Source organism: Thermococcus aegaeus, from assembly GCF_055393685.1.
This window is the reverse complement of record NZ_AP042464.1, coordinates 1,055,984-1,166,505: the sequence shown is the minus strand read 5'-3', so window position 1 is coordinate 1,166,505 and position 110,522 is coordinate 1,055,984. Positions and strand designations below refer to the sequence as shown.

Here is a 110,522-nt window from a genome sequence, read left to right as displayed (position 1 = left end):
GGTCATGTAGGTTTTTTCTTTTTTCCATAAACCTAAAATATTCTGAGGTCTATTTATCTCGGTGGTTCAATGAGAGGAGTAATAGTCCCCCTCGTAACACCTTTCAAAGAAGATTATTCCATAGACGCTCAGGCATTGGAAGAGCATATAAACTATCTTCAAAAAGCGGGAGTCCATGGAATTTTTATCAACGCAACAACTGGAGAATTCACGAGCCTCACGTTTGAGGAAAGAAAGCTTCTTGCAGAGAAAGGTAGAGAAATGGTTACCTCAACCTTCTATTTGGTGGGAACGGCTTCAACAAACACTTTTGAAGTGGTTGAGCTAACGAAGCATGCCCAAGATATTGGGGCTGATTATGCAGTCTTAGCGGCTCCTTATTACTGTCCCCTCAGCGATGAGGCACTTTTCAACCATTATTCCATAATAGCGGAGAAAACGGACATCCCTATAATTCTCTACAACATCCCGAGCTGTGCAAACCCTCTAAGTGTCTCGCTTATCAAAAGGCTCGCCCTGGAGTATTCAAATATAGCCGGCATAAAGGAAACCATAGACAGCATAAACCACGTTAGAGACGTCATAGTTGAGGTTAAAGGAGAGAGAAAGGACTTTAAAGTTTTTACAGGCTTAGATCAGCACTTCCTCAACACACTAATCCTCGGTGGAGATGGAGGCATAATGGCATGTGCGAACTTTGCCCCAGAGCTTCACCTCGAGCTGTACAAGGCCTTTGAAGAAAAGAACTTTGAAAAGGCTATGGAATATGCCAGAAAGCTCGCCAAACTTTCAAAGGTTTATGACCTCGCATCCTCCTTCGGCTCTGCAATAAAGATAGCAATGAGCATAAGGGGTTTTTCCATAAAACCCATCCTGAGACCGCCATACACGATGGACGGAGAAGAGGTTAGAGGAAAGATAAAAGAACTCCTGTCTTCACTGGATCTTGTACCTTAAGATTGCCCCTAGCCCTCCAAATGCCCTGTAGAACTGCTGACCATCTTCGGTGTCAAGGGAGATCACTTCAACATCTGCCCCGCTCTCTTCCGCCATTTTTATTAGCTCCTCTGCAACATCCCACTTTTCAAAGCTTATGTTTTGACTTCCGCATTTGGGACATGTCTTAAGGTTCTTCTTGTAAATCTCGTATTCACTCTCGGTCATGGTCTTGAGCTCTTCCCAGCCGCAGTGGTTGCACTTCGCCCTAACGCGAACCCTATCGTAACCCTCACTTATTAAAAGAACATCGACAGCCCCGAGCTCCAGGGCTTTTCTTACTTCCTTTTCCCCATATGTTATCAGGCCAGTATCTTTAACCAGATGTCTGAAGAACTCTTGCACGAGCTTCCTCTCTCTAATTGCCTCATGCTCCTTTAATATGTCGCTTGCCTTTTCAACAAGCTCCCTTAAGCCATATTCTCCGTGATAGCTTATGTCCACTACTCCAATGATCTTCTTCTTTAGCTCGTGGTGGAGGTAGTCGCCTTCAACGAATTCCTCCTTGGTCGGTCCAGGGCCACCAACAATAATTCCCTTCAGCTCGCCCTTTTCAAGAAGGGGCAGAAAAACCTTTGTCGCATGCTCTCCAATCCTCTTCATGAACTCATGTGTCTCCTGCTCCCTAATTCTCTCATATCTTCTCGCTGACTGACCACCAGCCCTTGTCTTTCCGGGAACGTTGGAAGTGAGCTCTTCAATGACCTCTATCTTTTTCCCCCTCAAAAGACCTATCGTTGCTTCGTTCTTCTCGACCGTTATTAAACCATAAGCATCTTTAACTCTAAGCATCTCTTCAAGGGGCTCGGTTACAAAGGTTTGGTCACATCGATAGAGCCTCACGTTTAATGGTTCTGGAGGGATTATGGCGAAAAGCTGTATATCCGTTACTCCCTCCTGTTCGCTGACGTTTCCGACAAACAAAGCCAAGCCCGTCTCTGGGGTTTGCTTGTAAAGCTTAAGGTGCTGCATTGCCCTCTCCAATGCCCCAAGGACGTTCTTTCGAGTTGTCTTTGATTTAATGTTTTGGGCTGTGCCGTATTCTTCTCTAAGCTGCTGCATAACCTTATTTATATCGTATCCCGCCGGAATGTAGAGTGAGACAAGCTCGGTCCCTCGACCTCGAATCTTTTTCAGCTCCTCTACCTTCTTTTTGAGCTCATACATCTCTGCTGATTTGTGAGACATGAACATCACCTCTAACAACTTATTTTCTCTCTCCCAACCACCTTTAAAAATTCGACTTTATAAAGGTTTGGAAAAGACTAAAGGAAGGACAGAAAAGCCAAAAGAAAAACTCCCAAAATCCCACCCACGGCTATTATAAGGAAGTTTATGAGGTTGAGCTCTATGTGGGTAACTCCAAGATAGTTCAGGATTCCCACCAGGATTAGCCCGATTATAGCGTTTACTGCCATCCACCTAAGCACCGCAAAGGTCAGCTTGACCACTATAAACGCGGCAATTATTAAGAGTATTATGAATATTAGGATGTTAATCATTCACATCACCCCCAAGTTCTTTTATAACTTTCTCGGCTATCTCTCCAAGAGGTACCCATTTAATGCCTTCTAGAGGCAGAATTACGGTATCACTGATGGTTCTGAACTCCTCTATTACTGGAAGGGCCTCTTTCACTTTAAGCCTTCCGAACATTAGAATTGCAAAGGCCTTCCTGTTTTTATCACCCACTTGGAGGATCTCGAGCAGTAAGGAAACTATCTCATTCTTGAACTTCTCTCCAACCCATGGGAAGTATCTCAGCATTAACTCGAAAGTCTGCATGGCGTTTTCCTTAACATAAGGATCAGGATCGTTTATGAGTGAAAGCACAGTTATGGGAAGCCCTTCCTCAACATAGGGCATTATAAGATCTTTATGCCTGACGGTCAGCTCTCCAATGAGCAGAAGGGCATCTCCCCTTATCCCCGGATTTTCCTCGTTGAGGAGCTCTATTATGGAATCTACATATTTAGGATCTTTCGCTGCAGAGAGGAGGATTCCCTCAAGATCTCCCTCCGAAAGCATCTTTATGACCTTATTCTTTTTTGAGCCGAAGGAGAATAATCCCATAATCCATCCCTAAGCTATTTTCTACTTTCAACCTTAAATGGGTTTTGGCTAAGGTTTAAAAAGCTCCCGAGAATTAAAACTCAGGCAATGAGGAAAGCGAATTGCGCTGATGGATGATGAGAATTAAAGCCGAGCCATCTCGAGAGGTGAGAACATGCACATAAGGGAGTTCCAAGAGCTGATCAGACAGCTTTACTTCCACAGGGATGAGAAGAGGGGCTTGGAAAAGACCTTCCTCTGGTTTAGTGAGGAGGTTGGCGAGCTAGCAGAGGCTTTAAGGAAAGGGAACAAGGAGGCTATGGAAGAGGAGTTTGCCGATGTTTTAGCCTGGTTGGTTAGCTTAGCCAACATAGTCGGAGTTGATGTAGAAGAGGCTGCAAAGAAGAAATACCCCGGGGTTTGCCCTTACTGCGGGAAGAATCCCTGCGAATGCGAGAAGGAGTAGCTTGGAAGTTCACCCTTTCCTCGTCCGCTTAGATGAAAACGCTAAAGCGCCAAGATATCCTCTAGGTCAAAGGCGTAGAAGCCTTCCCTTCTGAGATCACTTTTGTCCTCAACCGATCTCGCTATTATGCCGTAGAAAAGCTCTCCATCAAAGTCGATCATCTCTGCTTTTCTTCTTAGAGACTTCAGCACAGAGCGAGCTTTCTTTTCATTAAGGTCGCTCCACTTAACCTCAAAGAGATAGATCCGATCTTTTCCAGCTGCAACTATGTCTATTTCCTCCCCTTTGAACCACCACCTGCCAATCTCACTAAAATCAAAAGGTCTCTTTAAAACTAAAAACTCCTTTGCAACTTCTTCGAATTTCCTTGAAAATATATACGTAAGGGCATCCCTGCTAACTTCAATGCCAAGCGGTATTTTATCCCGATTTGGATAAACCAAGGTGAACCACGAGAAGAGGAGACTGTCCCTAATCTTGTATAAGCTGGTCTTTTTCTTCCCCAGCACAGGAACTTCTTTCTCGATAAAGCCTAAGCGTATTAGGTTCTCCATGTAGGGGTAAACGCTTCTCGCAGGCTTTCCTATAAAATTGGCGATTTCTTCAAGCCGTGTGTTTCCATTGGAGATCGCATTTAATATTGAAAAATACATTTTAAGCTCCCTAAGCTCTTGGGATAAAAGGATGTACGGCTCATTATAGAAAAAGCCCCCATCGTTCAAAAACTCCTCATTTACAAGGCTTTCAATCGTTTTGTACCTTCTGGCAATGTTGAGATAAGTCGGAGTTCCCCCAACCAGCATGTAAACTCCGAGCCCGTAATCTTTATCCTTAAAGAACTTTAGAGCATTTTGATAGTTGAGCTCCCTTAGATGAATATCCCTTGTTCTCCTTCCGTAGAGAGGCGAGGCATAGCTCAATACATCGTCCCACATCATTCCAAGGAGAGAGCCGGATATAACAAGCATAACATCCTTCCCACTAAGCTCGTGATCCCAGACCCTCTGGAGGTCGCTTATTATCTTCTTATCAGCTTTTATCCCGTATGTAAACTCGTCAAGGACTATTAAGGTCTTCTTGTTAATTTTGTCAGACATGTACGAGAACAGCTCCTTCCAATCGTTAAGCTCAAGCCTCTCAACCCATCTATCGTCGAAAAACTTCGCCAGCTCACGTTTGAACTCTTCCATCTGAAGCTCCTTAACCGTCTCTGGAAACGTGAAGAAGAATGAGTTTTTGTTCTTAGCAAATTCCTGCAGGAGCCTTGTCTTGCCTACTCTCCGCTTTCCATAGAGGACTACAAAAGAGGGAGTATTTTCCCATTCTCTCTGAAGAATGGTCATTTCTTTCTCTCTGTCTATGAACTCCATGCCACCACCATCCCTTAATTGATCCAAAGATATAAATATGTTTCGACTAATTGTGATTATATATAATTTGGATTATACAACTGTTGCTTGTTTATGAAAGCATTGAAAATCCTAAGCTAGGAGGCTAAATCAAGACTACAGACACTGTCAAGACAAGCAGAGGAGTTAGATATAGAAAAAGTTTATTAAGACGCAAAAATTCAAAGACACTGTGGGACACAACGTATTTAAAGTATCTGTGTTACTTTTTTCTTCTGAAAGCCTCGCCCTTCAGGAGGTGATGCCAAAATTATCCTGACAGTATGCCTTAAACCGCCGAAACCCTTTTAAGTTTTTGCAACTTATTAGGGCCTCGAAGAGGCCACTCAAGGACAATCCCGTAAAGGGGTTTCACTTACCACTCTGCTCTGGAGTGGTTGACGCTGTTAGGCGTCCTTTGAAAACCGCCCTTGAGCGGTTGGAAACTCTGAGGAGTGGCATTAAGCGATAACCCCAATCCGACTTTGCCGGTAGGGGTAACGGGCACAAGACCGTGCCCTCGGGCTGAACCGAAACTGGCGACGGGAGTAGGTTGTGAGCCCGTAAACCGAACCGCTCGTTGGCGAGGGGTTAACCCGAACCCTCGCCGTTCACAGTGGGAAGAAGGTCAGAGATAAATACAGAAGATTAATATGGTGATAATTTATGAGTACTCCTGTTAGATACGCTCCTCCTATGTGGGAGCCACTTTTGCGTTTATTACCGTTATTTGGCGAGGAAGAGATTAAAACATTAGAAGATTACTTCAGTGAATTTAAGAAGCACCTAGAAGAGAAAGGAGACACGTTATTTAAAAGACTAGTGGATATAACCCCCTCCACTCCCTCCGAGGAGGCATATGAACAAGCCATGGAAGAGATATACAAAACAATTGGAACAGAATTCAAGGAAGATATCTTGAGAATGATCGATGCCGCTGAAAACGAACAACTAACCCCCGATGAACTCGAAGAAAAACTTCTCAACATATTAACCCCGTACTTTATAGAGGTAAAACAAAAAATTGATAACGACACAAAAAACCTATGGGAAAACGCCCTAAAAGGAGAAATAAAAGCCGAAGACATCGAAAAATTTGAAATAGTAGACAAATTCTTCTTCTTGGAATCAAATCTATTAGGTATTATACTTGAAACAAAGGATATTGAAATTATGGGGAAACTACTTCCATACTTTGTACTCTTGCCACTTCGCATTGCAAAAATCATGGCTGAGGGTAAAGATCTTTCAGAGATCAAAGAAGACTTCAAACTAGTCGCAAGGAAAATAAAAGAAGTGCACCCAACGCCAACAACTATTGATGATTATTTCCTCGAAGAACTGCTCAGCTGAACTGGAGGCTCAAATATGACAAAGCAGGGTGAAATTTGGATAGCCCCCTTCCCATATTTTGATGATCAAGGGGAATTAACATCTAAAATAAGACCTGTTCTCATTGTATCTAGTGATGAAATTAATAATAGTGCTCTTGATGTTGTGATCTGTCAAATCTCCAGATTTGAATATGAGAGAATTCTAAAACTTCCTCCTGAGATAAGAAGCAAGGTTAGAATAATAACAAACAATGACCTCGATCCAAACGTTAGTAGGGTTCTAAGAAACATAAGCATAATCAGACCTTACAAGCTCTTCTCCATATCAAAAGATAAACTCAACAACTGCAAGTTTATCGGGAAGCTGAAACCAGAGGTCACAAAAGAGATAGTTGAAAAGACAAAGGAGATATTTTAACAAACCCATAAACAGTATGTGATTTTCCCGATTAATAAGATGCCGATCATGAAAAGAATCGGGGTCTTCTCCACGTGAGTTTTTGTGAGTTCACATGGAGATTCATTCCCCGAGGTTCTGCGGGTGCCCAGACTTAGACCGCCCTCGCCTGCTCTCCTTCTCTTTCAACACACTACGGCAGGACGGGTCGCCCGAACACCCACAGGGCTCAACCAGCCCTCCACCTCGCCTCGCTCACTGACTTCACTGGACTGGCTTCATTACCAAAAACTATTTAAGTAAACAAGTATTTAAGTATTTTGGTGAACACAATGGGCGTCATAACCGTGAAAATTCCTGACGAGTTAGAAGTCAAGTTCCGAAAGAAAATCCTCGACGTTTATGGGGTTAAAAAAGGAGCTCTCGGAAGGGCAATAACGGAGGCAATCGAGCTATGGCTCGAAAAACACAAAAACTCCGAAAAACAGAAGTGAACTACATTACAATCAAAACAATGCTCGAACCAGAAAGGCAAGAAGACTACCTAAAACTCACACTCCTGACAGAAAAGTTCAAAAGGGCCGTTGAACTGGCGATAAGACTCCAGCTCAGAGGAGTCAGGAAGGCTGAGGGAGTGAAGGAAGTTTCCCGATTGGTTCTCAACAACTGGTGGTATTCCGATAGTGCGTGGGATTATGCGAAAATGCTCCGCAGAGGCGCAGAGCAAAACGGCGGGAATCCAAGGCACATTCACTTAAAATCAAAATTTCTCATCAGCAAGCCAAAGGAGAATGAGAAGGGGAACAGAAACGTGAGAATTGGTGGATTGACCGTTAAAATCCGTTCAAACGGTGAATGGCTGAATTTTAAACTGAAAACCGCCGAAAAATTTCTTCCCGTTATTTTCGATGCTCAGAAGTTCAAATACGGTGCTCAGGTTGTCCTGAGGAATGGAAAGGTTTACCTGCACGTTCAAGTGCCGTTTGAGGTTTACCTCAAGCACTTTGGGAAGACGATTAATGGGAGACTTTATGCTGGGTTTGATTTGAACTCTGACAGGGTGAATATGGTTATTCTCGATGAGGACGGTATTATTCGGGACGTTAGGATTGAGCACTTTCCTGAGGTCAATTCTTCGGGGTTTTCAAAAAAGAAGGCGAGGGATTTAAGGGTGAAGGCCCTCGCTCGCTTGCTGGATTATGCATTTTATCACGGTGTTGGGGTCGTGTTTTTCGAGGATTTGGAAAGGATTAAAAGGAGAAACGGAAAGGTGACGGCTTCAAGGAGGGGAAATCGGAAGGCGGTGAATTTTGCCAAGAAGGAGTTGCTTGAGCACGGTGTTGTTATGGCGTTGAAAAGGGGTTTTGAGGTTTATCTGGTTAATCCCGCTGGTTCTTCAAAGTTGGGGCGAGAGTTGGCTCGGGGATTGGGTCTGGACGTTCACTCATCATCGGCGTTTGTAATTGGTTGGTGGGGATTAGACTCACTAAAACTCACAAACACTCCCCAAAAGAAGAACAGTTAAGCAAGGCATATTAGAAGACAAACAGTTCAAAGAAGTTATATACAAGCTGAAAAAAGTTTTTGGAGCATCTATTTAATCGCCCAGCGCGTAAACTATAGCCTTGCAAGAGTCGAGATCGTTTTCGTAGATGCACTTGTTGTAAGCGTTTTCAAGCGTATCCGAGTATGTAAAGGCGGAGTCGTCGATGGTTTTTGTCTCTCCGTTGAAGGAGCATTGAGAGTTTGAGCACGAGATGGTTTTGGTTTTGAGGGAGTCCCATTGGTTTTGGGCTTTTAAGTGGTTTACCAGGTTTTCAGCGTTGCTCTGGTAGGGGAGATTTTTTGTCTGCTCGCTGACTTCACTGGCTTTAGAGGAGATCATTAATACAGTAAGCAGAACCGCAATAAGTGCAAGAGCAACCATTGTTGAATATTCGAGAGATGCCTGAGCTTTTTTCATTAGGAATCCCCTTTTTTGAATTTGGAAAAAGAGAAATAAAAATTGCAAATTAATCACTTATGGGCCTCTTGAAGGTCTATTAAGATTTAACATGCTTTTTTTATCTTTTTGCCCAATTTAAATAAACTATGAGCCCTTAGTAGCATCTTGAAGGTCTATTAAGACGTAACATGCAGCTTTCACGTTATCATCCATACAAGCATCATATATGCTCTTAAGAGTTTTGTCGGTCGGTATATCACTTACAAAGTTAGTTCCCGACAAGTATTCCGAACTATATTCCAAGTTACTGTCTGTTGCTATTACCGTGGTACCATCCTTAATCTGGAGAACAGTACCATTAGAGGATATCTCAACTGTATACGTGTTGTCCCAGTAGCCTTTCCCCTGCAAGGTTGTTCTGGCCAATTCTGCTTGGCTTTGGAGTGAAGCGATGTCTCCCTGCTGGCTTGCCTGCTGTGTTGAGCCGCTTATATACCTAACCACAACAAAGATAATTATCAGCGCTGCTGCGATCATGAAGAGGTACTCCAGCGCACCCTGACCCTTCTTCCTCCTAAACAACTTCCTCAAATTTATCATTTCACCAACACCTCCATTATGGAAATTTCAAACATATATTACACCAAAGAGATATAAATAACTTTCCCCTCAATTATGCCTACGATTACCTCAAAATTGACTAAGCTGAGCAAAAATTGGGGGAAATCAGCACTCCAAGGAACATCAAGATGGCTCCTTCCACTTCGACTCCTTCAGGGTAATGATGAGCTTGCACGCCTTTTCATCCCCACCCATGCACATGTCATAGAGCTCGCTGAGAGTTTTTAGCTTATACGTCTCATTCCCATAAAGCTGGGATACCTCCTCTCTATAAGTTGCCCCGCTGTAGTCAAGGTAGTACGCCACATCCCCCGTTTTTTTGCATTCTCCCGGTTTCTTAAGGCTTATTCCATACTTAGAGCCAATCTTGCTCTGGGAGTATGACGGGGAGAGTATGTAAATGCAGTAGTCATCGTTCCAGAGATCTTGAGCCTTCAGCTGAGACCTCACAAGTTCTGCTTGGCTTTGCAGAGCAGCTAGCTCGGATTGTGAGGAAACCTGATTCCCGGTGCTTCCTAGGTATTTAACCGCTAAGAATATGACAAGCAAAGCTACTGCAATCATAAAGAGATACTCCAATGCGCCCTGTCCCTTCTTTGCCATGTATCTCCCTCCTTTTCCGCTATCACAGCAAAAAATAAATATCTTTTTGCTCAATTATATGGATGAACCCCCTCAAAATTGCGGTGGTTTAAATGTTGTTCTTCATCGAATGTGAAGCTGCAAGCGTTGAGGGCTGCTTGAGGGAGCTGAAGGAAAAAGCGAAAGCCCTTGAAAAGCTCCCGGGTAAAATCGAGAAAGCCAAAATAGAGCTCTCCTTTGGAGCGTTCATGACAGTAAGGCTTGCAATCTCAATAAACCCCTCAGAAATTGTGGAAAAAATGATAATCGCAGAGTACACCTCTGGCAAAGACGTTCTAGAGAAGCTCCAGGAAAAGATGCGGAATCAAATAAAGAATGCCGAGATAGTTGACTTCACCTTTGGAACCTACACCATGCCCGTAACGAGAAGAAAATACGCCGTAGGGATAGCGGTGATAAACATCCCGAGAGAGAGCGTAAGTTTTGAAAACCTCGGCATTGAGGAGAGGAGGGCGATACTGAGAAAGGCTTTAGAACTCTTCGGCTGGAATCCCAAAGCGCTGAACATATCCGAAATAGCGAGGCTCTTCAACGTTTCGAGAGACGCTATATACAACGACATAGAGCAGATAATGAGGGAGAGGGGTTAGAGGGTTTCTAAAACCTTGGAAACAACACCTCCAGAAATTCTGAACCCAGAATCTCTTTCATAATCCCAATTCCTCCAAAGCTTCCTCATCGCTGTAGGGGAATGCAGGGATTTTCCATTTTTTCAGCTCCGTTATAAAATCTTGGTACGGCACTCCAGCAATTTCTGTCGCTTTTTCTATATAAACAACACCTTCTTTGAATAATTCAATTGCATAAAGCAACTTTAAAATCTTCTTAGTTTCTTCTTCTGACTTAAAAGGAGGTAGCTTCCATATTGGCCGTCCCAGTATTTAAGAGTTTGCCTCCCCTAACCCTTAGGGCGAGGCTTTCAGAGAAAAAAGTAAAAATATTTTTGGAGGAGTCAGAAAACGGAAAACTCACTGGACAACACTTATCGGCACTGGAGTTGCCGAGAGAATGAATATAAGCAGAACAACCAAAGCCAGAGCTATTCTCTTTGGTGAAATTGGACTCACTTCATCCAAAGCTCCGGGGTTGCCGATCCTTCCCATGAGCAGAATTATGAATCCCCAGATGAGCCATCCTGCCCAGAGAACACTTAGTCCAATCATCGCCAAGCCCAGACCAAAGGTTAAAATCGAGTGGAGCTTTTCTCCAAGGAAAGCCCTCGCTATGTGCCCACCGTCGAGCTGGGCGGCTGGAATTAGGTTTAAGAATGTCACTAAGATTCCAACCCATCCAGCTATCGCAACCGGGTGAAGATAGATCACATAATCTTCGGGAATTCTAAAGACGTATCTCTCAAGGAGGAGCATTATCAAACTTTGACCAAAGGCTATTCCGCCTTCCATTTGAGCTGCAGAAATCGGCAAAGTTGGAGAAAGCCTTAACCCTATAAGCAGCACTGGAATTGCCACGATAAAGCCTGCTATTGGCCCGCTTGAGCCGAGGTCTATGGCAGCGTTTCTCGTGGGGATTGGGGATTTAACCCTTATAACAGCTCCAAGAGTTCCCAGGATGTTCGGAAAGGGTATGAAGTAGGGAAAAGTTGACTTTACACCGTGAAGGGTTGCGGCAATCTTATGCCCCATCTCATGCGTTCCCAAGATGGCAAGAACGCTTATTGAAAATGCAAGAGCGTTGAGGTAGATGTTCCGTATTCCTGGAATGTTGTATTGGTCGAGAAAAGATATATACGAGCTTGAAAGCCAGTAGCCTGCAAAAAGGGTGCTCAAAACCGTGGCAATGAAGAGCCCTATCCCTATAAGGGGGTTTTCTTCTTTAACTGGCTGTGCGGGAAAAACAAAAAGAACTATCTTCCCTTCCCTCTTCTTCAACGCTCCCCAGTAGCCGAGTTCTTCGAGTTCCTTAAGAACCCTCTCAAAGTTGGTCTCCTTTATCTCCAGAACCTCGAATGCAATAACGTCCCCTTTAGTCTGCATTTCACCGAGGGAATAGAATTCGCTAAGCTTTTCCATGAGCTGCTCATTAGGGGTTTCCTCAACGGGCTCAATCTCAAAGCCAACAAGAACCATATCGGAGCCGCACTTTGGGCATGAATTTTCCAGTAAGGCTGCATTAGACTCTCTAACTTCTCTATGACCACAGCTAATGCACTCGTAAATACCCTTTGCCATTTTTCGCCACCACTAAAAAGAATAAGGAAGGAAGCTTAAAAACTATTCTTCTATAATTACTTCTCCCTTATCTGCATCGACTTCAACGATCTGGCCGTTCTTGATCTTGCTTATATCAACTTTATCCACCATAGGGATTTCGGCTATGATTGCACCCGTAGCTACAATCGTTTCGGCTTCTTCAACTACTATCGCCTTCGGCGCAACACCGTTTTTCTTCAGCTGGTAGATAACGTATGACCCCACTGTCGAGCCCTTGCCCCTTGGAAATACAAGGATTTTGTCCTTTATGCTCTCCCCCTTGATGTCGCTTTCAATGTCTTTCACCACCCCCGTTTCTGGGTCAACGCCACCTAAAAAGGAGAGCGGCTTTTTAGAGACCAAAGCAACTCCTTTTGCTTTTCCCTTAGTGATTTTTCTCCCCTTAAGCCTCATCTTCTCACCTCACGGAGCCTCGAGAAGTAGCCTCTCAGTGTTGTCCAGCCTCACTTTCAGTCCAGCGGAGGAGAAATAAAAGCTTGCTTTTCCGCTGTTTGTGGCTATTCCTTCATACCATTTCTCAACCGGAGAGACTATCAAACAGCTGTCGGCTATTATTTTTCCATTGTAACGCTCTATAATCTCGCTGTATCCCAAAGCATCCGAGAGAGCCTTCACAGCCCTGCTTGCGGTTATCAAAAGTGGAACTTTTAGAGGCTTCTCTCTCATCTTTAAAATCTCAGCGATCTCTTTTACCTCCTGAATCGAAGCATGGGGACAGCCTATTACTATTGCCTCTACCTCGCTCCACCCTGCGTTGAATTTCTCCTTAATCTCTTTCAGCTCTCTCCCATCTATCTCAATCCTCTCAAGCCTATCCTCTATGGCGTATCTGTATTCAGGAGTTTCGCCCTCTACGTGATATAGGGCTATTGAACCGGTTGCGGCCATCGAAGCTCCGAGCTCTTTGAGGTAATCCAACTTCTCCGGTTTGATGTTTTTAAAATAAGGTATGTCGTTCTTCAAGGTCCTACCAAGGTAGTAACCCAAAAAGCTGTAGTCTGCAAAGTCCCTAAGCTTTGCATTCACCTCGATGAGAACTGTTGCTTTTCTATTTTCTTCAAGGTGAAGCCCATAATTGGGTGTCTTACCCACTATTGCCGCTGCCAGACTTGAAGGTCCGCCCTCTCTGTTTGTTCTCGCTCCTATTATGGAATTCGCAAAAATAACTGCAGAGCTCTCGCTCCATGCTATGTGATCGCCAAACTTTGGAAGGTTTGCCCCGTAGTAAGGGGTGCACGTGGAGGTAATCTCTATCCCCATTGCCTTATAAAGCTCGAGAATTTCCTCCTGTCTTTCCATAAAGAACTCATCTCCAATTCCTGCCGGATTGAGGGTAGTATAAACGCTAACCTTTGCTCCAGAATTAACGAAATCCCTCAGGAACTCTATTCCAGCATCTCCGATGTTTTTGTAGGAAACCCCCGCCACTTGGGCACTTTTTATTGGAATTAGCCTATCTGCGTTATATATCTCTCCCAGAGCCACGAGTATCTCCATGGCTTTTTGCAATGCATAGCCGTATTCTCCCGCCAGTATTAGTTCTTCCTCTTTTGTAAGGTACATCCCATCACCAAGATAGAATTGGAGGGTAAGTTTAAGGGCTTTTTCATGACATGGGAAACCTTGGCAGTTGAATCCGGCATGGTGGGATGGGGGTTAAATTCAAATAAGCCGCCAAAAAGTTAGAGATGCTTTTAGATACTTTTAATAGAGCATTAGGCATTTTAAAGGGGAAAAGAGACACCGCAAACTTTATAAATCGATTTCTTATTAATAAGTAACGGGTCGAGCAGCGGGGTGGGGCAGCTAGGAGTGCCCGCCGGGCTCATAACCCGGAGGTCCGAGGTTCAAATCCTCGCCCCGCTACCAGCTCATTTTTGTACATTGATGGTTAGATTTGTGCATTTCTTAGTAAGAAAAACTCAAAATTCATTGAAGTTGTTTAAACGGTTTAATTTTGACAAAAAGTTTAAAATATGTCCTTTTGTTATGTTTACTATGAGAAGTTTGAAGGAACTAAATGTTATGGAGTTGCATAAAATAATCCAACGGGCAAAAGAGCTGAGAGGACGGGGAATTAGCTATTCTAAAATAGCCCTGATTCTTGGAAAGGAGTTCAATGTTAAAGTTTCTAGGCCAACAGTGATGCGTTGGTGCAAGGGAACGCACAATCCATTCAACAAAATAAAGGAAATCTCCCTTGAACCTTCACCAAGTTTGGCCTATGTAATAGGAGTGTTTCTTGGTGATGGGAGCACGACCAAACTGAAAAATGGAGGGTATATAATAAAGTTGAAAGCAATTGATAGAGAATTTGTAGAGAGATTCAAAAATGCATTGGAGAGTCTAGGTATCAAAACTACCTTTGGGCTTGAACACGATTCCACACGTGTAGACAGATGGTATGCAGAAGGAAGCAATAAGATGCTCTTCCAATTTTTAAAAGGTTCCCGAACCCAACTACTCAATGTTGCATGGGAATATCCAAGAGAATTTCTACAGGGACTTTTTGATAGTGAAGGATTTCCAGTAATTAGCGCTAAAAAGAAGTTTAGAGTCCAAGTAGCGCTGGCAAACTCCGATTTAGAGCTTCTTGAGTTTACTAGCAATCTGCTTTCAAAGAAATTTGAAATTTTCACAAGCGTCACTCAAACTCATAAAAAAGGCAGTCACATTGTAATTCGGAACATAGAGTACAAATATAATGTCGACATGTACCTTCTTTGGATATCCCGGCTAGACCATGTACAGAAGTTTGCAAGAGAAATTGGCTTTACCTCACGTAGAAAGCAAGAAAAATTAGAAGATGCACTCTATTTAAGTGAAATGTCAGAAGAAGAGGCCCTTAAACTCTGGCATCAAAAGTATATGAAGGGTTCAAGAGGGTATATAAAACGGAGCTTTTGAGCAACCTTAATAAACTACCATAATTAGCTCAAAGGGGGCTTTGCTATGGATCTGGTAGTTTTGGGCCATGTTGCAATTGATCACATAATCTTCCCCGATAAGAAAGAGATAATCCTCCCAGGTGGAGCAGCTGCCGCTGTAGCTACTTCCGCTGCTTTAAGTGGAGCAAAAGTGGGACTGATAACAAAAGTGGGCAAAGATTTTCCCAAGGAGTGGCTGAAAAGTCTTGAAAGAATCCTAGACATTAGGGGAGTTCACGTTCTCGAAGGAAAAACCATGCACATCTACATGATCTATCACGAAGACGGGAGCGTCGATGCACCGGTGGATATGGGCGTTGCCAAAGCCATGGGCGAGACAGAGATTCCAGAAGAGTACCTAAACGCAAAAATCTTTCACATCTCTCCAATACCACCGGAAGAGCAGCTAAAGGCGATAGAGAGGCTAAAAGGCAAAAGAATCACCATAGATTTTAATCCAACCTACATGAAAGAATACAAAACAAGAAGAGACCTCATGAAGGAAATAGTGTCAAAGGTTGAGATAGTTTTTCCAAACGAAAGGGAAGCGATAACAATAACAGGAGAAGATGACATTAAAAACGCAACCCAAAAGCTTCACGAATGGGGGGCTAAGATCGTCGTGGTAACCATGGGAGAAAAGGGGGTCCTGCTTTATAACGGAGAAGATTTCAAAAAGTTTGAAGCCCTTCCAATAAAGGAAATCGTAGACCCAACCGGAGCCGGAGACGCTTTTGCCGGTGGTTTTCTAGCTTATTATGCAAGAGGAAAAGAGCTCGAGGAGTGCATAAAGCAGGGGTTGGTAAGGGCAAGAGAGGTGTTGAAGAAAAAAGGAAGCTGGAGCATCTAATCACTTGTGACTATCCTTGAGAATACATAGAGGGCAATGAGGATAAGAACGGCAACTGCAGTAACCTCAAATTTAGGCATGAGCAAAGAGAGTCCCATTATGAGAGCATAGGTAGGAACAGCCAGAAGGGAAGCTATGGTCAAGATTAGATAATGCTCCCTAGGGGCTTTTTCCCTATCTAAGTAAGCGGATTCAATGAAGATTAAGGCCAAAGCCACTATTAGAACTCCCAAGGCACCTCCTATCTTGTAATACACTAGAAAACCTATAACAGCTATTAGAAACAGCGTGCCAAAGAAATATGAGAGAAATGCCAGGGGAGCAAGTGCCAAGACCGGAAGGAGTTGCCTATATCCCAATAAGATGAAGAACAGGATCACAAGCGGTATCGGTGAGAACTTTATTCTCATAACTTAATCACCTCTGCAATGGCACTTCTAAGTGGCTTTCTGGTATCCCAGTCTATTATCATGGCATAGGCAGAAAGCTTCCTTAAGTAGGCTTTCCTTTTGAGATCCAGTATCTTAACTGCCAGTTCCTCCTCTTTGCTTCTTGGCTTGATAGCCGAATACGGATCCGGGGAGATCACTATTATCTTGTATCCGTACTGATAAATTATCTCAAGGGCTTTTCTGCTCTCTTCGCTAACAAGAGGGGAGATGTAGATTATTTGAGCATTTGCAGGAAAGCGCGTCCTTATAAGATGTTCGACCTGATAGGCAATTAGATTGTTTTTATCCGGCCTAGCAGTGCTTAGAATGTCCACACATCTAAAGAAATGTCTCTTCCCATAATCCACTCTAGCCCATAGAGGAACACTCTCTGAAAGCAAAAGACCAAAGCTCGTTCCATTTTTAAGGCAGTCAAGCATAAGAGAAGCAGCAGCTCTCACAGAGTAGTCCATAACTCTAGCCCCTAGATAGCCTGCATCCACTATTATCACAACATCAACTTTTCTCTCGCTTTCGTACTCGTTGCTCATTATCTTGCCCATCTTTGCCGTTGCTTTCCAGTTTATTATCTTGAAGGGATCTCCCGGCTGATATTCTCTTATAGCATGAAATTCTACTCCTTCACCTATTCTCGGGGATGGCAAGGGACCAACCGTTATTTTTGTACCCTTTGTGGAGTACGGAGTTATAACGTCCTCTATGAGCGGAACACCAATAAGTTCGTCGTACAGCTCGACCACCTTGTCCCGTTTGAAAAACCCAAAGGGGTCCTGATAGCTTAAGGATATCCAGTTAAACTCATGAACTCCTCTGCGCACCCTAATCTTGTACGAAAGTTCTTTCACTTCGTCTTTTTTCAGGGAAAGTAAAAACTCATTCTTACCTTCAATAATCTCAAGTTCCTCTGGTGTGCCGTCTACAAGCTTTAAGCTTGGAATTCTTTCGTTGGACTTTACGGTTAGCTTCACTTCTACGGTTTCTCCTTCGAGAATTCTGTCGTGAGGAAGGGTTCTCTTAATCTCCACGTCAAGCCTTGGTTTAAAAAACGCAACCGCTATGAAAAACAGCCAAAGTATCGGAAGGACTAGGTACACCATATCCCAGCGGAGGGTGAAAAAAGCTATAAGTACCCCCATCCATAGGACAAGAAGAAGCTGAAGGGCTTTTCCAGTCGGATAGAATTCCTTCATAGCTATCACTCAAACTTTGGAACGGGTATTTTTTCAAGCATTCTCTCCATTACCATCTCCTGACTGACCCTCGTATACCAAAGCTCCCTCTTTAGTATGAGCCTATGGCTTAGTGCAGGTACGGCAACTCTCTTCACGTCATCCGGGATAACATAATCTCTCCCTTCCAGAGCAGCATAAGCCCTTGAAAGCTTGAGCAATGCTAAGCTCCCTCTGGGAGATGCCCCGACTTCAATTTCCTTTTTATTTTCCCTAGTTGCCCTTACTATCTCCGTAATGTATTCAAGGACGGCATCGCTTACATATACATCTTCAACTGCTCTCTGCATCTCTATAACTTCTTCAGCAGAAGTTATTTGGTTTATATCCACTTCCTCTTTCTTCCTCTCTATTCTCCTCTTAAGGATTTCAAGTTCTTCCTCTTTGGTTGGATAACCCACTCTAAGCCTGACAAGGAATCTGTCGAGCTGTGCTTCTGGTAAGGGGTACGTTCCCTCCTGCTCAATCGGGTTTTGGGTGGCTATTACGACAAAGGGCTTTTCAAGCTGGTAGGTTTTTCCCTCTATAGTTACTTGCCTCTCCTGCATTGCCTCAAGCAGGGCAGATTGAGTCTTTGGGGGCGCTCTGTTGACCTCATCGGCAAGGAGTATGTTTGTAAACACAGGTCCCTTTTTAAACTCAAATTCAAGGGTTTTCTGATTGAAGACACTAACCCCCAGTATGTCAGAGGGGAGTAGATCAGGTGTAAACTGAACCCTTTTGAACTTAACTCCCAGTGCCGAAGCAAAGCTTTTTGCCATTAATGTCTTTGCCAATCCTGGGAGATCTTCGATGAGAATATGGCCATCGGCCAGTATTGTTGCAAGCATAAGCTTTAAGACTTCTCTTTTCCCAACTATTGCCTTCCCAACTTCATTTAAAATCTCATTTCCTTTTTCATAAACCTCCTCTACTCTCATTAACATCCGCCTCCACAATTTCAAGAACTTTTTCAAGATCTTCAAGGAACTTGTTCCCAGAGCCAGTTATTTTAAGTCCCTTAACCTTTGTTTTTGCCTTTTCTCTGTCCTCTTCAACTATTTCATATATCTCCAAGAGAGAATCGAGGACTATCTGCTTAGCAACACTGCCCTTTTTTGCCATTTTTATAACATCTGCAAGCCTTTCAAAGTCCTCTTTTCTCCTCCTTTTCTGCTCTCTCCTTCTTGGAATATAAGGCAGTTCTGCTTCTTCGAGTATAAAAGCCAAAAGTATTGTTCCCGCTATTAAGACGGCTATCCACCTAACCAAATACGAACCTGCAAAGACGGCAACTAAGACGAAGGGGGCAGTTAATATCAGGGCAAGATTAAGCCTTAACTTCATTTACATCCCCCTTAATTTTCATGTAGAGGTCATAGGCTTCCTTTGCATCTTCCATAGTGACTTTTTCCGGAGCATATTTCGCTTTTTCAAAAAGCCTTGCAAGCTTTACATACGCATCGTGTTTGTATTTTACTTTCTCTGCATGCTCCCAGTGAGTCCAGCTTTCTCTGTAAGGAATGCCCAAAAGCCTAAGCCAGATTACTGCATTTTTGTAAAGCTTCACCACTATTTCGTTTGGGTCTCCTAGGAAATCTATGCCCTCTTCCTCCAATTTTTTATCAAATTGTTCGACAATCTCTTTAAGTTTTCTCCTTTCCCTAGCTGCTCTCAAATCAAGATAAAACTTCACCGCCACATAGCTCAGGGTTATTACAAGAACTCCAAAGAAAGCATATAGGTAAACGGTGCCTTCTGAAGAGCCTGCAAAGGGATTTTGGAAATACCTTTCGTAGAGGCTAACGTGATAACTCTGATTAACGTGGTAAATCCCTTCACTCTGGTTCACCGTCATGTTTGGGAGAGGGGTTTTGTAAACCTTGTAGAGAATAGGGAGAGCAAGTATGATGGAGCCCACTATTATGGCAAGGAAGATTCCCCAGTTTACACCGTATTCCGGGCCTTTTTTTGCAAAAGGATCCCCAACAGTTAGAAAAATTTGAATCAATATTATGCCCCCGAGGACTATCAAAATTGCAAAGAAAAGCCCTATTAGGTAATAGTCTTGGTTGCCCTTCTTAATCTCACCTATTTTAGCTTCAGAGCTTATTATTGCACCCATTAGCAGGATTAACAGCAAGTATAGGGCCATCAGTTTGCGCCTCATAATCTACCATCACATAGAATTATATAAAGATAGGTTTAAAAAGTTTTACAACTTGGAAAAAGTTGGGTGAGAGTATGGAAAAACTTCCGCAATTGTTCGTTGAGGCAGGGTTTGAAGAATGCTTCGAAGAAGGGAAGGCAAAAGTTGACTGCATAATAATTCAGGACAACATAGAAGTTAGAATACAAAAAGGACAAAAGCTTCCAGAGTTTATAGACGTTAAAAAAGCAAAATTTTTGCGAAAAGAAATCTACGATAGGTTCCACTTTTATGTGGACAAATACGAGCATAAAATGCTCTGTGATGCGAGAATAATTCTCCCTGACAGGAGAACCGAGATAAGGTTGTATAAAGGAGACGAACTCATACTGCTCCCGGTGGAGGGGTTTGTTTCCACAATAATTGCTGGAGTGGGAAACAGGGTAAGAAAAAGTGATGCTTTTGCTGCAATAACAACCAAAAAAGGAGAGGTACACTATCTAAAGCCCCCAAAAAATGGAGTTGTAGTATACATAGATGAGTTTACTAACAGGCCACACTACATCTACTACATTCTCCCTGAGGAGTAGCTAAAGACCCTCAATTATTGCCCTTACATTTTCTTTGATTCTCATTTTTAACGTATCCAGCTTATCCATCCCTTGGATCGTTCTGGTGTTGTTTGCACTGGTTATTATTAACGACCATCTGTGGAGGTCATGCTTCTTAGGCTCGTCTTGGAACATCACAAGAAACCTCGATCCCTTTGTTTCAACCTCAAGTATTTCAACGCTCCTATTGCCGAGTTTTGTTGAGTATATCTCTTTTGCTTCTAGCCCACCAAATTCCCTTTTAAGCATCTCTGCAAACTCTCCCATACAGAATCACCCACTAATTTTTTGGTCAAAGAGGTATATATACTTTTCACAAACTTGTATAATGCTGACCAAAAATGTTATAAAGCTCGTGGAGGAGTTAAGCTTGAAGAAATTTAGTTGGTGAAAAGGATGAAAGTTGAAAAAGGAGATTTTGTGGTTTTTAACTACATTGGAAGGTTTGAAAACGGAGAAATATTCGATACAACTTATGAGGATATCGCCAAAGAAGCAGGCATTTATGTGGAAGATAGAACATATGGCCCTCTTGGGGCTAATGTCGGTGTTGGTGAACTTATCCCCGGAATGGACGAAGCTCTTATAGGGATGGAAATTGGGGAGAAAAAAACTGTAGTGATTCCTCCCGAAAAGGGGTATGGGATGCCAAGGGACGATTTGATAATTGATGTTCCAACAAGCGAGTTTGAAAAGGCCGGCATAGAACCTGTAGAGGGAGCATACATAATGACCGATAGTGGAATAGCGAGAATAACTGCAGTTACCGAAGAGAACGTCACTTTAGACTTTAACCACCCATTAGCAGGCAAGACGCTAACATTTGAAGTGGAAATAGTGGATATAGAAAAGGCAAAACCAGAATCAGATGAATCCTGATATCTGAACCCTGGTAGCCACGAGGAATATCACAACTCCAAGTATGGCCAGCATTGCGCTGTACTTGAAACCTGCAGAGAACTTTCCTTCTCTTATTATTCCAATTCCTAACCCGGAAACTATGGCTTGTATTGCCACGAACGCAAGGGAAACATTTTTTATCGCTTCTAACGGCAGGTTAAGCCCTACTTCAGGAGTATTCATACCGCCCATGATTTGGGAGACAACCCCTAAAATGAAGGGGCCTATGAAACCGCTTGCAATTATAAAGAACATTGCCTGCATTCCGGTTGAAGCTTTCCTCTCCTTTTTTATTCTTAGTATTTCACGGACATCGTTGGCAACCGCCACAAGTACATCGGCCATTGGAGCTCCTCTCTCATAAGCCTCCAAGATAATCATTGTAGAGCGATAAATCACCGAAGATCTTTTATTTCTTATTGCAAAGGCTCTCAGGGCTTCTATTGTTGCTCTACCCTTCTTTATTTCCTGTACGGTTCTCTTGAATTCCTCTGTTAGCGCCCCAAATCTTGCAGTTGAAGCCTCCTCCAAAGCTTCAGAGAAAGAAACTCCAGCTCTCAAAGAGCTTGCAAGATAGAAGAAAGCGTCGGGCAGGTTTTTCTCCATGTCTTCTACCTTCTTAGTCAGCAGATAATAGGGGTAAACCCATGCAATCCCCAAAAACAAACCGAGGAACACCGGGATAGCATAGATCTTAACTGGGGACAGTATGAAAACTATTATCCCGACTATCCCTGCCAGCAGCAAAGATACCAGCAAAAATTCGAGCGCCAAAAATGATATTCCTGCTGAGTACAGGAAGAGCTCGTACCTCCTAACCCACCTTTGAGGGAGTAGCCTCTCAAGGGCCTTTGCAAGAGGTCGGAGGAATTTAACTTCAGCCAAATTTAATCACCTCGGCTCACTACGTTTTATCATAAACACGACGAGTGTTGAAATAGCTGGGAATCCAAAAAGCAGAATAACAGCCAATCCTTGAACAGGCATCACTAAGGCTCTAGTCATTAATGAAGCAGCCAGTATTGCCACAACGAATAAAGTGGGCATTATTATTGTTATGAACATATAGACAAAGGCGACACCGTTTACTTTTTGGATGTACTCAACGAGCTTCATTCTGTATTCAAATGAAAAGTCCTCGGCAAGTTTGTAAAGAATATCCGCCAAGTTTCCACCGAATTTTGTGGCCCTAAGAATCTGCTTTACAACTCTGCTAACGTTTTCGGATGCCATTCTTTCCTCAAACCTCATTAGTGCATCCTCAAAGGATGTACCACCATGCATGTCTCTTATCATGAGATCAAATTCCTCAGATATGGGGCCATAATCAGCGTTGGCAACCGATACCATTGCCTCGGCTATACCAACGCCAGCACTTAAGAGCGATGCCATGTGCCTCAAAACGTATGGGAGAGCTTTTTCTACCTCCACAACTCTTCTCCGCCAGACTATTCTTGGGTAATTTCTCATATAAAGGAATCCGCCAATAAAGCCCAGTATCCCAAGCATCAGGGAGATATCAACAGGCATAAGGAGAAGAACGCCCATTAAAAAAGCAAAAATTGCAGTGAAAATGGAGACACCCAGCATCAATGCAACGAACTGCTCTTTGCTCATTTTAATGTTTGCCCTCACGAGATCATAGTCAAGTCCCTTTAAGGACTTTGTAAATGATTCAACGGGGCCCCTAAAGTGCCTGAGCATAAATTCCGAGAATCTGTGAGTGAAGGATTCCTCTAACTCTCTTTTTCTCCATTCAACAATCTCTTCAAGTTCTTTTTCATATTTTTCCTCTCTCTCCTGAGAAACTTCTTCTTGGAGTTTTTTCAGAAGCTGAAGTCTTTCTTGAAGCGTCAGTGTTTTAGGAATTCTCGAAATAGGGCGTTCACTAACCTCTATAGTTTTTTCACCAAGCCTTTCAATGAATTTAAGTATTTTCTCTTTTATCCCCAAGTCTTCTCACCCTAAATGACTGTTCTAACTTTTTCAGTTAGCTCAAGTGAGGCATCTCTCTCTATCCTTCTCAGCAACTCTTCGTGGTCGATATAAAACTCTCTGATGTAGTGTCCAACCTCTTCTATGCTCCTTATCCCTTTTTCTACCATCCACTGGAGGACAACTTCCCTTTTCACCCTCTCCTCTAGGAGTTCATCCATTGTTAATCCCGTATGCTCGGCAAGCTGGTTCATAACCCTACTTGGCACTCCCGTGTGGTAAAGCTCGTCTTTAGCCGGGTTGTACTTATAGATAGTGTTCAGCTGAACGCTTTCTCCCTCTATTCCGGAAACCTCCGCTATCTCGGTGATTCTTCTTATTGTTCCTTTCTTTCTGTTGTTAAACCTTACCTGCATTATGATAACATCTAAAGCAGGGATCATAATTCTTGGAACGTTCATTGGTGGACTCTCCAGTCTTACGATTGTTTCTCTGGCTGAATTGGAGTGAATCGTACCCATACAATTTGACACCAATATTCCATTAGCTACATAGTTGTGGTCGTCTTCAACTGTAAGGTCGTACAGATATTCAATACCCAGATCTTTTGGTTCAACTTCTTCAACACTTATGACCTCATCCCAATAAACATCTCCCTCAGCAATCAGCTGAAGTCTTTTTGCCATTGCCCAAGCATCTTCGTCACCAACGTCTTTTGAGATCTGCTGAAGAGCAAGGGCGATGCCTCTAAGTGCAGAACGCCTTATCTCACTTGACCTCCCCTTCTCAATATGCCTTATTAGACTCTCGGAAACTTTCTCTCCTGCATAGTGAGAGGCCAGTTTCGACAGCTCAGCCACAGTAAGGCTCAATCTCAAACGTAAGGGCCTTATCATTTCTCGAGAGATTGGAACACGGTAAGTTCTCCTTCCGCGGTAAGCCCTCTTAGTTTTTAGGATTTCCTCAAGTTTTGCAACCTTCCTCGAGTGGCGGAGTGGAATGAGCTCTTTGAACTTCCTAAGATCCTCAACCCCGCTTATAGTTATTCTGAAAATTTTTCCCTTCTTGAACCCTTTGTTTTTCACAATAGACACGGTGCTTATTATTCCAAGCCTCTGAAGGGCGTACCATATCTTTCTTGCCGCATTTTCGCTCTTTGTCGTTAGAATGATAGAAGGCCCGCTCTTATCCACATAGCCATCAGCATCAAATAATCCGGCTATGAAATACCTTACAAGATCATCATGTGAAAGAACAACATCCGGAACATCCCAGACCTCAGACTTCCTGCCCTTGGGTATGCCGAATATCCTCAAGAACATCTCAGCAAAGATCCTGGAACCAACTGTTACAACGGCATACTTTCCACTGTTCTTTACCTGCGGAGCATAGCCCGGCAGGAACTTCGAGAGGGCATTTACAAAGGCATTCCTGTAGTCTTCATCATCAAAAGTGGCTGAGAGGTAGTAGCCGTTAGAAGCTATATAACCGTCACCAAGGAGCACTCCAGCAATATAGGCAAGATTGCCATCAACTTCCCTAACTAATTTCACAGGGTTTGAGTTAATAGAGAGCAGATATTCGGCATTTTCTGGTGGAAGCCCCTTGTTTGGAACCTTTATCATCCCGTTTCCGTTAGGGACAAGGTAGTAATCACTTATCCCTACGTAAATGTTTGGATCCACAACGGCTTTACGCTGGGGCGGCTTGGGTGGGCGCATCATTACAGCAACCCTGTCTCCAACGCTAAGCTTTTCAGCTTCCTTTCTCACGACATCACCGTTAGAGAACACAAAGAAGGGATGGGTCTTGGTCAATATCACTTCATTACCCGTCCTTGTTCTTATGCGCATTAGCTTCTCTCCCTCTCTTACTTTTCTCCTCCATACCCTCGAAACTACGTGCTTACCCGCTCTGAGATCCGGGCCAACACTGATAACTTCGAAGCGATCCTTTTCTTCAAGAACTATGTACTCAAGATCCTTGTACCTTTCAATTCTGTCCGAATATTTCTTGAAAAGTTCCTCAACCAAATCTCCTATAAGTATAAACCTACCATCAGAGAGCTGAATAACGGAGAAGTCGTAAAGGGCACCATTATGACCCGTATTCATGGCCGTGAACATTGTTCTAGCCTCAGGACCTCTGACCTCACCCACGATAATTCTATCTGGACGCATTCTTAGGGTGTTCTTGACAAGATCATCCATGGTTATTTCTCCCTTTCCTTCTATGTTTGGAGGCCTTGTTTCAAGTCTTACCCAGTGCTCAATTGGTAGCTGAAGTTCTGCTGTATCTTCAATGCTGATAACACGCTCACTTGGAGGAATGAACATTGCCAATGCGTTAAGAGTGGTAGTTTTACCCGAACCAGTGCCTCCGGCAACGAGAACGTTTGCCGGCTTGACTCCAAGGCCATCAACAAAAACCCAGAGCAGAGATGCTATTTCTAAATTAAAGGTGCCGTACTTCAAGAGATCAATTATAGTGAGGGGATCTTTTTTGAATTTTCTTATGGTTAATGTAGGCCCATCCAAGCTAACAGGTCTAATAGTTGCGTTTACTCTACTTCCGTCAGGCAAACGGGCATCCAAGAGCGGGGTTTGCTGGTCAATTCTTCTTCCAACCTGCCTTGCTATACGTTCAATAATGTTTAATATCTCCCTCTCATCCTCAAAAACGATGTTAGTTTTGCACATGTAAAACTTTCTGTGCCACACGTATACTGGCCTTCTTGTTCCTATTACCATAACTTCCTCCAGATTATCGTCCCTAACAAGGGGATCAAGTTTTCCGTAACCTATCATGTTCTGGACAACCAAATTTACAAGAATGTCCATCCTTGCCTCGGAGATAGCAGGGGCAAGTTCACGCATTATGTTTTTTACAGCCCTCCCAAATATTCTTCTCCTTTCTTCTGGATCAGGAATGCTCTCCGGGTCTATTTGGATTTCTGCGATTGCCCTGTCCCTGACTATTTTTACGAGTTTTTCTTCCTCTTCACTCAATTTTGGAAGGCGTATTTCATAAATCGGGATCGGTTCTCCCTTAACTTTAAGAATTCTCACATTTCCGTATACATCAAGAACTTTCACTTCCTCTCCATAATAAGTAGGAAGAGGAACTCTTGCTGAGCCTCTTGTGGACTTTAATATCTCCTCTAAACTGGTTTCTCGCCTACTCTCAGCAGATAATGGTTTTGAGGGGGTTTTAATTTCTGGTACAATTGAAGAAGGCTCCTCCTTAGCCTTGGATTTTTCTTCTTCACTTTGTCCTTCTTTTATTATATCCTCCAAAGGAACGGCTTCTTCACTTAAGATCTCTTCTATCCATGATAAGCCTGAACGTTTTTTCTTTTTCTCCTCCAAATTCACTCACCCTCATAAGATTTTCCCATTTGATGCTGTAGGTAATTTCAAGCTCATCACCTAAGAACACTATCCAAACAGGATAATCAAATTTTAGCTCAGATTTTTTAGATGTATCAATTAGCTCCGGTTCTTCTTTGCTCCCCGAAAGTAAACCAGTTCCAGAGAAAACAACTATCCTGGAAGAAAGCTCTGAGAGAGTATCTGAGCTGCCTTCAGAAGTTCTGTTCAAGTACTCTGGCATGTACTCCCTAACGTATTGGGCGTATTGAGAGAGAATCGTATCGACGTATTCACTGTATTTCATTGTGTACTCCGGGGTAAAGTCGCTCATTTCGCCCCCTTCAAAGAGTACCGGCAGTCCTATGGCAATGTACTTTGAATTCTCGGGTGATGGATTTTTCACCGTTACTTTAACCCTTCCACTGTACTTAAGCACCTTCACATAGCCATCTGAAATAAAGAACGTATCGACTGCATAGTACTTCTGAGGATAGAGAATCAGCTGCGGATAAATAGGGCTGTAAAACAGGTTTGGACCTTCTACTCCACCGATCGTGCCCGTGGATAAAGGTTCGTTAATCTTTACATTCACCTGAAGTGTCTCATATGGGGCAATCCAAAATCCCAAGTTGTTAACGATTCCAATATCTTCACCCTTCCTAAACAAAGTGTAGTTATAATCAGGATTTATTAAAACAAATTTGTAAAACGGGCCCGCATTCACCAAGGTAACGTTTAGATCGACCGTGGCGGATGCACTAACACTCTCTTGTGCATTAACTAAACCCGAAACTAGCAAAACAAGGAAAAAGAGTGGAAGCGTCTTCCTTAGCATTCCAGTCACCCAGCAATCTTTGTTATGTAGAGGGCATTTCTATATTTCAGTATATCCTCAACGAATTCTGCTGGGACTTCAACTATCACCAAGACCTTAGCAGTAGGTTCCGTAGCCAATAACCCCGTGCTTTGCTCGAGATCAAACACCTTCCACTTGTACCTTGCGAGCTGCTCCTTAACTTCATCTGCCGCAGCTATCTTGTTGGCCGCAATAGCCTTTAGTATCTCGTTTAATGCAACATTATAGGTGTAAGATGCACTTATCGTCTGTGAACTTGATTGGGTTGTAGAATGGCTCTCATCTTTATTCTGCTGGTATGAGATTGATTGATCTCCAGGAGCATAGTTCTCCGAGTATTGGTCTGAGTAAGAAGTTTCTGAAGAGGTTGCTATGTTTTTGGTCTCTTGCTGGGACTCCGATACCGCGATCACGCCAGAATCTGTTAGGAAGAGAACCATGTTCACATATCCTTCATCCGCTATCTTTTGAACGGATGTTGAATTTATTTGGGCGAAAATCTTTATTTTGTCACCTGATGAGAGGAAGGCACCATTAACGTTCTCTCTTGGCAAAACTAAAGCGACTTGCACCATTTCAGCTTTCTCTATTGTGTACTGGAGAAGCTCAGTGAAGTCCGTAACTTTGCTGAGCATGTACTTCGCTTCTGCTTTCGTGTATATGCTCTTTTCCGCTCCTTTCTTGAGGATCACCTTTTGGGTGGGAGTGGTGTCTATAAGGTAATAGTAATATTTCCTCCAGAGCTCGAGCAGATACGGATTGGGATCAATTAAAGATACTTCATCTTTTGTTTTTGCAGAATTAACTTTCTCCTTTAATTGGTTTAGAGTTTGAATAGCCTCGCTCTTTATATCTTCTGGGAGAGGCTGAGAAAGAAGGAGTTCAAAAGATTGCTCTATTTGTGATAACTTTGTGCTCTTTGCCTGTTGAAGCTCCTTCTGAAGACGTTCTTGCTCCAATTGAGCTTTTCTCTGCTCTGCTATTGTCCTAACGTCTATCTTCTCAAGCTCCTCGATACTTTTTGCCTGGTTAATTTGATTTATTAACTGCGTCTTCATGGTATCATTCTCAAGCTTACCAGTGAAATACTGGTTAACCTCTTTAATTTTCGCAAGTTTGGCTTCTTGAAGCTGTTTTGCAGCACGATTTTGATAGGTTGTGTACACCCCTATGATAACAGCAATGAGAATGACAGCTATAATAGATGCACCTATAATTATCCTTTTACGTCTCTCCCTTTCCCTAAGCCTTCCCAATCTTGAAGGCTTTCTGGGAGGGGAAGCTCTTGGGACAGGAGCAGCAGGGGCTGCTTTCTCCTCTTTCTCCTCAACAGAAACTCTACCCAACTCCCTTAAACGCCTTATTTTTTCTTCAATATCTTCCGCCACGGTCAGCACCACCGGATAATATTTAACTTCCTCTTAAACTAAGAGTCCTAGTAAATATTTTAGGCTTTATCCCTTATTTACCTTTTGGTGGTGGGAGGTGGAAAGACTAATAATAAAGGTCGTAGAGATTAAAGGAAGGTGCCCAGTATTTAAGGTTGGGGATAAGATAATTATAGAGGGAGCAAAAGTCAATTTAGAGGAAACTGATGCAATCTGCACTCATGCATTTGCGTCTTTCATCCCCTATATGGTGGCACTGCGAAAAGGTGTTAAACCCAAAGACATAGGGCTGGGTGACGAAGAAAGGGCTTATGTTCAATGCCTCGATCCTGGCCCCCCGTACACAGATGGAGGAACAGTAATATTTGAAATAACGGTGATAAGAGATGAAGCAGAAAAAGGCATGGAGAATCGTGAGAGAGGTGATTAAAGAGGGAGACATTGTAGTGGAGGTAGTCGATGCTAGAGATCCCATTGGAACAAGAAATCCAAAAGTAGAACGTCTTGTCCAAGAGGAAGGAAAAAAACTTCTCATAGTGATGAACAAAGCCGATCTGGTCCCAAAAAAATGGGCTGAAGAGTATAAGAGAAAACACAAAGGAGTCCCGATAGTGTTCATCAGTGCAAGGGAGAGAAAGGGAACCGGAATCCTAAGGAGGGAGATAAAGAAACTTGCAAAAGAACTCTTTGAAGAAGGCAAAGAGAAAGTGAAAGTCGTCTTGGTGGGCTATCCCAATGTTGGGAAGAGCACAATAATAAACGTGTTAAAGGGTAAACACGCCGTTGGAACAGCACCAATACCAGGGTATACAAAAGGAAAGCAGCTTATTAAACTTTCAAAGAAGATATGGTTAGTTGATTCCCCGGGAGTTGTGCCGATAGATGATTTTGACGAACTCGTTATTAGAGGTGGCTTTCCAGCGGATAAGATTGAAGACCCTGTTAGACCAGCACTAAAACTTATAAAAAGAATTTTAGAAACCAGAAAAGAGGCAATTACTGAAAAATATGGGGTAAAAGAGTTCGAGAATGAAGAGCAAATTCTTGAAGCCATTGGGAGGAAAAAAGGTCTTCTAGGGAAAGGGGGCAGAGTTAATCTAGAAGAGGCCGCCCGTTATTTTCTACGGGAATGGCAAACTGGAAGATTTACCCTTTTTGGAAAGGAGAAAAAGAAAAAAGAAGCCTTCATCTGGGATTTCGAAGAGATTCTCAAAGATATCGAGAGGGAATTCCTCCTAGACCCAAGGAGAATACTTTGGAAATATGGAGAAAAGCTAGTACCAGATAACGAGAAGAGGGTTGGAGTTAAAGAGATTGAAGGGGTTACGGTAGGGATAGCAACAGGATTTAAAAAGTGTGACTCTGCAATAAAATTCCTTGAAAGGATAACCGGCAAAAGGGTTATTGCAAGTGAGTGCTTTGGTAGAAAATGGAAGGGCGTAATAGCAATCCTGGAGTGATTGGGATGGAGTTTATACTAACAACCTCACAGGGGATTGAAGACCTAGCAAAAAGAGAAGTTGAGGTACTCATTGAAAAAGCCGGGCTAAAGGGAAAAGCAAAAGAGAAGCCCTTCGGAGTTGAAGGAAGAATAATCGCGGAGATTGAAGAAGGGTATTATTTCGATGAAAAAGGAAAGAAAAGGGAGTTTGAGATAGCTTCCTTTTTGAACGAAAACTCCCGACTTCTGCATAGGGTTGTTCTCCACATATCCTCAACGAGGCTAACCAGCTTAGAAAAAGAAAACGCTCTTAGAGAGGTTTATGATTTTGTGTTCAACTCCCCTATTGAAAGATACGTTAAGGTAAGCGAGAGCTTTGCGGTTAGGGGTTTCAGAAAGGGAGAGCATGAATTCACAAGCATTGATATCGCAAAAACCGCAGGGAGTGCCATCTACGATAAACTCTCACGGTTTGGAACGCCAAAGGTGAACCTCGATCACCCTTCAGTAATCTTTAGAGCAGAGGTCATTGATGATGTCTTCTTCTTGGGGATAGATACTACCGGCGACAGTTCACTCCACAAGAGACCTTGGAGGGTCTATGACCATCCAGCACATTTGAAAGCGTCAATAGCAAATGCAATGATAGAACTTGCTGGATTGGATGGAGGAAGCGTTGTAGATCCAATGTGTGGAAGCGGAACGATTTTAATTGAGCTTGCTTTGAGAGAATACACAGGGAAAATCATCGGTATTGAGAAGTATAAGAAGCATCTAAACGGTGCGAAAATGAATGCTCTCGCTGCTGGAGTATTAGATAAAATTGATTTCATTCAAGGAGATGCTACAAAACTCTCTCAATACATTAAAAGAGTGGACTTTGCCATAAGCAACCTCCCCTATGGGCTGAAGATAGGAAAGAAAAGTCTAATTCCTGAGCTCTATATGAAATTCTTTGCTGAGCTTTCAAAAGTTCTGGAGAGAAGAGGTGTTTTTTTGACTACAGAAAGAAAAGCTATAGAAAAGGCATTTGGGGAAAATGGATTTACAATTATACATCACCGCCTTGTCGGACATGGTGGTTTGATGGTGCACCTCTACGTTATTAGGTAAAAAATCAGCAAAGAATTGAACGCTCCGCAAGCACTTCCTCCCTTAAAACACCGATCCCCTCTATCCATGCCTCAACGACATCACCATGCCTTAAAGGGCCAACGCCCTCTGGAGTCCCAGTGGCTATAATGTCGCCTTTCTCAAGGGTCATTATGCTTGAGACGTATTCTATTATTTCGTCTATTTTGAATATCATTTTGCTCGTCCTTGAAAGCTGTCTAACCTCTCCATTGACTTTAAGGCCTATCTCAAGATCGTCCACATTTATTTCTCTCTTATCAACTATTCTTGGCCCTATAGGTGCAAATGTATCAAATCCCTTAGCTATAGTCCACGGAAGGCCCTTTTTCTTTGCCTCCCATTGGAGATCCCGGGCAGTTATATCCATTAGAATGGTATAGCCCAGAACATAGTCCATGGCTTTCGCCCTTGGAATGTTTTTACCCCTCTTTCCAATTATTACTGCAAGTTCCACCTCGTGATCAACGTGATTGCTCTTTCTTGGTAAGATTATTGCTTGCTCTGGACCTATCAGAGCTGAGGGAGGTTTTAAAAAGATCACCGGTTCTTTGGGAATTTCATGTCCGAGCTCTTTTGCATGCTCTGCATAATTCCTTCCGAGACATATTATTTTGCTTGGCTTAACATCATAAAAGCCGTCTCTAAAGGGTAAACGAATCATGGAATCACCGAAATAAAATTACAATTTTGAGACTTATAAACTCTGGGCACTCAACAACACAAAATTTTGAAATGGAAATGGAGGGAGCTATCTTTTTAACGGCTCTGGAATGGCTTTATCCCACTGCTCCCTTGCTAATTCTCCAGTATACTTAAACTTCTCAACAAGTTTTTTAGCCTCCTCTCTTTTCTTCTGGTGCTCTCTCAGGAAGTCTTGAACCTTTCCTATGAGATAGCGCTTGCATTCACCGCATAAGAGCTCGCCGTTCTTACATGCGTGATATCTCTCAAGCAGGGCTTTGTCATCTGGTTCAAAGAATATTTCAAGCCATTTAAACACAACGCACTTATCCGGTTCTCCCCCAAGCTCTCTCTGCTCCTTTGCAGTTGCTCTGCCTCCGGTTAACGCATATCTCCATATTTTCCTGCCCGCTTCCTCTGGGTCGTCTGTTAGGTAAATAGCCGTTTCCGGCTTTGAGGCGCTCATTTTACCTCCAAGACCCATCAAACCAGGAACGAACTTTGAGTGCAAAGCAGCAGCTTTGTAATATCCCAAACTCTCAGCAAAATCCCTTTGTATTCTCCAGTAGGGATCTTGATCTATCGCTGCAGGGATAAGAGAACGTTTTTTCTCAAAGAAAGTAGGCGCAGCTTGGATTGCCGGATAGAATATCATTCCAATTTTACTCTGGTCGTTAAATCCAAAAACAGCTTTTGCCATTGAATAGGTAACTTTCTTTGCTATTGGGATTGCCATCTCATAGATTTTGGTGAACTCACTATCCTGGAAGATGAACGTTTTATCCGGGTCAAAGCCCACTGCAATGATGTCAAGGATGTTTTCATATGCCCATCTCTTAGTGTCCTCAAAAGTTAGATTGGGTTTGAAGAGGAACTTTTCATCATCAGTTATTTGAATATACAGGTTAACTCCAAAATTTTCCTGAAGCCATTTTGTTGCAAAGAACGGAATTATATGGCCAATGTGCATTGGCCCGCTGGGACCTCTTCCAGTATAGAGGAAAAAGCCTTTGCCCTCTTCGTAGTCTTTGAGAACCAAGTCATAGTCCCTATGGGAAAAGAAAAACTTCCTCTTAAAGTATATTGGGAGGTCACTTTTGGTAAGCTCTTTGGTTTTCTCAAGCAACTCTTCAGTAAGTGGTGTCGTTCCAAATTCCTTAATAAGCTTGTCGTAGTCTACTACACCCTTCACTTCCCATGGAGTTACCTCAAATTCCATCCAGAACACCTCCAAAGATTAAACTAGCCAAAAAAGGACTAAAGCTGTTATCACCAAAGCCAAAAGCAATCACCGGGCATGGATTAAAAATTGAAAAAGGGAATATAAACTTTTCTCTAGTACATCTTTTGATGTTCTCTTTTCCCTAGTAAAAAGAGGGTTTTAGAGAGATTTAGTAAGCTATTTGATTTTTTCTCCTTCGCCTCTTTGAGAAGCTCAAATGCCAGAAACTTTAAAATTCTTCCAAGCTTATAGGAACTGGCATTACTAAACAGATCCCTTAGAAAATCCTCGTTTATACCCTCAAGCAACAAAATGGAGTAGGCAACACTCAGTTTGAACACTGGATTAAAAAGTTTAAGGGCATACTTTTTAGCCATTTCAATGTCCCCACTTTTTAAATAAAATTTTACAAATTCATTTGTTAAATAATCAGCGAATTCCAGTTTTTCTAAGATTTTCTGTGCATTTTCTATTTTTCCTTGCCGCAGATACTCTATTCCAATTTCCTCCAAAAAGTAACTAGCATAAGACTCTTCTAATCCCAGAGCAAGCCTTTCCGCCTCTTGGAGATCCTTCTTAGAAATTAATCTCTCAATATAGTTGTAAACATAGGGCAACTCTCTCTTCTCATCATTTTTTATCTCAAATTTGAGCTTACTGCGTTTTCTAAAAAATACGTTTGTCTCAGAGATAAGAACTCCAAACTTTGTCTCGCCTTTTATTCTGTGGATTTCAGAGCCAACAAGAAACTTCCCATCCTTGTAGTAAACACCACCAGGCAACGGCATCAAATACTCGATGTTCCTTTCTTCAAGATCAAAATCACTTAACCTAACTTCTCCAGCATTACTCTCTATTATTGCCTTTGCAAGACAATTGCTTATGCCTCTAAAGGCCTTCTTTTTGAGGTAATTGTTATTAATTAATTTAGCAGCTCTTATAGCCTCTTTAAACTTTCTTAGCTTTGCAAACTCGTATGAAAGAAACAACAAAGTGTCATTCTTCAGAGTTTCAATTTCTATTTTCTTTGCGATATTCAGCGCCTTTTCGGAATGAAGAGTTACCATAGCCTCTGCAACCCATTTTAAGGCATAACTTCTCCAATAAGGATCTTTAATATGATCTACGAGAGCGTAGGCATCTTCTATTTTATTTTGAGATAGCATTTGCCGAATTTGCAGTACCAATTTATCCATAAGCTCCCCCCAACTTCAGGAATGGGATTAAACATTATAAAAGAAAATTACAAAGTGCCTCTTAGGTATTGTCCGTATTTCACCAAGGCATACACTGCATCTACCCCATCCTCAACGGTCTCAAAAACCGGCACTCCCGTTTTTTCTATTCTCCTTGCCATTTTCTCGGGGAATTCACCACCGGGAGCAATAAATACTATTGGCTTTCCATACTTCTGCATTTCACCCACTTTTTCCACGATGCCCTCATCTAAAGCCGGACTCTGGAAGAGTGCTATTACAACGAGAACATCAACGTTCTCATCTTCTAAAGCATAGCGCATCGCTATCTCATACCTGCTTGAGGGGGCATCTCCGATAATGTCAATCGGATTCTTGTAGCTCATGTGCTCCGGGAGCTTTCCTTCCTCTATCGCCCTAGCAAATTTTTCTTTGGTTTCCTCACTAAGCTCGGCCATTTTTAATCCTGCCTCAAGAACCCCATCGCTCATCATCACTCCAGCCCCGCCACCATTTGTAACTATTGCAACTCGATCTCCCTTTGCCGGCTTCTGCATTGCTAAGGCTTTTGCATAGTTAAAGAGCTGTCTCATGCTCCTCGCTTCTAAAACGCCAGTTTGCTCAAAAGCGGCTTTATAAATAGCGTAACTTCCGGCCAAGCTTCCAGTATGAGAAGCTGCCGCTTTGGCTCCAGCCTCAGTTCTTCCGCTCTTAAGAATTACTACGGGCTTCTTTTTTGTTGTATCCCTTGCAGCTTTCAGAAACTTTCGGCCATCTTTAACTCCCTCAAGATACGCGGTAATAACCTTAGTGGCATCATCATCCTTCAAATACTCCATGAAGTCGCTCTCATCAAGATCTGCCATGTTTCCTAGGCTTATGAACTTGCTCATGCCCACTTCATGTCTTGCAGCCCAGTCCAGAATTGCAGCTCCAAAGGCACCACTCTGGCTCATAAATGCTATTCCACCAAATCCCGGTCTGGCCTGTCGTTCTGGAGGATTAAAGGTGCAGTCAAAGCCGTTTTCAATATTTGTGATACCTAAACAGTTTGGCCCCACAATCCTTATGTTCCATTTTCTTGCCACTTCGACAAGCTTTTCCTCAAGTTCTACATTTCCAGCTTCTTTAAAGCCCGCAGAAATAACAACAGCTCCTTTTACTCCCTTTTGACCACATTCCTCAAGCACCTGAGGCACGAACCTTCCAGGAATCGCTATAACCGCTACATCAACTTCTCCCGGTATCTCCAAAACGCTCTTATACGCCTTAAGCCCCATAACTTCGGTTTCTTTCATGTTTACTGGATAAATCTTGCCCTTAAAACCAAAATTTATGAGATTTTTCATTATAGCGTTTCCAATTTTTCCCTCTTTATTTGATGCCCCAATGACAGCAACACTTTTTGGATAGAACAGGAAGTCCAGATCCATACTACCCCCTCCATAATAATGATCATGTCTGTTGTTTGATGTGGGAGTTTTACATTTATAAAATTTTCCAGATTTAGGGAAAAGGTTATATGCTGGAACGCTTAAATTCTTGTTAGAACGTTAAAATAGGTGAAAGCCATGAAAAAGAAGGTTAAACTCATCACAGATCCGGAGGTAATAAAGCTAATGCTGGAAGATACGAGGAGACAGATATTGAGATTGCTCAGAAACAGAGAGATGACGATTTCTCAGCTTAGCGAGATTCTTGGCAAAACACCGCAGACGATCTATCACCACATTGAGAAGCTAAAGGAAGCCGGCCTCGTGGAGGTAAAAAGAACCGAAATGAAAGGAAACTTAGTGGAAAAATACTACGGAAGAACTGCAGACGTGTTTTACATAAATCTATACCTAGGAGACGAAGAGCTTAGGTATCTGGCCAGATCAAGGTTAAAGACAAAGCTCGATGTCTTCAAAGCTCTCGGCTATGAGTTCGATGAGGAGGAGCTTTTAAACATAATGGACAGACTTTTGGAAAAGGAACATTCATATACAGCAAAAATTTCTGCAGAAATAGAGGAAAAAGAGGAGGCCCTCAAGGAATTTTCAAATGAGGACATAATCCATGCAATTGATTGGCTCACCATGGCGGAGCTTGGAAGGGATGAGGAGGCAATAGAGCTCCTGAGAAAGCTTGGAGAAATACTTAAAAAGGAGTAAATTCAAATAGGAACGGGATAGAAAAATGGCAAAAGGCATTAGACTTCTCGTGTTGGATGTACTTAAACCTCACCAGCCCATGGTTACTGAACTGGCTTTGGGATTGAGTGAGCTGAAAGGGGTAGATGGGGTCAACATCACCCTCGTGGAGATAGATAAAGAAACGGAAAACGTAAAGATAACCATTGTCGGAGACAATTTGGATTATGAAGAGATTGTAAGAACGATAGAAGAGTTTGGTGGGGTTGTGCACAGTATTGATATGGTCGCTGCGGGGAAGAAGATTATTGAGGAAAGTGAAACTCCTCAGGACAGATTAGAGGAATTTTAAGAGTAGAGGATTTATGAAAGAGGTATTGATTGTTACTGATCCTGAGAAAATTAAGCTACTGGGGGATAGAACAAGACTCGAGATAGTTAATCTGCTTAGAGAACGCCCCATGTCTGTTTCCGAACTTAGCACTACCCTAAAAAAGAGCCCCTCAACAATATATCGACATGTAAACCTTCTTGAAAAAGCCGGATTTGTGGAAGAGGTTGGAAGAGATGGAAACGAAACTCTCTACCGAAGGACTGCGAGGATATTTTTGATTGCACCCTATCAAGATGGGGATATCATAACACCTACAATGAAAGCCATCCATCAGCAAGAGGCAGAAACACTTTATAATCTATTCAAGAATGCAGGATTTGATATTGCGGATAAAAAGACTTTCATAGAGATTCTTGAAAGATTTCTGACAACAATAGAGAGACTTTCAAGAGATCTAATCAAGCGGCTAGAGGGTTTTGAGCTGAACCCAATAGAGTTCATACATCTCATGAACCTCTTAGTATTGATAAATTCCCCCAAGCTTCAAGAGGAGGCAAAAGAATTGAGAAAACTCCTAAAATTAGAGGATTAGAATTCGAGAACCCACTTAATGGCAAATGGGATTTTTTTAGCCATTTCTAAGGCGGTAAAGCTTTCCCCCATTTCATCTTTTACCATATCTCCCGAAAGGCCGTTGAGAAAAGCACCAACGCCTGCTGCCCTTAGAGGTTCGTTGCCCAATGCGAGCAGGGCTCCCACTATTCCAGCGAGCACATCCCCAGTTCCTCCAGTCGTCATACCCCTGTTTCCGGTTTTATTGTACTTCCAAACTTTTCCATTGCTTATTATGTCGTAAACCCCCTTGAGTAGAATTGTACCACTTATCTCCCGGGCTTTTTTCATTACCACTTTTGCCTTCTCCTCCAGACTTCCATCTGGTTTCTCTCCAAACAGAATCTTAAACTCGCCAGCATGTGGAGTTAAAACAAATGTTTTGCCCTTTAAAACACTTAAATCCCCAGCTATGGCCTTTAATCCGTCAGCGTCTATGACCATGGGCTTTTCACAGCGGTTTACAAATTCCCTGACGAACTCTTTTGTTTCTTCCTTTTGTCCGATTCCCGGACCAAGAATAACAGCATCAACCTTCTCCATGAGTTTTAAAACGTCTTCGAGGTGTTCTTTTGAGAAGTTTTTACCTTCAACTGGCCGTAAAATAATATCTGGATCAGTTATGCGCCTTGCAGAGTATTCGGGCATTACTAAATAAACCAGATCCACTAAATAACTCGCTGCCTTAGCAGAAAGATAAGGTGCACCGAAGTAGTCCTCACTTCCCCCAACAATCAAAAGCTTTCCATTCTGGCCCTTGTACTCTCCTTTCTTTTTCAAAGCAAACTTCGCATCCCCTGGGCCTACAAGATGATAAAGCTCTTTTGGATATCCTATCTTTGCTATAACCCTTTCAAAGCCCTCATATTCCTCTTTATCCCATTGGAATGTGACTGCAAAATCACACCTAACACAGATTCTACTTGGATAACCGCTAGGCAAATCAACGCTCACTATTTTTGCTTTTCCAGCATATTCATTTATTTTCTCTACAGCAGAACGAATAGGCTCTCTCGGATCACCTTTAGTTCCAGCACCGAGTAAGGCATCAACTATAACATCGAACTCACCGAGACTTAAGGACTTTATCTGGCTTGAATCCTTGAGAACTTTGATTTTAACAAAATCTAGATTCTTAAGGATTTCCCAGTTGTGCTTTGCCTCTTCACTCCTTATCTTTACTTCATCACCCACCAGAAAAAGAGTAACATCGTTCTCGAAGCTCAAATGCCTAGCAGCAACGAAACCATCACCACCGTTGTTGCCCGTTCCGGAGAAAACGGCTATCTTTAAACCCTTACCAAACCTTTCCTCTATGGCCCTTGCAACCCCAGCACCGGCGTTCTCCATGAGCTGAAAAGGAGAGATGCCAAGCCATTTAGCATTGATGTCCCAGACGTAAACATCTTCAATGCGCATGAGTACCACCACTAGAGAGTTGACATAAGAAGATTAAAGGGTATCGCTAGAAAAGTGCTCTTAGTTCCGCCACTGTGACAACCCAGATAACATAAATAACTATGAACAAAAGAGAATAGCTCAAAAACCCTCTTAACTTTGAATTTCTAATCTTTTTCAGCCCGAAAATTTCAAAACCAGCGTAGGAATGTATGAGCACCAGTACAGTAAATCCATATCGAATTACTCTGTAAGAATGAAGAAAGGAGGCATTCTCATAAGATAAGAGACCAAAAGTAAAAGTGCTCAAGGTTCTTGGGCTAACAATCCCATAGCCAGTTAAAACCAAAACAATGGCCAGTATAAACAATGGGATGGAGGTAAGTTCCGCAATCCTGAATGCCCTCATGGCTTTTCACCGATATATGCATCATCCGGATAGCCTTCACTCTCATATGTTCCCAGAAAGTTGTAATCCACAACCTCTATCTTAATTAAGTACTTTATCCACTTGTACCCCCACATTCCAGGGGCTATAAGACGAGGCTCAATAGGCTTATTGTTGAACTCATAAGCAATTATAAGTTCATCATTTGTGAGGGCTTCTTCGATGGTGAGATCGGTTGTAAACCCATCTCTGGCGTAGAATGCCACTTTTATCGCCCCATCTTTCACTCCTGCTTGCTTTAGAATATAAGATAACTTAACTCCCTTCCATAATCCCTGCTTTCTGGCCTTTCCAGGATAGGCAACGCAATAGAGCTCAGAAAAAACTGCTGTTTGTGGCATTTCTTTAAGTTGTGAGAGGGTTATGTTCATAGGTTTTTCAACTAATCCGGTAACTTCGATGACCCATTCATCCGTATCTTGTGAGATATTCTCAACTGCTGTAGGAATTTCCTCATAAGAAGGAGATTGGGAAGTTCCATCTTCAGAAAGCCCCGGGGCCTCTTTTTCAAATCCCCCCTTTGTTACTGTGAGTATCGCTAAGAGGACAAGAAAAAAAGCGACAATAACAACCTTTTTCTCCACAATCTTCACCAGTTTTAAATAGCTTTTCCAAAGTTATAATTTTAACTGGACATTATTGGGAATCGAGAGATTTCATTTTGACAAGCACCAAAATTTTCAAAAAATTGAGGCAAATAAGTTTCAACAAAATACTCCGAAATGTTATTATACAAACAGCATCAATTTAGATTAAATGAAGCTCATAGTGAATACGGAAAAGGAGAAATGTATATGTCCTCCTCCATCTCAGAACAAATAAAAGGGCATCCAATTGTAGCCTTCTACATCCTGGCTTTTGCAATTTCATGGTTGGGGTATCTTCCTCAAGTAGCATATACCCACAATCTCTTTCCATTCCAGAGCGTACTCTTTTTCATAATAGGGGGAATAGGCCCCACCATAGCTGCCATCAGTGTGATATATATCTTGCATGGGAAAAATGGCCCTAGAAAGTTATTTAAGTCATTCACTCAGTGGCGTATAAGCATTCGCTGGTACATAGTGGCTCTTTTTGGATACGCCACCATATGGTTTGTGGCTATATACCTGCCAAGCGGAGTTTCATTGAATATCGAAAAGCTGGGATCTCCATTCCTCCTACTACCACTGCTCATAACGAACTTCCTCATGAACATGTGAGAAGAAATTGGTTGGAGGGGTTTTGCTCTTCCAAGGCTCCAAGTTCAACACACAGCCCTTGCCTCGAGCTTAATAGTGGGGAGTCTATGGGCTCTGTGGCACCTGCCGCTCCTCATTATGAAGGACTACCCAATGGCCAGTTATCCTGCACTTCCTTTCTTTATTGGTATCGTTGCTTCATCTGTCCTGTACACATGGATATTCAATAATACAAAAGGGAGTTTGATCCTCGTCACCCTCTTTCATGCGGCCGAAAACACAACAGGTGGCTTTCTGGAAGTCAGCATCAGTGACCTTCCAACCTTTATCACTTACAGAGCTGGAGTAGTGTTGATAGCTGCAATCATAGTCGTGACCTTATTTGGAAAGGAAAATCTCTCACGTTCCACCAAGAGGCTTATGGAGCCCCTTTAAAACCAACACAAAGCCAATTAACACACTCAAATACCATGGCAGAACAAAGAAAAATATACCACTAAACCCTCCGTTCAATAATCCTTTAAAAGGGACATATGGAAATTCAAGTATTGTAGCTATACCAAAATATACCAAGAGAGCCTTTGACGGAAAATTTCCTTTTCTCAAGCTTAAAATTAAGTAAACCTCAATAAAGAGCATTCCGAGAAGGTATAGAAGCAGAAGTTCGCTCGGCATTTTGAGAAATAGCGGAATATTTAAGAAGAAAACTGGAGCTAACTCTAAATCCAGTAAAATTAAAAAACGAAAGGCAAGTCTAAAGGCTATTAGGGGGGAAACCAGCCTTTAAAGTTTTCGCTAGCATCTTCTTTGTCCATTTTCATGAAAATCACCATTAGAACATTTCTCCCAAAACCAGAAGATTATACTCCCTGCAATCCCAATCAAAGGCAGAGGGTAAAGAGCCCTGAAACCGATACTGATATCCAGCAGGAGAAGGAGAATGAAACATAGCAGAGAGACAGGGATTCCCTTATTTTCATTCAAGAAAAGTTCATAAACGCTCTGACCTCCTCCCCGCCGTGAACGGCGAGGTTCGGCTTAACCCCTCGCTAGTGACGGGGAGGTTTGAGGGGCTTCATTAAAGCCCAAGTTAAAGCGGGCTTTCAGCCCCTCGGGGAGGGCCTTCCCCCCGTTACCCCTACCCCCCGCCAAAGCCGAGAGGCTCGGGGTTATGGTTTTCACTGCTTTTCTCAAAATGTTGAAAGCACCAACTAAATCAGCATTCATTACAAGCCCTTCTGCGGGACACTTAAACAAACCCCTAACAAACCTCGCCCCCTCATGGGGCTTCCCGCAGACAGGGCAAGTTTTTGAAGTAAACGCCTCATTCACAATTAAAACTTGGATACCATACTCTTCCGCAACTTCAGTCAAACGTTTAATAACGTAATTGAACCGCCACACGTGAGAAAGCAGAAAATTCTGCCTTCTACCTCTTTCAGAGTTTCTGCTGATGCCCTTCGGATAGCCGACGACAATTCTGCTAACACCCAACTGATAGAGCCTCTCGACAGTCTGCCTGACTGCCGTGTTAACGTAGTGTTTTGCTTGGAGTTTAGCCTTTTCGTGCATTCTCTTGAGTTTTCTGCTCGTTTTAGCTCCACTCTTGTTGAGTTTTGATTGATAATCCGCAATTCTCCCCTGCCAGTAAAAGGCAATACTCTTTAACGGCCTGCCATTCACGAGGAAGCTCTCCCCGTTCTCGACGTAAACAGCCATTAAATTGTTCACTCCCAAATCAATGCCAGTCGTGAGGCTTCCTCTCGGCTCTCTCGGGATTTTGATCCAACCTTTTCTGGTTAATTTTTCCTCGACAGTGTAGCTGATGTGAGCGTACCACTTCCGCTTTACCTCATCGTAGATAAGTTCTAATCGACCTTGTTTACCTTTCAAGTGAATTCTGCCTTTAAATTGGACTTCAAGCCTCTTGAACTTGCCGAGGCCTTTGAGGATTAACCTGTTGCCCTCAATCTCGTACTGGTCGTTCCTGAGAAGGATTAAGGCTTTTCCCTTGTCGTCTTCCTTCAAATAGTTCGGTGGTTTGGGCTTGAACCACTCGGGCAGTTCTCCGTTCCGTTTGCTCCTTAAGAGCGAGAAGAAGCTTCTCCAAGCTTCGGCATTCTTCCTGCAGATTTGCTGGACTGTTGCGGAGCCGATTTCCTTTTTGAATTCTTCATAAACGATTTTCTCGGTTTTGAGGAAGTCCACTGGTTTGCCCTCAAAGAATTCCTGTCTTCTCAAGTAGTTCACTCGATTCCAGACTTTAGCTCCAGTATCGGCTAACTCGAAGAGGATTTTCTCTTGTTCTTTGCTTGGCTGGAGTTTTACTGTTACTGTTCGCTTCATCTCAAAGTGTAGTATTGTTCTTAGGCTTTAAAAGAGTATTGCTTTCCTGTTTAAGGGCTGGTTTCAGAATTACTTCATTCCCCTCCTAAAGGACGAGCTTTCAGAAGAAAAATGTAAATACTCAGGAGAATTCCAAACTTTTCTGCTGGTGGTACTTCAAAGGCATTCACTGAATGAGGGAGTAGTTTCCAGATCCCGTATCCAATAATGCCGAACCCAAAAACGATTACTAATAAAACTCCCAAAATGAACTCCTTCGTAACATCTGAGGACATTAAAAACCCTCCAACACTTTTAGTGCCTGCTCATGGCTATCTTTTGAATACAACACCAGATAAACTTCTTTTATGTTTTTCACTTCTCTCGAAAACTCTTTGACTGTCTCGATAAAGGTTTTCACAACCTCTTCAAATGGACACCCATAAATGCCCGCACTTATGGCTGGAAAAGCTATGCTTTTAACCTCAAGCTCTTCGGCCTTTTTCAAAGCTCCGAGAATAGCCTTCTTTAGCTTCTCCTTCTTGTCCTCATCCCATCTGCCGCCGCAGTAAGGCCCAACCGTGTGGATAACGTACTTAATCCCATACTGCTCCATCTTCATTGATGGGGTTACAACAACTTCTCCGTGCTCAATCCAATCCCTTCCAACTTGTTCTTTCATGGCCTCCTTGCTCATCCTTATGTATTCTCTAACATCTCCTGCGGCCGCTTTTGCTATCGCATAAGCCACCCCGCCACCGTGTTCAAGATATTTATTGGCCGCATTAACTATTGCCTCAGCTGGAAAACGGGTTATGTCTCCTTGGGTCACTTTAAATATGAGAGAACCAAACTTAAGCTCCATACCACCCACCGTATAGAAATAAGTAATTAAAAGATAAAAGGTTAGCGAAGCTCGTCAATTATCTTCTGAACCCTGTCCAAGACTTTCTCTTCACCAACCGTTAGAACTTCCCCATCAAGCATAACTATCTTTCCATCTATTATCGTCGTTTCCACATCGTTACCGTTGGCCGAATACACTAGATGGGAGATTACATTGGTTATTGGCCTTAGATGGGGCTTGTTAAAATCAATGATAACAACATCTGCGAGAGCTCCTTTTTTTATGATCCCAGCATTCAACTGCAAAGCCTTTGCACCATTTTGCGTGGCCATTTTGAAGACAGTATTCGCATCAGCAATCGTTGGAGTTAATGTATGCACCTTGTGAAGCAGAGCCGCAAGCTTCATCTCTTCAAGCATGTCCAGATTGTTGTTGCTTGCCGCACCATCTGTACCTAGCGTGAGATTAACACCAGCCTTAAGGAGCTTCTCAATGGGCATTACTCCACTCGCAAGCTTCATGTTGCTTCCTGGGTTGTGAACTATCGTTACTCCCCGTTTAGCCAGGATTTCAATCTCTTTGTCAGTTAACCAAACTCCATGGGCCGCTATGACATCCCCCTTCAAGAATCCAAGCTCATCCAAAAATTCCACTGGGGTTTTACCATATTTTTCCTTTATTTGTTTTACCTCATCCCTTGTCTCGTTTATATGTATGGTTATCATTTTTCCTGTTTCATTTGCCTTCTCTCTAACCCACATCAGCAACTCGGGTGAGCATGTATACGGGGCATGCGGGCCAAAGAGAAATTCTATTCTTGGTGAATTAAGTTTTTCAATGAACTCCAAAAGCTTAAGAGTTTCCTTAATCTCGACGTTTCTTTTTTCCTCGTCGCCAAGATCCACCATACCATAACTTAGATAGGCCCTCATACCACTTTCTTCCACGACCCTTGCAACCTCTTCCATATGGAAATACATATCAACAAAGGTCGTTGTCCCGCTTTTTATCATCTCAAGAACCCCAAGAAGAGCTCCCCAATAGATGTGTTCTGGCTTGAACTTTCTCTCTACCGGCCACACATAGTTTTGAAGCCATTCCATAAGAGGCAAATCATCTGCAAGGCCCCTTAAAAGGGTCATGGGGGAATGAGTGTGGGAGTTTATAAGCCCAGGAGAAACAACTTTCCCCTTCGCATCAATTACATAATCCGCTCCGATATTGAGATTTTTCCCAACCTTGGAGATCTTGTTTCCCTCAACGTAAACATCTGCCTCGATAACATCAAGAGTAGCCCCATAGACCACATAACCATTTTTTATGAGAATGCTCATGGAATCACCTGCAAAATGTAGAAGAGAGGATTAATAAAATTGTTGGATTCAAACGAACATTGTCTTAAGAACATCTGCACAGCCGCACTTCCTCTCTTCTGGGATCTTTGGAATACCAGCTTTTAAGAGCTTTCTAACTTTCTCATTGTTTTCCTGCATAACCTTTATGACTTCCTGAGCATCAACCGGCTTCTCTGCCCAAACATCGTAATCCGTGATTGCCGCAATGTTAACGTAGCACATTCCTAGCTCCCTCGCAAGAACGACCTCTGGCACAAGTGTCATTCCGATTATGTGGGCAAACTGTCTGAACATCATTGATTCAGCCCTTGTAGAGAACCTCGGGCCTTCGATACATACGTACGTGCCTTTTTCATGCACTGGAATGTTTAATTCTTTGGCAGTTTCGTAGAATATTTTCCTCATCTCAGGGCAGAAGGGGTCTGCCATTGAAACGTGGGCAACCCTTGGCCCATTGTAGAAAGTGTAGTCCCTCTTTTTGGTGAAGTCAATGAACTGATCCGTAATAACTATATCGCCGGGCTTGTATTCCTCTCTAAGGGAACCAACCGCAGTAATTCCTATGACTCTCTCAACGCCGAGCTCCTTCAAAGCATATATGTTTGCCCTATAGGGAACCTCATGCGGTGGGAACTCATGATTCTTTCCGTGCCTTGGGATAAAGGCTACTTCAACTCCCCCGATCTCCCCTATTTCCACTGGAGCCGATGGTCTGCCATAAGGAGTGTGGACCTTTATCGCTTCTTTTGGTTCGAATACTCCATAAACTCCGGAACCGCCAATAATTCCTATCTTTGGCATTTACATCACCAGTAAAAGTTTTCAAGCTAGGAATATTTAAGTTTAGTGTGGATTGAGTATCAAAAGAAGGAAAAAGTTATATTTTTGATTGCAAAATTAATGAAGGTGTACAATTTGATCAGCAGGGAGGAGTTAGAGTTTCTAATAAACCTGCTAGACAAATACCCACTCGAAAGCATCAACGGCATAGCTAAAAAGGAAAACATCAGTTATTCCAAGCTCAAAAAGCTCTTTGACAAATACTACGGACCATCCAAAAGCGTCACTGTATCTGCTTCCATAAGCATAGCCAAACTCGGCCTCATGAGTTATGTTGCATTTTTGTCGATTCCAAGGGAGAACATAAAATCCACAATTGCCAAAATGTACCGCAATCCATTTATTCCCGTCGCAGTCCCGTTTTTCGGTTTTATAAATGGAGTCTCCACAGTAATGTATATCCCCCTAGAGCAGAGGGACAAAGTAGACGGACTGCTGTCCAAGTATTCCCCAAACTATGAATACTATGAAGTTTATGCTTATCCCCCGAGGAAAGTAGAGTTTGGGAAGTGGGAGTTCAGCTATGACTACGCTCTCTTGCTTGATATCCTAAAAAGAGATGCAAGAACACCGATGAAGGAAATAGAAAAAGCCTTAGGAAAAAAGAGACCAACAATAAGATACATGATCAACAGGCTCAAGGAGTTAGGAATACTAAGGGGCTTTATGACGGTGGTCAACGAAGAAGCCTATAATAGGGGATTCTGTGGAATAACAAGATCTCTCAACAAAGAATTCATGGAGAGGTTCAGAGAGCATGAAATAATGATCGGCGTAATGAAGCCTGAGGGATACCTCATAGAATGGTACTTCTCAAGTGAAGAAGACATATACCAAAAAATCCTCGAATTCAGTAAATACGTTGATAGGTTTGGCATATACTATTTTGACATGTTTGATTTTGGGATAAAGGGATTTTCATTTTCCAAAGCAGTGAAAAAAGATGGAAAGGGATACCATTCTATTTTGGATTTTGATTAATCTGCAAGCCCAAAAATTCACAGTATTCCACACCATAAATATCCCCGGATGCTTGGTATTCAAGCGCCCTGCAGTCGTGACATGTGTATTTAAAGGGACACGAGCGACAGAGAGTTATATTATCTTTGGTAAGTTTCCAAAATTGGTTTAGAACTTTCCTTCTAGGTAGATACCAAAGCCTATCATTTCTTATGTTGCCAACCACGAAGTTCCTCAGCAATGGGCAGGGAGTTATGTAACCATCTGCACCGATAGAGATTGTACCAGCCAAGCAACTGTGGTACTTGTTTGGAGAAGAAGGAAAGAGCTTTTTAACCTCAAACAGGTTAAAATCAACGTTTTTTAGTGACCCCGGAAATAGGATATCCACATAAAGTTCTCCAGGAAAATCAACTTTTTGCTGAAGAAGCTCAATGTACTCCTCATACCTTGCCATTATTAGTGCTCCATGAGCCCATTTTAGATGTTCCAGTTCCGAGAGAGCATCTTCCGAATACTCCATCTCCACTATCACCTTTAAGCCTTCCACCGGATCAAGGGCATTGATGTCTTCAATTCTAATCGTAGCAAAAACATCTCCAGGAAAGCTTGCCGAGATATGCCTTGAAATTTCAATTAACTCTTCAACTTCGTCATAGTTCACCAAGTATATCTCCCGACCGCCCAGTCTTGTAAACTCTTTAACCACCCTTTCAATTTCTTCTATCCCTATTTTCTCGTCTCTCAAGATAAACCTGTTGTTCCCTATGCAGCCGAGAGAACGGGGAATACCATAAATCTCCGAAAATTTTCCTTTTCCACTGCCTAGACTTAAAATAATCCTCTCCAGTTTTCCATTATGAGATTTATAGCTCCACGGCGGCTTTGCCACAGTTGCAATCTTTAATCTATTAGTACTAAACTTCCAATGATCGCTACTATCCATCCCAAACCACCGTAAAAGGGTCGCATTTATGGTTGATATACTTTTTCTATTCATATTTTATTAACCACTAATCAGAGTAACACAAATCTGTACACTAACAACGGCAAAAGATTTAATAACTTTTAATTACTAAATTGTTATGGAGGTGAGAGAATGCAAAAGCCAGTTGAGTTGATACTTCCAAAAATTGAAAGAGCCATTTTTATTGAAGGATATCCCGGGATTGGGCTTGTAGGGCATATAGCTGCTAATTTTATAGCAAAAGAACTCAACATGGAAATGATAGGCTACGTGGAGAGCCCGTTTTTACCACCAATGTCTCTAATTCTAGAAGGCAAACCAAACCCACCATTGAGATTCTACGGGAAGGACAATATTATCATTGCTGTTGCAGACATATACATTCCTCCAACTTTGGTAAACGAGATAGCAAAAGAAATCGTTGGCTACCTAAAAGAAAACAACGCTGAGAAGGTAATTTCACTTGGCGGCATGGGGATTGGCTTTTTCAAAGAACAAATGGAAGTCTGGGGCGTAGGTGGGAGTGAAGAGGAGAACAAGGATTTGGAAAAATTGGGGGTCAAGATACTGAAATACGGCTCCATAATGGGGATGAGCGGAAAGCTGTTGTGGGAAGCGAGTAAAGAAAGACTCAAAGCGTATGCCCTTTTGGGAGAGACCTTCGGCGATAGACCTGATCCAAGGGCAGCGGCAAATGTAATTGAGATACTCAAAAACCTCGCCCCAATAGAGATTTCAACAGAGCCTTTACTCAAGGAAGCGCAGATGATAGAGGAGCAGCTAAGAAAAATGCACGAACAAATGGAGTCCGCTAGAAGAAGGGCTGAAAAAGAATACGAAAGTGTTTATCTGTGAGGTGAGAGTATGGAACTCCTTGTACTTGGTGGGATAGCCCGGAGAACCCTTGATCAACTTTTAAGAAACCCTTATAGAACAGTAGAGGTGAGGAGTGCAAGAAACGTTATTGTTACTCGAAAATTAAAGCCAGGAGAAAGGGTATTCTTAACTTATGAAACCCCTCAAGACATAACTCGCGGAACAGAGGGGATAATAGCAGAAGTGTTAAAGATAGAAGAAATGGAACAGAGGATACCTTGGGAAGAGAGCGATGAGCGAGAAGTTACCGTGTGCAGAATACAGCTAAGACTCATAGGCCTTGGAAAAGTAATTGAGGTTTCAAGCGAAGACAACGTAATGAAAGTAAAAGTTAGAGAAATGCTTCCACAGGAAATGGCAATGGGCTAGTCAAAAAGAGTTTTTTGCCTTCCCCTTTTGGATTTTCCTCTTTTTGGAGGGGTCAGCTTTCTAAACTCCAACCCTTCTTTTTCCAAAAGTTTTTTGGCACCGGAAGTTAGAGACGGAGCAACCAAAATGCCGCGCACTTTTTCATGCTCTTCCCTCATAGCCTCGACATATCTCTTTAACTGGCTGACAGCATGTAAATCAGCCCTCCTGCGCTTGAGCTCAAGGATAATAATGTTTCCCTCTTTGTCCACTCCAAGAACGTCCACGATTCCATGCTTTATGGGCTTCTCTTTAAATAACGGTTTAAAGCCGTCTTCAATAAGCGAAGGGTTCTCAAAGATTAGATCCGCCATTTCAGCTTCACTACCCGTTAATGCTAACTCCTCATAGTCTTCCGCCTGAAAATAGGATATAAGGTAAACATGGAGGAGCTCCACTTCAAGAATCTCCCGAGGCTTTCGCCGGATGCTCCTTAGGAATATCTTGTCTTCTTTTACTTCAAGCCCGACAGAGCTCCCAGGGGGTTGCCAGTTAACGGGCTCTCGCTTTTCCTTTTGGTGAATTAAAAAGGAGCCATCAGGCTTTATTAATATAACTCTATCACCTGGGCCGAGTTCACTCTTGGCCCTTCCATCGTAAAAAACCCTACAATGGGCAAAAATATTTACTATAGCCTCTTTTGAAAGGGCCCGGTTGAAAATATCCACGATCTCTTTGTAAGTTGGGTTCAGCCTTGCCTCTACTTTCATAGATCCTCAAAGGAAATTTAAAAAAGGGTTTAAAAAGTTAAAGGGCTAATCCTCAATTCCTTTTTCAGTGATCCTAAACGCCGCTTCCCCTTCAGGTAGATGCGGAGAGTCTATAAGCCTTGCAACCCTTTTTCCAGCCTTTCCTTTCCTTAAATAAACCCTAACAGTGGCGGAGTGTGCCAAGATATGACCGCCTATTGGTCTTGTTGGATCGCCAAAGAATGCATCGGGTCTCGCTTGAACTTGGTTGGTAACGAATACCGCTATATCGTAAAGGTTAGCCAAACGATGGAGGTCAGCTAAGTGCTTGGCGAGCTTTTGTTGCCTCTCTGCTAATGTCCCTCTCCCGACGTATTCAGATCTAAAGTGTCCTGTGAGAGAATCCACCACAAGAAGTTTAACCGGCCTATCACTTGCAGCCTTTTGTTTGATGATTTCCTCAGCTTTTTCCACAAGGAGCATTTGATGATTGGAGTTAAATGCCCTAGCAACATAAATGTTCTTTAGTACTTCCTCCGGATCCATACCCCTATTTTCCGCTATTTGCTTTATTCTCTCCGGTCTGAAGGTGTTCTCGGTGTCAATCCAGATTACGCTTCCATTCAATCCGCCCTCTTCTGGGGGCTTTTGGACGAGAACAGCCAATGTATGGGCTAATTGGGTATTATGGAGTATCAGCCCGTTTGGTGCAACAAAGTTGTGAACCTCTGGAACCACCAGATCGTAGACGTAGTCATTGTACTCCACCAAGCTAACGCTCTCAACTTCGTAGAATGAGAGCTTCCTAGCTAAAGATATCACTTCAAGTGCATGCCTTGCTATTTCTCTTAGGTGTTGAATTTCAGATTTTAGCGCGGATATAACTTTAGCTCTTAATTCTGTATCTTTAGGAATCCCCCGGTAGCGGTAATTTTTAATTTGACCTTCTGTAAAACCATATTTTTTGAGGACTGTCCATGAAAATGGTAGCTTTGGCTTATCAGTATTGCAAAGTTCTTTTTCAGCACGCTCAAGCTCTGCAAGGGCTTTTTTAAAGTACTCTTCTATTTTCTCTAACGTCTTTTCAGTAAACCAAACTTCCTTTGAACGTGTTAGCAGGTGATATGCCGTCTCACCTTCTCGTTTAGGCAACTTGAAGTGTGAATAAAGCTTTCCTAGGTACCGTGCAAGCTGTGGTGGATACCTCCCAATCCCTCCTGAATTAAATCCACCAACTTTAATTTTTGACTTTTTAATTACATCCTCGAGCAGGTTTCTGTCTTCACCAGTTATATAAAGCCTGTAGTACGTCTTTCCTTCAATGAGTTTCTCTGAAATCGTGGGGGTTATTCCCAAACGCTTTAACAGGAAAACTAAGCCATCTGCAAGTTTTTTGCTTTTTGTTGATAACTCTACAATACTGCTAGATACGTATCCGTCACCATCCACATATCCGGCTAAAAATGCCATCAATGTTGTTTCATCTCCATTGAGAATTACATCCGGAACTTCTTTTGTGCTTGCGTCACTCTTCGCTAAGTTCCCAAGTACTCTATCTACCGTGCTCTTTCTTATAAGAATCCTATAAAGCCCCCTTCTCATTTCTACCGTTGGAGTGTAACCGTCTTTGCTTTTTAGGTACTCGACGATAAAGTCCTTGATAACTTCAGAGCCTGTTGTTATCGAAACAGGGTTTGCTGTACCTTCAGCCACAAATAGACCCAAAAAGTATGCATCATCCTCATCAATAGTCAAAGAATTTGCTGGTACTTTCCTAACCCCTACAAGCACATCTCCCCTTTTGATTTCTCCAGCCTTTATCCACTGGAACCCATCCCTAAATACCAACACAGGGTGAGGAAGTGTTACTTTAATGTTGATCCCAGTTGAAAGCTTAAGTTCTACAAGGTTTGAGACCTTCTCCCGGTAAATGTAACTTGCCTTTGTCCTTTTTACTTCTCCGCTGTCAAGATCAAAGGCGTAAACGGTCACAGTATCCACTGGAACAGCGAAGCCATTATCAAATGGAACTTCGCCATTTTTGAGTGCATACTTTGTATACATTTCCTCTATGCTCTCAAAATGCACTACTGTGTCATTTTCGTAATAGATTGGAGTGTCCTTTGCAAAGCATTTTCCACTTCCAAACTCTCCAAATACCTCTGAAATAGCTTGTGTTTCAATTCCACCGCCGAGAAGCTTATCCAAGGACTTGCTTCCGGTAGTAATCTTGCCCACAACAGCTCTCTTTTTTAAATACTCATCGGCACGCATAAAGGTCCCAATATTGGCAGCTTCTCTCGCGGCTTGAATGATCTTTAGAGCAGCCCCTTCACTTATTCCAGCAAGCTCTTTTAGTTCCAAAGGAGATGCAACTGCTATTGCTTCCAAACTATCATAACCTGCCTCTCTAAGCTTTTCCGCAGTTGCAGGTCCAACTCCAGGGAGATCTTCTAAGCCTCTTATTTCCTTCTTTTTGGTTGCTTCGTTATTTGCTTCAATTGACAATTCTTCAAGATCGTTGAGCTCTTCAAACTCTTCAAGCTCTTTAATTTCATCCTCAACTTTCTTTTTTCTCGCCATAGTTACCACCCATAAGCATGATTCTACATAGTAGTGGATTCAAAGTGCTTATATATTTTTCCCATGCCCGAAAAAAGGACTTAAAGGCTGAAAATTACAAAACCATTGATTAGTAAAGCCAGAATGCAAAAATAAAGGCCTTAAGTTTGAGATTTCCAGTGGAAATGAAACTCTACTTTGTAGACTTGATAACCAACAGCTTTGCACCTTCTGGAATCGGCTCATCAAGAGGTGGCATGAGGTGAATTTCTTCTTTTGCATAACCAAGGAGAAACAGCCCTCTGGAATATAGAATTTTGAATGCCTCTCCAAAAGTGATTCCATCCATTTCCGGAAGCCTCAGAGAAGTTATATCATATCTCCCGAGGGCTGTTGTTATGTCATCTACGACATCCACAACTTCCGGTTCAAAGACGGCGCTTGCAAGCAATCTCCCGGCCAAAGTTCTACTGGTTATCACCCTATCTGCTCCAGCTTGTCTTAAGAGAGGAACACTTTCGTGTTTAAGGACCTCCACAAAGACCTTTGCCCTAGAGAGCTGTTTTATCATTAACGTCACGAACACAGACTCAGAATCATCACCTAGAGCCAGAAGAATATAACTAGCGTCCTCAATATTTGCTCTCTCCAGTGTTTCTCTATTTGTGAACTCCCCAATGATAACTTCCACTTCCTCTGGAATGGTAAGCTTTTTCCTTTCATCATCATTCGGAAGAATAACGATTATTGGCTTGTTGGGAGCTTGATTTTCATTTATGGCATCCATAAGCTCCAGTAAAGCACTTTCTACACTTTCTCCCCTCCCCATGATAACATAATGATCCTTAAACCTTACCCTGTGCATTCCCATCATCCTCCTAATCGAGCCAGATAAGAAATATTCGGCAAGAATTGAAACAAAAGCTGTGAACGTTGCTATCCCACCGATAGAAGCAAAAATCGCGATAACCCTACCAAAGGTGGTTGATGGTGTTATGTCCCCATATCCAATGGTTGCCATCGTTATGACTGCCCAGTAAAGGGCTGTAAAGAAGTCCACTCTCTCAGCGTACATGTAAAGTACTGCCAAAATTATTGCAAGCAAAACCACAGCTAATGCGAGAGCGAATATCTTGCTCCTTTTCAGCTTTATCCTTATCTTCAAAAGCCTTCTAACTAGCGGTACTGGTATCATTGCATTAGAAGTTAAGACTCGACCTTAAAAAGCTTCACATTTCCAGTGGAAATAAAACACCACAATTTTGGATAACAATGGATAATCCAATACGCCAATGTCCACTAGTTCCAGTGGAAATAAAGCTCTTTTTCCATGTCTATCTGAACGTTCATAAAATTATCTGATGACCCCCCCAGAGTTTCATTTCCACTGGAACTCGATTTTGAAAAATGGACGGATTTTGTGGAAGGAGAGAATGTAAAAACCATTTAAAAGGACATTTAACGTTTACAAATATTGATCTGTTCACGATGTTTAAATAAAAAACGGCAATTAGTTATTATTTTTACTATTTATTTATGTCATTGTTGAACAATGTTCATAGATAAGTATATATATCCAAAAGTACAGAGAATATGGGAGTGTTTACACCAGATTAATTATAAAAAGAGTGGTGTTTTGCGCCGCTTCCACAGGAAATACAACTCTGGGGGGTCAGCTCATTGTTTAACAATTAGCCCCTTAGTAAATGCTTTTGTTAAATCCAATGCATATCTAAGATCATTATTGTCCTTGTTTTGATGTATATATATGTTCATTTTTTCTCCACGAGAAGCGGGAACTGAATTGTCAAATGCTTGCTAATTGTAAACTTTTCATATGACTTTTATGTTCCTTATGAGCGTTGCTTCCAGTGGAAGAATGAGTTTAAATACTTCAAAGTTCAACTTCATATGGTGGTTCCTGTGGAAGTACTCAAATGGTTGGAAGAGGGATATGACAACGCGAGGGATATAGTTGATCTCCCGTGGAAAGTGACAAAAAAGGCGGAAGGGGTTTATTTAGCAGAATATCCCAAAATCCCCTTTGTTCTCAACATAGTGATAACTGAAGGATTTGTTCACCTTATAGTTCCTCTTGGATTGGAAACTGTTGCTTTAGAGCTGCCAGAGCGCTTGAAAGTTTACCATACCCTCTTAATGCTGAACGATAGGTTAAACCTGATAAAGTTCTGCATAAGTGGAATGAATGAAGAGATAACCCTAAGGGTCGACTTGGATAGGAAAACTCTTGGGAAAGGGGAATTTAACGATGCTCTTACAAGTCTCTTGATAGGTTTGAATCAAGTAATAGCCGCTTTGGGGCTTGAAGAAGAGTTTGCTAGGGCAGTTTTTGAAAGAGTTGCAATGATGGTGCTGGAAAGGCTCGAAAAAGGTGCCAAAAAAGAAGAAATTCTGAACTTTCTGGTAGTTAAGGTTGGAATGGATCCAAAAGATGCCGAGGAATTCTTGAAGAAGATACTTGAGAATAAAACGCCAGAGGACATTGGTTACTTCTAACTACTTTTCAATTTTCAATTCCATCAGCCTTCTGCACAAGTTCCAGTGGAAATGAAACTCTTGATGTATGTCCTTCTTGAAGATTAGCTTCAACTCGTTTAACCTAGTTTTCCCTCTAAATTCACCAAATAAAAGCACATTGTTTATTTCAATAACACCAAAAACTGCTGCCAAATTAAAGATTAGGGTTCTCAGCTGATAACCGGTTGCATAGTGTTCGCTTAGCTCTTCGTGTGGGTATTCAAACAGAAAGTACTCAATCCCTTCAATTTTCGCTATGTCTGTCATAGCTATGTCCGCCGTTAAGAGGACCACTAATGCGGGGGTATTTTTGTCGAACTCCTTCAAGGTCTTTATTATCAGTTCGTCGTTTGTGTTTGTTTTCTCATCAATGCTTTTTACTTCTATTATCTTGTCTTTTATCTTTTCATACTCTTTTAAGGCTATGTATGCAGCTTTCCTTGATTTTTTCATCCTTCTGTTGCTGAATTCCTGAAGCAAGTGCGAATTATGGAAAATTCTTCTCAGCTCTTTTAGGTGTGCTGGCTTGTATTTGAAGTTCATTGAGTTTTCTATTTCCTTCTTTACTAGATCTACTATTGCTATCTGGATTCCTTCCACTCCCGTGAGCTTGGATAAAAACGCATGGTATAATAGGTTGGTATCTGGGGCGAAGATTATTCTTTTCGTGAGGCTCTTGTATGCGTTAAGCTTCTTTTGGAACTCATCAATGTTTGCGTAGTTTATTATTCCACTGGAAAGGAAGCACTCGTAAAAATCTCTATATGTGGGGAGGTCGTATAGATATCTTTCTTTCCCTCGAAGCACTTTGTGGAATTCGTCTTCCCCAGTTAAAACTTTTATTTTGTACCCTTCTCTGTGGGGGAATGCTTCCAGAAGCGGGATGTTGTACAGTGGGCTGTTAACTCTTATTTTATCTCTCATCTGGATTAAATTGATGAGTATCTGGAGCTCTGGCTTCTCTATAATCTTTTCCATCTTCTGCCCTCCATAAAGTCCTTTAGTTTTTGGATATGCAGGGGGATCATCATGTAAGGTCTATTTGCATATTCGAGGTCCCTAAGTGAGAGGTAGAAAAGGTGCTCCACTTCCAGTGGAAGTGCATGAATAGCCGCTCCAGCCACTAGGGCTTTCCTTCCTGAGGTTATGTCAACAGAAACCTCATATCCTTCTTCTTTCAACTTTTTGAGGAGTTCTCCTATTTTCTCATCTGCCTCGAGAAAGTTGTCTTCTTCTATTATTATCCATTCTATCTCCGGAGAAAAACCATGCTCGTCGGAAATTATCTTCAGGGCTTCAACTGCTTTGGGGAGTTTTTCAGAATAGATATCCTCCAGAAAGATATATATCTTATCGGGTCGGTAATTTCGCATAACCACTGCGTAATAAGAGTTTATCATGGCCCACGTTGACCTTCCAAGCATTGTAATGTAGGCTTTCATAGGCTCCACTTTAATCTATAAGTATCAGACCATACAAAACACTTTCGGAGAAGTCAAGCTCAACTATTTTTGAGAGCTCTATCCCCACGGCATCTATTGAAGGTCTTACTTTACTTGGCATTTTGCAGCTTCCACTTTTTTCAAATTCGCATTCTTCACAGAGGTTGCAGTTTCCCGGGAATAACGCTGTTGCATAGAGGTTTCCGTTTTTAAACAGTTCTCCTTCTCTCTTCAGAATGTAATTCAATACCTTCCTTTTTTCTTCTTCAAAATTCTTGGAATTGATCTCAAACTTTATCAAAAGTGCCCTCCTATAGTGTTTTACCAACTCCTTTGTTTCTCTCCATGAAGGAGCATAGGGCGGGCAGGAATGGCTTTTTCCATAGGTTGGGCAGGCTTTACATTTCCACACGGGTCTTGGTGAAACCACAATTTTCTCTGCGGGGATCTCTTTCTCCCAGATTATCTTCATGAAAGAAAAATTGGAAAATCCCAATAAAAATTTAATCCATCAAGCGACCGCCGTTAACGTCAACAACTTCCCCAGTTATGTGGTCGTTTTCGAGGAGAAAAATAACTGCATGGGCTATATCCTCCGGCTTGGCTATCTCTCCAGTTAATGAGAGCTTTCTCAGCCTTTCCCTCATTTCTTCATTTATCATGTCAGTTGCGACAGGTCCTGGGGCAACTGCATTTACTAAAATGTCCGGTGCCAAGTGCCTCGCGAGGTTGAATGTGAGGGCTATCAGACCTCCCTTTGAGGCAGCATAGTGAGCGCCAACAGTTCCGCCGTCTTTACCGGCTATTGATGCTATGTTTACTATTTTGCCTTTTTTCATGTATTTAAGGACTTCTTGCGTAACTATGAAGGCCCCCTTTAAGTTGACTTCCAAAACTCTGTCCCACTCTTCGTCGGTTATCTCCATAGGTCTTACTGTCTTTCCAAGGATTCCGGCATTGTTGACTAAGATGTCAATTCTTCCAAACTTTTGAATGGCTTTTTCTACCATCTCTCTGACCTCTTCTCTATTGCTCACATCCGCCTTGGCTATAAGGGTCTCCACGCCGTAGGTTTTGCACATTTCTTCGGTTTTCTTTGCGTTTTCTTCACCCCTTGCATAGTTTATGATCACATTGCATCCCTTCTTTGCCAAAGCAACTGCAATTGCCCTTCCTATTCCTCGAGAAGCCCCAGTCACTAAAGCGACTTTTCCCCTCAGCTCCATGTCGATCACCAAAATAAATTTGGAAAATTATCATAAAAGCTTTATCAAATACAATAACAATGCCGAAATGCTTTTACGTTCTTAATAACAATATTGAAACATGAAAGCATTTCCCTTCCTCCTTGGGATTTTGGTCCTAACTGCAGGATGCATTGGGGGAGGTGAAAAGATGGATTTGAAAGTCAGCTCCGTTTTTGGAGAGAATGACTTCATTCCCTCGAAGTATACATGCGAAGGGGCCGATGTAAATCCGCCATTAAGACTCGAGGGCTTAAGCGAGAAAGCCGTAAGCATAGCAATAATAGTTGATGATCCCGACGCTCCGATTGGCACTTTCACCCATTGGGTGGCGTGGAATATTCCCCCTACTGGCGAAATACCAGAAAACATTCCAAAAGAAAAGATTGTTGAAAGCCCCATAAATGCCGTCCAAGGAAAGAACGATTTTGGGAGGATTGGTTACAATGGTCCCTGCCCTCCAAGGGGGCATGGAGTGCATCATTATCACTTTAAGGTTTACGTTCTCGATACGACCCTCGACCTAAAACCCGGAGCAAGTAAAAGGGAGTTAGAAAAGGCCATGGAAGGGCATGTAATCCAATTCGGGGAGCTTGTCGGCCTCTATGAGAGAAGGTGATCATTTGTATCTTAGCTTGACGTAGAGGTTAACTCCACTCTGAAGGGCTGCCAAGGAGTTCAGGGTTAGAAATACCCAGTCACCTATTAGATATGAGTAAATTGCGAGTAGCGTTGAGGCGGTAACATAGACCAAAACAAACTCCAAATTCAGTGGGCATTTCTTGTTTTTGATTGTTTCCCATGTTTGGGGAACCCAAGAGCTCACGAGAAGAAGCATGCCTATGAGTCCCACGAGTTCCTTCATTTTATCACCTCGCTTATTCTCTTGCACCAAGGAGCTAATAAAGTGGTTTAAAAAAGATTATGGACTATTACTGGTGTATTTTGGAAAAAGAAAAGCGTGGAATAATCAAAAGAATGTCAATGCTTCAATTCGGAGGCAAGTTTTGAAGTTGCCCATGTTTTAACATCATCATCAAGAATATCATTAATAATCTTAAACGCTTCCTGAATCTTTCCCTGTCTTGCAAGAGCCAATGCCACCTCGGCTTGTATTTTTGACCTGTTGGAGATGTCTTTTATAAATTCGGCTATTTTTAGGGCTTCATCCAGTCGATTAAGCTCAAGAAACTCAAAGGCTAAGCTCATGAGGGCTTTGGTAATACTTTCATCGTTTTCAATTTCAAGTATGGCTTCTATTGTCTTGTTAAGGGCTTCGCTATACTCCTTTCCTTGCTTTGCCATTTCAACTGTGACCATTGACATTGATTTTGCCCTTATCCCCTTGTCGGGAATAGACTCTGCAATTTGAAGTGCGCTCTCAAAGTCTCCCCTCTTTATGAGTTTTGAAACAGTTTCGTAGAGAGCCCGAGATTGATACCATTCCTGCATGCAAACACCAAATAGATTTTGCATTTGGAAAATTTAAGTTTTCCTACATCTCAAAAATAACGTATATTCCAAGGAGTATTAACACTGCTCCGGCGATCATTGAAAGCTCTCTAGACTTTTGAACTATCCTCTGCGAGATTGATTTGCTCTCCGTTATGCTTCCGACTGTTAAGAGTATTACAAGCAATGGGAGGATAAAGATGATGTTGTAAAGTGCCAGAAGAATGAACGTTAAAGCCCTTCCCACCTTGGATATGAGAATCGCATATGCCAAGTAAGTTCCCGAGGAACAGGGGAGGAGGGTGAATGATATTATGACACCAAGGGAGAAAGCTCCGAAGAGTGTTGCTTCTCTGCTGAATATGTTCCTTCTAACTTCTTTTTTCTTCGCTATCCTGCTTTTTTCCATGTAGCCGGTTACAAAGGTATAAGCGCCAAAGGCTATTGAAACCACTCCCGCAACCCATACTGGAATTGTCTTGGTGAGTATCACCAATCCCACTCCGAGGATGTAATAGGAGATGTAAATTGCAGCAACAAACGCCAGCCCCACGGCATAAATTCTCCTTTTGGATATGTTTTCTTTAAGGGAGAGGGCTATGAGGAGCATTGTGTAAATGACGAATGTACAGGGGTTTATTGAATCCGCACCAGCAAGTGCTAAAAGGGGGTAGATTAGATTTTTTAACCCAAGAATGGACAATATGCCGGCTGTTAATCCAATTGAAAATAAAATTATTAAAAGCAAAACCTTGATTTCAGATTTCACTCGGCTCACCATTAGTGAAAATATATTCAAGTTTATTAATGATTTCGGTCTTGTTCTCTGGGATGAGGTAGGTTTTGTCTGTTATAAAAAGCACTCCTTTGGCTTTTTTAGCTTCTTCCACTAGGTCATCCGCGTATTCGACTGGAAATTCCCCGTTTACTATTGCGTATAGCTTCCCATCGTAGAACACACCTATTACAGGAACACCGGTTACTCCGAGGATTTGGTAGAGCTGCTCAAACATCTTTCCGTTGTAGTCATTTCCCTGTAGCTCATAGTATGTGAGGGCATCTTTTCCAAAAAACTTTGGGATTTCTTCTTTCATTTTCTTACAGTGGGGACAAGTTGCCAGCCCATACATGTAAAAGTGGAACTTTGTTTTGTCTAATGTAAAAGTCTCTGCTGTATTGGAAGGAGCAGAGGAGGTAGTTTGATTGTTAGATATGCACATACTGGTGAGCACTACCAGTACAAGTAGCAACACTCCTAAAGCTTTTTTCATCAAAGTCACCTAATTCAACAGTATACTTTGTGGGTTATAAATGTTTAGGAATGTAGATTTTTTAACACGTAGCTTTTTAAGAACTTCTAGGATAAGTTTGTGGTGGTGAGAGCATGAAAGATGTCGAGAGAGCTCTCCAGACTTTTTATTCAATGAAACTGAGAGATATAATGCCATCGATAACCTCAATGCCCATTGTTACGGTTGATTCCCCCATCGTTGATGTGCTTAAGTTGCTTAGAACGAGACACCACGTGTGGGTTGTGAACAACAAGGATGAGATGAAGCTTGAAGGAGTTATAAGGTACCTCGACGTAATGTGCATCCTCCTTCCCCCAGAAAACACAAAGGCAAGGCTGGGCAACATAAGTACCGTTTTTAAATCCATCTTGGGAGGGGCGGAAAAAGCCTCTGATGTCATGGAGCGTAATGTGATGACAATAGACGAAGATGCCACGGTTCTGGATGCTCTCACAAGGATGAGACGGTACAAAGTGCAGATACTGGCAATTGTCGACGAAAGCAACGCCTTGAGGGGAGAAATAAGCCTGAGGTTGCTCATTGACGAGTTCCTAAGACTGATGAAGGTGGGTGGTGTGCAATGGCTCCAGAGTGGATCCTCTTCACACTCGGAGTAGCCCTTCTCTTCGGAAAGATTGGAGATCATTTAATGGAGCGGTTTGAGCTTCCGGGAGTTTTGGGCGAGATACTGATGGGTATGATATTGGGAAATCTGATTTATTTTGGCTTAGTAAAGCCTGAATACCTTACCTTACATTCAGATGAAACCTTTGAATTTCTTGCTCGCTTGGGCATAATTTTCTTGCTCTTCTTGGGTGGTCTCGACACAGATGTTGAGATGCTCAAAAAAACTGGTGCTGTTGCAACTGTTTCTACTCTAATGGGGGTTTTTGTTCCACTAATTCTTGGCTATTTTGGCCTTAAGTTGATGGGCTATCCTTCTAGGGAGGCCTTTGCTGGAGGAGTTTTGTTAACGGCAACCAGCATAGGGATCACCGTCAGGGTAATGATGGATCTTGGCGTTTTAAGGAGCGACGTTGGTGCCGCTTCTTTGAGTGCGAGCGTTATGGATGACTTCCTAGGGATAGCTTTGATTATATTCGCAGTTGGTACTGGAAGTATTTTGGGATTAATAAGCAAGATGGCTGTCTTCTTTGTCATTACGGGTTTGGTTGCATGGTATACAATAGAAAAGTACATCCGCTTTTCAGAATGGCTCCACGTTGAGAAGGGTGTTTTAGGAATGGTTCTTGCCTTGATGTTTTTCTTCTCTGCTCTGGCCGAACATTGGTTTGATGCTGCTATAGAAGGGGCTTTTATGGCCGGTCTGGTTTTATCAAAACTTCCAGAGGGCAAAAGGATAATGGAAGACGTGAGAGCAATAGCCTATGGGTTTTTGGTCCCTGTGTTCTTCGTATACACTGGGGCGATGCTTGATTTAAGGGTTTTTACCAGCTTTGAAGCCCTTTCCCTTGCGGGGGTTTTAACCACAATTGCTGTGGTTGGAAAAGTCCTCGGCAGGGGAATAGGGGCTATGATTATGGGATGGAGCGCTAAAAAGTCCCTCCAGATGGGTATCGGTTCAATCCCAAGGACTGAAGTGGCGCTTGTTGACCTTATGGTGGCAATTCACGGAGGCGCAATCCCAGAAAGCGATGCCCCAAAGTTCATTGCAGCCACATTGATTTTCATAACTGTTTCTGTTTTAATAACCCCTCCACTGCTCAAGTGGGCGTTTAAAGAGGAAGTTGAGGCTATGAAGCAAGGAAAAGCCGAGAAGAGAGTAGAAGCAGTGCAAGAAACAAAGAGGAGGATCTCACTATTGAAGAGACCAAGGAGGAATCGCTAAAATACCCTTGCATATCCCCATTTTTTAACACTTGTTAGGATTGAAGTTTCTGTGCTCTTTATTCCTTCAATTTTTCCCAATTTTTCTATTAGAAAGCTCTCGAGTTCTTGGAGGTCTTTTACAGTTACCTGCATGAGAACGTCGTGTGCTCCGGTGGCTATTCCCAAAACATCGACCTCCGGAAGTTTAGAAAGCTCTTCGACGGCTCTTTTGATTTTGTTGGGCTCGACATCAACAGCTATAAACGCCACTATGTTGTAGCCCGCTTTGAACGGGTTTATTAAGGCAGCAAACTTTCTTATTATCCCTTCTTCGATGAGCTTTTTTACCCTAAGCCTTACGGTCGATTCAGGTATTCCGGTTCTCCTAGCTATCTCTGAATAGCTCATCCTTCCGTCTTCTTGGAGCAACCTTAGGATGTTCCTATCTATTTCATCTATTCTCATTTTGTTCACCAATCAGCATTTTGTTTAAATAGTATGCTGTTGAATCTTAAATATTTTATCCTTATTTTGTCAGATTACGCAAAATATGACCGAAAATCCTATTAATTTTAAGAGCATATTTAAACCGGTGGGAAAATTGAAAAAGGAAGATATTATAGAGCGATATTCAAGAATCTTTCCAAGGGCTTCCCGTGTAACCTATGCCCCAATAGTTGGGGTTAAAGCTAAAAACGCAAGGGTATGGGACGTTGAGGGAAGAGAGTACATAGACTTTCTGAGCGATGCCGCTGTTCAAAACGTTGGTCACAACAACGAGAGAGTTGTTAAGGCAATAAAAGAACAGGCTGAGAGGCTTATTCACTTCACTTTTATCTACGGCTTTACAGTTGAGCCCCTTCTACTTGCGGAAAAGCTTGCCGAGATTTCGCCCGTTGAAGAGCCAAAAATAGCCTTTGGTTTAAGCGGAAGCGATGCAAATGATGGAGCAATAAAGTTTGCCCGAGCCTATACTAAAAGGAGAACTCTTCTAAGCTATCTTAAGAGTTATTATGGCTCAACTTACGGTGCATCAAGCATAACTGGCTTGGACTTTCACGTGAGAGCGTTGGTGGGGGAGCTTAGCGACGTTCACTACATTCCTTATCCGGATTGCTACAGATGTCCCTTCGGAAAAGAAAGAGAGTCATGTAAAATGGAGTGCGTTGAGTATATTAAGGCGAAGTTTGAGGGAGAAGTTTATGCAGATGGTGTTGCTGCTTTGTTTGCTGAACCCATTCAAGGCGATGCGGGGATGGTTGTGCCTCCGGAGGAGTATTTTAGGAGAATCAAAAGAATCCTTGATGAGCACGGAATTCTTCTGGTAGTTGATGAAGTACAGAGCGGCCTTGGGAGAACTGGGAAATGGTTTGCCATAGAGCACTTTGGGGTTAAGCCGGATATAGTAACCATAGCGAAGCCCCTTGGTGGTGGTTTGCCAATAAGTGCAGTAATCGGAAGGGCTGAGATCATGGATTCCCTCCCCCCTCTAGGGCACGCCTTTACCTTAATCGGAAATCCCGTAGCGAGCGAGGCAGCTCTTGCCGTCATTGAGGAGATCGAAGAAAAAGATCTCTTGAAGAGGGCGGAAAAGCTTGGAAGCTATGCTATGAAACGACTTGGAAAGATGAAAGAGGAGTATGAGCTAATTGGCGATGTGAGAGGAAAAGGCCTTATGATAGGCGTGGACTTGGTTAAGGACAGGGAGACCAAGGAGAGGGCATATGATGAAGCTAAGAAGGTCGTCTGGAGGGCTTATGAGCTTGGATTGATCGTTGCTTTCCTACAAGGGAATGTCCTGAGAATACAACCCCCACTAACGATTGAGAAAGAGACCCTCGATGAGGGCCTTGATAAGCTTGAAAGAGCAATAGCCGACGTTGAAGAGGGCAAAGTTGGAGATGAAGCTTTGAAGTTTGTTCACGGCTGGTAGCTTTTCTTTTTCTATTTACTGCTCTTTTTTGGACATTGGAGCACTTTTTGCTTCCCAAAAATTTATAAAATGCTTTTCTTTCGGCGGGAGAGTAGCAAGGTGAGGAAGATGAAGAAAAAAGTAGCCACAAGCATGCAGGCAAGAAAGGCATCCCTAATAGCCCAGAACACCCAAATGCCTAGGTGGTTTTATGCCTTCGTGCCCTTTAAGATAGCCACAGGTGGCTCTTCTCAAGTCGTTCCCCTCTATGCTATGCATCTCGGCGCTGGGGCAGGAGAGATAGGACTATTGAACGCACTCTCGACCTTTGCCTCCACTATAGGGACGATATTCTGGGGCAGATTGAGCGATAAAACACTTAAAAGAAAAGCCTTTATTCTAATGGGTCTTTTAAGTACTTCAATCTTTCTAAGCCTGCTGACGTTTGCAGGGAGCTTTTGGGATCTTCTTTTAATCAACGCGGTCTATTCATTTTTCTTAGCTTCCACTGTTTCGATACCAGTTGTTCTCCTCTTTAGAAACGTGAGAAAGACAAGATGGGACGAGGCTGTAGGAAAGTTCAACAAAATCGGTGGCTGGGCGTGGGTTGTGGGGCTTTTAGTAGGCTTCACGCTCATTAGATTTTTAAGTTTTAAGGAACTCTTCCTTCTCTTTGCTGTAGTAAACGTTCCGGGGTTTGTTATAGCTTTGAAAACGATCAGAGAAGCTCCGGTTTATCTCCATAGGGCCAACATAAAGCCCCTTGTGACCCAGGTTATTCAGAAGGGTCGTTATCTTCCGAACTTTATCATCCATTTGCCCACAAAATTGAAAGTTTCTCCGAAGCTCAGCGGCTTTTATCTGTCTTCGCTTTTTTTCTGGGTATCCTCGGGTATGTACTCTACCCAGCTCCCGGTGTTTTTGATAAAGAACGGGGTTACAAGTCAAGAAGTCTTCGGGTTTGCCATACTAAATTCCTCAATTTCGGCAATGCTCTATCAGAGGGTAGGGACAAAGCTTAAGTCCAAGAACCCTGCTTTGGCACTAACTCAGGGGTACTTCTTTAGAAGCCTTGGGATCCTCTTATTGCTGCTCCCCTTTAACGTTCCTTATGCTTTACTCATCTCAGCCGCTGGAAGCTACGTTCTCTGGGGTTATTCTTGGTCTTATATAAGCGTTTCATCAACTTCCCTCATAGGGAGGATGAGTTCTCCAAAAGAGCAGGGGAGCGTTTTGGCAACTGCAAACTTAATAAACTCCAGCGGATTTGTTTTGGGAAGCTTGGCTGGAGGTTTTGTGGCATCACAAATGGATTTTACCTTAAACTTTGCCGTGGCATCTTCAATGAGCCTTTTGGCAGTGGTTCCAATTATCAGTCTAATGGGTCTTTCGTTTGTGTCTCCATTCTCAGCTCTCCCCCAAATAAGGAGGAAAAATTAGTGTATCTCTGCATTTCCAACCGTTATATATCTTCCATTCCTTCTCACAAACTCTAAAAAGCGTTTGTATGTTTGATGATTGCTTAGGGTTTCGCTGTCCCCAATTGCGATTAGCTTTCTCTTAGCCCGTGTTAGAGCAACGTTAAGCCTTCTCAGATCAGTTAAAAACCCCAGTTCGCCCTCCTTATTCGACCTCACAAAAGACAATACTATAACTTCTTTCTCCCTTCCTTGGTAGCCATCTACCGTGTGAACTTCAACCTCTTCCCCTACTAGCGATTGTATCAGATCAACCTGATCATCATAGGGGGTGATTATCCCTATCCACTCTTCTTTAACCCCCATCCTCAAGAGCCTCTCCACTATCTCTTTAACCAAGAGCGCCTCAAGCGGATTTTCTCTTGAGGTGGAGCCCTTTCTCTGCCTCTCCCACTTGTCCCTTCTCTCCGCAGTATCGACAAAAACGAGCGGCTCCTCTCTTTTCAGAATTGAGTCCCAGGGCTCTCCGAAAAACGGTTCCCTAACTTTCAGGTCGGCCAGAGTTATGTTCTTCACGCTCTCGTCCGCTTTTATCTTTCCTTCGTAGAACTCTCTGCTCGGAAACTCCATGAGCTTCTCGTTCATCCTGTACTGTATTTCAAGCATCTTCGCTTTCTCTGGATAGAGCTGGATGAGCTTTTCAAAAAGCGTCTCGCTAAGTTCTTTTGCCTCTTCACTTAGGATCGTCGGGGGTAGCTGTTTGTGGTCTCCAGCCAAAACAAAGCGCTTGGCTTTTGCGATTGGAATCAGAACACTTGGAATCGTCGCTTGGGATGCTTCATCTATTACCGCAACATCAAATTCAACATCTTTTATGAACTCAAGGGCTGCAGAAGAGTTCGTGCTCAGGATTACATCTGCCTTATCGATTATTTCTCTGATTATCTCTTCCTCTATCTTTTCGACAAACTTATAGAGCTTCTGCACCTCTTCGTTTAGCGCTATCCACTGTGCCATCTCCTTGACGTCCTTTGCGGGGACTCCCCTTGCGCCTCTGCCCTTCTCGGCCAGCTTTAAAATCTGCTTGTTGGTTAGCCCTCTTCTAAGGCTTGGCGTAGGTTTTTTGTATTGGTCCCTCATCATGGCAAGCCTCTCGGCCTTATTTCTAAGCTCTCTGACCCTTCTGTACCTTTCGTGGCTTTCGACCTGAAACGCAAGGGTTGATTCCTTCAGGTGCTTTGAGACTCTCGAAGGGTGGCCCAAACGTACAAGCTTGACCTTTCCCCAGAGCCTCTCCACGAGGTTGTCAACTGCAACGTTGCTCTCAGCTGTTGCGAGAACTTTGCTTCCTCTCTTGACTTCTTGGAGAACAAGCTCAACGAGTGTCCTTGTCTTTCCGGTGCCAAAGGGTCCGTGGATTAGGAAGAAGTCTTCACTTCCTAGAGCATAGCTTATAGCTTTTCTCTGGGTGTGGTTGAGGTTTTTATCGAAGGGTTCAAACTCCTGAGGAGTGCTCTTCATGGGTTTTTCCTGGTTTAGGGTGAACTTCAGGGCTTTAATGCCACTTTCGCTGAGGTTTTTTAGGTTCTCTATCTGCCTTCTAAAGGTTACATCGTTTGCGTAGAGGTCTATCCTAACGTTCCTCAGAGCCCATGAGGGAACCGATTCCAGGGCAACAACAATAAACCTGCTCCCCTTTTCAACAACGGTTCCAACAAGGTCACTCATTAGAGGATTTCCTCGGCTGATTAAAACCAGATCCCCAACGCTTATCTCTGTTTTAAATGGCTCTTTTCTTCCATACTTGACAAGCTTAAAGCCGAATTCTTCGCCAATTATTTTTCCGTTGAGGTTTAAAATAGCTCTTCCGAGTTTTTCTCTCTCGTAACCCCTAAGCCTGCGCATCTCTTCGCGCATTGCCTCTATCTCAGCCTCTCGTTCAAGCTCGACAAGCTCGATTAGTTTTGCAATGTAGCTTTTGATGTGCATGAGGTTCACCAGAATTTAAGAAAGTTTAAGTTTTTTGATTACGCTTTCTCTCACTTTCTCTGCAATTAAAACTGCTTCTTGAGCATCCTCTAAATCTGGCTCATAAAAACCAGGATATCTGGATTCTACGGCATAATATGTGAGCTTTTCATTTTTCATATCTCGAAGTGTCTCAAATTCTTTGTCTATGCTTATACATAATTCCAATAAATCACTTATCTGACCTCCTCCCCGCCCTGAAGGGCGAGGGTTCATCTTAGCTCCTCGCCAACGACGGGAAGGTTTGAGGGGTCTCATTCAGACCCAGGCTAAAGCGGGTCTTCGACCCCTCGGGGAGGGTCTTCCCCCCATTACCCCTACCCCCCGCTAAAACGGGAAGGCTCGGGGTTATCGCTCAAACCCCATCTCAGGGTTTCCAACTATTCAGGAGGGTTTTTAGAGGACGCTTTACAGCGTCATCCTCCCAAAGCCGGGAGGACACGTTTGAAACCCTCTTCTCATTGGGTTGTCTTTGAGTAGCCTTCTCAAGGTTTTATTACACTTTTAAGTTTAAAAAGATTTCGGTCATTTAATGGTCAGGTTTTCAGATTCTGCATCCCCCTAAAGGGCAAGGCTTTCAAGAGAAAAAGTAACATCTCCCTTGCAACTAATAGGTCATCTTCTGCTTTTTTAATCCATCTTTTGACCTCTTCGAGGATTTCCTCCATATTATTTTACCCTCCTTGTTGGCGTAGTATGCTACGTTTCCAACTACTCTCTTCTTTTTTTCAAATATTGATTTTGGAATAATGATGATATCGGCGGGGATTTTATTTTTAGTCAATTCTCTTTTAATTTCAATATATAAATCCCAGAAAAGAGGCTTTTTGAGGGGAGTTGTTGTAATAATCACTACATCCCAGTCACTCTTGTGTGTATAATCTCCTCTAGCTCTGGAGCCAAAAAGAATAATTTTCTCAATAGGCACATTTTTCTTAGATGCTGCGTCTAGAATCGTGTTTTTTATCGTGGATAGGATATCATCTGGCATCTGAAACGCCTCACTTTTTTCTTAAATTCTTCCACACTTATAACACTTTCGTGCTTTAAACCCAAGAAGAGCGTTTTGGTGGGCCCGCGGGGCTTCGAACCCCGGACCTCCCGCTTATCAGGCGGGCGCTCTGACCAGGCTGAGCCACGGGCCCATTGTTTGGTGCCCCGGCCGGGATTTGAACCCGGGTCGCGGGATCGAGAGTCCCGCATGATTGACCGGGCTACACCACCGGGGCGTCGATGTTGATAACCAAAAATTAATTTATAAATCTTTCGATGCTCCATGTGCTCCATTGGAATCTTATGATTTAAAAAACCAAAGGAATATTGCCTCAGTACGGAATTAATGCACGGTGGAACTGGGCATGAAAGTTGAAATGTCCAAATACTAGAACTTCGCCGAAGGGCTCTTCTTTTACCTCCACTTTTAGGATATAATAGGGTGTTTCAAAATAAGCCGTTCCATTTCTCACGTTTAGGTCTTTCTCTCTGTATACGTAGTAATCACCTTTTTTGTAAAGGGGTGTTATGGGCTTTCCATTATTTGTGAAGTACAAGGGCAGCTTGATGCCACTTATCTTTACGTAATATTTCCCTCGCCAATGAATTACTGTTATGTTTGTATTTACCGTTTTGTTTTCAAAATAACTCCCATATGACCAGTTGAAAGTTTGGGGAATTATTAGGGAGTAGCCACCGGGGTAGTAGTCGATCTGATTCTTTTCTGGCTCGTATACAACTATGCCTGTACTACTTGACTCCACAATCTTCATGTTTTTGTAGTTTACCTCATTTGCCTCCGTGGTGTAGTTTTGCACATTTTCAATTCTGAAAAGTGGAATCTCATCTGGGGCATATGGAGTGTAATTTCCAATGTATACGGCTAGATTATCCTTTAAGAGTGGGTGAAGGGGATCTTTTTGTCTTGTTGGGTCTAGGGGATACCAACCCACGGCCGGGTCATGAACTATCACCCATGCGTGTCCAAATCCAGTGTGGGTTGAGAATTCCATAAGCTCTTCGATTGTATCGATATCTTGCGGGGGAATGTAAGGATGTTTTCCTTTTATGGGAATTAGGGCGTATCCACCAGCGTATTTGGCCTCAACTCCGGCGTATCTTAATATACGTTCCATTAGAATGGCCTTGTGTCTACACACCCCCTTTTTCTTTTTCCAAATTTCATCAATGAGCATGTTAACATCTACTTCACGGAAAACGGTGCGATCTTTTTCCACGTTGAAAGAAACGTCCTCGTATTTGATGTTTTGATTGACGAACCAAGAAACTTTCCACGCAAACTCTGCAATCGTTTCACTTGACTCTGCGATCTCTCTGGTGATCTCTTTGAGCTCCTCTGGTAGGTAAATGGATTCGTTATAATTAGGAACAAACCTCGATGAGTTTTTTGGAGCCGCCCATACTAGTTTTCTTTTCCCAGCATAGAGGCTGTATTCCACGGCAAGAGAAGAGAGCGTTATCTTTTCCTCGCTTTCAGTTGTTGAGGTGTACATATGGCTTGAGAGGAGGTTCATTTTTGTTGTACCGGGCTCTCCGGAGAGGATCACGTACTTGATTTCCAAACTACCTATAGGAATGACTAGGGCATTTGCTGGGAGTGCCGTTGATATTATCATGAACAATAGAATGATTGATTTCAGTTGGGCGGATTTCATAGGCATCCCGGAAGGGATGATTTTACGAAAAAAGATGATGAGAACAGATTAAAAAGCTTATGGGGTGAAAGTTTCTTTAATGCTCTTTATTCCTGTGGTTTTGCTGCTCCAGGTAAACCTCCAGATATTTTATGAGCTCCTTGATGCTTGGCATAACAACGTCGGGTTTTGCTTTGCTCTTTTCGATGTCTTCGAGCGTGTTAACTCCTGTGAGCACCATTATCGCTTTGGCGTTTATTCTCTTAGCAAACTCTATATCTGTGTCTAGCCTATCCCCTACAACCCAGATTTCATCGGCGTTCAGCTTCTCTTTTACAACTTCAAAAACTGGCTTGTTGGGCTTGCCAATTATTAAGGGTTCCTTCTCTGTTGCAGCTTTCAGAGCGGCAATTATCGAGCCAGCCCCGGGCAAAATACCCTCTTCACTTGGGTAAGTTGTGTCGGGGTTAGTCCCTATAAAGAGCGCACCATTTCTTATGGCCAAACAGCCGTATTTGAGCTTTTCATAGGTAAGCTTTGGGTCAAGACCGACCACAACGTATTTTACCTCTCTCCACCGTTCCTTTGCGTTTTCAACGCTTATTACGGGCCAGCCTATTGATTTTATCTCTTCCAGAAGTCCTTCTCCACCGATTACGAAAACGTTGCCCCTCTTAAAGTTTCTGCTCAAATACTTAGCCGTTGCATGGCCGGAAGTTATTATTTGCTCTTCCTCAACGTCAATTCCCATCTTTTGGAGCTTTTCTTTGTACATTCTGGCATTTCTTGTGGAGTTGTTGGTGAGAAAAATGAATGGGATTTTATTCGCTTTTAAAAACTTGATAACCTCATTTGCTCCTTCAATGGGTTCTTTTCCTCTGTAGATTACCCCGTCCATATCAAAAATGATTCCGATCATAACTAGCACCAAGAAAGAAAGGAAAATAAGGTTTAAAAATTCACTGCTCCGAGTATATCTGGAGTGAGACCAGGGAAAGATCCTTTTGGATTTCATTGGTTGCGTTTGGATCCACGAGGAAGAATATTGTGACTTTGAGGCTTTCTGAGGGGGCAAGAGGGGAATATAATATGGATATCGACTGGTTGTTGAGCTCGTAAAGAGTCATTCCAGAATATTCGCTGAGAGTATAGGTTTCATTGCTTCTTGTTATCGCTATCCACTCAACTATGAGGCTTTTACTGAGCTCTCCGACTTCTGGAGTAGAATCTACAAGTGCTTCTGCATCCGTGAGCTCTCCATCCTCCAAGTCCTGAACCTTCGGAATTATGATTATTTTCGAAATGCTTATGTCGCCGCTGTTCTTTATGTAGAAGCTGGCGTTTGTCTCATCCCCAGGTTTTAGATCATCGAGCTCAAAGAGCTTCAAATCATTGTAAAACCTTTCTCCCGTTTTGCTTATTTTTATGTCAAATTCGCCCGTGGAAATTTCATTATTCTCCGAGAGGCTGATGTCGCTGAACAAGGCGCTTATCTTAATTCCACTAAATCCCAGGAGCAGTCCTGCAATTAGAAAAGCTAGCTCTTTTTTCATGGCTAGGGCACCTCCCACACTACAATAAAGTTAAGTAAAATCAAACTTAAAAATGTTTGTAATATTTTACTTCAACTAGTATAAAGAAGTGCAGAAGCAAGGTTCCAGCTCAGATCCCTCTGACCTCAATGTTGAGCTTTAGAGCCTGTATTTTGCCTTCTATGGCATCTAGAATTCTCTGCGTGGCGTTTGTTTGAGCATAATCGCCGTTTATCGGGCTTGACAGTGGGGGTCTTTCATCCTTAAAGAGTAAAAACCAGAGCTGCCACTTTCCGGGCTTGTCTATTGTGAAAGTATAGTTCACCTCCCATTGAGGCGTCCAGTTGCCCTCTATGTCGATGGGCTTGTGGGGTAAAGTGACGTTGAAATAATCCATAAGGTACATATTATAAATAACGGTTTCGTTCGTCGTGAAGTTGTAGGTTAAGTTAACAAGCCAGACTTCAACGTGGTATGTTACATTCTTGTACTCGTGGTTTGCTATTCCCAGAATTACGGTGGCGTTTTCCCCTACAAAAAGCTCCGTTGGATAATCGGCGGCTTTTCCTTCTGGGCCGAGGATGTAGAACTCGGTGAACTTTTCGCCCGGCTTTGGGTGGGTTATAACGTAGCCTAGAGTAGCTATGGATGAGATTATTGCTATGATCAAGATTACTGTTAGGGCCTTATCTAGTTTACTTGCCTGCTCCCACTCGAGCTCTTCTTTGAGTTTCTCAATGCTTATTCTTGGAATCCACGGCTCGATAGCATTAGCCCTTCTGTATATTGCGATGAAAGCGAAGATTACGTTGAAGATGGTTAAGCTCACAAGAATTGGAATTAGCCTTATTCCCCAGGGGGTGTAGTTGAGAGCCAAACCGATTAACGGCACGATGGCAATGCTTAGTCCAAAGCTTAAAGCCAGCCTCTCAAGGTTGTCAAGCTCCTTCTTCTCTGGGAATAGGGCTGTTATGAAAACATAGCCCGGAAAGAAGAGCACGAAGGCTAAGCCAAGGGCTTTCCTAAGCAGGCTGTCTGGGTAGAAGGCTATGAGAATGTCAAGGAGGAGCGATAGTGCGATTATCGTTATGAGGTCCCAGTAATCTCTAAGATTCATTTGACCACCGGAGGGATAAAGAAGGGGAGCCTTAAAATTCTTTTGCAAACTCTAAATCCAGAAGAAACTTCCAGAGTGGAATTAGTTTTACCTTTTTGTTTCCGTGAGCTTCTTCTCCTTCTTCATTTGCAGTTATGATAAGGCCTTTGTCAAGATTAAAGACATCCATTGCCTCCAATATGGCTTCTACTTCTCTTTCGTGGCTTTCTCTTAAATCCCAAGTTACTTGGATTGCTTTTGTTACTTTTAACCCTTCTTTGATAATGAAATCAACTTCTCTCTTGCCCTTGTAGTAGAACAGGTTGTTTTCTCCATATTTTTTAATGAGATGTACGGCAACTGCATTCTCGGCTAACCTGCCTAGATTTTTGGAGAAACTTAATGCTACGGAGGTCGCTAATCCTGTATCTACGACATAAATTTTCTTTGGGTACTTCTTTACATCTTTTATCTTTGGAGAAAAAGGTGGGATTGTGAAGAGCAGATAACTTTCTCTGAGGGCTTCTATTACCTCCGCAACAAAATTTGGAGAGACTTTCCTCTTTAGGATTCCGGCCAGTTCATTTCTTAGACTGCTTATGCTCTTAAGAGAGGAGAACGAGTTTATGGCCAATTCTGCAACCAGTTTGACTGAATTTACTTCCCTAAATCCATGCCGGAATACAACGTCTCTCATTACGATGCCGTCAAAAAGCTCCTTGAGTATTTCTCTTTTTAAGAATTCATCCTCTTCCAGAACTACTCTTGGAAATCCCCCGAATTGGAGGTACTCTATTAGGAGTCTCTCTATTTTAGCTCTGTTTTTTATAATGTCTAGCTGGTTCTCAACCACAATCCCTTTGAATTTCAAGAACTCTCGGAAACTGAGCGGGAAAACTTCGAGAGTTAGCGAACGTCCGGTTAATGCAGTTGATACCTCACTTTTTAAAAGGGAAGACGTTGATCCAGTTACAATTATTTGGACGTTTTCTTTTTCCATTGCTCTCCGAACCCATTTTTCCCAGTCCTCAATGTTTTGGATTTCATCAAGGACTATCAACGCAAATTTATCTCTGTTGACAAACGTTCTGTACGCTTGATAGATCTCATCCAAGAGCTCTAAACTTAGGTAAGGATGAAACCTTGGATCTTCTAGGTTTACGTAGAGGGTTTGTTCGGGGCCAAGTCCAGAGTCTATGGCTTTTTTCAAAAACTGCTTTGTTAGAAAGGTCTTTCCTGATCTTCTAACTCCAATAATCGATATTGAGAAGTCCTTAGCTTTGGCAAGTTTGCTAAGCCGTTTTAAGTAGTAATCCCTTTCTATTCCAATCTCTTGAGGCCTGCCCCAAAAATTATCTACACTGATCAGCTCAATAATTTCTTCTCTTTTCAACATCTTATATCCCATAGAATATAAATTTTTGATGTTTTTATATTTTATGGAATATAGATTTGCGCCCTTGCTTATGATACCAAAAACCATATCTTAGAATTTATTGTTCTAGGATAAATGGTGGTCGTGATAGGGAAACTTAAGAAGATAGACCCTCAAGGAAGAATTGTCATTCCAAAGGAGTTGCGTGAAAAGTGGGGGAATGAGGTTGTACTTATTGAGCTCGAAGATAGGATGGAAATTCTTCCACGGAAGAAGCCAAACTTCTCCAAGTTCTTTGATATAATTGAGGTTAAAGTCAAAGGGGAGGATCTCGAAAAAGAGCTGTTGGAGTGTCTTTGACAAGCACTTTGAGAACCTCGATGTGATAATTCTCAATGACTAGCTTTGAGCGGCTATTAATCTTTCCAGATCTTTTAAATCCCAGCATGTGGCATCAGGGGCTCTCTTTTTAAAGCTCTTTGCAATTATTAGGAATTCTTTCTCCCCCTCCCATTTTGTTAATTCCGCTTTTTCCATTAAATCTTCCAAAACTTTTTTTCCATTAACGTCATCTCTCCATTTAACCTCAATAAACAAAGCTTTGTTGCCTTTTGTTGCAACGAGGTCAATTTCGTAGCTTCCTTTCTGGCTCTTACCCCATTGTGGCCCAATTTCGTCGAATTCCAGAACTCCCCTCTGGTTCAGTTCAACGAGAATATCCCTCACAACCCTTTCGAATATCCTGCCAAAATAGTTGGGGAAGCCATTTTCAATTTTCCTTATTAGGGCATCATAGTTCTCTGTTTCAACCAGATTCTGGTTCTTTCGTATGAAGGTAAACCAGAAGTTTAGGAAGTAATCGTTGATTATATAACGGGATTTTTTACTTTTTTTCTCCAGCAGGGGTTTTTCTCTTGAAATCAAATTGAAATATTCTTCCAGGGCTTTCAGGTACTTCGTTATGGTAGTGGGTTTCTGGGAGATTGCGTTTGCTATCTCAACGAGGGTGTTTCTACTGTTCGCAATGGCTTCCAAGATAGAAAAATATATCTTGTGGGCTCTCCCAAACTCTTCTATGAGCAAAGCCTCACCCTCGCTCTGCAGAATAGAGGAAAATCTTAGCATCTCTTCCAGAAAGCTGAAGAAAGTCTTTTCGTTAAATAGTTCAAGATACTCATAATACTTAGGCACGCCACCAAAAACTCCATAAAACTTTATTTTTTCCTCAAAGTCCTTTATACCAAGGTCATCAAGCATTTGAAAAACAACGTTTGGTTTCAACGGCTTGAGGTCTATATAAAGGTCGCTCCTACCATACAGGGGGGATTTTCTAAGGAGGAACACCTTTTTCATCATCCCTATGTAAGATCCAGAAAGCACAATGAAAAAGCGTTTCTCTTCTTTGTATTTATCCCAGAACTTTTGAAGGTCGTAAATTATGGAGGGGTTTATTTTGAGAAAGTTCTGAAACTCATCAAAAAATATTGGTATCTTATCTTGGGTTTTGAACAAGAAGCTCAAAAAATCCTCAAAGTTCTCAAATTTTGGGGAATAGCCAAGCTTTTCGCTTATCTCCTCCTGAAAGTCCTCAAGTAAGAGTGACTCCTCCTTCACCGATACAAAAAAGTCTAAGTAAGGAATATTTTTCCTTGAGAAAAATTCTCTAACGAGTCTTGTTTTTCCAATTCTACGTCTACCAGTAATTATAACTAGGGAAGACCTCCTTTTTATGAGGTTAAAGCTTTTTTCCAGGGCTTCGAGCTCCTTCTCCCTGTCGTAGAATTTCATTTATTATCCACCTATAGGATTATCCTGTTTCTGGATATTTATATTTTTCGGTTGAACTCTATATCTACAGGAAAGATTATCCTGTCTCTGGATATTCTTTGCTTTTTAGGAATAGAAAGCCAACTAATTTCTAGCCTTTTTGACTCGTTCTTTAATTTTCAAATATTTCTTCTTTGACAGAGGGAAGTTCTTTGCATTTTCTAAGAGAGCGTTAATAAATTCAGCCTGCTGGGCGCTCCACACTTCGTTTGGTGTTTTCTTGAGCCACTCAACGTAAAGTTTTATGAATTTTATTCGATCCTCCATGTCTCTCCTAGAACTCAAAATCAGCCACCCCAAGCTGTTCTTTCCAGTATTGAAGCTTTTCGTTGTTGATGTGTTCTTTAAAAAGCTCGTACAAAAACACTGCATCTTCTATATCTTTATCACTGCCAAGATAGAGCTTATAAGCTATCTGCAACTCTATAGGTGAAATAAAAATCTTTCTTTCATCAACGACGACCTCAACTCTGTCCTTCAGAGCCTCCAAATGGAACCTATCCTTTGGGGGCTTTATTTCAGCATTTGGAAAAATAGTCCCTTTTTCACACACTCTAATTGCTTGTTTTTCGCTTAGCATTTCAAAGAGCTCAATGGGGTCATCTGAGTTTATGAATTCAAAGCCGCTTTTCACAAAATCATTAAACATTTCGTTAAACTTATCAAGAGAAATCTGTGAAATCACAATGTCTATGTCTTCTGTACCTCGAGAGCGTCCAAATAGAATTGAGACGTAACCACTCACTATTACGTATTCGGTGTATTTTTCTAAGATTGAGGTAACTTTAAAGACGAATTCATCAAGTTTATTAATTCGCTTGTTGGCGAGGATTATTCTTTTCTCTTCAAACGTTATCTCCACTTTTTTCACCAATGAAGATAGTTTTTAGACTCTTAAATAGATTGCGCACTGACTTCCTACCCGCCCTAAAGGGTTAGGGTTCCATCGAATTAACCCCCTCGCTAATGCCGGCTTTTTGAAACTACAAGATTAAAAAGGCAAATCGATTTATTATGCTAAGGCACATGGTACAGTACACATAATGTACCGTGTACTCTGTACCATGCTATGCATTGAGTACATTCTGTCTGTTAATTATTATGCTGACCTTCCGAATCATCGTGGCAAGAAACGTGCATGAAGTCTTAAAATGATTAAAAAATCAGTAAAACTAATGTGTTTTTGTATATCAAACGTCCTGAAGGGAGGAGCTTTAACCACTCAAAATCTCGTAAACCTTCTTCATGACTATTATGGCGAAGATAACCAGCAAGAGCTCCACGAGGGGCTTCAGGTTCTCCTTCTGCTCCCTGCTGAGGAAGAGGTTACCGACTTCAAGGGTTATGAGGAGGCCTATAAGGGTCAGCGTGAGAAATACGTCGACGCTTTTTACAGCCAGAGCAGAGATAAGAATCCATAAGGAGAGAAAAAGCAATATGTAGTCCTCTACATCCATTTCTCAATGCCCCCAAGCTTTTTAGCTTTTATCTCTATGCCGTAGTCTTTTATAGAAAACTCCTCGCTCTCTATGACCTCTCCGGTCGCTTTTGCCAAGGCCAGAAGGATGGAGGAGCACACGGGGCATGCGGTCTGGTTACAGCCCTCCACGTTTTTCCTGCATACCTCCATGTTTGTCGGCTTTACAACTATCCTAAACCCTCCTCCCTCTTCCTCATCTATAACCACTCCTCTGGCGAGATCGAATGCCCTTAAAACCGATGAGGCAACGCTTTCAACCGCTTTGTGGCCGTTACCATCGAGTGGAGCCTCGAAGTGCTCCTCAAACTTTTTGACCAGATCTGCTCCTGTTGGTCTTATCCGAAGGCCCATCTGTCTTTCATTGGCCACGTTGGTGAGGAAGACCGTCTCCTCATCCATTCTCCCGAGGTCGAGGTCGAACTCTCTATGGAGTGGGATGAACGTCCCTCCCTCCGGCATGTTCTCATAGGGTGGTATGTATAAAGCGTTCCCCTCAAGGCCCAGATCCTTTACCATATCCCGGAGCATTTCAGCATAGGGAAAAACCAGGTTATCAAGGGCCTCTCTCCTTATGTATTCCCTTGATTTAAACGTTAGTATTATAAATCCCAAGAAAAGGCCCGCAAATCCGAGGTTAATCGAACTCTGGCTGGAATTTATCGCCCCGTAGATAAGCAGAGAAACCCCAATGCCACCCAGAGAAGCGCTTGCTATCTTCTCCACTTCCATAATTTTCCCCCAATCATTTGAAACCATTAACTTTAAAATGTTTATCATTATCTTTTGAATTTGAGGAAAATGAAGAGGAGTATTGTTCTAATCATTCTCATACTTTTGGCCTTCAGTAGCTTTGGATTAGCCATGGAAAGGCATTTTGAATATGAGAAGGCCTATGAGAACGACAAGGGGATCTACATCTACTTCAGGGTTATTCTCCTCTATTCAGAAATGACTCTTGACAAGATAATCGCGGAGGACAACCAGAGCCTCTATTATGCCAATAATGTTGAAACAAAGCTTAACATAACCAGGGAGGAGATAGAATTCTACAGGTCGTTTGGAATAAGGGCAAAGGTTGAAGATTATCTACCCACCTTCCTTGATCTCGGGAGGGGGATTAAGAAGATAGCCCTCGGCCAAAACCTCTTTCTGGAAAACATAGAGAAAGTCAGAGAGACTGGTGATTATCAGGCCTACATCAACGCAAGCTTAGGTCTGGAAACGATGGGCGAGGGAATTTCCAAAGCCGAGGGGGCACTCAATAATATCGAGAATTTTGAGTTCGTTGACGAGGACAACAGCACCTTAAGGCTTGACACCTCATCCCTCAGGGAAAAGCTGGAGAAGATCAAGGAGATGTATTCCGGTTATGAGAGGGTTTTGAGCACCTATACAGTTTTGCCTCCTGATTCCTTCCTTCTATACGCCTCCAACCTTAACCCCTTTGTCCAAGAAAACGTCACCTTTTACGGTTATGCACCCAACTTCACCATCGTCAACCTCCACATTGGAAACCTGACAGTTGTCCTTAATGTTAAGAACGATCGATTTTCCTTTGTCTATTCCTTCGATAGGATTGGTAACTACGAGGTCTTTGCAACCGGCATTAGGAACGGGAGCTTTGAGAAGTCCAACACTTTAAACATAAGCGTTTTGAGGATCCCCACACGGATAATCCTCTCCTCAGGTGAGAGTGCGTACATCAACCAGAGCGTGAATGTAAGGGGTGTTTTGCTGGACTACTATGGAAACGCATTGGGCGGGGAAGAGCTTTTCGTTGAGTATGATCAGGGAAAGTTCAGGGTTTCAACCCTCGAGAACGGGGCTTTTTCCTTCAACGTTACCGCCCGTGAAAGCGGGAAAAAACTTCTGAACGTCAGCTATGCCGGGAGTGATGTCTATGCTGGAAGTTCGGCCTTTCTGAGCCTTACCTTCCTTAAGTATCCCGTTAGAATAGAGATAAAGACCGATAAAGAGAGCTTCAAGGTTGGGGAGGAGGTTAAGATACGCGGAACCGTTAGCGGGGTCAGAAGGGAGATTCCGGTTATAGTTTACGTCGATGGCAAACCCCACACAGAAGTTCATACAATGGGGGACTTTGAGGTTGACGTTGTCTTCAACGAAACCGGGGAACATAAGATCTATGCCCTCTTTCCGGGCGATGAGTACTATGAGAGGGCCATATCAAATACGATAACCCTTAAAATCGTAAGCTTTTCCCTTTTTGAGACCTTCCTGATCATTCTCATCGTAGCCCTCCTATTCGGGATAGCGTTCTTAGGTTACAGGCTCTACAGGAGGGGCCATAGAGGGATGAGTGATGAGGAGTTCGTAGCCCTCCTGAAGGCAATGGAGGAGGCTAAAAAGGACAAAGACGTTAGAAAGTTCAGGTCCCTGAGGGAGATGTACAGGGAGATTTACCACAAGCTCATCAGGCACTACGGCCTAAAGACCAGCTTAACGCCAAGGGAGCTCGTGAGCAGGTTGAAGGGGGAGAGCTTCGCCTACCATCTGGAAAAGATCACCACCATTTACGAGAGGCACTTCTATGGAAAGAAAATCCTCAGGAGAAGCGAAGTCTTGGAGTACCTCAGACATGTAGCCGGTTTCATAGTGTCTTTCATAGTGGGGGAGGAGCTATGAGGAGGGCGGTTTATGCGATAATGATTGCATTCGGGATTTTCATCCTCGTGATGCCACTGAGCGTTCCGGTATTCTACACCAGTGCGGATTTTAGCCTTTTCAATACCGGATGGAACGGGGCTTCCAGCTTCGGAAAATTGCTCTATGAAGAAACAGACGTCATGCCCGTGATAACCTCCTTCAACTCCTTCGGCATCGGTGAGAGGAAGGGCACTCTTTTAATTCTCGGGCCTGATCTGGGGTATTCTTCCGCTGAAATCGAGGAGGTAAAGAGATTTTTAGATAACGGGGGAACCCTCGTTCTTATAGACGACTTTGGAACCGGAAACGATATTTTGAAAGGCCTGAACGTAACGGCCCGGTTTAGCGATCTTCAACCTCTGGATGTGTTCTACTCGAAGAACTACAACTTCCCGGAGCTCGTCAGGATAACCGATCCTCAGCTTGGCGTTGGGGTAGATAAGCTGATCCTCAACGTACCTTCCGTGATAGTGGGAGCGGAGGGCTCGATATACACGAGCAAAGTGGCCATTCTGGGAAACAATCCACGGCAACTCCCGGTGATGAGCGAGCTCAGCTATGGCAACGGGAAGATAATCCTCTTCTCGGATCCGAGCGTTTTCATAAACGACATGTTCGATAGGAACGAACCGTTCATAAGGAACTTCGCAGGGTACATAAAATCTGATGTGGTTTACGTTGATGAGGCCCATCACTCGAACTTCAACCCCTACGCCATGGGAACCGTCGTGATAAGAAGGAGCTTTGACAGGATGAAGGCCTTCTATGTGATACTGGGGGTGGCCGTTTTAGCCATAATCGTTGAGAGTGGCCTTGCTCTGGAGGGGGTGAACAGATTTTTGAATCTCCTGCTGGGCAAGATTCTTAAGGAAGAAGGGAAAAGTCTGGATGAGGTTGTAGAAGAGCTGAAAAAAGAGGGTTATGATGAAAAAATCCTCAGGAAAATCATAAAAGAGATGAAAACCGGTAAAAAACTGGGTGGTTAAAATGAACGGTAAAGAGTTCCTTGAAAAGCTTAAAGCTGAAATTCACAACGCCGTTGTTGGAAAGGACGAGGTTATAGAGCTTTTAGCAGTTGCACTTCTGGCCAGAGGGCATGTGATTCTGGAAGGTATACCCGGGGTCGCTAAGACCACCATAGCGAAGAGCTTTGCACAGGCTATTGGGCTCGAATTCTCAAGGATCCAGCTTACTCCGGACCTTCTTCCGGCGGATATAGTTGGAACGGTCTACTACGATCAAAGAACTGGCCAGTTCAGGATAAAGAAGGGCCCAATATTCGCCAACGTCGTTCTGGCGGATGAGATCAACAGGGCCCAGCCGAAAACCCAGAGTGCTTTGCTCGAGGCCATGCAGGAAGGGCAGGTGACGATCGAGGGCAGAACGCTTCCGCTACCAGAGCCTTTCCTCGTTATAGCAACCAAAAATCCCCTTGAGTTCGAGGGGGTTTACAATTTACCGGAGGTACAGGTAGACAGGTTCATGATGAACATAAAGGTCGGCTATCCGGACAGGGATGAGGAGCTCACCATGTTGCTCAGGAAGGATAAGGGGGAGTTTAGAGACGTGAAGCAGATCTTCACCCCTAACCAGATAGTGGCCATGATAGCACAGGTGAGGAAGGTTAAGACGAGCGAGGAGGTTTTGAGCTACCTCTACGAGATAATCACAAGAACCAGGAAGGATGAGAGGCTTCTCGTTGGAGCGTCCCCAAGGGCGGCCGAACATCTCCTTTACGCTGCCAAGGCCCTCGCCTTTATGAAGGGCAGGGATTACACCCTACCGGACGATGTGAAGGAGATGGCCGTGAGCGTTCTATCGCACAGGCTTTTGATCAGGGCGGAGTACGAGCTTGAGGGGCTCAAGAGCGAGGACGTTGTAAGGGAGATCCTCGATGAGGTAGAGGTGCCGGTATGAAAAGGGAGGACCTTCTCTGGACGCTTTCCGGGGTGAGCTTCGCCCATGGCTACCTTGCCTCGAACGTTTTCAGCGCCCTTTTTGGCCTGGGCCTTGTATTATACATTTTAAACGCAAGGAAGTTCGAGCCAAAGCTGGAAGTTAAGGTGGACTTTCCGGAGTCTGCCGAGGAGGGAAAACGGACGAAGGCAGTTGTGAAGGTTAAGAATCACGGGAACGATGTGAAGATTAAATTTAAGTGCTCCAATCCGGCCATTAAGGTAGAAAATGACGGAAAGCTGATTCTGAAGGCCGGCGAGGAGAGGTTAATCGAGCTAAGCTTAACACCCAGAAAGAGGGGGGATCACGAGGTTTCCCTTGGGCTGGAGGTTTACGACCCCAACGAGCTCTACTTTGAGGAGATCCACCTTGGAAGGAAAAAGCTCAGCGTGGTGCCTTCAGTGGACTCCATAAGGGAAGCGGCAAAGGAGGATTACAACATAAAATTGGGTGAGATCTACAGGAAGAGCATCTTTCTGGGAATGGAAACGATAGAGCTCGAGGGCCTGAGGGAGTACCTGCCCGGGGATGACTTCAGAAGGATAGACTGGAAGGCAACGTCCCGCATCGGGGAGCTCATAGTTAGGGTTTTCATGAAGGAGTGGGAGGGGAACGTCTACCTTGTTCTGGACTCAACGAGAGAGATGCGCAAGGGGCTGAGGAAGGCCAAGATAGATTATGCCTCAACCTTGGTCCTTCATCTCGCCACCATGCTTTTGAAGAAGAACTACAGGGTGGGGCTCATCGTATACACCGAGAACAACGTCAGGATCGTGAGGCCCTCAAAGGGCAGGGAACAGCTGAACAGGATAAGAAACGCGGTGAAGTTTAAACCTGAAAGGGGACTTAAGAGCCTGAAGGGTGACCTGGGCATAGAGTTCACCGGGAAGGGAAGGAGGTTCATGGAGAAGATCTTCCCGGGGAAAAGAAGGGGACCAGGCGAGGCCCTCCTCGGTATCAAGGAACCCTCCTATCTCATACTCATAACGGATCTGATGGGGCACACCTCACTCCTCTACCGTTTGACCTTAATGCTGAGGAAGAAGCACAGGATGATTATACTCTCCCCGAATCCGGTGCTCTTCTACGATGGAGAGCTCGATAAGGAAACCCTTAGGATCCTTTATAGAAGGTACCTCGAGAGAGAGGAAACCGTTAAGAAGTTCAACGCCATCGTGCCCACGATAGATCTGGGACCGGGTGACTATTTGAGGGAGATCATGAAGGAGCTGGAGATGGGAAGATGATATGGGGGATAATAGCGATAATAGCCGGCCTAATATTGAGGGCAAAGGCCGTCGTTTTGATACCCTTCGTCTATCTGCTGGCCCGGAAGGATAAGGACCTCGGGCTTATTGCCTACTTCTTCTATGCCGTTGCCCTGATAGGTGAGGTAACCGTTTCGGACCTTCTCTCGCTCGGGGCATTGAAAGCGTTTCTACTGGGTGCCTTTCCAGCGCTTATGGTTCTGAGGGAGATTTTGACCGAGGGCTCCGGGGGACTACAAGTTAAACAGCCCGATCCGAAGTTGCTCTCCTTCGTGGTGGTCCTCCTGAGTTTGGGGGCCTTTTTGAAGGTTGAGTACAGCTACCTCTATCCCGCAGAAAATCAGGTGGCCATTATGACCGGACTTACGTTGCTTTTTGTTCTATTGATGCTGAGAGACGTCAGAAAGGTGAACATGTTTAAGTGAAAAGGACCCCTATTGATATAATAAAAGCTTAAATTGTTCAAAGGACACAAAGTATGAGTAAAGGGGGTATACAGGGTGGAAAAACTAAAGCTGGAGAGTATATTCAGGCCCAAAATGGCCCTTCCCTTGATAACGACAATCGCCCTTATCTTCAGGCTGATTCCTCTGAGGTTCAAGTATATGCTCGGCTATGATCCCTACTTTCACCTCGCTTACATCGAAGAAGCGTTGAAAGCGGGCGAGTGGTTCAACTTCCTGACGATAGCCGGCGGTCCGCGGGGTTTTCAGGTGCACAACTTCCACCCCCTCGGCCTCTGGATGACTCCGGCTTACGTTTACAAACTTTTAAGCATCTTCGGGGTTTCCCTCTACGATGCCTTCAGAATAACTCCGGTGATTTTCGGCGTTCTAACGGTGATCTTCTTCTACCTCGCCCTTCTGAAGCTCTACGATGAAAAGAGGGCCTTTTTTGCCTCCCTTTTCCTCGCGGTCAGCTTTGGGCACGTCTTCAGGTCGATGGCCAACTATTACAGGGGAGACAACTACATGCTCTTCCTCTATTCACTGGCCCTGCTCGGAACGGCCCTGGCCCTAAAAACCCGTCGCAGCAGGAGATACAGAAAGCTGGCCTTCTACCTCGTCCCGGCCCTCGCGAGCGGTTTCGCTTCGATCTTCTGGCAGGCTTACTATCCGATATTCATCTTTCTCCTTGCGAATTCGCTCTTCCTAGCGGTCGGGGCCTTCCTTCTGAAGAAAGATAAGTATATGCTCGATTCCCTATGTTTAGCACTATCGACGGCCCTTGGGGCGCTGATGGCCAACTACCTCGCCGGAAGCTTCGGCTACGGGATGCTCGGTTACAACCGGTGGCTCGGTAAAAAGGTTGCAGAAAAGCTTTCCCTCGAGTTTGGACTTATAAAGGACGTCTATCTTCTGGTTCACCTGAAGTACCTCCTCCCGCTTGGCTTAGCCTTTATAGTCCTGCTCCTGATCCTCGGAAGGTTCGTCAAAAGCGGGAAGGTCAGACTCGGAATCCTCTCCGTTTTAGCCCTTCTCGGAGTTTTAATAATCTTCGCAAGGTTTGAAGCTCTAAAGGATCTCTCCACGGCTTTCGGGATATTTAGAGAGGCCCCGATCCAGGAGACCCGGCCTTCAGGCTTTTCCGACCTCTGGGGGGCCTTTTCGATAGGTTTATTCTTGGCTCCCCTCTTCTTCCTGAGGTTTACCCCCCGGAAGGTTAAAGTTTACGATTTCCTCCTCCTCGGCCTCATAATCCCAAGCATTTACATGATAAAAACATGGACGAGGTTCCTATTCATAGGTTCGATGGGAATTGCTTTAATGACCGGTATCGGACTGATGGAGCTTTATGAACTCCCGAAGTTGGAAGGGAGGAAGGGGATGGTGTTAACGCTTGTACTCCTCGTTCTCCTACCCATTACCGATGCTTCCCTCGGGTTCCAGAGGGCCTGGGAGGAGAGGCCTTACATGAACGGGGCATGGGAAAACGCTCTGACATGGCTCGGGAATAACTCCAAAGGGAACGACATAGTCATGGCCTGGTGGGATTACGGCCACTGGGTGACCTACTACTCCAGAAGAAGCCCGGTAGCCCAGGGGAGCCCGAATAGGGGTGTTGCCAGTTATTACCTCGGCAAGCTCGACGAAAACTGGGCTGAGGGGCTTGGGGTGGACTACGTCATCGTCTCCCACTACGATTTCCTCAAGTTCGGGTTCATAGTTGGGACCGCAAATGTAAAAGGGGATTACGGCATGGTCGTGCTTCCGCTCCTTTCATCCTCCGGGGCATTCGTATTCCAGAAGGAGGGTTACAGTATCGTGGCGAAGCCCGGTGAAACGTGGGAGGTCCTGATAAACGTCAACGGGCAGACCTTAGCTCCGGTGGAGGCCTATCTCGAGTACGGGGGAAAGGTTGAGAGGCTCAACACGGGGCCTTCGAAGTTTGATGCCTACGTCTACATGAACCTCAACTACGGGTACGCGGTTCTCATGAACGGGGAAGCCTTCAACACAACCCTTGCGAGGCTTTTCATAAAACCCGAGGAACCCTATGAGCTCGCCTACTCGGACGGAGGGATCGTTAAGATACTCAGGCTCAGGCATCCTAACGTTATAGTTAAAAAGACCGGGGAGACGGTTTTCCTCGAGTTCGAGAACGCAACCGGGACCGGGCTGGGGATATGGGGCTACCTTGACAACGGAACGCTGGTCTTCAAAAAATGGTACCCCGTTAAAGGCCTCGAAGAGTTCGAGCTGCCGGACAACATGAACGGGAGCGTCGTGGTTCGCTATGCATACGTTCAGGGGAAGAAGGTCCTTGACAGGGGAATCTTCAGAATGCCCTGAGTCTTGCGATCCATTGACTCTTCACCTGAAGCCATTGGTTACATGAAAGTGAGCCGGTGAGAAGGTATGGAACGGGTTATGTCCGTGAAACACCAAACATCTTTGAAAGTCCATCCGGAAAATTTGAGGAAAAATTTTATAACAGAATCGATTAAAAATGGCAACAGCATATATGGAGATAATGGAGGTGGAACCACGGTGGAGAAGAGCAACGTTCTGATACTCATCCCGGCCTACAACGAGGGGTTGACCATTTGTTTAGCCGCTTTAAAAGATACGGTGGGGTCCTATGCAGGAGATTGAACCATCAGACGTTACCATAATAATCCCAACCCTCAACGAGGAGGATGGCATAGGAAGGGTTATAGACACCTTTAAGGAGCTGGGATATCATAACATCCTCGTTATAGACGGAAACAGCACGGACAGGACCAGAGAAATAGCGAGAGAGAAGGGTGCAAAGGTGGTTGTACAGAGCGGCAGGGGTAAGGGGCAGGCTGTCGCCGAGGCCTTTTCCATGATCGAAAGCGATGTTGCCGTTCTGATAGACGGGGATGGAACCTACGATCCAAGGGACATAGAGAAAATGCTGGAACCAATACGGAGGGGCATAGCGGAACACGTTATAGGGAACAGGTTGCTCAATTATGAAAAAGGAGCTTTCACGCGGCTGAACCTGTTCGGGAACAGGGTACTTAACTGGCTCTTCCGCTTTCTTTACGGGGTTGAGCTCCACGATATACTCTCAGGATACCGGGCCCTCAAGAAGGAGGTCTATAAAAGCGTGAACCTTCTAAAGCCCGGGTTCGAGGTCGAGACGGAGCTGACGGTGGAAACACTGACGAACGGTTTTAGGATCGTCGAGGTTCCCATAAATTACTACAGAAGGGATGGAAACACGAAGCTAAGCCCCATCGGTGATGGTCTCGGAATAGGGCGGGCCATAATAGAACTCCTCGTCAGGTACAATCCGGCGAAGTACCTATACCTCCTTGGGATCGTTTTCATGGTTTTGGGGCTGCTTACCGGATCCTACGTTGTTTATGAGTGGTTTCACCGCATCCCCCACGACCTCCTCGCGATAGTCACCGCGATACTCGTGCTCGGTGGCGTGCAGTTCCTTGCCGTCGGCTTCGTCATGAGCTACATGTTCAAAGTGATGGTCGAGCTGAAGAAGAGTTTAAGGAAGATAAAGGAGGGGAGAGAATGAAAATTTCAGTGTTAGGGCTCGGATACATTGGTCTTCCAACTGCTTTGCTTTTTGCCTCTTCAGGACATGAGGTTATTGGTGTTGATGTGGATGAGAAAAAAGTAAACCTATTAAACCAAGGGAAACTACCCTTTCGGGAGCCCGGTCTAAAAGAACTATTTGAGAAAGGCAAATTCAGGTTCAGGGCAAGTACAAAGGTTGAGGAATCTGACGTCTTCCTAATCTCTGTTCCCACCCCATTGGATGAACATACTAAAGCGGCAGATTTGAGATACGTGAAATCCGCGGCCGAGATGATACGCCCGTATCTGAGGAGTGGAAACCTCGTAATTTTGGAATCCACGGTTCCACCCAAAACCACGGAGAGAATCCTCATCCCAATACTGGAAAAAAGTGGGTTGAAGGCTGGAGATGACTTTCATGTTGTACATTGCCCCGAGAGGGCCATTCCCGGCAAGACCATCCATGAGATGATACATAACGATAGAATAATAGGGGGCATAACCACTCGAGCGGCTAATTTGGCTAAGAAATTATACTCCTCCTTTGTTAAGGGCAACATTTACCTTACGGATGCCACCACCGCAGAGTTTGTGAAGTTAATCGAAAACACGTATCGGGATGTTAACATCGCCCTTGTTAATGAACTCGCCAAGATTGCCGAGGAATATGGAGTTAACATCTGGGAGGCCGTTGAGCTAGCTAACAAACATCCGAGGGTAAACCTCCACAAGCCGGGTCCCGGTGTTGGAGGGCATTGCATAGCCATTGACCCTTGGTTCGTCATCCAGAACACATCCAATGGAAACATGATAGCTCTTGCGAGGCATGTAAATGACACCATGCCCAACTACACCCTCCGCAAGGTTAGAGAAATGCTAAGAGAAATTAAATATCCGACGATTACCGTTCTCGGTGTTGCGTATAAGGGAAACGTTGACGACGCCCGGGAGTCTCCGGCGCTAAGGTTCATACGCTTGGCTGAAAACAGTGGATTTAAAGTTAAGGTATACGATCCATTCGTCAAAAAATTTGAATATCCCCTACTAACTCTGGGAGAAGCCGTAAGGGATAGTGATTGTATTGTCGTGATAACCGATCATGAGGTATTCAAGTTCCTCGATCCAAATGAGATAGCAAAGCTAATGAGGAGCAGATGCGTGTTCGATGCAAGGAATATTCTTGATCACGAAAAGTGGAGAAAAGCGGGATTCAGAGTTAGGGTGCTTGGAGATGGCAAAGAAAACTTATGACCTCTGGATCGACATATCGAACACTCCACAGGTCCACGTCGCTAAAGCTATCCTTAGAGGACTCGAAGGATACTCAGTCTACGTTACAGGATTTAATCGAGGCGAAACAGCGGAATTGATAAAGATTCTCAAACTGAATGGAGAGGTATTTGGGTCGGATAGATACAATCCAATTGCCAAATCTCTTTCTTTTGCCTTTCGTACCTTTCAGTTACTGTGCAAAGCCCCCCGAACAAAAGCCCTGTTGAGTTTTGAAAATGCAATGCCAATCCCCGCAGGTAAACTCAGAGGGATGAAGGTTATATTGATGCTCGACAACGATCTAAAGTTCATTGGGAAAAAGCCCCTATTTCAAAGGATAGAATCAAAGATAAAGAACCTCTCTGACCATGTGCTTGTCCCAAAGGCTGCAGAAGGGACTTTCAGGGAGCATTTTGGGGATAAGGTAATGGTTTATCCCGGGTATAAAGAACATATTTACATAGCTGACTTCCATCCTGATCGTGATTTCCTATCCCAGCTTCCATTTGAAGATTACGTCGTTCTAAGGCCTGAATCGCTGACATCACTTTACGTCTTGAAGGATAGATCTCTTGTTCCCTCCCTGTTAAAGCGGTTTGAGAGGGAAAACATTAACGTAATCTATCTTCCGAGGAACGATGAGGAAAAAAAGCTAGCAAGGGGATTTGGAAATGTTTACATTCCTCCAAGGGCATTGGATGGACTGAATTTAATATATTACTCCAATGTCACCTTAACCGGCTCTGGAACAATGGCAAGGGAAGCAGCAGTTATGGGAGTTCCGGCAGTTTCGTTCTTTCCGGGGAAAAGATTACTCGCCGTTGATAATGATTTGGTGGAGAAAGGGAAAATGTTACATTCAATTGACCCGGATACAATAGTTGAGTACGTTGTAAAAAACTGGGGCAAAAGAGACCAAGGTGAACTGGAAAAAGGAAAACGCGTCAAAGAGCTGGTTATTAAACAGATAAAAACAATAATCGGGGATTAATATGGAAAACCAAGTGATTAGGGATTCTTTGAGCTCCCTATACCATTGGGTGAAACGGGAGAAGTACTTGGGTTGGGATCCCTACGACGGCCTTAGTGGTGAGGTTTCAAAAGAAATTGCAGATAAGGGAATTCTAAAACTTCTAACGATAGCTCCGTTCTACAGATTTTTTGTTAAGGATTTTGTGGAAGCCCAGAGCAAGTATTTCGACGAGATTAACGTTCTCGTTCATCATAATTACCTCTCGGAGCTTGCTCGATACCTGCCCTTTTCCTACTTCAGGCATGTGGAAAGATTTTCAAAAAAATGGCTTGTGGATTCAACGGAAATCCCCGAAAATGTTAAAGTACACGTAATCTCTGCTCTTTATTTCGTCCCAGATGGGCAAAACCAAGGGTTAGGTGATAAACTGGCAAATCTATTTAAAAGATACATAGAGAGGAACAATATTGAGTTTGATCTTGTTCATGCTCATTTTACGTGGCCGAGCGGGTATGCTGGGGTAAAACTTGGGGAGAAGTTTAACGTTCCAGCGGTAATAACAATTCATGAAAACAGGGACTGGCTTTTAAGAGAGTATAACTCAAAAAATCGAAAAATTCATTGGACATGGGGGAATGCTGACGCGTTAATACGGGTTAACAAAAGGGATATTACTCTTTTGAAGGAGTTTAATCCAAACGTGTTTTTTGTTCCCAATGGGTTTAGTCCAGAGAGGCTCAAGACAGTTAAAAAAGAAAGTGCAAGAGAATCTTTGGGATTGCCTAAAGACAAGAAAATTCTGTTCAGCTTGGGAGCATTAATAGAACGTAAGGGTTTCAACTATTTAATCCAAGCAATGTCTGAAGTTATAAAACACAGGAAAGACGTCCTGTGCTTTATAGGTGGGAGCGGGCCTTTGAAAGGCAAACTTCAGAAGCAGATTAACGAACTTGGCTTGCAGGATCATGTCAAACTTCTCGGATTCGTTCCCGATGATGAGCTATACCTCTGGATGAATTCTGCTGACGTTTTCGTTCTTCCGAGTTTGAGTGAGAGCTTTGGCCTCGTTCAGCTGGAGGCCATGGCCGTTGGAACTCCGGTTGTTGCAACATACAATGGTGGCAGTGAGGAGATCATAACTTCTGAAGACTATGGCCTGCTCTGCCCTCCAAAGGATTCAAAATGCCTTGCAGAAAAGATTTTAACCGCCCTTGAAAGAGACTGGGACCGGGGGAAGATAATAAAATACGCGGAAAAATTCACATGGGAAAAAATTGCGAAGCAGATACTGGAGGTATATAAATATGTCTTTCATAGATATAGATAAGGAGTTATTTAAATTATCCGGGATCATTTATTTTATTTTAATGAGCTTAAGTTATATACTTTTTTGGAATAGGAACGAATTATATGTACGACCTTTGGGATTCTTTGTAATTCTGGCAATTTCTGGAGTGGTAATATCCATTCAGATACTGGGTGCCAAAAATACACTACAACAACTTCTTGTATTTAGTGAGGTAATTCTGCTTTCTCTTACATTTACTCTTACTCAACAGTTGTTATATAAAAGTCCTCTGAGTCGTGATCCATGGACTCACTGGGCATTGATAAGTCAAATACTTTATAAAGGCCATATCCCGGCTTATCAAAACATTAAAACTCCGTATGCTTACCTTCCTAATTTTCATTTGATGATATCCACCTACATTTTGGTGGGAGGGGTACCATATAAATGGGCTTCATACCTAATTATTGGATTCTCGACACTGGCACTTCTTAATATCATGGTATATCTTCTTGGTTTTATAGTTTTGGAAAAAAAAGAAATTTCTTTGATAGGGATTTTATTTTTAGCTACAGCAGACAACGTCTTAGACATGACTGGAAAAAACATTGTACCCAACTCTCTTGGAGTTGCTTTGGCACTTGTACTCTTTTATTTTATGTGGAAATATTATCCAAATCGTCCTAGGGTTACACTTTGTATATATCTAATGACATTTGGTTTAGCGTTGACGCATACGCTTAGTTATGGAATGCTTATCCAGCAGATAGCTATATTGCTCCTCCTATCCTTAATCCTTGTTCGAAGAAATGACTATAGTCTATCTGTTGCGAGGCTAATATTGGTAATGTTCATAATAGCATTGTTCACGTGGGGACTTTGGGCACATGTTTACTTTAGATCAATGATTATGTTACTTGAATCTTTGGTGAAAGGAATTGAACCTTCCAAGTATGTTGCAAAGCTTTCTATTCCTATTGAATATGTAATTTTAGCCAGATTGGGGATGATCATGTATTATTCTATTACGGGTTTCACTGCTCTTTATATTTTCTTCAACCAGCTCAAAAGAAAGAAAATTCGGAGAGAGCTAATGTTAGTCATCTTAATGGTGCTATTTTTTGGAGGTATCGGAGTCTTTGCGTTTTTAAATCCCAGATGGTCTGGAATTGCACACAGATACTGGTACTATGGAGAGGTTATCGGAAGTGTGATTTTGGGGAATATAACTTTTTACATACTAAAAAAACCCGGATATGAAAAACTTTTTGGTTCCATTCTCGTTTTTACTTTGATCTTTCTCATGTTTGGCGCTAGCATATCAAATGATGACAATCCCTTAATAAAAGAGTACTCAACAAGAACCGGGTGGCATAATTCCGAAATTACAGCCGGATTCTTTGCAATAGAAAAGACTAAAGGACCATTAGCATCAGATTGGGACTACATAATGAACCTGAATAATGTCAAGTGGATATCTGAAGCTCATCCTCCGTCAAATCCTCCTAAATATGCAGATATTGGATGGATTATAAATGCAAAATTTCCTAAAAGTTTTTCCGAGATTTTTAGCGAAAATGGGTACTCATTCATTCTCCGAAAAGAGCTGGTCAAGAACTATGCTTTCTGGCTTGGTCCCAGATGGGGGATGATCCAATATACTCCTTTGCATGAGGGGATCGGAGGGATAATAAAAACCGGGAACATTGTTAAAAATACTATCTATTCCTCAGGTAATGTGCTAATCTGGTACAGTTAATCGTCCAAGTCATAAGAGTCAACTCTATATTTTACAACCCTTAACCCTTACCTCCCGGGCCTGAACCGATTAGTAGACTTAATAAGGAATTCAACCAGCACTATTATGATTTCACTAAAATCCTAACCCAAATGCAACTCTCTCCTCAACAACAATCCAACGATTATAGAGGCTGTGGAATACGTTATCATCCATGCGTAACCGACCCCGGTTATACCGACTCTCCGGATCAGGATGTAACTCAGTGATAGAAGTGTAATGCATATGAATCCATTAACAAAGAGAATACCCCTAACGTCCATCTGCACCCTTTTTATGGCCAGATAAATATATACAATAGCAACAAACAGGCTTGAGAGGGCAAACAGCCTTAAAAGAGCAAGGGCTTGGACGTAGTTTTCACCAAAAAGATGCAGTATGAACCCACCATAAAAATAAACAAATATGACCGCAGGGATTAACAATCCAATAATCGCCATACCGGATTTGATGAAGTTCTTTCTCAAAGATTCTCCATGACTGCCCTCCACAAATAGGGAGGTGGATACAGAACCCGGGATCGTGAATATTATGCCAGCGATTGAGAAGGCAATGTAATAATAGGCCCCCTTTTCCGCTCCGAGCAAATTTAAAACCATTATCGGCAGTATCTGATTGGGCACGAAATTAAATATGTTCGCAAGGTAATTCCCCGCAGAAAATTTGGTGGAACTCCTTATGTAGTCCCTGTCTATTGAGAGACTGTAATCGATCATCCGGTTCAACAGCAGAAGTGCAACGATTAAAGCGAGGGATAGTGCAAGGCTGAAGGACCCAAATATGCCCATTGAGCCGAGGAAAGTCAGGAAGAATACGAATATGATCCTTAACCCCTGAATTGCAGTCTGAACGAAATAGAGTTCCCCCTTTCTTAATGCAATAAAGGATTGTGCCGTTAGAGAGATTGTGGAGCTTATCAGAACAGTCGTAAGGAATATGGAAGCATACAGGGGGTTTTTGAGTAAATGGAGCTTTGGAGAAAACACGTCTATCCCCACAATAAAAATCAAGCCAAAAGTTATGGCAGACACCGATGTAATTATAAAACTCGTGCCAAAGATCCTGCCTTTATCCCCGTTTGGGAAAAATCTTATTATTGAGAGATCAAAGCCAAGACGGGATAGCAGGATGATCAGGGTAAGAGACGACCATAAAGCTGTGGCAATACCCACATCTTCAACAGCATACAGCCGCGCTGCGATCGTCCAGAATACAAAGCCAAAACCAGCGTTTGTTATTGTGGATAGCATTATGAAAAAGGAGTTTTTATACAGGGGATCATTTATGTATCTTTTAACATCGGATAAAGATCTTGGGAGGAGCAATACTTTAAGCATGCGAAAAAACCAAGATATATAATCTTTTAATTGTTGTATGGATTGATTTGCGGTTTCTGACGTGTTTTCAATTCCTTCCTTCTTCAATAGTACCACCAGTTGCTATTCTCTAAACAGTATTCACGATTGTGGCCCAAATGATATGACTATCCATGCTTTTTAAGAATTGCTTTTTCTCTATGGTATATCAGAAGATTTAGAATTTGTAAAAAGGAAACTAAAATACGCTGATCCCAGCTATTACGAGAAAAGGGGGAAGATGAAAAGCTTAGAAAAGCGATTTAAAACCTCAAACTAAAAGGGAAATCTAAACAAACCTTCTCAATATTTTCTTTACCACCCCAAAATCAACTCCAGTTCTTCTCTCTATCGCCAGTAGCAGCTCGATGTCCTCCCTGTCAACGCTCCTGCTTAGCAGAACCAGAAGGAAGTAAACGACAAGAAAGCCCGCCAGAATAGGGAGGGCATAGAATATGTTTGCAACGTGCAATTTAAGCACCTTGATGATCCCGAGCAGGGCAAAGCTGATAGCCAGCAGTTTAACGTAATTCAGGCTGAAGGGATGGATTTTGGTCTTCTGATATAGCCTGAAGGATTTCAAAACGTTGACCACGAAGTAGGATACCGCAGTGGCAGTTGCGGCCCCCTCGATACCGTAAGGAGGAATTAGAACAGCGTTCAGAAGGACGTTAACCAGCGCGGAAAGGGCGTTTGAATACATATCAAAATCATTCTCCCCAACAACTATAAGACTCATCCCGTTCAGTCCGAGAAACGTGTGGAACATGAAACCCAGCGACAGGATCTGAAGTGCTACAGATGCAAAAACGTACCTCTCCCCGAAGAAGAACACTATCGTTGCCTCTGGAAATAAAAACATCAGGGCGAAAACGGGCAGGGTTAGAAGGAAGATCCACTTGGTCAGAACCTGATAAACCCTCTTCAGCTCCCCAATCTTTCCCCGAGCGTAAAGAGCTGTGGCCAGAGGAGGATAGATGAAACCGGCGGAATATAAAAACACCGGTAAGAGTCTCGCAAGGGGGGATGCCGCATTATAGAGCCCGACAACCTCCGATGTTTTGTAATAACCCAGCATGAGGGTATCCGTCCAGCTCATGATGGTCCACAGGATCCCGCTGAACATCAGGGGGATCGAAAACCTTACGAGCTTCTTTCCGAGCTTAAAATCAGGGGATGCCGGTTTGATAAGCCCGATTCTTAACGTATCGAAGGTTAGAAAAAGCAGGGTTAACCCCTGGGCCATTACGTATGTTATGAAGACGTAGTAAAATTCAAGTTTTAAGAGGACAGCAATCCCGACGAAGGAAAACCAGAGAAGGGGGTAAGCTATGTTTTGGAAGTAAACATTCTCCCTGACCCTCCCGAAGCCCCTCGAGATCGAGATTAGGATAGTTATCAGGGAAGAGAAGGGGAGGGCTAAAATCGTAATCCTGAGGGTTTTTACCAGTCTATCCTCGTGGAAGAGCACGGATATGTCCCCTGCGAGGAGGAAGATAACGAAAGCTGTAACCAGCGCAGTTATCCCCGTTATGAAGATGGCCGTTGAGATTATCCTCTCAACCTTCTCAGGTTCGCGCTCCCTGTAGAAAGCAACCTCCCTTGGAATAGCGTTTGGAAAGCCGAGCGTGGCCACGGTAAGGGCGATGCTCAGGACCGTTAACGCCAGATTGAAAACCCCGTACTCCGAGGTTGGAAAAGCCCTCGCTATTAATGTCCTGCTCAAAAAGCCGAAGAGCATCGAAATCAAAGTTCCGGCAAAGACTATTCCGGTCCCCCTTGCCATCCTGTGCAACGTTTGAGATGTCTCGGTCATGGGAGTTTCACCTTTTGACTTTGACTCATGGTTGACTCATTCGACTTTTCAATATAATTCCCGATTTAACCCACTCAAATCCCGTGTTATCCTGCCCCGAAATTCCAAGCAGGCCCTGAATGCCCACAGGCTTCACCCGATACATTGGTTGGGTCCCCGGGTTAATAACTTTTTGTTAATGACCTCGCTATCCTCTGCTTGTTCCGCTCAGCTTTCACCTTATTGTCCCTTTCAAACGGCAAACAATCCCTTTTATGATTCCAGCCTGTCCCACTAAAAGCCCAAAACGATGTATTATCCCCGGAGCTGGCCCGATCGGTTGGAGGTCTCACCAACCAGCCTGCTGGAGGAGTATAACAATCCCGATGATGAGGATAAGGACGTTGATAACTCTCTTCAGCTTATCCCGGTCAGCCCTTCTGTTGATATGGGTTCCCAGATAAACGCCCGGGACGGTGCCGAGGATAAGGAACATAGCCAAAGAGTAATTTACCCTATCGAGGAGAGCATAGTTCAGAAAGCCAAACGATGACAAGACCAGTCCATAAACTATTGTGACTCCAACGACTTCTCTCGGGTTAATCTTGGCAAGGTTCATGAGGGCAAAGCTCACTATAACACCGGCCCCGACTGAAGTAAACTGCACCGTTAACCCCACTATAAAACCCAAGAGATACAGGTACTCCCTTCTGGCCCTTACTGGGACTTTAACTTCTCCCCTGACCAGGCTTAAGGTAGAGGTCGTTAAAAGCACCCCACCAAGAAGAAGCGTAAGGTATTCATCTAAGACCGCCCTATCAACAACTCTTAGGAGAAAGTTCCCTAATATTATCGCAGGCAGACTTCCAGAAAAGAGTCTCAATGCCAGATCAGACCTTAATTCATTATTTCTCTGGTGGAAGAAGACACCAAAAATCCTTGTAACGGTGGCGTAGAGCAAATCGGTGCCAATGGCTATAACCGGCTCTACCCCAAGGAAAACCAGGGCTGGTGTCATTAAGGCCCCACCACCAATCCCGGTGAGGCCAACTAGGGTTCCCACAAGAAAACCGAGAGGGATATAAAAGATTATGCTCAACTTTTTCCCTCCAAATTAAACATGTGCATTCAGGTATCCAAGTTCTCTGGCCTTCCTCAAAACGGCCTCGACCTCTTCCTCGGGCGTCATCTTTGAGCTGTCAACTTTGACCTCTGGATTTTCAGGCTCTTCATAAACCCCATCGTAGCCCGTAAGTCCTTTTATTTCTCCCCTTAAAGCCCTAGCATAAAGCCCTTTTGGATCCCTTTGAATCCTCACCTCGAGAGGAGCGTAAACATAGACCTCAATGAAGTTCCCTATTTCCCTCCTCGCATACTCGCGGACGGCTCTGTAGGGAGAGATCAGAGAGACTATCGCTATCACCCCGTTCCTGCTCAGGAGCTTTGCCATGTGGATAACAATCCTGTTGTGCATCTCCCTCGCTTCCTTTGAAAAGCCCAGCTCCGGGTAGAGGGTCTTCCTTATTACATCCCCATCCAAAATCTCCACCCTGTAGCCCCTTGACTTAAGCCTCTTCTTCAGTGCATGGGCCAAAACAGTCTTTCCTGCTCCACTTGGGCCAGTAAGCCAGATTGTAAAACCCTTCTCCACCTTTTGCATAGACCTCACCTAATTACACTCCTCCCCCTGAGCGGTTTTCTCATCCCAAAGAGTTTGAGCACTGTGGGTGCAAAGTCATAAATTGTCAACTCCGTCCTCCTGGCTTCCCTCATTCCGGGTAAATAGAGGGAGAACACACCATATTCAGCATGAACGGCATCATCTGGCCCCAAATCATTCTCCAGGAGGTAGGGCGTTTCATAGCCAAGGGTTCCGGCAGCACGCCAATTCAAATCATCCAGATAAACCATCAAATCGGGCTTGTCTCCCTTAGCTACAGGGTAAATCTCCTCCGGGTAGAACACTTTAGTATCCCACTTCTCACCGTTTGGCCCTCTTATACTTTTTATCTTATCTGCCACTTCGTCCCTAACCTTCTCATATTCGGAGGGCTCGATTATGCCATGTGGCTCCCTTCCCCTAACGTTGAGAAAAACCCTTGAGTAGTAGCCGCCCCAGCCCCAGGCTATTGTTTTACTCCAATCCACATCAAGCTCGTTAAACCTTACCTGTCTCCCTTCTTTCAAAATCTCGGGGTTCCTGATCTTTAACAGCCCCTCTTCAATCAGCCACTGGTTTATGGCAAAAGCTCCTTTCATGGCCTTTATTCCGTGATCAGAAACCATCATAACAGCGGTTTCATCAAGATCGAGAAGCTTCAAAGTTTTGCCTATCTCCTCGTCGAGAAGTCTGTAGTAATTGGGGATGACGTTTTTGTAGGGGTTATCGTCGCCCGGGTATAAATGGTGGTTCTCGTCGAAGTACTTCCAGAATGCGTGGTGAACCCTATCAAGGCCGATCTCCACGAACTGGAAGTAATCCCAGTCCTTCTCCTGAATTAAATACCTTATAACTTCAAACCTCTTCCTGGTCATCTCCCAGAGCTGTTCCCTGGTCTCGTCCCTGTTCTCCTTCCTGAAGACAACGTCAAAGATGTACTCTCCCACAAGCCTCTCGATTTCACCCTTGAGCTCCTTTGGATAGGTGTAGTCAACGGATGCATCTGGAGTTATGAAACAGCTCACAAGATAACCGTTTACCCTCTTAGGCGGATAACTCGGAGGTATTCCGACTAAAATCGACTTTTTACCCTTCTCAGCTATATAATGCCACACAGCCTTTTCCTTAACCATTAAAGCGTGAGCGATCCATATATCGTTGTAAGTTCCCTCTTTCCTATGTCTAAAACCATACAGGCCAAGTTCACCCGGTGTTTTGCCCGTGGCCATAACCATCCAAGCGGGAATCGTAATGGCGGGGATTGTGCTCTGCATTGGGCCGTAGATTGATCTCTCCACAAGCCACTTTATGTTCGGCAAATCATCCAAGAATTTACCAAACAGCAGTTCAGGGGGGGCTGAGTCAAGGCCAATGACAAAGACCTTTTTAACCTCCCCAATTCCTTTCTGTATTTCTTCTTTCATGTCCATCACCTCAAATGAGCGTTAATTATCTCCAAAACTTTCTCAATTCTACCTCTCTCACATATACATCCCAAAACCTCTCTTTTACCACCTGCGTTAAAGCCCTCTTTCCTAAGTTCAGCGATTATTTGGGACATATCCACCTTTTCGACCATTTTGGAGGAGATCCTAAAGTAGATCTGAGCCTTCCCGTGGAAGTTCTCATTGACAGCTATTGCACCTTCGTAACCAACCTCCCAGACCGCTCTTCTGGCCACCTTGGAAATTATGTTAAAAGGGCTTCTGAAATGAATAAAGGCAATTTCACCTCTCATCTCCGCCTCCGAAAGAGCCTTTTGAACTGCCTCCTCTATTGCCCCACTCTTTTTGATCCACGGTTCATACCTTAAGATATCTTTAACGGAGTTTTCAAGGAGGACACTAACAGCCCTCTCCACGCTCTCCCTCTCCATTGCGATGTAGTTGGAATCTATGAGCTCCACCATCCGTAAAGCTTCCTCCTTTGTAACTCCTTCCTTTTCAAGGAGCTCTCTAACTCTTTGGATCTCAAATGCCCTTTCTCCTATATCGCCGATGGCCCCCAAGGCGCTCCATGCGTTCCAGATATCAAAATACCGGGAAACAACAAAAGAGGCCGAATGGGCCTCACCAGCCTCAAGGGCCGGGTTTATCTGCTTCACCTTTGGATTCCTGATCCTTGGCTGGATGTGGTGATCCATGAAGATAACTTCCTTCTCAACTTCCTCCACCTCATGGGGCAGGTTCAGATCGAGAACGTAGACCCTTTCGGCCCTTTTAATGGCCCTCTTTATCCTCCCATCAAAGCGGAACTCCCCTATGGGTGGGGTTAAATTCTCGAATTCTTCCAGATTAAGGGCCTTAATGAGTAGAGCGGCTGAAGTCACGCCGTCGGTGTCCCAGTGGTGGATGATTAGATGCATCTAACTCACCTGCAAAAATTAAAGGAGCTTAACCCACGAAGGGGTTCTCGAAGCTCCTCACGACCTCGAAGACCTCGGGGCGCATCATGTATTCCGGAGGTTTTTCATTGTTCATTACCATCCTTCTAAGCTTTGTGCCGCTTATGTGAACGTGGAACTCCTCATAGTGGGGGCAGATCTTTGCGTTGACCATTCCGCCGCATTTTCTGCAGTAGAAGGACTCGCGGATGAACATGGGCGTTATTCCGAGGTCCGGGAACTCCTCAAAGAGATCCCACGCCTCGTAGGGCCCGTAGTAATCCCCAACGCCGGCATGATCCCTTCCGACTATGAAGTGCGTTGCCCCAAAGTTCTTCCTCATTATCGCGTGGTGTACGGCTTCCCTCGGTCCGGCGTAGCGCATTTCGTAGCGGACCGTTGCCAGAGTTGCCGCGTCCTTGGGGTAGTAATGTCTGAAAAGGGTCTCGTAAGCTTTTATTATAACCTCATCCCTGTAGTCGCCCTTCTTCTTCCTTCCAAGGACCGGGTTGATGAAGAGGCCGTCAACGAAGGTTAGCGCGGCTTTCTGAACGTATTCATGACCCATGTGCGGCACGTTCCTCGTCTGGAAGGCCACTACACTCCTCCACCTGCGTTCCTTAAAGAGAACCCTCGTTTCGACCGGCCTGAGGGTGTACTCCGCAAAGGGATTCGGAAGCTCGTTCAAAAGTTCGATCTCACCGCCTATCAGATAATCGCCCATCTCCATAAGGCGGGCCACGCCCGGATGGGCCCTATCGGTGGTTTTGAACACGTGCCGGGCAAACTCCTTCTTATCGTATGTGTAGATCTCCTCAACATGCATTCTGGCAATTGGAAAATCTTCGTAGTAGAGAAGAACCGCATCACCTTCCTCAAACCCGGGCCTCTCAACGTCAAGAATAATTGGAATGGTCCAGGGAGTATCATCGCTGAGACGCATGTGATCCAGAACACTCTCGAAATCTTCTCTATTCAGGAAGCCCTTCAGGGGAGAATAAACACCATGGGCAATGTTCTCCAGATCAATAGCCCTTCCATGGTCAATTTGAACTCTAGGATACTCGTGCTGCTCACTTAGAATCCTCTCCCTCGTCTTTGGGGCAACTATTCTTCTAATCAGCTTTCCTCCGTGTGGCTTAGAAACCATGAAGATCACCTAAAAAAAGTTTTAAAGAATTAATCAAGGTATCCCAAAGCGCGAAGCCTCTCCTTGACCTTCTCCTCTTCCTCTTCGCTGAAGACCTCTTCCTTCTCCTCCTCTTCGAGGCTCGCCAGAACCTCCCTCAGAACGTAAGTTACGTAGTCTGAAACTGAAGTGAATCCAGTACCTTCGATTCTCTTCTTTATCTTCTCATAGAGCGGCTTCGGTATGGAAACTGTTGTGTATTTCCTCTCCTCATCCATAATAAACACCCCCACTTTTAATGACATATGATTACATTTAATTAAACTTAATTAAATCTTATAAATGTTTCCCAACCTAAAAGACAAACTTTGCTTCCAGCAGAAAAGACCATGTTCACTTAGTGAATAATTCAGCAAGTGAATAAAGTGTGTTTTATTGTCTTTTGAAAGCCTCTCAATGCTTCAACTCTATCAAGAATCGCTAGTGAAATGTTCATACATGATTATGATAATCTAGTTTGAAATACTTAAACTCAATAAACGACCTAAAAAATAGAGAAAGAAACGGTTAATTGTGAGATCAATGTATAGTCAGAGTTCTGAGAGATCAGAAAAATCTTTTAAATCCCACACAAGCCAATCCTCACTCTTTAGGGCTTCTTTATCCTTGATTCTCTTTGCAATCAGTCCATAGTGTTTCTCTAAGGTATCCAGTTTAATATAATCCCCCTTGCGCTTTAAATCCCTCAAAATGCCCCTAGCCTCCCTTCTACTCAATTTTTTCCACTTTACCTCCACCAGCAGAGCCTTCTTTTCATTTTTGTTCAATGCGACGAGATCAATCTCCTCGTTTTTACGCCACCATCTCCCAATCTCTGTAAACTTGAATGGGAGCTTTCCAGCTTTGTTCAAGCGCTTTAAGAACTGTTCTGCAACTTTTTCAAAAACATGTCCAAGATAATGAGTGTATTCCTTCTCAAAACCCTTTATACGTCCAAACTCTAAAAGCTGAGAACGATTGGGGTAGACAAAACGAAACCAGAAAGTAAAGTAGAGATCGCTAAGGTAATAACGGGCATTCCTCTTCCGTTCAGGTTCACCAAGAGGGTGCCTCTCTTCAACTATATGGAGAGTTTGAAGGTTGTGTACGTATTGAGAGACCGTTGAGTTAGGAAAGCCTGTAAAGCTCACTATCTCTCCGAATTTTGTATTCCCAAAGGCAATAGCTTTGAGAATTGCGAAATAACGAGCGGGCTCCCGCAACTCACTCCGCAACAAAAATTCCGCCTCATCAAACAGGGGCTTATTTGGTTGAAAGACCTCTTCGAGATCCTCACCAGCGTTTAATCTGAACTGCACTTCTTTTATGTAAGCTGGAATACCATCTGTTATACCATAAATCCTTATTAGTTCTTCCCAACTCTTTTCAGGGAAAAATCCACGTAAATGGAAAAAATTCAGGGGCTGGAGCTTTATTGATAGGGTTCTCCTACCGTAAAGAGGACTCTTATAGCCCAGAACATGGCTCTCCATGATGCTTATTGAAGAGCCTGTAATCACTAGTTTAAGATTTTTGGCGTTGTCCCATATTTTTTGAAACTTTGAAATTATTCCTTTGTTCGTTTTAATTAAATTGGGGAACTCATCTATTATCACAACAACCTTACCTTCATCAAGAAGCTCAAAAAGTTCCTCCCACGAGAGCTCAGCTTTTGCTATTAGCGGGTTGTTAAGCGTCCTCGCCACAATTGACCTAAAGTTCTTCAGGTTCTCATCCTCAAGTGTCTCCTCAGCAAAAAAATAAACATGATTTATGTTCTCCACCGATTTACGAACTAATTCAGTTTTTCCAATTCTCCTACGCCCATAAACTATTGCCAGCTCTTTTCTATCACTCCTATATGCTTTTCTCAATGCTTCAAGTTCAGATGAGCGATTAACAAATTGTTCATACATGATTATGATAATCTAGTTTGAAATATTTAAATTTTTCCTCAGCTCAAAGGGAATATTTTGAAAACTCAGCAAAAGTTCTCCAGTACACAAACTTTAATACCTCTGTTCCGTCTTTAGCGCCTTCGTCCGCTCACGGCACATAACATTGAAAGCTACGGCCAAATTTCCAAATATAATTATCCTTCTATCCAGCGTAGTTGAATTCAAAACCGTATCAAGTTCACGTCTTTGAATAATAGTCAAGGTACTCCAAGAGAAAATATAAAGAGATTATTTGGGCCCCAAATCTATCGCTTCGTCCCTCTTAGCGCTTTCCAAAGCCTTTATGGCAACAATCAAAGCATGGAGGCCCTCTTCCCCATTTACTAATGGCTTCTCGTTCTTTTCAACACAATCAACAAAATGTTCAAGCTCATTCCTTAAAGGCTCTTTAAACTCTACTTTTGCCTCCTTAACCCACTCATGGTTGTACAAGATAAGCTTCTGGGTTATGTAATTCAATTCAGCTATCCCTTTAGTTCCAACCACGGTAAGGGTTCTAACCTTGTGAGGAGTAAGCCAGTTGGTCTCCACAACCCCCGTGGCGTTTTCAAATTCGAGCATTATTATTGCATAATCCTCAAACTCAAGGGGGTTCTTTGCACTTCCAGCCCTGGCATAAACTTTCCTCACATTTCTCCCAAGTAAAAAGCTCATAACATCAATATCATGAACCCCTAAATCTATTATAACCCCAACATCTTTGATCTGGGGAGGCAACGGCCCCACGCGCTTTGCAGTGAGCGTAACAACTTTTCCAATTGAAACTTCATCCAGAATTTCTTTCAACTTCAAAACACCCGGGTTGAACCTCTCCACGTGCCCGACCATCAGGGTAACGTTGTTCCTCTTAGCTGCGGATATAATATCCCTGGCACTTTCAATGCTCTCAGCTATGGGCTTTTCCACCAGAACACTAACGCCATTTTCAATAAACTCCATGGCAACCTGCCTGTGAAGGGAAGTCGGGACGGCTATGCTAACGGCATCTACCTTACCTATTAAATCCCTGTAATCACCAAAAGCATTTGTTTTAAATTTGGAAGCAATCTCCTTAGCCCTCTCAACATTGGCATCAGCAACACCAACAAACTCTACCTTTCCTTCCTTTGACAGCTCGGAGTAGATCCTTGCGTGATGTCTTCCCATGTTCCCAACACCAACAACACCTACACGAAGCATTTTAATCACCTGATCATCATCCAGTACCGCTCTTTTCTCAATCCCTTTTTCTTGAGTTCTTCCAAGTTCATCTTTAAGACCCTCAACAAACTTAATTTCAGTATAGGAAACGCTATGTAACCATCACCGTTTCTACGAATAGCCGATCTCTTTAAGTGTCCGCGTTATGTAAGCGATCTCTTCCCTTCCAACGGCCGGATGTACGGGCAGGCTCAGCACTTTCTTCGCGGCTTCAATTGAGTTCGGACAGCAGTCTTTTGGATAGCCGAGCTTCTGGTAGAATGGCTGATGGTGAACCGGGATTGGATAGTGCACAGCCGTTCCGATTCCCCTTTCTCTCAGCTTTTCCATGAGTTCATTCCTCTCCACGGGGAAATCCTCCACCTTTATAACGTACTGGTGAAAGACGTGCTTAACCCTCTTATCCACGTACGGCGGGATTAGGCCATCGATCTCCCTTATTCCTTCCGTCAGAGCCTTAGCGTTCTCTATTCTCCTCTCGTTCCATTTATCCAGTTTTTTAAGCTGGACTCTACCAATAGCTGCAGCTATGTTGGTCATCCTGAGGTTGTACCCGAGCTCCACGTGGAGGTACTTCTCGGCCTGTCCATGGTTCCTTATGAGTTTCGCCCTCTTGGCAAGCTCCTCGTCACTGGTAACCACCATTCCTCCCTCACCAGTCGTTATGTTCTTTGTTGGATAGAAGCTGAAGGCGGCTATATCACCGAAGGTTCCGACTTTCTGGCCCTCAAACTCTGCTCCATGGGCCTGGGCACAGTCTTCAATGAGGTAAAGTCCGTGATCCTCTGCAATCTCCTTAAAAGCCTTCATATCGGCCGGCTGGCCGTAGAGGTGAACAACCACTATAGCTTTGGTCTTCTCATTGATCTTCTCCAGAACATCATTTGGATCAAGGTTGTAAGTTTTAGGATCGATGTCCGCAAAAACCGGCCTTGCGCCCTGAAAGAGTATTGAGTTGACAGAGGCTATGAACGTGAAGGGGGTGGTTATGACCTCATCCCCTGATTTAATCTTAAGGGCCTTTAAAGCAACATCCAGAGCGGCCGTTCCGTTGATCACGGCTATTCCATGCTTTGCACCCAGATAATCTGCAAACTCTTTTTCAAATGCCTCAACTTCCTTTCCGCTTGCAAGCATTCCACTCTTCAAAACATCAACAACGGCGTTAATCTCTTCCTCCCCGATTAGGGGTTTAGCAATTGGTATCATCTTCAACCCTCCCTTTAAATTTTCATAGATCCTTTTCCTTTAAATACCTCTCATAGTCTTTCCTGCTAACTTTAACCTCCCGGCCGCAGTGGGAACATCTAAAAATCACGTGCCTTCCATCTTCCCCAACCTTTTCCTTCAGTGGCCTTCCGCAGTAGCAGACGAAACCCTTTAACCTCGCGGGGTTTCCGAAGACAAGCCCAAAGGGTGGAACGTCCCTGGTTACAACAGCCCCTGCTCCGACCATGGCATATTCGCCTATCGTTACCCCGCAGACTACCGTCGCATGGGCCCCTATTGAGGCGCCTTTTTTAACCAGAGTCGGAACCACTTCCCATTCCTCATTAAATGCTCTTGGATAGAGGTCGTTCGTGAAGGTCATGTGCGGGCCGAGAAAAACGTCATCCTCAACCTTAACACCATGATAAACGCTCACTCCGTTCTGAATCTTCACGTTGTTGCCGATCTCAACATCAACGTCTATGTAAACGTCCTTGCCGATGTTGCAGTTCTTTCCTATCCTGGCTCCCTTTCTTATATGGGCAAAGTGCCATATCCTCGTCCCCTCCCCTATTTCGGCACCTTCCTCCACGACCGCAAGGGGATGAACGAAATAACCTTGACTCATTATCAACACCACAAACTATTGAAGCCCTAAATTATAAAAGCATTGTTGAGATAAGTGATGTGAGGTATACCAATGGGTGTAAAAGCAGATCTAATAATATTTTCCCAGACTTTCCCACCGGAGAAGGGTGGAAACGCATCAAGGATGGGGGATCTGTACAAATACCTAGCCAAGCTTGGGGTTAAACCTACTATTGTCTCTGCAATTGAAACTTATCCTTTCGGTACATTCCCTAAAAAATTCAAGCTTGTAAAAAAGGATGGGAATTTAATCAGGCTCTTTACGTATCAACCCAAAGAAGAGGCCTCAAGTATTGAACGGGCCTTATACTACACAGTTTTTCCAATTTTTGCAAGCATCTGGTTAATTTTAAACAAAAAGTCGACGGACACAATTTTAATCACATCTCCTCCACCCCAGATGTACATAGTAGCGTTGACTGGAAAAATGCTAAAGAAGAAAGTTATAGTTGATATTAGGGATTTATTCCTGGATGTCAGCGTAAACCTTGGGTTTATAAAGAAAGGTAGTGTTGTTGAGAGGATTTTCAGGTTTCTGGAGTCCAAGGCCCTTCAGAGGGCCGATGCAATCACCATAGTCACCTCAAGAATAAGGAGACAGTTGATCGAGGAATACGGGATAGAGCCAGGGAAATGCTATGTGATTCCAAATGGTGTTGATCTGGAAAAATTCAAATGCAACACTTCAAAAAGAAGGGTACAGATGGTGTACACCGGCTACTTCGGTCATGCCCAGGATTTTGAAACCTTCCTGAGGGGATATTTCCTCCTGGACGAGAAAGACAGGATCCCCATCGTCCTTGCGGGCGGTGGGGAGAACCTAAAAGAGACTCTTGAGATGGTTGAGGAGCTTGGCCTGTCCAGATGGGTGAGGTACGTTGGAATGCTATCTAGGAAAGAGGTCGTGAGTCTTCTTTGCTCTTCCACCATGGGTGTGGCTCCGATAAAAGCCGATGAAAGCCTGAAGTATGCCATTCCTTCAAAAATCTATGAGTACCTCGCATGTGGGCTCCCCTTTGTGGGAGTTGGGGCTGGGGAGATCGAGAGGATTGCCGAAGAGAGCGGGGCAGGATGCGTTGGAAGAACTCCAGAGGAAGTTGCCGATTGTATTAAAAAACTTTTAAATTCAAATCCTAAAAAATTGAGGATCCGGGCTCTTAGATACGCTGGAAAGTTCAGCCGGGAGAACTCTGCTAAAAGACTTTTAGGAGTTTTAAAGGAACTTCATGGGAGGAAATGTAATGAGGAGCATGAAAACTAAGAAATACATCCTCGTAACCCCTGCAAAAAACGAAGAAAAAACTCTCCCGCTACTTGCCAAGAGTATCCTTAATCAAAGCATTAAGCCCGATCTGTGGATTATTGTAAACGATAACAGCGTTGATAAAACGGAAAAGATCATAGAAGAACTTTCAGAAAGGTATAGATGGATTGTGGGCCATAACCTAAGGGACAAGTTCTTTGAGTATGATTCTACCTATCGGTATTCCGTTGTTGTTAGGGAGGGTTTCAGGGTTGTTAGAAAAACTGCACATAGACTGGGGATTCCCTACGGGTTTATTGGACTTGTAGATGCGGATTTTATTTTAGAAAGGAGGTTTTTTGAAAAAATTCTGAATGAATTTCAAAAAGACCCCGAACTGGGCATCGCCAGTGGGGGAGTTTACGTATTAAAGGGAAAAAAGCCGGTATGGGAGAGTACCAATCCAAAATTTGCCAGAGGAAGCCCCCGTATTTTTAGAAGGGAGTGTTTTGATGATATTGGAGGATACAGAAGATTCTATTCCCCAGATGTTCTTTCAAATTACATGGCGAGACTGAAGGGATGGAAGACCCTCCAGATTGTTAACGCTATGGCGGTTCAGATGAGGCCAACGCAGGAGAGATACGGCTACTACAAATCATCCATAAAGAGGGGATACGTTAATTACTACCTTGGAACTCCTTTCCTCTCGTTGTTGTTCTGGGTCCTCTACATGGGGCTGACTGACAGTCCAGTTAAGGCTTCAGGATTTCTTAAAGGGTACTTGGAAAAACTTGAGAAAAAAGAAAGCAGACTCGACAACAGGTGGGTGGTAGAATTTGCAAAAAAGGACATGAGCCTAAAAAACAACATTATGAAGGTATTACAGATGATCAAAGCCTGAGTTCTTGGATTTGCTTACAACCAGCTTAAAAAGATCTTGTGGCTTCTCTATAAGCTCTCCAGTATTGCTACTGAAGAAGCCATGGTCGGAGTGATCACCTCCACGGGGATCGTCTGTTATGGGCTCCATTCCATGATCGGAGATTATATAAAGCACATCATCATCCTCTAACTTGTCCGAGATCTTTTTGACGAGCCTGTTTATATCGAGATATATGTTCATGAGCTTGAGTTTTTTCCTGATGTAGAAGTGGGATATTTCATCCAGAAAGGGAGTGTACCAGAACATGAGTTCATAATCCCCATCAAGGGCTTCAAAAAGAGCTTTTCTGTCCCTTTCATAGGTTTTCATGGCGTACTTAACGAGAGGTCTCAGGTTCCCCCTAACTGCTTCAACCATTGCCGCTTTTACTTCCTCATTTGAAACGTTTCTGCCATAGGAAGGGATCCCGTTGGTCCAGCTCTTATCAAAGTAATCGAAGATTGTTCTGTACTTCCGGGTTTTGAGAAGGTAATCGTACGTCTTTTTAAAAGGGTCTGGAGCCATTATGTTTCCTATCCTTTGTTTAAGAGTTTTTGGCAATATTTTCGCCCCAATTTTAACGTAGAAGGGCTTTTTAATGGTTTTTGCCACCGGGCTTTCTCTGGCTATGAGTCTTTGCCGCCTAATAAATGGTTCCTCCACTTCAGGTATTGCTTTACCCGTTAACATGGACGCCCAAATCGGTGGAGTCACCACAACCTTAAAATCCGAGAGATCAGTTTTAGTGTAGGCAACCTGTTTGATATTTTTTAAATCCCACTCTTCGACCAGATTGTATTCAAGTCCATCTATTCCAAGCACCGTAACACGTTTCATTCTCATATCACCTCATTCCATCCAAAAGTTTATGTCTCCCCTTTTGATTCTATTGCGGTTTGAAAAAGCGAGCCACATAGCATTTATCATGTAAACTATCTTGACGGCTTTCTCTTTGTTGAAGCCAGACTTGAACAGCAGTATCGTGTGGAGCATCAGATCGCTGATCCTGCCAAGGATGTACCTAATTTTATTTTCGGTTGTATCTTCAAACAGTTTATAGAACAAATATAGATGGTAAACCTGCTTCATGATCTCGTAGTGTTTTGAAAGGAGCCTTCCACCGGGGGCTTCCTGATGTATTAACCGGGCATGGGGCGTCTGGTACAGTGAACCGGGAAAAAGCCTGTGGACCCGATAAGAGAAATCCTTGTCTTCACCAATTGCATATCTCTTAAGGCGTTCGTCAAATTCAACGTGCTTGAAAACCTCCTTTCGGTACGACATATTGGTTCCACTGAAGCTTTCCCGTTTTATAATCCTCGTGAGTTTGTAGGGAATAACCTCCGACAGAGAGGGCAGCTGTTTGTGAGTGTCTATCTCGTAGTAGCCATGCTGGAGTACCCACCAAAAGAATTTCAAAAAACCGGATTTGGCGAGTGGATTGTCGATGGAAACTCTGTTAACGATAAAACCCTGGACACCCTTAGTATTTGGATAGTCTGTATACACCTTAAGAAGACCTTTCAAGTAATCCCTGTCCAGAATAACATCGTCGTCAAGATAAAGAACAATATCCCCTTTTGCCAGCTTTGCTCCTGTGTTTCTGGCATGGGTTAGACTTGAACCGGGAAGAGAAACATGTCTCACAACAATCCCCCTATCTCGAAGCCTTTTGAATAGTTTCACAAACATGCCACTTACCTTCTTCCAAGAATCATCAGATGCTCCATTGATGATTATAACTTCCCTCGGGTGGACAGTTTGCTCCCCTATGGATTCCAAGCATTCCTTTAACTCTTCAGGGCGTTTGTAGAGTGTGGATATAACAATAGAAACATCCATGGCTATCGATATTCCATGTCATCGTTACCTTTAAAAAGATAACCAAACTCTGCCATAAATTATTTAAAAGTACTTTTTTATGGGTTTTTAATACCGGGAGGGAAATTAAAAATGAGACCACTTAATTTCTTGGTGTCCAAGGTTAACTATTCCATGGATCTAATAAACGCCCAAATAAAGGATTACAAAATTCAGGAAACGATTTTAATCTCCGGCACCCGTCGCTCCGGAACAACTTGGTTAATGGAAATCTTAGAAACCATCCCTAGCTACAGATCAATTTTTGAACCCTTCCATCCGGAATGGTATCCTGAATTCGGTAGACTTGGAATCCCTTATGACCCGTACGTTCCGACCCAGAAAGACCTTCCAAAGCTTAGAGAATATTTGTACAAGGTTCTTACAGGACGGGTGGGATCTCAGGTTCCTTTTAGGCACTACATCAGATTGGCTGAAGTGATCCGCCGGTTTA

At 43.3% G+C, this 110,522-nt stretch carries 120 protein-coding genes and 3 tRNA genes (2 of these 123 running past the window's edge); 47 read left to right on the top strand and 76 right to left on the bottom strand.

The window, feature by feature from the left end; all coding sequences use genetic code 11:
• Both ACZ5NL_RS06310 and ACZ5NL_RS06305 read left to right on the top strand, forming a co-directional pair.
• On the top strand, positions 1-10 hold the final stretch of the coding sequence (locus tag ACZ5NL_RS06310) for an arginine--tRNA ligase (protein WP_464843356.1). Its footprint begins 1,925 nt before the window's first position; only the last 10 of its 1,935 coding nucleotides appear in the window; the start codon falls outside the window, past its left edge; it ends in the stop codon at positions 8-10.
• Positions 11-69: 59 nt separating this feature from the next.
• Positions 70-957 (top strand): dihydrodipicolinate synthase family protein, encoded by an 888-nt coding sequence (locus ACZ5NL_RS06305; RefSeq protein WP_464841425.1) that lies wholly within the window; start codon positions 70-72, stop codon positions 955-957.
• Here the strand turns inward: ACZ5NL_RS06305 and prf1 are convergent.
• From prf1 to ACZ5NL_RS06290, 3 genes are all read right to left on the bottom strand, one after another.
• Positions 937-2,184, bottom strand: coding sequence for a peptide chain release factor aRF-1 (prf1, locus tag ACZ5NL_RS06300; protein WP_464841423.1), 1,248 nt, complete (start codon positions 2,182-2,184; stop codon positions 937-939). The genes ACZ5NL_RS06305 and prf1 overlap by 21 nt on opposite strands.
• 77 nt (positions 2,185-2,261) lie before the next feature.
• A complete protein-coding gene (locus tag ACZ5NL_RS06295; protein WP_464841421.1) occupies positions 2,262-2,498 on the bottom strand; it encodes a hypothetical protein in 237 nt (78 codons plus the stop codon).
• Complete coding sequence (locus ACZ5NL_RS06290) at positions 2,491-3,024, bottom strand: HEAT repeat domain-containing protein (protein ID WP_464841419.1); 534 nt, start codon at positions 3,022-3,024, stop codon at positions 2,491-2,493. Before ACZ5NL_RS06290 ends, ACZ5NL_RS06295 begins: the two co-directional genes overlap by 8 nt.
• 199 nt (positions 3,025-3,223) lie before the next feature.
• Between ACZ5NL_RS06290 and ACZ5NL_RS06285 the strand changes: the two genes are divergently transcribed.
• Positions 3,224-3,514 carry a MazG nucleotide pyrophosphohydrolase domain-containing protein gene (locus tag ACZ5NL_RS06285; protein WP_464841417.1) on the top strand — a complete coding sequence of 97 codons (291 nt, stop codon included), beginning with the start codon at positions 3,224-3,226 and terminating at the stop codon, positions 3,512-3,514.
• Between the two features lie 41 nt (positions 3,515-3,555).
• On the opposite strand, the gene ACZ5NL_RS06280 is transcribed toward ACZ5NL_RS06285, so the two are convergent.
• A complete protein-coding gene (locus ACZ5NL_RS06280) occupies positions 3,556-4,884 on the bottom strand; it encodes an ATP-binding protein (RefSeq protein ID WP_464841415.1) in 1,329 nt (442 codons plus the stop codon).
• A 684-nt stretch (positions 4,885-5,568) separates the two neighbouring features.
• On the opposite strand from ACZ5NL_RS06280, the gene ACZ5NL_RS06275 reads away from it, so the two are divergent.
• The 4 genes from ACZ5NL_RS06275 (at position 5,569) to ACZ5NL_RS06260 (ending at position 8,158) form a co-directional block, all read left to right on the top strand.
• The gene (locus tag ACZ5NL_RS06275) at positions 5,569-6,255 is read left to right on the top strand and encodes a hypothetical protein (protein ID WP_464841413.1); all 687 of its coding nucleotides are present in this window, start codon (positions 5,569-5,571) and stop codon (positions 6,253-6,255) included.
• Positions 6,256-6,270: 15 nt separating this feature from the next.
• Entirely contained in the window at positions 6,271-6,654 is a 384-nt protein-coding gene (locus ACZ5NL_RS06270; RefSeq protein ID WP_464841411.1) for a type II toxin-antitoxin system PemK/MazF family toxin, read from the top strand.
• A 302-nt stretch (positions 6,655-6,956) separates the two neighbouring features.
• The gene (locus tag ACZ5NL_RS06265) at positions 6,957-7,127 is read left to right on the top strand and encodes a hypothetical protein (RefSeq protein WP_464843535.1); all 171 of its coding nucleotides are present in this window, start codon (positions 6,957-6,959) and stop codon (positions 7,125-7,127) included.
• Positions 7,088-8,158 (top strand): transposase, encoded by a 1,071-nt coding sequence (locus tag ACZ5NL_RS06260; RefSeq protein ID WP_464841409.1) that lies wholly within the window; start codon positions 7,088-7,090, stop codon positions 8,156-8,158. The genes ACZ5NL_RS06265 and ACZ5NL_RS06260 overlap by 40 nt, the downstream gene beginning before the upstream one ends.
• A 72-nt stretch (positions 8,159-8,230) precedes the next feature.
• Here the strand turns inward: ACZ5NL_RS06260 and ACZ5NL_RS06255 are convergent, their stop codons facing one another.
• The 3 genes from ACZ5NL_RS06255 to ACZ5NL_RS06245 all read right to left on the bottom strand — a co-directional run bounded on the left by ACZ5NL_RS06255 (position 8,231) and on the right by ACZ5NL_RS06245 (position 9,802).
• Positions 8,231-8,596, bottom strand: coding sequence for a hypothetical protein (locus ACZ5NL_RS06255; RefSeq protein WP_464841408.1), 366 nt, complete (start codon positions 8,594-8,596; stop codon positions 8,231-8,233).
• Positions 8,597-8,722: 126 nt separating this feature from the next.
• Complete coding sequence (locus ACZ5NL_RS06250; protein ID WP_464841407.1) at positions 8,723-9,178, bottom strand: class III signal peptide-containing protein; 456 nt, start codon at positions 9,176-9,178, stop codon at positions 8,723-8,725.
• A gap of 144 nt (positions 9,179-9,322) precedes the next feature.
• A complete protein-coding gene (locus ACZ5NL_RS06245; RefSeq protein WP_464841406.1) occupies positions 9,323-9,802 on the bottom strand; it encodes a class III signal peptide-containing protein in 480 nt (159 codons plus the stop codon).
• Between the two features lie 92 nt (positions 9,803-9,894).
• Here ACZ5NL_RS06245 and ACZ5NL_RS06240 point away from each other — a divergent pair, with 92 nt between their 5' ends.
• The gene (locus ACZ5NL_RS06240; protein ID WP_464841404.1) at positions 9,895-10,431 is read left to right on the top strand and encodes a hypothetical protein; all 537 of its coding nucleotides are present in this window, start codon (positions 9,895-9,897) and stop codon (positions 10,429-10,431) included.
• Positions 10,432-10,488: 57 nt separating this feature from the next.
• Here ACZ5NL_RS06240 and ACZ5NL_RS06235 read toward each other — a convergent pair whose 3' ends face one another.
• From ACZ5NL_RS06235 to ACZ5NL_RS06220, 4 genes are all read right to left on the bottom strand, one after another.
• Positions 10,489-10,653: a UPF0175 family protein gene (locus tag ACZ5NL_RS06235; RefSeq protein WP_464841402.1), complete on the bottom strand. Its 165-nt coding sequence runs from the start codon at positions 10,651-10,653 to the stop codon at positions 10,489-10,491.
• Between the two features lie 156 nt (positions 10,654-10,809).
• Positions 10,810-12,030 (bottom strand): site-2 protease family protein, encoded by a 1,221-nt coding sequence (locus tag ACZ5NL_RS06230; RefSeq protein ID WP_464841401.1) that lies wholly within the window; start codon positions 12,028-12,030, stop codon positions 10,810-10,812.
• Between the two features lie 42 nt (positions 12,031-12,072).
• Complete coding sequence (locus tag ACZ5NL_RS06225; protein ID WP_464841400.1) at positions 12,073-12,465, bottom strand: DUF126 domain-containing protein; 393 nt, start codon at positions 12,463-12,465, stop codon at positions 12,073-12,075.
• 9 nt (positions 12,466-12,474) lie between these two features.
• On the bottom strand, positions 12,475-13,635 hold the full coding sequence (locus ACZ5NL_RS06220) for an aconitase X catalytic domain-containing protein (RefSeq protein WP_464841398.1): 1,161 nt from the start codon (positions 13,633-13,635) through the stop codon (positions 12,475-12,477).
• Positions 13,636-13,863: 228 nt separating this feature from the next.
• Between ACZ5NL_RS06220 and ACZ5NL_RS06215 the strand changes: the two genes are divergently transcribed.
• The 3 genes from ACZ5NL_RS06215 (at position 13,864) to ACZ5NL_RS06205 (ending at position 15,849) form a co-directional block, all read left to right on the top strand.
• Positions 13,864-13,941, top strand: a tRNA-Met gene (locus ACZ5NL_RS06215).
• A gap of 129 nt (positions 13,942-14,070) precedes the next feature.
• The gene (locus ACZ5NL_RS06210; RefSeq protein ID WP_464841396.1) at positions 14,071-14,979 is read left to right on the top strand and encodes an LAGLIDADG family homing endonuclease; all 909 of its coding nucleotides are present in this window, start codon (positions 14,071-14,073) and stop codon (positions 14,977-14,979) included.
• Positions 14,980-15,024: 45 nt separating this feature from the next.
• Positions 15,025-15,849, top strand: a complete 825-nt coding sequence (locus tag ACZ5NL_RS06205) for a carbohydrate kinase family protein (RefSeq protein WP_464841394.1) — start codon at positions 15,025-15,027, stop codon at positions 15,847-15,849.
• Here ACZ5NL_RS06205 and ACZ5NL_RS06200 read toward each other — a convergent pair.
• Genes ACZ5NL_RS06200 through ACZ5NL_RS06180 form a run of 5 tightly spaced genes read right to left on the bottom strand, consistent with a single transcriptional unit; the run spans position 15,846 to position 19,679 of the window.
• On the bottom strand, positions 15,846-16,259 hold the full coding sequence (locus ACZ5NL_RS06200) for a hypothetical protein (RefSeq protein WP_464841393.1): 414 nt from the start codon (positions 16,257-16,259) through the stop codon (positions 15,846-15,848). The genes ACZ5NL_RS06205 and ACZ5NL_RS06200 overlap by 4 nt on opposite strands.
• A complete protein-coding gene (locus tag ACZ5NL_RS06195; protein WP_464841391.1) occupies positions 16,256-17,491 on the bottom strand; it encodes a DUF58 domain-containing protein in 1,236 nt (411 codons plus the stop codon). The genes ACZ5NL_RS06200 and ACZ5NL_RS06195 overlap by 4 nt, the downstream gene beginning before the upstream one ends.
• 5 nt (positions 17,492-17,496) lie before the next feature.
• On the bottom strand, positions 17,497-18,450 hold the full coding sequence (locus tag ACZ5NL_RS06190) for an AAA family ATPase (RefSeq protein ID WP_464841389.1): 954 nt from the start codon (positions 18,448-18,450) through the stop codon (positions 17,497-17,499).
• Positions 18,428-18,856, bottom strand: a complete 429-nt coding sequence (locus tag ACZ5NL_RS06185) for a hypothetical protein (RefSeq protein WP_464841388.1) — start codon at positions 18,854-18,856, stop codon at positions 18,428-18,430. The genes ACZ5NL_RS06190 and ACZ5NL_RS06185 overlap by 23 nt, the downstream gene beginning before the upstream one ends.
• Complete coding sequence (locus ACZ5NL_RS06180; protein ID WP_464841386.1) at positions 18,840-19,679, bottom strand: DUF4129 domain-containing protein; 840 nt, start codon at positions 19,677-19,679, stop codon at positions 18,840-18,842. Before ACZ5NL_RS06180 ends, ACZ5NL_RS06185 begins: the two co-directional genes overlap by 17 nt.
• A 74-nt stretch (positions 19,680-19,753) precedes the next feature.
• On the opposite strand from ACZ5NL_RS06180, the gene ACZ5NL_RS06175 reads away from it, so the two are divergent.
• Positions 19,754-20,248 (top strand): DUF2118 domain-containing protein, encoded by a 495-nt coding sequence (locus tag ACZ5NL_RS06175; RefSeq protein ID WP_464841385.1) that lies wholly within the window; start codon positions 19,754-19,756, stop codon positions 20,246-20,248.
• Here the strand turns inward: ACZ5NL_RS06175 and ACZ5NL_RS06170 are convergent, their stop codons facing one another.
• Positions 20,249-20,536: a hypothetical protein gene (locus ACZ5NL_RS06170; protein ID WP_464841383.1), complete on the bottom strand. Its 288-nt coding sequence runs from the start codon at positions 20,534-20,536 to the stop codon at positions 20,249-20,251. It lies immediately after the preceding gene.
• Positions 20,537-20,665: 129 nt separating this feature from the next.
• Between ACZ5NL_RS06170 and ACZ5NL_RS06165 the strand changes: the two genes are divergently transcribed.
• Positions 20,666-21,148, top strand: coding sequence for an FKBP-type peptidyl-prolyl cis-trans isomerase (locus ACZ5NL_RS06165; RefSeq protein WP_464841382.1), 483 nt, complete (start codon positions 20,666-20,668; stop codon positions 21,146-21,148).
• Here ACZ5NL_RS06165 and ACZ5NL_RS06160 read toward each other — a convergent pair.
• Genes ACZ5NL_RS06160 through ACZ5NL_RS06140 form a run of 5 tightly spaced genes read right to left on the bottom strand, consistent with a single transcriptional unit; the run spans position 21,134 to position 28,719 of the window.
• Positions 21,134-22,054, bottom strand: a complete 921-nt coding sequence (locus tag ACZ5NL_RS06160) for a type II secretion system F family protein (protein WP_464841380.1) — start codon at positions 22,052-22,054, stop codon at positions 21,134-21,136. The two genes, ACZ5NL_RS06165 and ACZ5NL_RS06160, sit on opposite strands and share 15 nt — an antisense overlap.
• 6 nt (positions 22,055-22,060) lie before the next feature.
• Positions 22,061-23,122: a type II secretion system F family protein gene (locus tag ACZ5NL_RS06155; protein WP_252744133.1), complete on the bottom strand. Its 1,062-nt coding sequence runs from the start codon at positions 23,120-23,122 to the stop codon at positions 22,061-22,063.
• An 11-nt stretch (positions 23,123-23,133) separates the two neighbouring features.
• The gene (locus ACZ5NL_RS06150) at positions 23,134-26,472 is read right to left on the bottom strand and encodes an ATPase, T2SS/T4P/T4SS family (RefSeq protein WP_464841378.1); all 3,339 of its coding nucleotides are present in this window, start codon (positions 26,470-26,472) and stop codon (positions 23,134-23,136) included.
• On the bottom strand, positions 26,414-27,310 hold the full coding sequence (locus tag ACZ5NL_RS06145; protein ID WP_464841377.1) for a hypothetical protein: 897 nt from the start codon (positions 27,308-27,310) through the stop codon (positions 26,414-26,416). The genes ACZ5NL_RS06150 and ACZ5NL_RS06145 overlap by 59 nt, the downstream gene beginning before the upstream one ends.
• Positions 27,311-27,315: 5 nt before the next feature.
• Complete coding sequence (locus tag ACZ5NL_RS06140) at positions 27,316-28,719, bottom strand: DUF515 domain-containing protein (RefSeq protein WP_464841376.1); 1,404 nt, start codon at positions 28,717-28,719, stop codon at positions 27,316-27,318.
• Between the two features lie 97 nt (positions 28,720-28,816).
• Between ACZ5NL_RS06140 and ACZ5NL_RS06135 the strand changes: the two genes are divergently transcribed.
• From ACZ5NL_RS06135 to trm14, 3 genes are read left to right on the top strand one after another with little or no spacing between them, the layout of a single operon-like run.
• Positions 28,817-29,149, top strand: coding sequence for a TIGR04076 family protein (locus ACZ5NL_RS06135; RefSeq protein WP_464841374.1), 333 nt, complete (start codon positions 28,817-28,819; stop codon positions 29,147-29,149).
• A complete protein-coding gene (locus tag ACZ5NL_RS06130) occupies positions 29,106-30,179 on the top strand; it encodes a GTPase (RefSeq protein ID WP_464841372.1) in 1,074 nt (357 codons plus the stop codon). Before ACZ5NL_RS06135 ends, ACZ5NL_RS06130 begins: the two co-directional genes overlap by 44 nt.
• 5 nt (positions 30,180-30,184) lie before the next feature.
• Positions 30,185-31,273, top strand: a complete 1,089-nt coding sequence (trm14, locus tag ACZ5NL_RS06125) for a tRNA (guanine(6)-N2)-methyltransferase (RefSeq protein WP_464843355.1) — start codon at positions 30,185-30,187, stop codon at positions 31,271-31,273.
• 4 nt (positions 31,274-31,277) lie between these two features.
• On the opposite strand, the gene ACZ5NL_RS06120 is transcribed toward trm14, so the two are convergent.
• The 4 genes from ACZ5NL_RS06120 to acs form a co-directional block, all read right to left on the bottom strand.
• On the bottom strand, positions 31,278-31,955 hold the full coding sequence (locus ACZ5NL_RS06120; protein WP_464841370.1) for a fumarylacetoacetate hydrolase family protein: 678 nt from the start codon (positions 31,953-31,955) through the stop codon (positions 31,278-31,280).
• Between the two features lie 87 nt (positions 31,956-32,042).
• Positions 32,043-33,194 carry a tryptophan--tRNA ligase gene (locus ACZ5NL_RS06115; protein WP_464841368.1) on the bottom strand — a complete coding sequence of 384 codons (1,152 nt, stop codon included), beginning with the start codon at positions 33,192-33,194 and terminating at the stop codon, positions 32,043-32,045.
• 116 nt (positions 33,195-33,310) lie between these two features.
• Positions 33,311-34,393, bottom strand: a complete 1,083-nt coding sequence (locus ACZ5NL_RS06110) for a hypothetical protein (protein ID WP_464841366.1) — start codon at positions 34,391-34,393, stop codon at positions 33,311-33,313.
• Positions 34,394-34,440: 47 nt separating this feature from the next.
• Complete coding sequence (gene acs / locus ACZ5NL_RS06105; RefSeq protein ID WP_464841364.1) at positions 34,441-35,826, bottom strand: acetate--CoA ligase alpha subunit; 1,386 nt, start codon at positions 35,824-35,826, stop codon at positions 34,441-34,443.
• Positions 35,827-35,964: 138 nt separating this feature from the next.
• Between acs and ACZ5NL_RS06100 the strand changes: the two genes are divergently transcribed.
• From ACZ5NL_RS06100 to ACZ5NL_RS06090, 3 genes are read left to right on the top strand one after another with little or no spacing between them, the layout of a single operon-like run.
• On the top strand, positions 35,965-36,546 hold the full coding sequence (locus tag ACZ5NL_RS06100) for a winged helix-turn-helix domain-containing protein (RefSeq protein WP_464843353.1): 582 nt from the start codon (positions 35,965-35,967) through the stop codon (positions 36,544-36,546).
• Between the two features lie 25 nt (positions 36,547-36,571).
• Positions 36,572-36,877, top strand: a complete 306-nt coding sequence (locus ACZ5NL_RS06095) for a DUF211 domain-containing protein (RefSeq protein WP_048160675.1) — start codon at positions 36,572-36,574, stop codon at positions 36,875-36,877.
• Positions 36,878-36,890: 13 nt separating this feature from the next.
• Positions 36,891-37,451, top strand: a complete 561-nt coding sequence (locus ACZ5NL_RS06090) for an ArsR/SmtB family transcription factor (RefSeq protein ID WP_464841362.1) — start codon at positions 36,891-36,893, stop codon at positions 37,449-37,451.
• Here the strand turns inward: ACZ5NL_RS06090 and ACZ5NL_RS06085 are convergent.
• Genes ACZ5NL_RS06085 through ACZ5NL_RS06075 form a run of 3 tightly spaced genes read right to left on the bottom strand, consistent with a single transcriptional unit; the run spans position 37,448 to position 39,910 of the window.
• Positions 37,448-38,890 (bottom strand): NAD(P)H-hydrate dehydratase, encoded by a 1,443-nt coding sequence (locus ACZ5NL_RS06085; protein WP_464843352.1) that lies wholly within the window; start codon positions 38,888-38,890, stop codon positions 37,448-37,450. The two genes, ACZ5NL_RS06090 and ACZ5NL_RS06085, sit on opposite strands and share 4 nt — an antisense overlap.
• A gap of 46 nt (positions 38,891-38,936) precedes the next feature.
• Positions 38,937-39,278 (bottom strand): hypothetical protein, encoded by a 342-nt coding sequence (locus tag ACZ5NL_RS06080; RefSeq protein ID WP_464841360.1) that lies wholly within the window; start codon positions 39,276-39,278, stop codon positions 38,937-38,939.
• On the bottom strand, positions 39,275-39,910 hold the full coding sequence (locus ACZ5NL_RS06075) for a molybdopterin-dependent oxidoreductase (protein ID WP_464841358.1): 636 nt from the start codon (positions 39,908-39,910) through the stop codon (positions 39,275-39,277). The genes ACZ5NL_RS06080 and ACZ5NL_RS06075 overlap by 4 nt, the downstream gene beginning before the upstream one ends.
• Before the next feature lie 129 nt (positions 39,911-40,039).
• Between ACZ5NL_RS06075 and ACZ5NL_RS06070 the strand changes: the two genes are divergently transcribed.
• From ACZ5NL_RS06070 to ACZ5NL_RS06060, 3 genes are all read left to right on the top strand, one after another.
• On the top strand, positions 40,040-40,519 hold the full coding sequence (locus tag ACZ5NL_RS06070; protein WP_464841356.1) for a hypothetical protein: 480 nt from the start codon (positions 40,040-40,042) through the stop codon (positions 40,517-40,519).
• 6 nt (positions 40,520-40,525) lie between these two features.
• Complete coding sequence (locus ACZ5NL_RS06065) at positions 40,526-40,933, top strand: CPBP family glutamic-type intramembrane protease (RefSeq protein WP_464843350.1); 408 nt, start codon at positions 40,526-40,528, stop codon at positions 40,931-40,933.
• Between the two features lie 384 nt (positions 40,934-41,317).
• The gene (locus ACZ5NL_RS06060; protein ID WP_464841354.1) at positions 41,318-41,449 is read left to right on the top strand and encodes a hypothetical protein; all 132 of its coding nucleotides are present in this window, start codon (positions 41,318-41,320) and stop codon (positions 41,447-41,449) included.
• Positions 41,450-41,536: 87 nt separating this feature from the next.
• On the opposite strand, the gene ACZ5NL_RS06055 is transcribed toward ACZ5NL_RS06060, so the two are convergent.
• The 5 genes from ACZ5NL_RS06055 to ACZ5NL_RS06035 form a co-directional block, all read right to left on the bottom strand.
• Positions 41,537-42,844: an RNA-guided endonuclease InsQ/TnpB family protein gene (locus ACZ5NL_RS06055; RefSeq protein ID WP_464841352.1), complete on the bottom strand. Its 1,308-nt coding sequence runs from the start codon at positions 42,842-42,844 to the stop codon at positions 41,537-41,539.
• A 74-nt stretch (positions 42,845-42,918) separates the two neighbouring features.
• On the bottom strand, positions 42,919-43,119 hold the full coding sequence (locus ACZ5NL_RS06050) for a hypothetical protein (protein ID WP_464841351.1): 201 nt from the start codon (positions 43,117-43,119) through the stop codon (positions 42,919-42,921).
• Positions 43,119-43,688 (bottom strand): [protein ADP-ribosylglutamate] hydrolase, encoded by a 570-nt coding sequence (locus tag ACZ5NL_RS06045; protein WP_464843348.1) that lies wholly within the window; start codon positions 43,686-43,688, stop codon positions 43,119-43,121. The genes ACZ5NL_RS06050 and ACZ5NL_RS06045 overlap by 1 nt, the downstream gene beginning before the upstream one ends.
• Before the next feature lie 41 nt (positions 43,689-43,729).
• Entirely contained in the window at positions 43,730-45,004 is a 1,275-nt protein-coding gene (locus tag ACZ5NL_RS06040; protein ID WP_464841349.1) for an amidohydrolase family protein, read from the bottom strand.
• Positions 45,005-45,052: 48 nt separating this feature from the next.
• Complete coding sequence (locus tag ACZ5NL_RS06035; RefSeq protein ID WP_464841347.1) at positions 45,053-45,826, bottom strand: S-methyl-5'-thioadenosine phosphorylase; 774 nt, start codon at positions 45,824-45,826, stop codon at positions 45,053-45,055.
• A gap of 105 nt (positions 45,827-45,931) precedes the next feature.
• On the opposite strand from ACZ5NL_RS06035, the gene ACZ5NL_RS06030 reads away from it, so the two are divergent.
• Entirely contained in the window at positions 45,932-46,846 is a 915-nt protein-coding gene (locus tag ACZ5NL_RS06030) for an Lrp/AsnC family transcriptional regulator (protein WP_464841346.1), read from the top strand.
• Here the strand turns inward: ACZ5NL_RS06030 and ACZ5NL_RS06025 are convergent.
• Positions 46,827-47,771 carry an SPASM domain-containing protein gene (locus ACZ5NL_RS06025; RefSeq protein WP_464841345.1) on the bottom strand — a complete coding sequence of 315 codons (945 nt, stop codon included), beginning with the start codon at positions 47,769-47,771 and terminating at the stop codon, positions 46,827-46,829. The genes ACZ5NL_RS06030 and ACZ5NL_RS06025 overlap by 20 nt on opposite strands.
• Positions 47,772-47,924: 153 nt before the next feature.
• Between ACZ5NL_RS06025 and ACZ5NL_RS06020 the strand changes: the two genes are divergently transcribed.
• Positions 47,925-48,647 (top strand): proteasome assembly chaperone family protein, encoded by a 723-nt coding sequence (locus ACZ5NL_RS06020; RefSeq protein ID WP_087036202.1) that lies wholly within the window; start codon positions 47,925-47,927, stop codon positions 48,645-48,647.
• Between the two features lie 9 nt (positions 48,648-48,656).
• Positions 48,657-49,037 (top strand): DUF473 family protein, encoded by a 381-nt coding sequence (locus ACZ5NL_RS06015; RefSeq protein WP_464841343.1) that lies wholly within the window; start codon positions 48,657-48,659, stop codon positions 49,035-49,037.
• Here ACZ5NL_RS06015 and nucS read toward each other — a convergent pair.
• The 3 genes from nucS to ACZ5NL_RS06000 form a co-directional block, all read right to left on the bottom strand.
• Positions 49,034-49,786, bottom strand: coding sequence for an endonuclease NucS (nucS, locus tag ACZ5NL_RS06010; protein ID WP_464841341.1), 753 nt, complete (start codon positions 49,784-49,786; stop codon positions 49,034-49,036). The two genes, ACZ5NL_RS06015 and nucS, sit on opposite strands and share 4 nt — an antisense overlap.
• A 45-nt stretch (positions 49,787-49,831) precedes the next feature.
• Positions 49,832-52,348 carry a DNA repair and recombination protein RadA gene (gene radA, locus ACZ5NL_RS06005; RefSeq protein ID WP_464841340.1) on the bottom strand — a complete coding sequence of 839 codons (2,517 nt, stop codon included), beginning with the start codon at positions 52,346-52,348 and terminating at the stop codon, positions 49,832-49,834.
• A gap of 172 nt (positions 52,349-52,520) precedes the next feature.
• On the bottom strand, positions 52,521-53,522 hold the full coding sequence (locus ACZ5NL_RS06000) for a potassium channel family protein (RefSeq protein WP_464841338.1): 1,002 nt from the start codon (positions 53,520-53,522) through the stop codon (positions 52,521-52,523).
• Between the two features lie 716 nt (positions 53,523-54,238).
• Here ACZ5NL_RS06000 and ACZ5NL_RS05995 point away from each other — a divergent pair.
• Positions 54,239-54,844 carry a DUF8183 domain-containing protein gene (locus ACZ5NL_RS05995; protein ID WP_464841336.1) on the top strand — a complete coding sequence of 202 codons (606 nt, stop codon included), beginning with the start codon at positions 54,239-54,241 and terminating at the stop codon, positions 54,842-54,844.
• Here ACZ5NL_RS05995 and ACZ5NL_RS05990 read toward each other — a convergent pair whose 3' ends face one another.
• The 4 genes from ACZ5NL_RS05990 to ACZ5NL_RS05975 are packed head-to-tail and all read right to left on the bottom strand — an operon-like array spanning position 54,845 to position 57,533.
• Positions 54,845-55,843 (bottom strand): PIN domain-containing protein, encoded by a 999-nt coding sequence (locus tag ACZ5NL_RS05990; protein ID WP_464841334.1) that lies wholly within the window; start codon positions 55,841-55,843, stop codon positions 54,845-54,847.
• Complete coding sequence (locus tag ACZ5NL_RS05985; RefSeq protein WP_464841332.1) at positions 55,828-56,307, bottom strand: hypothetical protein; 480 nt, start codon at positions 56,305-56,307, stop codon at positions 55,828-55,830. Before ACZ5NL_RS05985 ends, ACZ5NL_RS05990 begins: the two co-directional genes overlap by 16 nt.
• A 10-nt stretch (positions 56,308-56,317) precedes the next feature.
• A complete protein-coding gene (locus tag ACZ5NL_RS05980) occupies positions 56,318-56,779 on the bottom strand; it encodes a DUF2284 domain-containing protein (protein WP_464841330.1) in 462 nt (153 codons plus the stop codon).
• A 31-nt stretch (positions 56,780-56,810) separates the two neighbouring features.
• Complete coding sequence (locus ACZ5NL_RS05975; RefSeq protein WP_464843346.1) at positions 56,811-57,533, bottom strand: SDR family NAD(P)-dependent oxidoreductase; 723 nt, start codon at positions 57,531-57,533, stop codon at positions 56,811-56,813.
• 100 nt (positions 57,534-57,633) lie between these two features.
• Here ACZ5NL_RS05975 and ACZ5NL_RS05970 point away from each other — a divergent pair, with 100 nt between their 5' ends.
• On the top strand, positions 57,634-58,170 hold the full coding sequence (locus ACZ5NL_RS05970; protein WP_464841329.1) for a YbhB/YbcL family Raf kinase inhibitor-like protein: 537 nt from the start codon (positions 57,634-57,636) through the stop codon (positions 58,168-58,170).
• Here ACZ5NL_RS05970 and ACZ5NL_RS05965 read toward each other — a convergent pair whose 3' ends face one another.
• The 4 genes from ACZ5NL_RS05965 to ACZ5NL_RS05950 all read right to left on the bottom strand — a co-directional run bounded on the left by ACZ5NL_RS05965 (position 58,171) and on the right by ACZ5NL_RS05950 (position 60,274).
• Positions 58,171-58,416: a PQ-loop domain-containing transporter gene (locus ACZ5NL_RS05965; protein ID WP_252744162.1), complete on the bottom strand. Its 246-nt coding sequence runs from the start codon at positions 58,414-58,416 to the stop codon at positions 58,171-58,173. It abuts the gene before it with no gap.
• 116 nt (positions 58,417-58,532) lie between these two features.
• Positions 58,533-59,003: a hypothetical protein gene (locus tag ACZ5NL_RS05960; protein WP_464841327.1), complete on the bottom strand. Its 471-nt coding sequence runs from the start codon at positions 59,001-59,003 to the stop codon at positions 58,533-58,535.
• 43 nt (positions 59,004-59,046) lie between these two features.
• Complete coding sequence (locus tag ACZ5NL_RS05955; RefSeq protein WP_464841325.1) at positions 59,047-59,772, bottom strand: cytochrome c biogenesis CcdA family protein; 726 nt, start codon at positions 59,770-59,772, stop codon at positions 59,047-59,049.
• Positions 59,762-60,274, bottom strand: a complete 513-nt coding sequence (locus ACZ5NL_RS05950; RefSeq protein WP_464841323.1) for a glutaredoxin — start codon at positions 60,272-60,274, stop codon at positions 59,762-59,764. The genes ACZ5NL_RS05955 and ACZ5NL_RS05950 overlap by 11 nt, the downstream gene beginning before the upstream one ends.
• Positions 60,275-60,387: 113 nt before the next feature.
• On the opposite strand from ACZ5NL_RS05950, the gene ACZ5NL_RS05945 reads away from it, so the two are divergent.
• Both ACZ5NL_RS05945 and ACZ5NL_RS05940 read left to right on the top strand, forming a co-directional pair.
• Positions 60,388-60,912, top strand: coding sequence for a CBS domain-containing protein (locus ACZ5NL_RS05945; RefSeq protein WP_464841321.1), 525 nt, complete (start codon positions 60,388-60,390; stop codon positions 60,910-60,912).
• Complete coding sequence (locus ACZ5NL_RS05940) at positions 60,876-62,144, top strand: cation:proton antiporter (protein WP_464841319.1); 1,269 nt, start codon at positions 60,876-60,878, stop codon at positions 62,142-62,144. Before ACZ5NL_RS05945 ends, ACZ5NL_RS05940 begins: the two co-directional genes overlap by 37 nt.
• Here the strand turns inward: ACZ5NL_RS05940 and ACZ5NL_RS05935 are convergent.
• A complete protein-coding gene (locus tag ACZ5NL_RS05935) occupies positions 62,141-62,590 on the bottom strand; it encodes an Lrp/AsnC family transcriptional regulator (protein ID WP_464841317.1) in 450 nt (149 codons plus the stop codon). The two genes, ACZ5NL_RS05940 and ACZ5NL_RS05935, sit on opposite strands and share 4 nt — an antisense overlap.
• A 136-nt stretch (positions 62,591-62,726) precedes the next feature.
• Here ACZ5NL_RS05935 and ACZ5NL_RS05930 point away from each other — a divergent pair, with 136 nt between their 5' ends.
• Together ACZ5NL_RS05930 and ACZ5NL_RS05925 are read left to right on the top strand one after the other, a co-directional pair.
• A complete protein-coding gene (locus tag ACZ5NL_RS05930) occupies positions 62,727-64,058 on the top strand; it encodes a leucine/methionine racemase (RefSeq protein ID WP_464843344.1) in 1,332 nt (443 codons plus the stop codon).
• 108 nt (positions 64,059-64,166) lie between these two features.
• Positions 64,167-65,477 carry an MFS transporter gene (locus ACZ5NL_RS05925; RefSeq protein WP_464841316.1) on the top strand — a complete coding sequence of 437 codons (1,311 nt, stop codon included), beginning with the start codon at positions 64,167-64,169 and terminating at the stop codon, positions 65,475-65,477.
• Here the strand turns inward: ACZ5NL_RS05925 and ACZ5NL_RS05920 are convergent.
• The 10 genes from ACZ5NL_RS05920 to ACZ5NL_RS05875 form a co-directional block, all read right to left on the bottom strand.
• The gene (locus tag ACZ5NL_RS05920; protein ID WP_464841314.1) at positions 65,474-67,444 is read right to left on the bottom strand and encodes an IGHMBP2 family helicase; all 1,971 of its coding nucleotides are present in this window, start codon (positions 67,442-67,444) and stop codon (positions 65,474-65,476) included. The two genes, ACZ5NL_RS05925 and ACZ5NL_RS05920, sit on opposite strands and share 4 nt — an antisense overlap.
• 15 nt (positions 67,445-67,459) lie before the next feature.
• Positions 67,460-67,699 (bottom strand): HEPN domain-containing protein, encoded by a 240-nt coding sequence (locus ACZ5NL_RS05915; RefSeq protein ID WP_464841312.1) that lies wholly within the window; start codon positions 67,697-67,699, stop codon positions 67,460-67,462.
• Positions 67,700-68,090: 391 nt separating this feature from the next.
• Complete coding sequence (locus ACZ5NL_RS05910; RefSeq protein WP_464841310.1) at positions 68,091-68,474, bottom strand: nucleotidyltransferase domain-containing protein; 384 nt, start codon at positions 68,472-68,474, stop codon at positions 68,091-68,093.
• Between the two features lie 76 nt (positions 68,475-68,550).
• Positions 68,551-68,628 (bottom strand) — tRNA-Ile (locus ACZ5NL_RS05905).
• Between the two features lie 6 nt (positions 68,629-68,634).
• Positions 68,635-68,712: transfer RNA gene (locus ACZ5NL_RS05900), tRNA-Glu, on the bottom strand.
• Between the two features lie 96 nt (positions 68,713-68,808).
• A complete protein-coding gene (locus tag ACZ5NL_RS05895; protein ID WP_464841308.1) occupies positions 68,809-70,158 on the bottom strand; it encodes a transglutaminase-like domain-containing protein in 1,350 nt (449 codons plus the stop codon).
• A gap of 70 nt (positions 70,159-70,228) precedes the next feature.
• Positions 70,229-71,050 (bottom strand): HAD-IIA family hydrolase, encoded by an 822-nt coding sequence (locus ACZ5NL_RS05890; RefSeq protein ID WP_464841307.1) that lies wholly within the window; start codon positions 71,048-71,050, stop codon positions 70,229-70,231.
• A gap of 40 nt (positions 71,051-71,090) precedes the next feature.
• Entirely contained in the window at positions 71,091-71,684 is a 594-nt protein-coding gene (locus ACZ5NL_RS05885; RefSeq protein WP_464841306.1) for a TasA family protein, read from the bottom strand.
• A gap of 109 nt (positions 71,685-71,793) precedes the next feature.
• Positions 71,794-72,780, bottom strand: coding sequence for a DUF1616 domain-containing protein (locus ACZ5NL_RS05880; RefSeq protein WP_464841305.1), 987 nt, complete (start codon positions 72,778-72,780; stop codon positions 71,794-71,796).
• Between the two features lie 31 nt (positions 72,781-72,811).
• Positions 72,812-74,167 carry an ATP-binding protein gene (locus tag ACZ5NL_RS05875; protein ID WP_253910348.1) on the bottom strand — a complete coding sequence of 452 codons (1,356 nt, stop codon included), beginning with the start codon at positions 74,165-74,167 and terminating at the stop codon, positions 72,812-72,814.
• A gap of 102 nt (positions 74,168-74,269) precedes the next feature.
• Between ACZ5NL_RS05875 and ACZ5NL_RS05870 the strand changes: the two genes are divergently transcribed.
• A complete protein-coding gene (locus ACZ5NL_RS05870; RefSeq protein WP_198011282.1) occupies positions 74,270-74,494 on the top strand; it encodes a division/cell wall cluster transcriptional repressor MraZ in 225 nt (74 codons plus the stop codon).
• Positions 74,495-74,533: 39 nt separating this feature from the next.
• On the opposite strand, the gene ACZ5NL_RS05865 is transcribed toward ACZ5NL_RS05870, so the two are convergent.
• From ACZ5NL_RS05865 to ACZ5NL_RS05845, 5 genes are all read right to left on the bottom strand, one after another.
• Positions 74,534-75,922, bottom strand: coding sequence for an ATP-binding protein (locus tag ACZ5NL_RS05865; RefSeq protein ID WP_463280839.1), 1,389 nt, complete (start codon positions 75,920-75,922; stop codon positions 74,534-74,536).
• Positions 75,923-76,045: 123 nt separating this feature from the next.
• Positions 76,046-76,246, bottom strand: coding sequence for a hypothetical protein (locus tag ACZ5NL_RS05860; protein WP_464841302.1), 201 nt, complete (start codon positions 76,244-76,246; stop codon positions 76,046-76,048).
• Positions 76,236-76,832, bottom strand: a complete 597-nt coding sequence (locus tag ACZ5NL_RS05855; protein WP_464841300.1) for a hypothetical protein — start codon at positions 76,830-76,832, stop codon at positions 76,236-76,238. The genes ACZ5NL_RS05860 and ACZ5NL_RS05855 overlap by 11 nt, the downstream gene beginning before the upstream one ends.
• Before the next feature lie 343 nt (positions 76,833-77,175).
• On the bottom strand, positions 77,176-77,418 hold the full coding sequence (locus ACZ5NL_RS05850) for a hypothetical protein (RefSeq protein WP_464841299.1): 243 nt from the start codon (positions 77,416-77,418) through the stop codon (positions 77,176-77,178).
• Entirely contained in the window at positions 77,409-78,170 is a 762-nt protein-coding gene (locus ACZ5NL_RS05845; RefSeq protein ID WP_464841297.1) for a DUF7982 domain-containing protein, read from the bottom strand. The genes ACZ5NL_RS05850 and ACZ5NL_RS05845 overlap by 10 nt, the downstream gene beginning before the upstream one ends.
• Positions 78,171-78,239: 69 nt before the next feature.
• On the opposite strand from ACZ5NL_RS05845, the gene ACZ5NL_RS05840 reads away from it, so the two are divergent.
• The 12 genes from ACZ5NL_RS05840 to ACZ5NL_RS05785 all read left to right on the top strand — a co-directional run bounded on the left by ACZ5NL_RS05840 (position 78,240) and on the right by ACZ5NL_RS05785 (position 92,625).
• Complete coding sequence (locus tag ACZ5NL_RS05840; RefSeq protein WP_464841296.1) at positions 78,240-80,084, top strand: Ig-like domain-containing protein; 1,845 nt, start codon at positions 78,240-78,242, stop codon at positions 80,082-80,084.
• A complete protein-coding gene (locus ACZ5NL_RS05835; protein WP_464841294.1) occupies positions 80,081-81,091 on the top strand; it encodes a DUF4350 domain-containing protein in 1,011 nt (336 codons plus the stop codon). The genes ACZ5NL_RS05840 and ACZ5NL_RS05835 overlap by 4 nt, the downstream gene beginning before the upstream one ends.
• A gap of 1 nt (position 81,092) precedes the next feature.
• Entirely contained in the window at positions 81,093-82,022 is a 930-nt protein-coding gene (locus tag ACZ5NL_RS05830; protein WP_464841292.1) for an AAA family ATPase, read from the top strand.
• On the top strand, positions 82,019-83,308 hold the full coding sequence (locus ACZ5NL_RS05825) for a DUF58 domain-containing protein (protein WP_464841290.1): 1,290 nt from the start codon (positions 82,019-82,021) through the stop codon (positions 83,306-83,308). Before ACZ5NL_RS05830 ends, ACZ5NL_RS05825 begins: the two co-directional genes overlap by 4 nt.
• The gene (locus ACZ5NL_RS05820) at positions 83,305-83,754 is read left to right on the top strand and encodes a hypothetical protein (RefSeq protein ID WP_464841288.1); all 450 of its coding nucleotides are present in this window, start codon (positions 83,305-83,307) and stop codon (positions 83,752-83,754) included. Before ACZ5NL_RS05825 ends, ACZ5NL_RS05820 begins: the two co-directional genes overlap by 4 nt.
• Positions 83,755-83,868: 114 nt before the next feature.
• On the top strand, positions 83,869-86,121 hold the full coding sequence (locus ACZ5NL_RS05815) for an oligosaccharyl transferase, STT3 subunit (protein ID WP_464843343.1): 2,253 nt from the start codon (positions 83,869-83,871) through the stop codon (positions 86,119-86,121).
• Between the two features lie 66 nt (positions 86,122-86,187).
• Entirely contained in the window at positions 86,188-86,424 is a 237-nt protein-coding gene (locus ACZ5NL_RS05810) for a hypothetical protein (protein WP_464841287.1), read from the top strand.
• Positions 86,411-87,331, top strand: a complete 921-nt coding sequence (gene aglJ, locus ACZ5NL_RS05805) for an S-layer glycoprotein N-glycosyltransferase AglJ (protein ID WP_464841285.1) — start codon at positions 86,411-86,413, stop codon at positions 87,329-87,331. The genes ACZ5NL_RS05810 and aglJ overlap by 14 nt, the downstream gene beginning before the upstream one ends.
• Complete coding sequence (locus ACZ5NL_RS05800) at positions 87,328-88,584, top strand: nucleotide sugar dehydrogenase (protein ID WP_464841283.1); 1,257 nt, start codon at positions 87,328-87,330, stop codon at positions 88,582-88,584. Before aglJ ends, ACZ5NL_RS05800 begins: the two co-directional genes overlap by 4 nt.
• Positions 88,565-89,596, top strand: a complete 1,032-nt coding sequence (locus ACZ5NL_RS05795; protein WP_464841281.1) for a DUF354 domain-containing protein — start codon at positions 88,565-88,567, stop codon at positions 89,594-89,596. The genes ACZ5NL_RS05800 and ACZ5NL_RS05795 overlap by 20 nt, the downstream gene beginning before the upstream one ends.
• 1 nt (position 89,597) lies before the next feature.
• A complete protein-coding gene (locus ACZ5NL_RS05790) occupies positions 89,598-90,905 on the top strand; it encodes a glycosyltransferase family 4 protein (protein ID WP_464841280.1) in 1,308 nt (435 codons plus the stop codon).
• Entirely contained in the window at positions 90,883-92,625 is a 1,743-nt protein-coding gene (locus tag ACZ5NL_RS05785) for a hypothetical protein (RefSeq protein WP_464841278.1), read from the top strand. Before ACZ5NL_RS05790 ends, ACZ5NL_RS05785 begins: the two co-directional genes overlap by 23 nt.
• A gap of 122 nt (positions 92,626-92,747) precedes the next feature.
• Here ACZ5NL_RS05785 and ACZ5NL_RS05780 read toward each other — a convergent pair whose 3' ends face one another.
• From ACZ5NL_RS05780 to ACZ5NL_RS05725, 12 genes are all read right to left on the bottom strand, one after another.
• Positions 92,748-94,088, bottom strand: coding sequence for a lipopolysaccharide biosynthesis protein (locus tag ACZ5NL_RS05780; protein WP_464841277.1), 1,341 nt, complete (start codon positions 94,086-94,088; stop codon positions 92,748-92,750).
• Between the two features lie 220 nt (positions 94,089-94,308).
• Positions 94,309-95,835 (bottom strand): flippase, encoded by a 1,527-nt coding sequence (locus ACZ5NL_RS05775; protein WP_464841276.1) that lies wholly within the window; start codon positions 95,833-95,835, stop codon positions 94,309-94,311.
• A 328-nt stretch (positions 95,836-96,163) separates the two neighbouring features.
• Positions 96,164-96,907 carry a sulfite exporter TauE/SafE family protein gene (locus ACZ5NL_RS05770; protein WP_464843341.1) on the bottom strand — a complete coding sequence of 248 codons (744 nt, stop codon included), beginning with the start codon at positions 96,905-96,907 and terminating at the stop codon, positions 96,164-96,166.
• A 21-nt stretch (positions 96,908-96,928) separates the two neighbouring features.
• A complete protein-coding gene (cysC, locus tag ACZ5NL_RS05765) occupies positions 96,929-97,474 on the bottom strand; it encodes an adenylyl-sulfate kinase (RefSeq protein ID WP_464841274.1) in 546 nt (181 codons plus the stop codon).
• Positions 97,475-97,479: 5 nt separating this feature from the next.
• A complete protein-coding gene (locus tag ACZ5NL_RS05760) occupies positions 97,480-98,898 on the bottom strand; it encodes an alkaline phosphatase family protein (RefSeq protein WP_464841272.1) in 1,419 nt (472 codons plus the stop codon).
• A 5-nt stretch (positions 98,899-98,903) separates the two neighbouring features.
• Positions 98,904-99,839, bottom strand: coding sequence for a DHH family phosphoesterase (locus ACZ5NL_RS05755; RefSeq protein WP_464841270.1), 936 nt, complete (start codon positions 99,837-99,839; stop codon positions 98,904-98,906).
• A 28-nt stretch (positions 99,840-99,867) separates the two neighbouring features.
• Positions 99,868-101,007, bottom strand: coding sequence for a sulfate adenylyltransferase (gene sat, locus ACZ5NL_RS05750; protein WP_464841268.1), 1,140 nt, complete (start codon positions 101,005-101,007; stop codon positions 99,868-99,870).
• Positions 101,008-101,036: 29 nt separating this feature from the next.
• Positions 101,037-101,264: a ribbon-helix-helix domain-containing protein gene (locus tag ACZ5NL_RS05745; protein WP_087036090.1), complete on the bottom strand. Its 228-nt coding sequence runs from the start codon at positions 101,262-101,264 to the stop codon at positions 101,037-101,039.
• 312 nt (positions 101,265-101,576) lie between these two features.
• Positions 101,577-102,941 carry an ATP-binding protein gene (locus ACZ5NL_RS05740; protein WP_464841267.1) on the bottom strand — a complete coding sequence of 455 codons (1,365 nt, stop codon included), beginning with the start codon at positions 102,939-102,941 and terminating at the stop codon, positions 101,577-101,579.
• Positions 102,942-103,211: 270 nt separating this feature from the next.
• The gene (locus tag ACZ5NL_RS05735; RefSeq protein ID WP_464841266.1) at positions 103,212-104,162 is read right to left on the bottom strand and encodes a UDP-N-acetylglucosamine 3-dehydrogenase; all 951 of its coding nucleotides are present in this window, start codon (positions 104,160-104,162) and stop codon (positions 103,212-103,214) included.
• A gap of 132 nt (positions 104,163-104,294) precedes the next feature.
• Positions 104,295-105,392 carry a DegT/DnrJ/EryC1/StrS family aminotransferase gene (locus ACZ5NL_RS05730; protein WP_464841264.1) on the bottom strand — a complete coding sequence of 366 codons (1,098 nt, stop codon included), beginning with the start codon at positions 105,390-105,392 and terminating at the stop codon, positions 104,295-104,297.
• 22 nt (positions 105,393-105,414) lie between these two features.
• Entirely contained in the window at positions 105,415-106,020 is a 606-nt protein-coding gene (locus ACZ5NL_RS05725) for an acyltransferase (RefSeq protein ID WP_464843339.1), read from the bottom strand.
• A 72-nt stretch (positions 106,021-106,092) separates the two neighbouring features.
• Here ACZ5NL_RS05725 and ACZ5NL_RS05720 point away from each other — a divergent pair, with 72 nt between their 5' ends.
• Positions 106,093-107,301 (top strand): glycosyltransferase family 4 protein, encoded by a 1,209-nt coding sequence (locus ACZ5NL_RS05720; protein WP_464841263.1) that lies wholly within the window; start codon positions 106,093-106,095, stop codon positions 107,299-107,301.
• On the top strand, positions 107,282-108,187 hold the full coding sequence (locus ACZ5NL_RS05715) for a glycosyltransferase family 2 protein (RefSeq protein ID WP_464841262.1): 906 nt from the start codon (positions 107,282-107,284) through the stop codon (positions 108,185-108,187). The genes ACZ5NL_RS05720 and ACZ5NL_RS05715 overlap by 20 nt, the downstream gene beginning before the upstream one ends.
• On the opposite strand, the gene ACZ5NL_RS05710 is transcribed toward ACZ5NL_RS05715, so the two are convergent.
• Positions 108,167-109,051: an alkaline phosphatase family protein gene (locus ACZ5NL_RS05710; RefSeq protein WP_464841261.1), complete on the bottom strand. Its 885-nt coding sequence runs from the start codon at positions 109,049-109,051 to the stop codon at positions 108,167-108,169. The two genes, ACZ5NL_RS05715 and ACZ5NL_RS05710, sit on opposite strands and share 21 nt — an antisense overlap.
• 6 nt (positions 109,052-109,057) lie before the next feature.
• On the bottom strand, positions 109,058-110,050 hold the full coding sequence (locus ACZ5NL_RS05705; RefSeq protein WP_464841260.1) for a glycosyltransferase family 2 protein: 993 nt from the start codon (positions 110,048-110,050) through the stop codon (positions 109,058-109,060).
• Between the two features lie 111 nt (positions 110,051-110,161).
• Here ACZ5NL_RS05705 and ACZ5NL_RS05700 point away from each other — a divergent pair, with 111 nt between their 5' ends.
• A protein-coding gene (locus ACZ5NL_RS05700) for a sulfotransferase (protein WP_464841259.1) crosses the window boundary here: on the top strand, positions 110,162-110,522 show its start. It continues 626 nt past the right edge of the window; only the first 361 of its 987 coding nucleotides appear in the window; its start codon is at positions 110,162-110,164; its stop codon lies beyond the right edge, outside the window.

What these genes read in the sequence shown, in the direction of transcription:
- ACZ5NL_RS06305 (WP_464841425.1), top strand. Translation starts at nt 70, where the DNA reads ATGAGAGGAGTAATAGTCCCCCTCGTAACACCTTTCAAAGAAGATTAT.
- prf1 (WP_464841423.1), bottom strand. Translation starts at nt 2,184, where the DNA reads ATGTCTCACAAATCAGCAGAGATGTATGAGCTCAAAAAGAAGGTAGAG.
- ACZ5NL_RS06295 (WP_464841421.1), bottom strand. Translation starts at nt 2,498, where the DNA reads ATGATTAACATCCTAATATTCATAATACTCTTAATAATTGCCGCGTTT.
- ACZ5NL_RS06290 (WP_464841419.1), bottom strand. Translation starts at nt 3,024, where the DNA reads ATGCTTTCGGAGGGAGATCTTGAGGGAATCCTCCTCTCTGCAGCGAAA.
- ACZ5NL_RS06285 (WP_464841417.1), top strand. Translation starts at nt 3,224, where the DNA reads ATGCACATAAGGGAGTTCCAAGAGCTGATCAGACAGCTTTACTTCCAC.
- ACZ5NL_RS06280 (WP_464841415.1), bottom strand. Translation starts at nt 4,884, where the DNA reads ATGGAGTTCATAGACAGAGAGAAAGAAATGACCATTCTTCAGAGAGAA.
- ACZ5NL_RS06275 (WP_464841413.1), top strand. Translation starts at nt 5,569, where the DNA reads ATGAGTACTCCTGTTAGATACGCTCCTCCTATGTGGGAGCCACTTTTG.
- ACZ5NL_RS06270 (WP_464841411.1), top strand. Translation starts at nt 6,271, where the DNA reads ATGACAAAGCAGGGTGAAATTTGGATAGCCCCCTTCCCATATTTTGAT.
- ACZ5NL_RS06260 (WP_464841409.1), top strand. Translation starts at nt 7,088, where the DNA reads ATGGCTCGAAAAACACAAAAACTCCGAAAAACAGAAGTGAACTACATT.
- ACZ5NL_RS06255 (WP_464841408.1), bottom strand. Translation starts at nt 8,596, where the DNA reads ATGAAAAAAGCTCAGGCATCTCTCGAATATTCAACAATGGTTGCTCTT.
- ACZ5NL_RS06250 (WP_464841407.1), bottom strand. Translation starts at nt 9,178, where the DNA reads ATGATAAATTTGAGGAAGTTGTTTAGGAGGAAGAAGGGTCAGGGTGCG.
- ACZ5NL_RS06245 (WP_464841406.1), bottom strand. Translation starts at nt 9,802, where the DNA reads ATGGCAAAGAAGGGACAGGGCGCATTGGAGTATCTCTTTATGATTGCA.
- ACZ5NL_RS06240 (WP_464841404.1), top strand. Translation starts at nt 9,895, where the DNA reads ATGTTGTTCTTCATCGAATGTGAAGCTGCAAGCGTTGAGGGCTGCTTG.
- ACZ5NL_RS06230 (WP_464841401.1), bottom strand. Translation starts at nt 12,030, where the DNA reads ATGGCAAAGGGTATTTACGAGTGCATTAGCTGTGGTCATAGAGAAGTT.
- ACZ5NL_RS06225 (WP_464841400.1), bottom strand. Translation starts at nt 12,465, where the DNA reads ATGAGGCTTAAGGGGAGAAAAATCACTAAGGGAAAAGCAAAAGGAGTT.
- ACZ5NL_RS06220 (WP_464841398.1), bottom strand. Translation starts at nt 13,635, where the DNA reads ATGTACCTTACAAAAGAGGAAGAACTAATACTGGCGGGAGAATACGGC.
- ACZ5NL_RS06210 (WP_464841396.1), top strand. Translation starts at nt 14,071, where the DNA reads ATGAGAAGTTTGAAGGAACTAAATGTTATGGAGTTGCATAAAATAATC.
- ACZ5NL_RS06205 (WP_464841394.1), top strand. Translation starts at nt 15,025, where the DNA reads ATGGATCTGGTAGTTTTGGGCCATGTTGCAATTGATCACATAATCTTC.
- ACZ5NL_RS06200 (WP_464841393.1), bottom strand. Translation starts at nt 16,259, where the DNA reads ATGAGAATAAAGTTCTCACCGATACCGCTTGTGATCCTGTTCTTCATC.
- ACZ5NL_RS06195 (WP_464841391.1), bottom strand. Translation starts at nt 17,491, where the DNA reads ATGAAGGAATTCTATCCGACTGGAAAAGCCCTTCAGCTTCTTCTTGTC.
- ACZ5NL_RS06190 (WP_464841389.1), bottom strand. Translation starts at nt 18,450, where the DNA reads ATGAGAGTAGAGGAGGTTTATGAAAAAGGAAATGAGATTTTAAATGAA.
- ACZ5NL_RS06185 (WP_464841388.1), bottom strand. Translation starts at nt 18,856, where the DNA reads ATGAAGTTAAGGCTTAATCTTGCCCTGATATTAACTGCCCCCTTCGTC.
- ACZ5NL_RS06180 (WP_464841386.1), bottom strand. Translation starts at nt 19,679, where the DNA reads ATGAGGCGCAAACTGATGGCCCTATACTTGCTGTTAATCCTGCTAATG.
- ACZ5NL_RS06175 (WP_464841385.1), top strand. Translation starts at nt 19,754, where the DNA reads ATGGAAAAACTTCCGCAATTGTTCGTTGAGGCAGGGTTTGAAGAATGC.
- ACZ5NL_RS06170 (WP_464841383.1), bottom strand. Translation starts at nt 20,536, where the DNA reads ATGGGAGAGTTTGCAGAGATGCTTAAAAGGGAATTTGGTGGGCTAGAA.
- ACZ5NL_RS06165 (WP_464841382.1), top strand. Translation starts at nt 20,666, where the DNA reads ATGAAAGTTGAAAAAGGAGATTTTGTGGTTTTTAACTACATTGGAAGG.
- ACZ5NL_RS06145 (WP_464841377.1), bottom strand. Translation starts at nt 27,310, where the DNA reads ATGCTAAGGAAGACGCTTCCACTCTTTTTCCTTGTTTTGCTAGTTTCG.
- ACZ5NL_RS06130 (WP_464841372.1), top strand. Translation starts at nt 29,106, where the DNA reads ATGAAGCAGAAAAAGGCATGGAGAATCGTGAGAGAGGTGATTAAAGAG.
- trm14 (WP_464843355.1), top strand. Translation starts at nt 30,185, where the DNA reads ATGGAGTTTATACTAACAACCTCACAGGGGATTGAAGACCTAGCAAAA.
- ACZ5NL_RS06120 (WP_464841370.1), bottom strand. Translation starts at nt 31,955, where the DNA reads ATGATTCGTTTACCCTTTAGAGACGGCTTTTATGATGTTAAGCCAAGC.
- ACZ5NL_RS06115 (WP_464841368.1), bottom strand. Translation starts at nt 33,194, where the DNA reads ATGGAATTTGAGGTAACTCCATGGGAAGTGAAGGGTGTAGTAGACTAC.
- ACZ5NL_RS06110 (WP_464841366.1), bottom strand. Translation starts at nt 34,393, where the DNA reads ATGGATAAATTGGTACTGCAAATTCGGCAAATGCTATCTCAAAATAAA.
- acs (WP_464841364.1), bottom strand. Translation starts at nt 35,826, where the DNA reads ATGGATCTGGACTTCCTGTTCTATCCAAAAAGTGTTGCTGTCATTGGG.
- ACZ5NL_RS06100 (WP_464843353.1), top strand. Translation starts at nt 35,965, where the DNA reads ATGAAAAAGAAGGTTAAACTCATCACAGATCCGGAGGTAATAAAGCTA.
- ACZ5NL_RS06095 (WP_048160675.1), top strand. Translation starts at nt 36,572, where the DNA reads ATGGCAAAAGGCATTAGACTTCTCGTGTTGGATGTACTTAAACCTCAC.
- ACZ5NL_RS06090 (WP_464841362.1), top strand. Translation starts at nt 36,891, where the DNA reads ATGAAAGAGGTATTGATTGTTACTGATCCTGAGAAAATTAAGCTACTG.
- ACZ5NL_RS06085 (WP_464843352.1), bottom strand. Translation starts at nt 38,890, where the DNA reads ATGCGCATTGAAGATGTTTACGTCTGGGACATCAATGCTAAATGGCTT.
- ACZ5NL_RS06080 (WP_464841360.1), bottom strand. Translation starts at nt 39,278, where the DNA reads ATGAGGGCATTCAGGATTGCGGAACTTACCTCCATCCCATTGTTTATA.
- ACZ5NL_RS06070 (WP_464841356.1), top strand. Translation starts at nt 40,040, where the DNA reads ATGTTATTATACAAACAGCATCAATTTAGATTAAATGAAGCTCATAGT.
- ACZ5NL_RS06060 (WP_464841354.1), top strand. Translation starts at nt 41,318, where the DNA reads ATGAAAATCACCATTAGAACATTTCTCCCAAAACCAGAAGATTATACT.
- ACZ5NL_RS06055 (WP_464841352.1), bottom strand. Translation starts at nt 42,844, where the DNA reads ATGAAGCGAACAGTAACAGTAAAACTCCAGCCAAGCAAAGAACAAGAG.
- ACZ5NL_RS06050 (WP_464841351.1), bottom strand. Translation starts at nt 43,119, where the DNA reads ATGTCCTCAGATGTTACGAAGGAGTTCATTTTGGGAGTTTTATTAGTA.
- ACZ5NL_RS06045 (WP_464843348.1), bottom strand. Translation starts at nt 43,688, where the DNA reads ATGGAGCTTAAGTTTGGTTCTCTCATATTTAAAGTGACCCAAGGAGAC.
- ACZ5NL_RS06040 (WP_464841349.1), bottom strand. Translation starts at nt 45,004, where the DNA reads ATGAGCATTCTCATAAAAAATGGTTATGTGGTCTATGGGGCTACTCTT.
- ACZ5NL_RS06035 (WP_464841347.1), bottom strand. Translation starts at nt 45,826, where the DNA reads ATGCCAAAGATAGGAATTATTGGCGGTTCCGGAGTTTATGGAGTATTC.
- ACZ5NL_RS06025 (WP_464841345.1), bottom strand. Translation starts at nt 47,771, where the DNA reads ATGGATAGTAGCGATCATTGGAAGTTTAGTACTAATAGATTAAAGATT.
- ACZ5NL_RS06020 (WP_087036202.1), top strand. Translation starts at nt 47,925, where the DNA reads ATGCAAAAGCCAGTTGAGTTGATACTTCCAAAAATTGAAAGAGCCATT.
- ACZ5NL_RS06015 (WP_464841343.1), top strand. Translation starts at nt 48,657, where the DNA reads ATGGAACTCCTTGTACTTGGTGGGATAGCCCGGAGAACCCTTGATCAA.
- nucS (WP_464841341.1), bottom strand. Translation starts at nt 49,786, where the DNA reads ATGAAAGTAGAGGCAAGGCTGAACCCAACTTACAAAGAGATCGTGGAT.
- radA (WP_464841340.1), bottom strand. Translation starts at nt 52,348, where the DNA reads ATGGCGAGAAAAAAGAAAGTTGAGGATGAAATTAAAGAGCTTGAAGAG.
- ACZ5NL_RS06000 (WP_464841338.1), bottom strand. Translation starts at nt 53,522, where the DNA reads ATGATACCAGTACCGCTAGTTAGAAGGCTTTTGAAGATAAGGATAAAG.
- ACZ5NL_RS05995 (WP_464841336.1), top strand. Translation starts at nt 54,239, where the DNA reads ATGGTGGTTCCTGTGGAAGTACTCAAATGGTTGGAAGAGGGATATGAC.
- ACZ5NL_RS05990 (WP_464841334.1), bottom strand. Translation starts at nt 55,843, where the DNA reads ATGGAAAAGATTATAGAGAAGCCAGAGCTCCAGATACTCATCAATTTA.
- ACZ5NL_RS05985 (WP_464841332.1), bottom strand. Translation starts at nt 56,307, where the DNA reads ATGAAAGCCTACATTACAATGCTTGGAAGGTCAACGTGGGCCATGATA.
- ACZ5NL_RS05980 (WP_464841330.1), bottom strand. Translation starts at nt 56,779, where the DNA reads ATGAAGATAATCTGGGAGAAAGAGATCCCCGCAGAGAAAATTGTGGTT.
- ACZ5NL_RS05975 (WP_464843346.1), bottom strand. Translation starts at nt 57,533, where the DNA reads ATGGAGCTGAGGGGAAAAGTCGCTTTAGTGACTGGGGCTTCTCGAGGA.
- ACZ5NL_RS05970 (WP_464841329.1), top strand. Translation starts at nt 57,634, where the DNA reads ATGAAAGCATTTCCCTTCCTCCTTGGGATTTTGGTCCTAACTGCAGGA.
- ACZ5NL_RS05965 (WP_252744162.1), bottom strand. Translation starts at nt 58,416, where the DNA reads ATGAAGGAACTCGTGGGACTCATAGGCATGCTTCTTCTCGTGAGCTCT.
- ACZ5NL_RS05960 (WP_464841327.1), bottom strand. Translation starts at nt 59,003, where the DNA reads ATGCAGGAATGGTATCAATCTCGGGCTCTCTACGAAACTGTTTCAAAA.
- ACZ5NL_RS05950 (WP_464841323.1), bottom strand. Translation starts at nt 60,274, where the DNA reads ATGAAAAAAGCTTTAGGAGTGTTGCTACTTGTACTGGTAGTGCTCACC.
- ACZ5NL_RS05945 (WP_464841321.1), top strand. Translation starts at nt 60,388, where the DNA reads ATGAAAGATGTCGAGAGAGCTCTCCAGACTTTTTATTCAATGAAACTG.
- ACZ5NL_RS05940 (WP_464841319.1), top strand. Translation starts at nt 60,876, where the DNA reads ATGGCTCCAGAGTGGATCCTCTTCACACTCGGAGTAGCCCTTCTCTTC.
- ACZ5NL_RS05935 (WP_464841317.1), bottom strand. Translation starts at nt 62,590, where the DNA reads ATGAGAATAGATGAAATAGATAGGAACATCCTAAGGTTGCTCCAAGAA.
- ACZ5NL_RS05925 (WP_464841316.1), top strand. Translation starts at nt 64,167, where the DNA reads ATGAAGAAAAAAGTAGCCACAAGCATGCAGGCAAGAAAGGCATCCCTA.
- ACZ5NL_RS05920 (WP_464841314.1), bottom strand. Translation starts at nt 67,444, where the DNA reads ATGCACATCAAAAGCTACATTGCAAAACTAATCGAGCTTGTCGAGCTT.
- ACZ5NL_RS05915 (WP_464841312.1), bottom strand. Translation starts at nt 67,699, where the DNA reads ATGAACCCTCGCCCTTCAGGGCGGGGAGGAGGTCAGATAAGTGATTTA.
- ACZ5NL_RS05910 (WP_464841310.1), bottom strand. Translation starts at nt 68,474, where the DNA reads ATGCCAGATGATATCCTATCCACGATAAAAAACACGATTCTAGACGCA.
- ACZ5NL_RS05895 (WP_464841308.1), bottom strand. Translation starts at nt 70,158, where the DNA reads ATGCCTATGAAATCCGCCCAACTGAAATCAATCATTCTATTGTTCATG.
- ACZ5NL_RS05890 (WP_464841307.1), bottom strand. Translation starts at nt 71,050, where the DNA reads ATGATCGGAATCATTTTTGATATGGACGGGGTAATCTACAGAGGAAAA.
- ACZ5NL_RS05885 (WP_464841306.1), bottom strand. Translation starts at nt 71,684, where the DNA reads ATGAAAAAAGAGCTAGCTTTTCTAATTGCAGGACTGCTCCTGGGATTT.
- ACZ5NL_RS05880 (WP_464841305.1), bottom strand. Translation starts at nt 72,780, where the DNA reads ATGAATCTTAGAGATTACTGGGACCTCATAACGATAATCGCACTATCG.
- ACZ5NL_RS05875 (WP_253910348.1), bottom strand. Translation starts at nt 74,167, where the DNA reads ATGGGATATAAGATGTTGAAAAGAGAAGAAATTATTGAGCTGATCAGT.
- ACZ5NL_RS05870 (WP_198011282.1), top strand. Translation starts at nt 74,270, where the DNA reads ATGGTGGTCGTGATAGGGAAACTTAAGAAGATAGACCCTCAAGGAAGA.
- ACZ5NL_RS05865 (WP_463280839.1), bottom strand. Translation starts at nt 75,922, where the DNA reads ATGAAATTCTACGACAGGGAGAAGGAGCTCGAAGCCCTGGAAAAAAGC.
- ACZ5NL_RS05850 (WP_464841299.1), bottom strand. Translation starts at nt 77,418, where the DNA reads ATGGATGTAGAGGACTACATATTGCTTTTTCTCTCCTTATGGATTCTT.
- ACZ5NL_RS05845 (WP_464841297.1), bottom strand. Translation starts at nt 78,170, where the DNA reads ATGGAAGTGGAGAAGATAGCAAGCGCTTCTCTGGGTGGCATTGGGGTT.
- ACZ5NL_RS05840 (WP_464841296.1), top strand. Translation starts at nt 78,240, where the DNA reads ATGAAGAGGAGTATTGTTCTAATCATTCTCATACTTTTGGCCTTCAGT.
- ACZ5NL_RS05835 (WP_464841294.1), top strand. Translation starts at nt 80,081, where the DNA reads ATGAGGAGGGCGGTTTATGCGATAATGATTGCATTCGGGATTTTCATC.
- ACZ5NL_RS05830 (WP_464841292.1), top strand. Translation starts at nt 81,093, where the DNA reads ATGAACGGTAAAGAGTTCCTTGAAAAGCTTAAAGCTGAAATTCACAAC.
- ACZ5NL_RS05825 (WP_464841290.1), top strand. Translation starts at nt 82,019, where the DNA reads ATGAAAAGGGAGGACCTTCTCTGGACGCTTTCCGGGGTGAGCTTCGCC.
- ACZ5NL_RS05820 (WP_464841288.1), top strand. Translation starts at nt 83,305, where the DNA reads ATGATATGGGGGATAATAGCGATAATAGCCGGCCTAATATTGAGGGCA.
- ACZ5NL_RS05815 (WP_464843343.1), top strand. Translation starts at nt 83,869, where the DNA reads ATGGCCCTTCCCTTGATAACGACAATCGCCCTTATCTTCAGGCTGATT.
- ACZ5NL_RS05810 (WP_464841287.1), top strand. Translation starts at nt 86,188, where the DNA reads ATGGAACGGGTTATGTCCGTGAAACACCAAACATCTTTGAAAGTCCAT.
- aglJ (WP_464841285.1), top strand. Translation starts at nt 86,411, where the DNA reads ATGCAGGAGATTGAACCATCAGACGTTACCATAATAATCCCAACCCTC.
- ACZ5NL_RS05800 (WP_464841283.1), top strand. Translation starts at nt 87,328, where the DNA reads ATGAAAATTTCAGTGTTAGGGCTCGGATACATTGGTCTTCCAACTGCT.
- ACZ5NL_RS05795 (WP_464841281.1), top strand. Translation starts at nt 88,565, where the DNA reads ATGGCAAAGAAAACTTATGACCTCTGGATCGACATATCGAACACTCCA.
- ACZ5NL_RS05790 (WP_464841280.1), top strand. Translation starts at nt 89,598, where the DNA reads ATGGAAAACCAAGTGATTAGGGATTCTTTGAGCTCCCTATACCATTGG.
- ACZ5NL_RS05785 (WP_464841278.1), top strand. Translation starts at nt 90,883, where the DNA reads ATGTCTTTCATAGATATAGATAAGGAGTTATTTAAATTATCCGGGATC.
- ACZ5NL_RS05775 (WP_464841276.1), bottom strand. Translation starts at nt 95,835, where the DNA reads ATGACCGAGACATCTCAAACGTTGCACAGGATGGCAAGGGGGACCGGA.
- cysC (WP_464841274.1), bottom strand. Translation starts at nt 97,474, where the DNA reads ATGCAAAAGGTGGAGAAGGGTTTTACAATCTGGCTTACTGGCCCAAGT.
- ACZ5NL_RS05760 (WP_464841272.1), bottom strand. Translation starts at nt 98,898, where the DNA reads ATGAAAGAAGAAATACAGAAAGGAATTGGGGAGGTTAAAAAGGTCTTT.
- ACZ5NL_RS05755 (WP_464841270.1), bottom strand. Translation starts at nt 99,839, where the DNA reads ATGCATCTAATCATCCACCACTGGGACACCGACGGCGTGACTTCAGCC.
- sat (WP_464841268.1), bottom strand. Translation starts at nt 101,007, where the DNA reads ATGGTTTCTAAGCCACACGGAGGAAAGCTGATTAGAAGAATAGTTGCC.
- ACZ5NL_RS05745 (WP_087036090.1), bottom strand. Translation starts at nt 101,264, where the DNA reads ATGGATGAGGAGAGGAAATACACAACAGTTTCCATACCGAAGCCGCTC.
- ACZ5NL_RS05740 (WP_464841267.1), bottom strand. Translation starts at nt 102,941, where the DNA reads ATGTATGAACAATTTGTTAATCGCTCATCTGAACTTGAAGCATTGAGA.
- ACZ5NL_RS05735 (WP_464841266.1), bottom strand. Translation starts at nt 104,162, where the DNA reads ATGCTTCGTGTAGGTGTTGTTGGTGTTGGGAACATGGGAAGACATCAC.
- ACZ5NL_RS05730 (WP_464841264.1), bottom strand. Translation starts at nt 105,392, where the DNA reads ATGATACCAATTGCTAAACCCCTAATCGGGGAGGAAGAGATTAACGCC.
- ACZ5NL_RS05725 (WP_464843339.1), bottom strand. Translation starts at nt 106,020, where the DNA reads ATGAGTCAAGGTTATTTCGTTCATCCCCTTGCGGTCGTGGAGGAAGGT.
- ACZ5NL_RS05720 (WP_464841263.1), top strand. Translation starts at nt 106,093, where the DNA reads ATGGGTGTAAAAGCAGATCTAATAATATTTTCCCAGACTTTCCCACCG.
- ACZ5NL_RS05715 (WP_464841262.1), top strand. Translation starts at nt 107,282, where the DNA reads ATGAGGAGCATGAAAACTAAGAAATACATCCTCGTAACCCCTGCAAAA.
- ACZ5NL_RS05710 (WP_464841261.1), bottom strand. Translation starts at nt 109,051, where the DNA reads ATGAGAATGAAACGTGTTACGGTGCTTGGAATAGATGGACTTGAATAC.
- ACZ5NL_RS05705 (WP_464841260.1), bottom strand. Translation starts at nt 110,050, where the DNA reads ATGGATGTTTCTATTGTTATATCCACACTCTACAAACGCCCTGAAGAG.